Here is a 115,343-nt window from a genome sequence, read left to right as displayed (position 1 = left end):
GACTCCGGCGGAGCGCGAGTACATGCGCGCTATGGCCGATCTGTCCGGCGACGAGGGCCCCGTCGCGACCGCGGCGGTCGCGACGGAGCTGGGCCGCAAACCCGCATCCCTTTCACCGGCTCGCGACGGCCTGATCAAGAAGGGGCTCATCTACTCCGCCGAACGGGGGACGATCGGGTTCACGGTGCCCCATTTCGGGCGTTACCTGCGGAGTGTGACCACCTGAGTCGCCGATTCCGCATTATCCGACTGTCTAGCAGTTACGCTAGATAATGCCAGAGAGCCCGATCGAGACCCAGCCAGACCGTGACCCGCACGGCCGGTCCGCGCGCAGACGATCAGGGAAATCTAACAGCTTCTAGTGATTTGCCCAGAAACCGGGATACTTCGCCCGCTTCGTGGTTCGATGAAGCTTTCTAACCTGCTCTAGCGAAAATCGTAGTTGCCGCTCGAAACATCTCGACGCCGCGACCGCACCACCGCCGGTCGGCTACCGGGCCGTCGCCGGGCTCCGGCAGTTGTACACATCGGCTCCCAACCGAAATCTGATCTTGACCATCCGACGAGCCGGAATCGCATTTTTGCCGTACTGTGTTGTAGATCACCTTGTGTGGTCGGTCACAAGCTACGCCGGATGGCCAGTGCAGCCCACGCGGCGTCACCCACCGCGACCGGTGAGCAAATCAGGAGGTATCCATGACACGTAGCGACTTCGCGGAACTCCGGTACGCCGTAAACCAGCTCCGGCAGTCCATCGGAGTGTTACGCGCCCACTACGGGGACGCGGGCACGATCCGCCGGCTGGAGAACGACCTGGAGCGGCTCTGCATCGATGCCGACGAGTTCGAACAGAGCCCGCCGCCACCGGTGGCCCGCCGCGCCCAGGAACCCATCTACGTACCCGACAGCAAATCAGATGAGTCGGCGTGGATGGGCGCACAGGACGAGGGGCTCGGCTTCCATTCACGGCCGCGCACCCAGTAGCACCCCCGGGTTCACCACCGGATAACTGAACCTTCCACCCCGGGCCACGAGCCGGGGTGTCGAGAGCGGCCGGTCGCCGGAGAGGCGGCCGGCCGCTCGTGTTTGCGGTGTATTCACCCGACAAGATCGGCAGTAAATGTGTCGCAAATCACTACACCCGGAGGGGGCCGAGATTACGCAGACCCCGCTCGACCGATAGCGACCCTGCCGTATGGTGCTCAGCATCACATTCGATCGCGGAGGTCTTCCGGCTTTCCGCACCGCCGATCAGTGAGGCATCGACCAGTGAGTGCCGCGACAACTTCGACCGCTCCCGAATCGGGAACAGGTGTTTTCAGCAGGACCCGGGCCCGGATCAGCGCCCGCACCCTACGTACGGATCGATGGTGGCTACCGCCCCTGATCACCGTGATCGGGCTCGGCGCCTTCGTCGTCTACGCGACCGTCAGATCGTTCGTGCGCACCGCGTACTGGGTGCCCGACTATCACTACCTGACGCCGTTCTACTCACCCTGCCTGAGCACGTCGTGCGTGGAGGGTGCCAGCCATTTCGGCACGCCGTTCGGCGATCTCCCGATGTTCATTCCGCTCGGGTTCCTGGTGCTGCCGTTCCTGCTCGGGTTCCGGCTCACCTGCTACTACTACCGGAAGGCCTACTACCGGTCGGTGTGGTTCTCCCCGCCGGCCTGTGCCGTGGCCGAACCCCACGCGAAGTACACCGGGGAGACCCGGCTGCCACTCATCATCCAGAACGCACACCGCTATTTCTTCTATGCCGCGGTGATCATCTCGGTGATCAACACCTACGACGCGATCGGCGCCTACCACGGTGAATCCGGTGGTTTCGGGATGGGTCTGGGCAGCTTGATCCTCACGGGGAACGTGATCCTGCTGTGGGCCTACACCCTGTCCTGCCACTCCTGCCGGCATATCGCCGGCGGCCGGTTGAAGCATTTCTCCGCCCACCCCGTGCGCTACTGGTTCTGGACCCAGGTCTCCAAGCTCAACACCAGGCATATGCAGCTGGCCTGGATCACGCTCGGCACCCTCGTACTCACCGACTTCTACGTGATGCTGGTGGCGAGCGGCACGATTTCTGATCTTCGCATCATCGACTGAGGAGTTTGGACGGCTATGCCCGAAGTGGAACGGCACACCTACGACGTGGTCGTGATCGGTGCCGGCGGTGCCGGACTACGCGCTGTGATCGAGGCCCGCGAACACGGCCTCTCGGTGGCGGTCGTATGCAAATCGCTGTTCGGCAAAGCACATACCGTGATGGCCGAGGGCGGCTGCGCCGCGGCCATGGGAAACGCCAACGAGAAGGACAGCTGGCAAACCCATTTCCGCGACACCATGCGCGGCGGGAAGTTCCTGAACAACTGGCGGATGGCCGAACTGCATGCGCTGGAAGCCCCGGACCGGGTCTGGGAACTGGAAACCTATGGCGCCCTGTTCGACCGGACCGCCGACGGCCGCATCAGTCAGCGCAACTTCGGTGGCCACACCTATCCGCGGCTGGCGCATGTCGGCGACCGGACGGGTCTCGAACTGATCCGCACCATGCAGCAGAAAATCGTCTCGCTGCAGCAGGAGGATTACGCCGAAACCGGTGACTACGAAGCGCGGATCAAGGTTTTCGCCGAATGCACCATCACCGATCTGCTGAAGGACGGCGACCGGATCAGCGGCGCTTTCGGCTACTGGCGCGAATCCGGGCGTTTCATCCTGTTCGAAACCCCGGCCGTGGTACTGGCCACGGGCGGTATCGGCAAGTCCTACAAGGTCACCTCGAACTCCTGGGAGTACACCGGTGACGGGCATGCGCTGGCCCTGCGGGCCGGTGCGCGCCTGATCAATATGGAGTTCCTGCAGTTCCATCCCACCGGGATGGTCTGGCCGCCCAGTGTGAAGGGCATCCTCGTCACCGAGGGGGTGCGCGGGGACGGCGGGGTGTTGAAGAACACCGAGGGCAAACGCTTCATGTTCGACTACATTCCGGCGGTCTTCAAAGGCCAGTACGCCGAAACCGAGGAAGAGGCCGACCAGTGGCTGCGCGATAACGATTCCGCCCGCCGCACCCCCGATCTGCTGCCCCGCGACGAAGTGGCGCGGGCGATCAACGAGGAGGTGAAGGCCGGCCGGGGCACCCCGCACGGCGGTGTCTACCTCGATATCGCCTCCCGGCTGACCCCCGAGGAGATCACCCGGCGGCTGCCGTCCATGCACCACCAGTTCAAGGAGCTGGCGGATGTGGACATCACGAAGGAACCCATGGAGGTAGGCCCGACCTGCCATTACGTCATGGGTGGTATCGAGGTGGACCCGGATACCGGTGCGGCGCACGTACCGGGTCTGTTCGCGGCCGGGGAGTGTTCCGGGGGAATGCACGGATCCAACCGGCTCGGCGGCAACTCACTGTCGGATCTGCTGGTGTTCGGCCGCCGCGCCGGGCTCGGCGCGGCCGAATACGTCCGGCAGCTGTCCGGCCGGCCGGTGGTATCGGAGACCGATATCGCGGCCGCGGCGGATATCGCGCTCGCCCCGTTCGACCCGCCGGAAGGCGGTTCGGGTGAGAACCCCTACACCTTGCACACCGATATGCAGCAGACCATGAACGATCTGGTCGGCATCATCCGTAAGGAGCAGGAGGTCCGCGAGGCGATCGACCGGCTCGACGAACTGCGCGAGCGGTTCGCACACGTCACCATCGAAGGGCACCGGCAGTTCAATCCAGGCTGGCATCTCGCCCTCGATATGCGCAATATGCTGCTGGTCAGCCGATGCGTGGCGCAAGCCGCGCTCCTGCGCACCGAGAGCCGCGGCGGCCATACCCGCGACGACCATCCGGGCATGGACCCGCAGTGGCGCAACAAGCTGCTGGTCTGCGCGATCGACGGCGAATCGACCGAGACCGGTGTCCCCGACATCTCGGTGACCGAACGCGAACAGACGCCGATGCGGCCCGAACTGCTGGCCCTGTTCGACTTCGCGGAGCTGGAGAAGTACTACACCCCGGACGAACTCGCCGGACATCCGGCGGCCCAGGCCGGTTCGGCCGCGCCGGGCCGCGAAACGAAGACCGAGGAGGCGTGAGGCGATGAGTTACGACGCCCAGTTCCGCGTATGGCGCGGCGATTCCGAGACCGGGGAGCTCCGGGATTTCACGGTGCCGGTGAACGAGGGCGAGGTGGTTCTCGACATCATTCATCGACTGCAGGCGACGCAGGCGCCCGATCTGGCTGTCCGGTGGAACTGTAAGGCCGGGAAGTGCGGGTCGTGTTCGGCCGAGGTGAACGGCCGGCCGCGCCTGCTGTGCATGACCCGAATGTCCACCTTCACGCCCGAAGACGTTGTCACTGTGACACCACTGCGGGCCTTCCCGGTGATCCGCGATCTGGTGACCGATGTGTCCTACAACTACGAAAAGGCGCGGGAGATACCGTCTTTCACGCCGCCGGCGGATCTGAAACCGGGTGAGTACCGAATGCAGCAGGTGGATATCGCGCGGTCGCAGGAATTCCGCAAGTGCATCGAATGTTTCCTCTGCCAGAACACCTGCCATGTGGTCCGTGACCACGACGAGAACAAGGAATCGTTCGCCGGGCCGCGGTATCTGATGCGTATCGCGGAGCTGGAGATGCATCCGCTCGATGTGGCCGATCGCCGCGACGAGGCACAGGAGCAGCACGGTCTGGGCTACTGCAATATCACCAAATGCTGCACCGAGGTGTGCCCGGAGCACATCAAGATCACCGACAACGCCTTGATTCCGATGAAGGAACGGGTCGCCGATCGAAAGTACGACCCGATCGTCTGGCTCGGCAACAAACTGTTCCGCCGCTGAGCGGGAGACGCGGCGGCAGCGTTCACGGCCGGCCGGGTGTGGTCACAGCATTGTGACCACACCCGTGGCCACCAAAGCCACGAGCACACCGACGAACAGTGCCGACAGCACCGAGCCGGTGAGTACGAATACCCCCACCGCGGCCGCCGCGAAGAGCAGCCCGACGATCAGCCACGCCACACCGTCGCTGGGCCCCAACTTGCGCAGCCGAGGATGGGAATTCTTGATCCCTCGGTCCACATATCGTTGTCTACCCGTTATACGACCTGGTAAACCCGCCGTGACCGGGTTGTAGCGGACGATCGCAGGGGACGGGCCGGATCACGGACGATCGAATTCGCCATCCCGTACGCCGGCCGTGAAGGCCGCCCACTCACCCGGGGTGAAGACCAGCACCGGACCGTCGGGATTCTTTCCGTCCCGCATCCCCACATGGCCGTCGGCGAGCATCGCGATCTCGACACTGTGCGAACCGGGCGCACCGTCCGGGGGGCTGCTCAGCCATTCGGCGCCGGAAAGATCCACCTTCGTACCGTTGTCGACGCTCATTCGGGTTCTCCTCCATCAGCCGCAATATGTTCCGTCGAGGGGCGGCGCCGCCCACGCCGGCACCGAGCGCGATGCTACGCGCACGGGCGGCCACACCGGGCCGGATACCGGTGGTGTACCGGTGCAATGCGAATTCGATGCGTGCAATACCACCGAAAATCACCCGTTCCGGACGCTTCTCGGCCTATGGTGAGCTGTTGGTCGTATGTGCACACCCGGAAACCCACCGCGGACAACAGGATCGCCGCGGTTGACAAGGAGGTCGTGTGTGATGCGGTTGAATCTGAGTACCCAGATCCCGACTCTGCTCGACTGCGGGGACGATCCGGGAGACATGACCGCCGAACAAGCTCATTCGGCAATGCAACTGCACCTGGACTGCACCGTAGATATGTGCCGGGTACGCCGCCGGGCCCGGGCGACACTCGTGGAATCCGGCCGCTGCGTATTGGACAACCGCGCACTCCAATAGGCCGCCGACGCCCGCGACGCCGCCCACACCAGTGGGTTCGGCCCATCTCGTTCCAGAGCGGCAAACCGGTGCACCAACGCGGCGCCGCCTCGGAAACCCCCCATGGCTCAGGGCTGTCTCGTCCTGGAACGACCGACCGCGATAGCGAACGCGCCGCCGCCCCTCGCCGAGGCCCACCCGATGGTTCGGGGCCCGTCTCGTTCTGGAGTGGGCGAGTGAAGAACGAGACCCAAGAGGCCCCGAACCCCGCGCCGCCAGAGGCGGCGCCATGTTGCAGCTCAGCGTCGGCTGTGGTCGGTGATCGGAGCGCGTGGGCCGAACCGTGGTTTCCGGGCCTGACCGCTGACCTCCAGTAACCGGATCGTCCGGTAGCGATGCGGGCGCACCGGCTCGAGGAACTCGACCATCTCGGCATCGTCGATATCCCGGCCGAGCAAAGTCCAGCCCACCAGCGACGCCAGGTGGAAATCGCCCACCGACAGGGCGTCGGCATCACCGAACGCGCGCTGGGCCGTCTCTGCGGCTGTCCACTCCCCTATACCCGGGATGGTCCGCAACTTGCGGGCGGCTTCCGCCGGCGGGAGTTCCGCCGTACGCTCCAGCGAATCGGCCACCCGCGCAGCCCGCACGATGGTCTGCCAGCGCTGCGGCCCCACATTGGCGCGGTGATAGCTCCACGAGGGGATGCGCGCCCAGGTCGCGGCGTCCGGCGGAACCCGCATCCCCTCCGGTGCGGGGCCCGGCGCCGGCTCACCGAAACGATGCACCAGGGCCCGCCACGCGGCGTGCGACGACACGATGGTGACCTTCTGCTCCAGGATCGCCGGCACGAGAGCTTCGAACACCCGCCCGGTGCGCAGCATGCGCAAACCCGGATTCCGCTGGTGAGCGGCGGCGATCGTGGGATGGACGGGCACGAAATCATCCACGTTCTCGTCCAGGCAGAACATCGACTCGAGCTGGTCGAGAAATTCCGCGGCGCCCGCGCCCCAGGCATCCGCCGTGATGGTGCGGGGTGCGGTCTGGGTCAGCCGGTAGGTCACGGGGCCGGTCGGCATCCGCGATATCCGCCAGTGCGCACCGTCGCTGTCGATCTGATGACAGGGGTCGGCGGGCCCACGACGAAGCGGCGCCAGGGTATGCGCGAGGTGGATGGGCCCACCGGCGGTCAGCACGCGGGTGGTTCGCGCGGAGTCGGCCGGTGATCCCGCGGATCGAAGAGGCACCCTGCCATTGTGCCCGCAAAACAGAGAACACCACGCCCGCAAGAACGGGAACCCGGTCGTTTCGTTCCGTGGTAACGCAGGTGGTTTGCGAGACGATATGACCCGAGTTGAGCAAATATGTGGCCGCCGCCACGATTGGAGGGTTTCATGATCACCGAGGCACTCAATTGGCTGCTCGATCTATGGGGCAGTGTTTTCGCCGGTAGTTCCGGTTACGAAATCCAGCCGGGCACGCTGCCGTCCGGAAGCTGATCTCCGCGGGCGGGTGACCGGGCCTGCTGCCCGGCCACCTGCATACCCGGACCGACGCCTCGGGTCCGCGAAATCACTAGTGGCCCAACAGGATCTGTGCAAGATGTCGTCCGCGGCCCGCAGCCAGCTGGGCGGCCTGAGTACGACACGAGAAGCCGTCGGCCACGAACACGGCATCGGAGGATGCGCCCGCCAGCGCCGGTAACAATCCGTTTCCGGCCACCGACACCGATATTTCGTAGTGCCCCTGCTGAATTCCGAAATTACCGGCAAGTCCGCAGCAGCCTGCGATTTCGGTCACATTCATACCCATTCGGGCAAATATCTGGCGATCCGGTTCGAAGCCCAGAACGGAATAGTGATGGCAGTGCGGTTGCACCACGATCGTTCGCTCGGGGCGGCTGGGCGGACACCAGTCCGGTTGTGCCAGCAAGAACTCGGCAAGCGTGCGCACGGCGGCAGCGACCGGGCGGGCACGTGCGTCGTCGGGGAGCAGCTCCGGTAGGTCGGCGCGCAACGCGGCCGTACACGACGGTTCGAGGCCGATCACCAGTCCGCCGGCGCCGACATGGGCGTCGAGCTGATCGAGGGTCCGGCGGAGCCGGGCACGTGCCCCATCCAGTTGCCCGGTACTGATCCAGGTCAGACCGCAGCACACCTGTCGCTCGGGCAGTACGACCCGGTACCCCAGCGAGTTCAGCAGGGTTACGGCGGCCTGCGCGATCTCCGGGTCGAATGCATTCGTGAACGTATCGACCCAGAGCATCACGGTCCCCGCTTCCGGGGCTCGCACCTGCTGTCGCGACGATTCCGTTCGCCAGATACGCCGGAACGGGCGAGTGGCCAGCTCCGGCACCGCACGCCGCGGATCGGCGCCCGCCGCGCGCATACCCCAGCGGCGCAACGGCCCCAGCCGCCCCGCGGCGTTCACCAGACGCGGCAGGCGAGTCGCTCCGGCGAGCCAGCGCGGCAGCATACCCAGCGCGTAATGGTCGCGCGGGCGGAGACGCCCCCGGTAGCGGCGGTACAGGGTTTCGGACTTGTAGGTCGCCATATCGACGCCGGCCGGGCAGTCGGAACCGCACGCCCGGCAGGACAGGCACAGGTCCAGGGATTCGGCCACCGCAGGCGCGGACCAGTCCAGGTCACCCCGGACCACCTCCTGCAGCACTCGAGCTCTCCCCCGGGTGGTGTCCTTCTCATCGGCCGTCGCGAGGTAGGACGGGCACATGAAGCCGCCGGCAACGCCGGTGTCGGCCCGGCATTTGCCCACCCCTACGCAGCGATGCACCGCGGTGGACAGGTCACCACCGTCGCCGTCGAACGCGAAACCACCGGCCGCCGCCACAGGCCCCAGCCCACGCAGCCGGAGATCGGCATCCAGCGGCCGAGGCTGCACCAGCACTCCCGGGTTGAGGACACCCGCCGGGTCGAACAGCGCCTTGAACCCGGCGAAAACGGCGCGGACCTCGGGCGAGTACATGATCTCCAGCAGTTCCGAACGGGCCCGTCCGTCGCCGTGCTCACCGCTGAGCGAACCACCGTGACGTACGACCAGATGTGCCGCATCGGTCAGGAAGGCACGGAAGCGGTCGGGCGCGCCGGCGAGGGGCAGATCCAGCCGGACATGCATACAACCGTCGCCGATATGCCCATAGAGCAAACCGTCGACCTTGTACTCTCCCATCAGCTCGTCGAAATCCCGCAGGTAGGCGCCCAGACGAGCAGGCGGCACGGCGGCATCTTCCCAGCCGGGCCAGGCGGGTTGCCCGTCGCGAGTACGTCCCGCCAGGCCGGCACCGTCGGCGCGGATCCGCCATAGTGCCGCGGCGGCGCCGGGGTCCTCGATCACGCGGACGTCGAGAGCACCGGCCGTACGGCACAACCGGTCGGCGGCCGCCCGGGCCTCGGACGGACCACCACCCGCCAGTTCGACGAACAACCAGCCCTGACCGCGCGGAAGATCCGGTACGCGCCGGCCGTGGGCCCGCACCATATCGACCAGGCGCGCATCGATACCCTCCACCGCTACCGGCGCCACCGAGACCACCGCGGCGATATCGTCGGCCGCGGTCGCCAGATCCTGGTAACCGAGGACCACGAGCAGGGTCGCGGCAGGTATCGGTACCAGTTCCACTTCGGCGTCCAGCAGCACACCGCATGTGCCCTCGGTGCCGACGAACGCCCCGGCGAGCGAGCTACCCCGCTCCGGAAGCAGATACTCCAGACCGTAGCCGGAGGCCTGGCGGTCGAACCGGCCGAGATCGGTACGCAGAACTGCGAGCGAGGCGCCGGTGAATTGGGGTAATCCGGGGATCGCGGCCAAATCGCCGGCAAGCCGGCGCTCAGTTCCGTTTCCGTCGAGAATCCGCAGCTCACGAACGCGATCAGAGGTTCGTCCCCAGGCGATGGCATGCGGTCCGCAGGCGTTGTTGCCGATCATCCCGCCGAGGGTGCAGCGATCCTGCGTGGACGGGTCCGGACCGAATCGCAACCCGTGCGCGCGGGCCCGGCGCTGCAGATCGGCGAGAACCACGCCGGGCTGCACCCGCGCGGTCCGCCGTTGCGGGTCGATCTCGGCGATACCGTTCATATGCCTGCTGAAATCGCAGACGATGCCGGGTCCGACGGCATTGCCTGCCACGGAAGTTCCGCCGCCGCGCGAGGTGAAGGGCAGTCCTTCGGAACGGGCGAACTCCAGCGCCGCCACCACATCCGCGTCCCTGCGCGGAAACACGACCACTTCCGGCAGGACCCTGTAGTTCGATGCGTCGGAGGAGTACTCCACCCGGCGGCGACGGGAGATATCCACCGCATCCGCACCGATCCGGGTGCTCAGCTCCCGCCCGAGCGCATCCCGCCGCCTGTCGTCGTCGGTCACGACGACCAGCCTAGGCCCACGTTCGTTTCCGCTCCCGAATTGCGCGTGGCCATGCCGGTCCCCGAACACGCCGATACCTCGGCGCACCGCGTTCTCACGCGGACATCGCACGGTCCCCCGGTCGCACATCACCAGCCTCCGGGTTCCCGTCGGCCCGCCGCAGGCCGGTCACTTCGTGGCCGAGCCACACCGGTGCCCCCGGACGCCCGGGGCTCTCCTTGTGGTCATCCGTCCTCAGCCGGTACAGGAGACCCGCGCGTGCGACTACCGAAGACCCGGCCGGGAACTCGGCTTGTTCGATACCTGTCCGCTGATTGTCGGCGCTCGGCTCGCCCGGCTCGCGGCGCAGGCGGGAACGGTCACGGGCTCCGGTCGTGACCTCGGCGAGCGCCGTGGTCGAGGTCACGCTTCGCCCGCGGTGCTACACACCGACCCGATTCGATCGCGTCGACCACGGCTCGGAATACCTGGCCGGAGGATAGTACGGCCGGCGGAGGGCCCGGAATTTACAGCACCGAGCGTAGCCGCGGCGTGGGTCAGGAGTCGCCGAGATCTCGTTCGACGGAGCGCACGGTGCCCTGGGCGAGCGCGCACTGTACGGGATCGGAACCCGCCGATTCGGCGGTGATCACGCAGCTCACCACGGCCTGGCGCCGCGTGGACCCGGTGACCGCGGCGACGGCGCGCAGGCGTTCGCCGCGGGCCGGTCGCAGGTAGGTGACCGAGAAACCGCCGGTGAGCACGTTCGCGCCGAGTACGGTTCCGGCGGCAAAGGTGATCGAGTTATCGGCCAGGTAGGACAGCACTCCGCCGTGGACATACCCGAACTGCTGTGTGAGCTCCGGACGGATCGGCACGATCAGGGTCGCGGAACCGGTTTCGAAGGCGGCGAGCTCGGTGCCGACCAGGTTCGCGAACGGCTGGGCGGCCAGCACTTTCGCGGCCAGGTCGAAATCGAGCGGGGCTGGATCGGACATCTTCGCCTTTCGGTCGGTGAGCGCGTGCGCCGCGTCGGCTCTGCGAACGCGCCACTCGGTGGAGCCGCGCCCGGTGCCCGGCGGTGTGACCCCAGTTTGCCGCCTCGGCGGACCTGCCGGGCCCCCGCCGGGCTACTCCGGGCCGGTCACCCGGTGGACCTGCCACGTCCCCGGTCGGACGGGACCGCCCGGCGGGCTCTCGGCCGCCGGTCGGCGGACCTGCATGCCCCTCACCTCCAAGCCCCTCGCACCGGTGCTACGACGACGTCCGCAGGTACAGCGAATGTGTAGCCCGCGCCCGGTGATATCCCCCGGTTGTCACCCGGGAGGAGTAAGACTGCATACGTGGCCAGATGGCTGTTGCATGTCGACCTCGACCAATTCCAGGCCGCGGTGGAATTCCGGCGGCATCCCGAACTACGCGGGCTGCCGGTGATCGTGGGCGGGAATGGGGACCCCGAGGAACCCCGCAAGGTTGTGACCTGCGCTTCGTACCCGGCTCGGGCCTACGGGATCCGGGCCGGGATGCCGTTGCGGACGGCTGCGCGCAAATGTCCCGAAGGGGTTTTCCTGCCGCTGGATCCAGCCAGCTACGACGAGGCTTCGGAGCAGGTCATGGCACTGCTGCGCACTTTCACCGACCAGGTGGAAGTGTGGGGCTGGGACGAGGCGTTCGTGGCGGCCGAGACCGACGCCCCGGAGAGCCTCGCCGCCGCGATCCGCACTGGGGTCGCCGAACTCGGCCTGACCTGCGCGGTGGGTATCGGGGACAACAAGCTGACCGCCAAACTGGCCACCGGGTTTGCGAAATCTGTCGGTAAATCCGCCGATACGGCGGCCGAGCAACCGGGCGCCCACACGGGCATGTTCCGGCTGACCGCGGCGAACTGGTCGCAGGTGATGGCGCACCGGCCGACGAACGCGCTGTGGGGAATCGGTACCCGGATCGCGGCCCGCCTGGCCGAATTGGATATTCACACGATCGGCGATCTGATGGCGGCGGACCGGTCGGTGCTGGCCGCCGAGTTCGGGCCCACCAACGGCCCTTACCTGTGGGTCATGGGGCGTGGGGCCGGTGATACCGAGATCGTGACCAAACCGCCGCCGGCGGTGGGCCGCAGCAGATCGGAGACCTTCCCGCGCGACCTCACCGAGCGTGACGAGATTCGCGCGCAGGTCGAGCGGCTGGCGGCGGAGGTCACCGCGGAGATCGCCGCGGCGGGCCGGATAGCGGTCCGGGTGGCGGTCACGGTGCGGACCAGCACCTTCTATACCCGCAGTAAACAGTCGAAACTGGCCGAGCCCACAACGGATGTTGCGACCATCGTCGATACCGCGTTGCGCATTCTGGACCGGTTTCCGCTGGACCGTCCGATCCGGCTGCTCGGTGTCCGGCTCGAACTGGCACCCGTTCCCGGCCCGGCAGCTTGACCTAAATAAAGGTTGAGCTTTTAGTGTCGGTGCACTGGAGTTGAATCGGCTCCGGAGCGGAAGGACATGTCGGATGAGCATGGAATCGGTTGCCTGGGATCAGATGTACCGGCGTATGCACGCCCCTGAGGAACAGCGGGCGTTCAGCCTCGCCACGGCGCGGCGAATCCTGGGATTCGCGCGGTCGCACCGGCGCCGGATGGCCGCGTTCCTGGTACTGAGCGTCGTGGCGGCGGTACTCGCGGTGGCCACACCACTGCTGGCGGGCCGGGTGGTCGACGAGATCATCGACGGATCCGCCGCCCGGACGGTGATCATGCTGGCGCTTGCCATTGCGGGCCTCGCCGTTCTCGATGCCGGACTGGGTCTGGCGATCCGGTGGCTTTCGGCCCGTATCGGGGAAGGGCTGATCCTGGATCTGCGCACCGCCGTGTTCGATCACGTCCAGCGCATGCCGATCGCGTTCTTCACCCGCACCCGGACGGGCGCGCTGGTCAGCCGCCTGAACAACGATGTGATCGGCGCCCAGCGCGCCTTCAGCGACACCCTCTCCGGAGTGGTCGCCAATCTGGTGACCGTCATCCTCACTCTGGTGGTGATGCTCCAGCTGTCCTGGCAGATCACCCTGCTCGCCCTGCTGTTGCTACCGGTATTCGTGATACCGGCCCGGCGGATGGGTGACCGGCTGGCCGATATCCAGCGTGAGGCCGCCGGCCTGAACGCGGCCATGAGCACCCAGATGACCGAACGCTTCTCGGCACCGGGCGCTACCCTGGTGAAACTGTTCGGCCGCCCGGATCAGGAGTCCGGCGAATTCGCGCTACGCGCGCGGCGGGTACGCGATATCGGTGTTCGCACCGCCATGCTGCAAACCGTGTTCGTCACGGCGTTGACGCTGGTCTCCGCGCTCGCGGTGGCACTGGTATACGGACTGGGTGGCTGGTACGCGCTGCGCGGGCAGCTCGACGCCGGGGCGGTCGTAGCCCTGTCGTTGCTGCTGACCAGGCTGTACTCGCCGCTCACCGCGCTCGCCAGCGCCCGGATGGAGGTCATGTCGGCGCTGGTCAGTTTCGAGCGCGTCTTCGAAGTCCTCGATCTGAAACCGCTGATCGAGGACGCGCCGGATGCGCGACCGGTCCCGGCCGGTGGCGTCGCGGTGGAATTCGACGATGTGCGCTTCGGCTATCCCGCCGCGGACAAGGTCTCGCTGGCTTCGCTCGAGGAGGTCGCGACCCTGGACACCCGCGGTGGCGAGGAGGTGCTGCACGGAATCAGCCTGAGCGCCGAACCCGGCGAACTCATCGCCCTCGTAGGTTCCTCCGGAGCCGGTAAATCGACCATCGCCCAGCTGGTTTCGCGACTCTACGATGTCGATTCGGGTTCGGTACGGCTGGGCGGCACCGATGTTCGCGAGTTGAGCACCGCCTCGATCCGGGAAACGGTGGGCCTGGTTACCCAGGACGGCCACCTGTTCCACGACACCATCCGGGCCAACCTGCTACTGGCGGCCCCCGAAGCGGACGAGGAGCAGCTGTGGGATGCGCTGAGCCGCGCCCGGTTAGGCGATTTGATCGCCTCGCTACCCGACGGCCTGGATACCGTGGTCGGCGAACGCGGCTATCGGCTCTCCGGCGGCGAACGCCAGCGCCTCACCATCGCCCGCTTGCTGCTCAAACAGCCGCGGGTAGTGATTCTCGACGAAGCCACTGCCTCATTGGATTCCACATCCGAAGCGGCGGTACAGGCAGCGCTGAACGAGGCATTGCAGGACCGCACCGCGCTGGTGATCGCCCATCGCCTCTCCACCGTGCGCGCGGCGGACCAGATCCTGGTGGTGGAAGCGGGGCAGATCGTGGAACGCGGAACCCATCCGGAACTGCTCGCAGCCAACGGTCGCTACGCCGAGCTCTACCGCACCCAGTTCGCCGGCGCACCGGAACCGGCCGCAGCCTGAAACCACAACCGGACGCCGCGCAGCGGCCGCCGGGAGCCCGAAACCGTCCCGGAGCCCTCTCGTGCCATCGCTGACCTGCGCGGCCTCATTCGGCATGACGACCGCTTCGAGCTTGTGGGCGACCCTCATCGACGGTGACGTACTCATCGGCAGTGTCTTCGCGGACGACGAACGGTCGCGCAGCCAGAACCCGGTCCGCTACGTCTACGACAAGTAGCTCAATGGCCGGCTACGGGCACTACGAAGGCCGGCACCCGCGCCCCGGGTGCCGGCCTTCGTATTTCTTATGGGGCTGCGAGTTCCCACCAGAATGCCAGTGGCACTTACTCGACCCGGAAGGTTCGGGTGTGCCAGCCGGTGGCGCCGTCGGGGACCGGATCGGCACGCTGTTCGGTCTGTACACGGCCTTCACCGTCGGTGGCGCGGACTCGCAGGGTGTGGTCGCCGGGGACCGCGTTCCAGCGCCAGGTCCACTGGCGCCACGTGTCCGAGGAGTATTCCGGCGCGAGTTCGGCGGGCTGCCACGGGTCGTTGTCGACCTGGACTTCGACGGCGGCGATACCGCGCTGCTGGGCCCAGGCCACACCCGCGACAACAGCCGGCCCGGGTGCGATTTTCGCGAACGGGGTGGGTACGTCGATTCGTGAGGCGGTTTTGATCGGGCCGCGCGCCGACCAGCCGCGGCGGGTCCAGTACGCCTGGGCCCTGTCGAATCTGGTGATCTCCAGGTCGACCACCCATTTGGTCGCGCTGACGTAGCCGTAGAGCCCTGGAACCACGAGCCGGGCCGGATAACCGTGCTCGACCGGTAGGGGTGCGCCGTTCATACCGACGGCCAGCAGCGCGTCGCGACCGTCGGTGAGGGCCGCTACCGGTGTTCCGGCGGTGAATCCGTCGGCGCTGGTGGACAGCACCATATCCGCGTCGGGGCGAACACCGGCCTCGGCGAGCAAGTCCGCCAGCGGGTAGCCGATCCAGCGGGCGTTACCGGCCAGGTCTCCGCCTACCTCATTGGAGACGCAGGTCAAGGTGATCGTCTTTTCCACGGCCGGCCGGCGGCGTAGCTCGTCCATGGTCAGTTCGATCTCACGGTCCACCATGCCGTGGATTCGCAGCCGCCAGTCCTCGCTGGTCACCGCCGGAATTCGCAGGGCGGTGTCGATCCGGTAGAACGTGTCGTTGGGCGTGATGAATTCGGTGAGCCCGCGGACCGGCGGATCGGTACCCGGTGGTGGCGGGGCAGCCGCGGTCACCGGACGCGGCAACACGAAACGCTCCAGATCGGCGGTTACGGCCCGCATTCGCTCACCGACCCAGCGTCCGGCGGCCGCGCTTCCGGCTGCTACCGCGGCGGCACCGGCGACCAGTACGAGGAACCGGCGCCGGGACGGGTCGGCGGCCGATACCTCGTCCGTGGGCTCCGGGTTCGGTGCCCGCGTGATCAGATAGCGCAGTGTGACAATCCCCGCCGCGCTACCGACCAGGATCGGAATCACGAATACCGCAGTGGCGTTGGGCCGTCCCAGCACTGCCACGCAGACGAGCAGCCCGAAGGCGATCAGCAGCGCACTTCCGTACGGCCGCCGCCGTTCCAGCAGGCCCACGGCGACCGCGAGCACCGCCATCACCACACTCATCGATACGAACAGCACGGCTTTGTCGGCGGTGCCGAATTGTTCGATGGCGAACTCACGCAGTGCTTTCGGCGTGTAGTCGACTACCGTGGCACCGGTCGAGACGAACGGCGAGGCATCCGGGTCGATCAGTCCTGCGAACAGTTCCGCGATACCGAGCACCATCCCGGCGGCCGCGAGACCGCACAGGCCCGCCGCGACAACCCCGGGCGTGGGTTCACCCGCCGGCTCCCGGGATCGTTGCGCGATTCCGGGTGAATCCGGTACATCCTGCATCAGCACCCTCGTTCCGCCATCGGGCCATGTGCCCGCCTGCCTCGGTGTCGTCGTACTGCCTCGCTGCGGATGGTTTCATTGCGGGCACGGTTCCGGAAGAGGCGCGGAGCCGGCGTCACCGAACCGTCAGGAATTCGCGGGCGGCGATGACCGTGTCGTGACCGCCGGATGCGGGGAAGGAACCGAACGGCGGAGCGGAATTCGCTGCCCCGACTCGCCGGCCCGGCCACTACTACCCGGGCGGACCTTTCGCGCGGAAACACGAACGGGCCGCGGTAGCCGGTGGCGGCTACCGCGGCCCGAGCGGCGGTGTCAGGCGGTGGCCGCCAAGGACCGGTTGTCGAAAGCCGGTTCCCGGATCGGCTCTATCGCGTGGGCCAGGATCTCGGCCACATCGGCCACCGGCCGGACATCCAATTCGGCCAGCACATCGGCGGGGACATCATCCAGATCGGCCTCGTTACGCGCCGGGATGAATACCGTCTTCAGACCCGCGCGCTGGGCGGCGAGCAGTTTCTGCTTCACCCCGCCGATCGGCAGCACCCGGCCGTTCAGCGTGACCTCGCCGGTCATCCCCACATCCGAACGCACCGGACGCCCGAGCGCCAGCGATACCAGCGCGGTCACCATGGTGACCCCGGCCGACGGACCGTCCTTGGGTACGGCGCCCGCGGGAACGTGCAGGTGCAGGCTGCGCTCGAAAACACCGGGTTCGATACCGATCTCACCGAGATGCGAGCGCACGTAGGTCAGCGCGATCTGCGCCGATTCCTTCATCACATCGCCCAGCTGTCCGGTCAGTGTGAGGTTGCGTTCACCTTCCGCGGTGTTCGCCTCGATGTAGAGGACGTCACCGCCGAGACCGGTGACCGCGAGCCCGGTCGCCACACCCGGGACGGCCGTACGTTCCGCCGAATCCGGGGTGAACCGGGGGCGGCCCAGGTAGTCCTTCAGGTCGGCGGCATCGATACGCAGGGATTCACTCGGCGCGCTGATACCGGCTGCGGCCTTCCCGATCGGGCCGTACCCCAGTTCGGGGTCGTAACCAAGACCGCGCGCGACATCCGCACCTCGCTCGGTGTCGGCCTCGAAGCCGCTCGGGGTCGTACCGGAGTCCCCGGTTTCGGACAACCGGGTAGCGGCCTTGCGCAGGATCTTGGCGATGAGCCGTTCCATCTGCCGGACCCCGGCTTCCCGGGTGTAATCGGCCGCGACCTCACGCAGTGCGGCATCGGTGACCTGGACTTCCTCGGCGGTCAACGCATTGCGTTCCAGCTGGCGGGGCAGCAGGAAATCGCGGGCGATGGCCACCTTGTCGTCCTCGGTGTAGCCGTCCACGGTGATCACTTCCATCCGGTCCAGCAGTGGGCCGGGGATGGTTTCCATAACATTGGCGGTCGCCAGGAACAGCACATCGGAGAGGTCCAGGTCCATGTCCAGGTAGTGGTCCCGGAAGGTGTGGTTCTGGGCCGGGTCGAGCACCTCGAGCAGCGCCGATGCGGGGTCGCCGCGGAAATCGGCACCCAGTTTGTCCACCTCGTCGAGCAGAACGACGGGGTTCATCGAACCGGCTTCCTTGATCGCGCGCACGATCCGGCCGGGCATCGCACCCACATAGGTGCGCCGGTGGCCGCGGATCTCGGCCTCGTCCCGGACACCGCCGAGCGCGACCCGCACGAACTTGCGGCCCAGCGCCCGGGCGACCGATTCGCCGAGCGAGGTCTTTCCCACTCCAGGCGGTCCGGCGAGCACCAGCACCGCACCCGAGCCGCGACCGCCGACGACCTCGAGCCCGCGCCGGGCCCGCCGCGCGCGGACCGCCAGGTACTCGACCATCCGGTCTTTGACCTCGTCCAGGCCGTGGTGGTCGGCGTCGAGCACCGCCCGAGCCGCGGCGACGTCGGTGGAGTCGGTGGTCTTCACCTGCCACGGCAGTTCCAGCACGGTATCGAGCCAGGTGCGGATCCAGCCGGTTTCCGGGCTCTGATCGCTGGACCGCTCCAACCGGGAGACCTCACGCAGGGCTGCTTCGCGGACCGACTCCGGCAGATCGGCCTGCTCGACCCGGGTTCGGTAGTCGTCGGCGCCGTCCGGCTCGTCCTCGCCCAATTCCTTGCGGATGGCGTTGAGTTGCTGGCGCAGCAGGAATTCGCGCTGGCTCTTCTCCATGTTCTCGCGGACTTCGTCACCGATCTTCTCGGTGACCTCGGCCTCGGCGATATGGGCCCGGGTCCATTCGATGAGCCGGTTCAGGCGCGTCGCGACGTCCGGGGTTTCGAGCAGTTCCCGTTTCTGCTCGGCGGTGAGATAGGCGGCGTAACCGGCGGTATCAGCGATGGCCGAGGGGTCGGTGAGCTGGTTGACCGCGTCGATGACCTGCCACGCTTCACGGCGTTGCAGTACCGAAACCACCAGCTTCTTGTATTCGTCGGCCAGTTCCCGGGTGCGGCCGTCGGCGGCGGGGGTTTCGACCGGTTCGGCCTCCACCCACAGCGCGGCCCCGGGCCCGGTGACCCCGTGGCCGATCTTCGCGCGCCGTTCCGCCTTGAGCACGGCCGCGGGGGTACCGCCGCGCATCCGGCCGATCTGCTCGATGGTGGCGAGCACGCCGTAGGCGGCATAACCCTCGGTCAGGCGGGGGGCCAGCAGTACGGTTCCGGTCTTCGCGGCCTGCGCGGCATCGATCGCAGCCTGCGCGGATTCGTCCAGTTCGATCGGGACGACCATGCCCGGCAGCACGATGGGATCGGTCAGGAACAGCACCGGAAGATTCAGTGGTGTAGTCACGAACACAACCTCCAATAGTTGAGCTATCCCGACTCAACTTCACCGGAGTCGCCGTTGTTCCCTCCGGCGCCCGTGTTCGCCCAGGGCGAAGATGTAGATTCTCATTCGCGGTGTCGTTCTCTCATGTTTCTGTCGGTAACTTGTCGCCCCTTCTCATCTCTTGTCGCAGGTGAGACCATGGAGGGGTGTCCGCGCGGATCCCCTCCGTGCTGGAGGTGGGACTGAGTTACGCGACCGAGGAGCTCGGCCGGGCGGACACGGACGTGCGTTCAGCGGACGCAGAGCTGCTGGTGCACGGGCGGCCGGTGCGACGGGTCCATACCGAGGCGGGGAAGAAGCACTACACCGGCGTCTTCTGGTCCTCGACCACAGGGACTCAGCACCATTACGAGAGCCGCCTGGAGTTGGACCGGCTGTGGCTTGCTGATTTCGATCCGCATGTCGTGTGGTTGGCCGCGCAGCCGTTCTGGTTGTGGGGTCGCGATGGTACTGCTGTTCGTCGGCATGTGCCCGATCTGCTGCTGAAGCTGGATTCGGGCTCGTTCGTCGTGGTCGATGTCAAGCCCGCGAAGTTCCAACAGGAGCCGAAGGCTGCGGCGGTGTTGCGGTGGACCGCGCGGGTGTGCGCGGCCAAGGGGTGGCGTTACGAGGTATGGGGCGGAGGCGACAAGGTCGAATTGGCCAATATTCGTTATCTCGGGCGCGCACGGCGGCAATTTCTTCGCCCCGCGGGCGATATGGAGGTGATCGCGCGCTGCGATCCGGCCGGCCGGCGGTGGCGTGTGGTACGGGAGGAGCTCGTCCATGCCCGGGTCAGCGTTCCTGATCTGTGTATTTCGGCGATGTTGTGGCACGGGCGGTGGGTGGCCGACCTCACCCGACCTCTGGCCAGCTCGTCGGTAGTGAGGAGGCGAGAGGGGTAGTCATGACATCGACGATGCAGCTCGGGATCGGTGTAACAGTGTGGATCGCTGGGCGTAGCTGGACAGTGCAGTCGTTCGATGGTGGGACTGTGGTTTTGGTTTCCGCTGATGAGGTCATGCGGGTGGAGATCGGCGAACTGGCGCGGATTGCCAGGCTGGTGGAGTCCGATCCCGTTTCAGATCCAGCGAGCGCTGTCCCGGTCGGGGTCCTGCTGACCAGTCTGAAGTCGAAACAGCTGCGGAAACTCGAAAAGCGGGCTGCGCGCCTGCGTGAACTCGGTTCTGTGCCGATGTCGGAACGCGCTCCGGCTTACCGGAAGCTGGCATCCGAGTTGGGGGTGTCGGTGCGGACGCTGCAGCGCTGGCTGTCGGCCTATGAGACCGCGGGCACCGCCGGCCTGGTCGATTCGAGGATTGTGAGAAGTACGCGTCGTGGTGTGGACCCGTTGTGGGATGAGGCGTGTCTGGCGGAGTTACGGCAGTATACGAACCGGTCGACGCCGTCCAAGGGCGCCATTATCGAAGCCACCGCTGTCCGGCTCCAGAACGAGCACGGGTCCGAAGCGGTCCGGGTTCCGTCGCAGGCGACAGCGTACCGGCGGGTAAAGGAGCTGTCGAAAGGCAAGTACTCCTTCGGAAATGCCAAGGCACGCCGGTCTGTCGCCAACCGGCCGGGCACCCCGTACGGGCGACTGCGTGCGACGCGTCCGGGCGAGTACGTGGTGCTCGATACCAATGACCTGGATGTCTTTGCGATGGAGCCTGTCACGCTACGGTGGGTTCGGGTCCAACTGACCGTGGCTATGGATCTGTACAGCCGCTGCATTCTCGGCCTGCGGTTATCGCCGATCTCGACGAAGTCGGTCGACGTCGCCAACGTGTTGTTCCAGTGTGTGTCGCCGCAGCTCGCTGCCGAGGGCGGTATCTGGCCCTTCCATGGTGTTCCGGGGACAGTGCTGGTCGGTCATGAACACATCTCGCCTTTGAAAGTGTGGCATACGGGTGACTTGCTGGCCTGTATGCCGGAATCGGTGATCTATGACCGCGGTGCCCAGTACATGGCTGCGCATGTCCTCGGCGCCTGCCAACGCTTCGGAATCAATGTCCAGCCGGCGATCCCGAAGAAGCCCACCGATAAACCTGCGCTGGAGCGATTCTTCCGTACCTTGCGGCAGGGCTTACTCGAATACCTGCCGGCATACAAAGGGCCTGACATCGCTTCCCGCGGGTTGGATGTGGAGGGCCAGGCCTTCTACTACGTCAGTGAGCTGGAGCAGATCATTCGCGAGTGGGTGGGGTCGGTGTATCACCGCTCGCGACATACCGGGTTGTGCATCCCGGAGTGTGCAGGCGTGAAACTGTCGCCGAGCGAAGTTTTCGAGATCGGTGTCGCCGCGTCAGGTGGCTTGACGCTGCCGACGAATCCCGACCTGGCCTACGAGTTCCTCGACGTGCAGTGGCGCCAGATCACACACGAGGGTGTGTCGATTGACAGCCGGATCTACGACGGCCCTGGTCTGAGCGACTATCGCGACACCCGCTCCCCGTACAAGGGCAAATATGCAGGCAAATGGCCGATATTCGTCGATGTCCACGATATCCGGCAGGTGTACTTCCGGGACCCCGATCCCGGGCCGTCGCAGTCGGTGAAACCGCAGTGGCATCCGCTGACGTGGGAGCACGCAGCGGCTCTGCACCAGCCGTTCTGTCAGGACGCCGCTGAGTATGTGAAGCGAGTATCTCTGCGCGAGAACCGCTTCGTCGAGCCTCGCAAGGCAGTGCGGGAACTACTCGAACAGTGGAGCCGCGGACAGGTCGAAACCCGCCGGGATCGTAACCTGGCCCGCCGCCTCAGTGCGCAGCGCGCCACCCAGGACGCTGAGCTGGGCAGGATCACAGACCACGGTGGGGCCGAGGAAAGACGGGAACGCGCATCGGTGCCGGGTGTGGCGGAGATGCTCGCGGAACGCGATCTGCGCGCCGCGCAGGTCGAAGCGAACGACGACCTGGATGTGTTCGCCCGATATTACGACGAGCATCCCGACAGCGCCGGTTTGGAGGTGCTCGACTGATGAGTAACCCTTGGGCCGCCTGGCTTGCCGAACACGACACCCGCCGATTCCCGTTGTCCCGTAAGCAGGGCTGGGATGCTTTCGCCACTGGTCCGCCGCGCCCCGGGTTCGAGGCCTTGACCCGGGCACAGATGTCGCGACTAGGTCAGGAAGAACTCACCGATTACAAGCAGGCCCGCTTCGTATGGCATGCCAATCCGCCGGTGGTGAAGACCCAGCAGCTCAGCGCCGCGTTCGAGGTGATCGATCAGGTGATGTGTGAGAACTATCGCGACAGCGATAGAGTCAAGGGCTCGGTGGTCATCGATGCCAAACCGGGGTTGGGCAAGACGACCATCGCTACGCGGTATGGCAAGAAATTCCACCTGGACCAGTACCGCCGCTACGGGTCGGTGACAGCCGAAGGTAACCAGCGTCTGCCGGTGGTGTTTCTCCCGTTGTCCGCGGGGATGACCCTCAAGGATCTCAATATCAAATTGCTGCAGTTCTACGGCCATCCCGCGGCCAGAGCCAAGACGAAGGCGACGTTGGGGTCGTTGGCGGTCGACTGCGTCTTCAGCTGCGATACCAGACTGATCGTGATCGACGACCTGCACTTCATCAATTTCCGGCATCGCAACGGCACCGAGGTGTCCAACCACCTGAAATGGCTGGCCAACGAGATGCCGGTCACCTTCATCATCGTGGGTGTCGGGCTGGCGCGCAAACACTACTTCGACGAAGGCCTGTTCGGTGATGAAGCCGAATATGCCCAGACCGGGCGGCGCGCCACCGCCTGCCCTGTCGTTCCCTTTGCCATCGACACCGCTGCCGGCCTACGAGCCTGGACCGACCTGCTCCGCGCCTTCGAAAAACACGCGATCCTCGCCGACGCCCACCCGGACATGCTCACAAACCACGCGCGTGAGCTGTTCCGAATCACACAGGGCCATATCGGATCCCTGACCAACCATTTCGATCGAATGTGCTCACTCGCGATCACCACCGGCGCAGAAACCATCGACGAAGACATCGTCAAACGAGCAATCGCAGATGTCGCTGCCCAGTCCCGCCTCCGGCCCCCCGCCTGACTCCGAGGCTTTCCCGAGCCGGCCCCAGGCGCCGCCAGCCGCCGGCCGCGATATCGACGCATGGCCACTGGCGGTCCCGCGCCACCACGATGAACAGTTCGAACGGTGGCTCGGCCGAGTCAGCCACCGATACGGCGTGTCGCTGAGTCAGATCGTCAGGACAATGGCACTGCCCTCCTACGTGCAAGACAACACCATCGGCATGGTTATGGCGGTCATGCTGGACTACGCGCAATTTGCACGCACAGTGGGGGTTCCGTACAACCACACCGACGAACTCAAGGATCCCGATGAGGTTGGCCTGGCAGTCGGGACCGCCGTGGACAAGCTGAGAGCTTTGAAGCCACGGACGGTCGGCCGTTGGTGTCCTGCCTGCTTGGCAACCTCTGGTTATTGGCGAGGTCAGTGGCTGGATTGGTGGGCGCTGGCCTGCCCGGTGCATCGACTCGAGCTGGTGTCACAATGCCCGAACTGCGGGCAAATGCCGTGGTCGTCGAAGGCGTGGATTTTCCGCGCCGGCCCGGTCGATCGATGTCCGGAGAAGTTGCCCGGCTCGCGCCGATACGATCAGTGCGGCGCAGACCTCACCCGGGCGCCGGCCGAGACTGTCGACCCTTTGCTGCTCCGCACGCAGTTGCGTTTCGATCAGCTGTTCGATCGAACCTTCGACGCACCGTACGAGCACATCACTATCGGTGACTTCACCGTTCCGCGGACAATGTTTCTCCATGCCCTGTGCTGTGTCGCGGCGGCCGTGGCCGGGCAGTACGGCACAGGCTCCGACGACTCCAGTCGGATCGTGCGAGCACTCGCTGAGGCCTTCGAGCTCTTCGAGGACCTGATTGCCGGTCGCAGCAGCGAAGCACTCGATACCTTGCTCGGTCCGTCTGGCCTGTTGGATCCGCTGACGAGCGAGTGGGACACGACCAGGTCGATACCGAATCCTGTATTGACGGCCGCGACGCTGCGCCGAGGTGAAGACCGCATGGGGCCCGGTGATCATTTACTGTTCCGCTTCGGCCGTAACCACCCAGCGCTGCCACCGGCGCAGCTGGATATTTCCCTGGATGGGCGGGTGGGGCTACGCGACTTGCTGCCCGACCATCGGACTGTGCCGCTGACCGTGCCCACGCAGTGGGTGCCGCAGCAGCTGTGGCCGGAGGTGGTCGACGGTATCGGCGAGGAGCCCGCCGTGCGCGGTGCACTGGCGATCTGCCTGTTGCGGCTCGGCCGCGACATCCACACCGGGGCACTGGCGTTGGAACTGGGCTTGCCGTGGGGTACCGCGGTCGACGTAGACTCCGAGATCGCTCGTATGCTGGGCCACCACGGGTGGCCACAGCTATTGCACACACTCGAGCGCATCGCTTCGGAACTCCACCGCGCACCACCACCTATCGACTACCGTGCGCGCCGTATCATCGGCGCCCGACCCGAGCTCCTCGACGCTGCGCTCACTACCGCCAACCGCCGAAGTGGCAGGGAAAAGCTCACTCCCGAGGTCCGTGCACGTTTCTGGGAGCGCTTCACCGGCAACGACATCGCCTGGGCTCCCGTAGGGCTGTCCCGCCCTTTCCGAGACACGACCGCATACACCGGCTACGTCCAGACCCGTTATGAGTACGACATACAGTGGGACACCACATTTCGCTCAGCTCTCGACAGGTTGCGAAGGCTCAGCGAATTACCCGTGATCGGGCCACTGGACTGGATGCCTCCATGGTTGTCCGGGACGAGTCGACTTACCGCGGCGTCTTGGCAGCGTTTTCCCTATGAGCACCTTTTCGACGACAAGGCCACCGACCCCGGGCCGCTGCTGGCCTACGTGGTTCTGGCAGCATTGGTCCCCGACTGGGAGGCCGAGGATCACGCTTCGAGCATGTCGGGGTGGGCCTCCGAACGCTACAGACTCATTCATGAGGTCCCCGTCCTACTTCAACGCGGCAAACCCCGTTCGAGAATTGCCCCGCATCCAGGCGAGGAGCATGTCGGCAGGATGGTCGCACATACCTGCGGAAACCCAGCAGCACCGACGCTTGACCTGGCGTTGCCACATCTTCACCGGTGGCCGCACCGCACCACCTGAGAAACAACCGACATCGCAACATCGACTTCGGCAGAGGTCGCCGAGGGCGGGTCCCGCGGCGGTGTCACGGTTTCCGAGTTCATCGCACGCCTGCATGGTGGACAACATCGACAGTAGCGGTTCGATGCTGTCCGCCGTGCAGGGCCCGTGTCTACCGGCGGGCACGGGTCAGGCCGCCCGGGCAGGTTGCTCCTGCTCGTGCCGTGAGACGTCGGTGGGAATCGTTGTCATGGTGGCCTCAGCCTGTGCTTGGATGCGGTTTCGTCGCCACCGCAAGTACAGCCCTGCGCCGCCGATGCCCGTCGCAGCGGTGAGACCGATTCCGGTGCCGACGGAGGGACCTGTCACCGCGCATACCGCGACGATGCCCGGCAGGATTACAAGCATGATGGCGGCGAGGCCGGTGCAGTATCCGACTGTGCGCCAACTCCAATGCCCGCTGGTGATCAGCTTGAGCTGCCTGTCGAGGAAATCGAGCAGGTTGGCCGGCGGGGTTGCGGCTCGTATCAGCGCCAGACAGATCGGTGAGTTGCATCTGCCGCAGCCGGTGTGGTCGGTCGCCGCCTCGATGATCGGGGTGGGGCTTTGATTCGGGGACATGTGCTGCTCCTCCTTGTTCGTGCTCGACGGCCTTGTAGGCCGAGGAGCCTCCCGTTCCCCCGGGTTGAGCAGCTTCGATTATTTTTCCGGCTTCGAGGGGGATGTCGTTCTCCATCGCCCTATAACCACGCTGACCGTGCGCACGATTCGCGCCGGAGCAAGCCAAGTCGGCCTGTCCGACAACGAACGGTGCGCACGTGGAGGAGGCTTCAATGGGTTCGTCGCACAGCGGCGCAATACCACCCGATAGACAGTCAGATGCGGAGGACACGGTCGTTTCCTACGGACCGGAGGACCAAGCAGAGGGGGTCCTTGCACACGGCGTTGCCGAAGAGGAAATCCTCGACCTCACAGCTGACGGTCTGGACGAGATGTCGTTCATCGAAGCGATGCTGGCCAGGAACTACATGCCGGCCCCGTCGGAAGATATCGTCGAGGAAGTCATCAGCGAGGCCACCGACGCGCTCGACGAGGCTGACGCCGAGCAGGAGATGCACACACTCTTGCTCGACTGCAACGTAGAAGGCCCGGTCTGGGAAGAAGTAGTCGCCAGTCTGTCCCGGTATACCAACGAAGTGTTGGATGTCTGGATCCGCAGCGGCGCCATCTACAGCAAACTCACCGGGCACTACATCGCCGTCACCACGTCCTATTCTCAACGCTTCCGTCTGGCGGTGAACGAGGACCTACGCGAAGAGATCATCGCCGAGAGCATCGCGGTCGCATTGGAAAAGCTGCAGGCGGGCATCCGAGACGGAACAGGTTGGAATCCGGCCCTCGGAGCCAAGCTGACCACCTTCTTCCTCCGTGGTTGCCTCTTCGCGTTCAAGCGCACGGTCGAAGCCCATCTCCGGCAAGACCGTAAACGCGCGCTGGGCTCTATCGGGGCCCACGACGTCGAACAACCGGACGACCGCGGCTATCCCTCCCAGTACGGCACTGGTCTCGGTATCGACCCCGCCGAGGCCGTCGCCAACCGAGACTTGATCAGACAGCATCTCGAACAGTTGGACGCTCACGATCGTCAGATCGTGTGGGCCAAGGCAGCCGGCTACACCCACGCCGAGATCGCGCAGCTATTCCCCAACAAAACAGCCAAAGCCATCGAACGAAAACTGGCCCGGCTCGCGGCGAACCACCGTTGGATCGCCAACCTCTCTACGAGGAGATCATGATGAACCGACACGGCAGCACCAACTCTGAAATCGACCGGGTCGCCCGGATGCGTGCGCTGATCGAGCGGTCCTCTCTGGGCGAAGAAGGCGCTCGGCAACTCGCCCAACGCACCTCGGACGGACAAGTGGACCGCATTCGCCGACGTCTCCAGGACATCAACCACACCGAGACCGCAACGACTGAGCGACCAGAGGCCGAGAAGACGACAACCGATGAAGCGCGCCAACCCACCGCCACCGTGCTGGCCGCGCGGTTACCCCGACTTATCGGCGGCGGGGGCCGCCCGAACACGGCGGAATCCAGCAACCACCACTTCTACGACATGATGATCTGCAGTAAGCCGATAACTTTGACTCCGCAGTCGAGCTCGCATTCTTCCGCACTCGAGACTTACCTTGTTTTGATGGCCGACAGCGCGGGAGCATGTGCGTGGATAGCCACCCCGACCAGGTTCGCATCCGATGGAGAGAAATACAGAATATCAGCAATTCTTGCATCCCGAGATAATTTGAGCCGCAATGAACAACTCGTACGCCATTCCCTTTCGGTGGCTTCCGATTGCTTTTCTCGAAAGCCTTCCGCCAAGGAGATCTTCACCCAACTCAACGAAAAATACCTTACAGAACTGAAGTCTGCATCGAAACTTTCCACCGAGGGCGAACTCGACGGATCCATTCCAAGAATAGAGAAAGAAGACGCCAAGGGTGATACTTCCGAATGGATCCGCGAATACTACACAAGCCGGCTTCCTTTCACTCAGCAACTCCCGCACCCATTCGCCCTGCGCAGAAGCGAACACTCCAGGGAAAGAAACCACCTGGAGTCGCTGGTAATCGCAGTCAATCGGCGTGGCGTCGGGCTCACCGCAGAGCTCGGGGAGAGCACGTCCAGCTACATCTACAACGCCGTTCAGAAGGCCACCCCCAAAAGTGGTGATCGACTCGTTAAGGCAACTCCACATTTGCGTTCCGAATTGCGGAGAATTGTGGATCTCATGAAACCAGGCGCTCGAGTGGTCAGGTCATGGAAAGAACCGACCGACTCCGATATAACGCATGATTTGTTCATTATGTTTTCGGAAATACTGAGGAACACGAGCGGCTTACTGCCACCTGCTCTGGACCCGATCATCAAGGTGCATTTGGAGGAATTTGATTCGCAGTCACAACCTTGCGTCGGTGTCATAGAAACGACCTGGCGTACTTCCTATAGCGAAGCCGAAGAGATGGGCCCATTCGAATCCGATTTCGACAATCATTCTCCTTGTGGACAGTCTCGCTAGCCAGCAGTTACGGTCGAGTTCCGACTGACGTGGCTCGCGTTACACAGGGCCGCGCGCCGGGCCCGGAAAGTGGGATCCCGGTCTCTGATCTGTGTTCGATTAACTACTGGTCAGGGTCGCTTTTGTGACATGTTTTCTGTAGTCTTTGTTGTCATGACCGTCGCATTGGGTGATGCTGCCAGGAAGCTGCAGAGGACTCCGGTGGGCAGTTTCGTTCACGCGAGCAGCCTGCCGGGCTCGACTGCTGCCTCATCTTCAGCACTGAAACGTGCTCGTGAACGGGGTGAACTGGTCAGAGTAGCCAAGGGCGTGTACTGGAAAGGTAAGCGGACTCGCTACGGCATGGCCCTTCCACCAGCCACCGACATCGCCTTCGAAGTGCTGGGCACGCGAGGCGTCGGACCGACAGGCTTTTCGGCTGCTCGATGGTTCGGCCTCACCACCCAGATCCCGCCGAAGCCGGCGCTGGCGGTGACCGGCAAATCGCCCAAAGGTTTGCCTGTCATAGTGACCTACCGGGCGAACCTGCAGCGTGCCTCGCTGACTCCGGCCGAAATCGCTGCACTCGAACTGCTGCGTGGTGATTGGGAGACCACGGTCGATGACGGGTGGCCAGCGCTGTCGAGGGCTCTCGCCGTGGCTATCACCGGAAGAAGGCTTCGCTGGGCAAAGCTGGTGAAGGCTGCCACAGGGGAGCGATCCTCGGCCTTGCGGTCAAATATGAAACGGCTGAGCGAGGATCTGACCGCATCGGGCATCCTTGCCTGATGCGGTCATACCTACGCGCGCATCCGGATGAGCTGGCGGCTCTGGTCAGCCGTGCCTCCGAAAGCCTCGCGCTCGACCAGACGTTCCTCGAGAAAGACTTCTGGGCGATGGAGGTGTTACGCGCCTGCACCGCCGAGGTCCAGGTCGGCGAAGCCGGGCCGCTGACCGTGATCTTCAAGGGCGGGACCTCATTGTCACGCTGCTTCGACCTAATCAAACGGTTTTCCGAAGATGTCGACCTCCTCGTCCAGTTTCCCGAAGCGTCCGGTAACGGAGCTCGTGAAAAGGCCCTCAAGCAAGTTATTGCCAACGTGGGCGAGCATCTTGCGCTGGAAGAGGGCCAGGTGCAGCAGTTCAACAGCACGAGAGGGGTGAAGCGGCACGCTCGCTACACCTATCCCGCCCGAGCCACAGCGTCGGCATCGGCGGCGGCCGCCCTGAGTGAGGGAGCGCTGCTCGAGATGGGCTCTCGTGGAGGAACCTTCCCGACCGAGAAGCATCTGATCCGTTCGACCATCGCCGACTACGCGGTGAACGAACTCGGGGATACCGAAGCGACCTGGCAGGAGTTCCAGCCGTTCACCGTCGCTGTGCTGGCACCGGAGCGAACGATGCTCGAGAAGCTGTCTGCCCTGCACGACGGCGCGGCCCGGGCCCCGGACCTTACAGCGCTCGATGCTTTGAGGCGCGGTGCGCGCCACCTCTACGACATTCACTGTCTGCTCAACGACCAAGGGATCCGCGCCGCCCTGAGCGAACACGGCCCAGCTGGTGTGACGCAGCTGTGCGCCGACATCGACGCGCACAGCGAGGCGGCGGGATGGAGCTGGACGGCAAGACCGGACACCGGGTACGGACACAGCCCGCTCTTGAGCAACCACCCCGGTAGTGAGGCACTTTCCGAGGGGTACACCGCGGCGATGAAACTGGTCTATGGACCAAAGCCCTCGATGGAGGACTGCCTCGGCACGATCCGGTCCAACGCCGACCTGCTGTGACCGACGGCGTTCGGAGCGCCTACCAGCGACCGCAGGAACAGGTCCGCGGCCGACAGCGCTCATGACAGTGCGCCTTCTTCGGTCGAACAAGCCAGCAGACAATCCGCAATTGGCCTGCGTGCACCGCCAACCTCCACTTCTGTGTCACCACCGTTGGCACAGGTTCAATTGGCGAGAGGGGGAGTTCGGGCTATGCGCCGTTCACCGTCTGGCCAGGCCAGACCGTGCAGCGGCACCAGTGATTGGTATTCTGTGTTTGTGGATGAGAGCTCGTCTGAGCTAGAGGTCTTACGGGCTGTCCTCGCAGCAGGGGAGGGCAGTGGGCCGTCCGCTGAATTCGATTTCCAACGCCGCATCGAAGAGTTGACCGCGCAGGCAGCCGATGCCGGTCTGATCGACGATTTCCTGGCTGGACGGTTGGTCCGCAGCAGCGAACCGACTGATACGTCCGAGCTGCCCGTCCCCGGCAGGCCACCGCAATAGGCGCGGTTCAGGCTGGGGCCAGACGGGCCAGGCCCATTCGAGATACGGCGAACCACTCGGTAGGCAGTGCAGGTGGATGCCGAGCAGGTCGGCGACGACGCCTGCCTCGAGGCACCGGTACTGGTGATCATCACAGTGCAGCGGGTGACGAGTCCGCAGTCCGTAGTCGGCCAGCAGAGTGCCGAGCATTTGAGCGCAGTAGGGCGGTGATGTGACCCGCCGGGAAGAGAAAGCTTCTTGGTCTCCGATCCGGATTCGGATCCAGAGCGCCGTCGACGTCCTGGGTTGAGGCACTCGCCGAGGGGCGCGTCCGGTGATGGATCCGAGGGATCGCACCCGCTTGCGCACCTATCGGGGTCGACACAGCGGTGCGTGACATGGTGCCCGGCGGGCGAGGAAGCGTAGCGTCACCTGTATGACCGGCGAATTCAGCGACCGAGCGGCAGCGGCAGTTCGGGCCGAAATGGAGTCCATGACTCCGGAGCAGCTGATGGCCATAGTCGATCGTTCGGTGTTCACAGACGGACCGCTCGACATCGACCTGGCTCCTGATACCGATGCCGACCGCACACCGGAGATGCGGCCGCGACCAGTGGCGATGTCGGATGAACTGGACGTGAGATGCCAGATCCGGGCGAGTGATCTGCAGTTGAGCCGGTCGGCCTATATTCGCCAGTTGATCGAGCAGGACCTGCGAACCGCCTATGAAGGCCGGTAGAACCAGCTACCGCGATCTCGACACCTCGAGATCGCGGTAGGTACCGGCAACACTGGCCGGCGGCCGAACTCACTTCCCCATCCTGCCGACCTCGTGCACCAGCGCACCACCTCGGCGGCGGCAGTATCCAGCATCGAGAAGGGCGTCGACCTCGAGGTGAACGGTCGAATCCGCTCGACCGCGATCGCGGGTGGATTCAGCGCATGCTGTCCCGCCTAGATGCCCTCCAGGGCGAGGATCAAGCGGAGCCACGCCGAGATCAAACACCGGGCTGAGACGCGAGAAGATCGCGCACCCCGTCACGATCGTTGCACAGAAGCAGGACCTCACGTGCGTTTTGTATCGCGTGCGATACGCTAGGTGGGTCGATGCGGTTTCTGTTCATGCCTGCAGCGCGGCATCGCAGTGGCTGTGGCATGCGATGATGCGGCCATGCCGGTGCCAGAAGCCTCGCTGAGCCCACAGCAGAGGAAGGAGCGCAAGATGAGGCGCGACGCAGTCGGCGCCGCAATTCGGCGAGCGCGGGAATCGGCGAATATGACCCAGGACGAGCTCGCCGACGCCTCCGGGCTCTCACGACCGTCGATCGCTCGGATCGAATTGGGCACCAGCGGGGTGCAAATCGATCGGCTTTTCGAACTGGCCGACGCGATGTCGACCACCCCGTCTGCGCTGCTCGCTGATGCAGAACGCGAGCTCGCGCGCCACAACCGTCCATGAGCGCCGATTTGCCGCGGATCACGGTGCCGACGCTGCCGCCGACCGAGATGCCCCGGCACCGTGGAGGAGTAGCTATCCGGCGGCGGCGCCACGCGCGGCACACGGCAGATCCGCCGTTGCCGTACAGGGTTCGTGGATGACGATTTCCCGCATCGACTCTCGCGCTTTGCTCTACTCACTGAAGTACCAGAGGCCGGTCCGCCGTCCGGCATGGCCGTCCGCAGGCCCAAGTGGCCGATCCGAATAGTCCCATACCCGGATGAGTTGCGCAGTAGCTGGCTGGCGCGGATATCGCAGCGCTACGGTGTCCCCCTGCGTCACCTGGCCGCCGATCTCGGGATCGGCGAAGGATCCCGGCGCGCGCCGGCGCTGCTGATCGACGCCGCCGCGGACCGATGGTGCGCCGCCCTGGGCGTTCCCCGGCACATGTTTCCGCTCTCCGATCGCGACCCCGATTGGCCATGCCCGCCGTGGAGTCCGATCGACTTGCGCACGCCGTCCCTGGGAAGGTATTGCCATCGTTGTCTGTCCGACCGTGGGTACTGGCGGCGGTCGTGGCTGCGTGCGTGGGTGCTGGGGTGCCCCGAGCACATGATTCGGCTCTCACGAACCTGTCCGTCCTGTGGCAAGCGGCCGTGGTCCGATACTGCCTGGCAATCGCTGCTTGCGGCGCCCGACCAGTGCCTGAATCGCCTGACAACCGCCACGGACGGTGGGCGGCGCCGCGTCCATCCGATCTGCGGCGCCGATCTAGGTGTGACTCAAGACGTTCCTTTGTCTCTCGACGAGTTGCACGGCCAGAACCTGTTGACGCAACTGCTCGACGACGCACGAGCCGACGTCTCTCCATCGCGGCGCTGCCACGGTTTCGCCGTGACGCCAGCGATGCGGCTGCATGTATTCACAGAACTGCTCACCGAGAACTGGATGGCCGAAAAGGAGCGTGGTTCCGCCTCTTTGGCGGCGGCGTTGGCGATCACGGCACGGCGCTTCGACGCCTTCGATCAGACGTCGCTGATCGACCGCGCGGTTCCTCGACCACGCAAGATCATCAGCCCGCTCGGGCCGGGTCAGAAAGTTCGCCGTCGTCCGCACAGCCCGATCGTGACCGCAGCGTGCCTGGCTGCCGAAGGCACGAACTTTGCGCCAGCGACTCAGCTGCAGTTCCGCACCGGGCGGACCCACCCGTCCTACCCGATCGACTGGTTACCCGGGCAGGAGCTCAGCCTGCTTCTGCCCGAGCACCGCACCGAACCGCTGATCGTTCCTCTCGAATGGGTACCTCAAAGCCTTTGGCGCCATCCTGCCCTGGGGACGTGCACTCCAGAGCGCAGCGTCGTTCTGGCGATGTGCTTGCTGAAGCTCGGTCGGAGTGCGCGCTGGTCGACCATTGCGGACTGGCTCGGGTTACCGCGTAGCGTATGCGTCTGGATCCGAACCGAGTTGGCCGACCTGCGCCGGACAGGCAACTGGCAGCGAATCCTTGGGGCCTTGGAGCAGGTGTTCGACACCCTGCGCCGAGCCCCACCCCCGATCGACTATTGCGCGAGACGTCGAATAGCCTCCACGCCCGGGCTGATAGACCGCGTCTTACGGGCAGCCGTCGACACGGAGTCGATCCCGGAGGTGACGCCCGCGGTCTATATGCGCTTCTGGGCACTGTTCACCGGCGGATACACAGGGAGCGAACCGGACCATTCGTCACGCACCGTAGGTGACCACACCGCGATCGCCGGCGCCGAACCCCCGTGGCAAGCAATCTTCGAGCTCACACACAAAATTAGCCCACAGCCGATCGAAGGACCGCTGACATGGGAACCGTCAACGGCATAGCCCTGGCTCGCGCCTTCGGACCATCGACCGTGTGCCCCTCCTGGACCGCCTACTGTGGTCGAACCAACTGCACCAGCGGCAACCGAGCACCACTGCAGCCGACAAGGCGAATGTCGAGTCCAGTCACCGACAAGACGACCTGCGATCGTCTGCCGAGAATGGTGCCAGCACGCTGGCTGCCTCGAAGAGGTCATGACTACCGCAGCGACGGTTCGACAACTTGCACCTCCGAGTGCGACGTCGTCAAATCGGGGCGATATATCCGGTACCCCACGGTATCGCTCGTTTCATTCCCATGACGTAAGATATCGCACGCGATACATGGCGAGTGTCGTGCCAGGGTATATCGCGTGGATTGACAGAGGTCGCCACCTGTCGGTCAGCGCCCGTCAGGCACAGCGATCTGTCGATCAGCGTCAGCAGTGAGGTGTTGGAAACCGCAAGCAATTCATAGGAGAAACGGCATTGTCGATACCAATCGTCACCAGTACGAATCTCCCCGGCCAGAGGCGCCCGAACCATTCCGGATCACTTCTGACGGCGACCCGGCGCAGCCCTGAGTACGTGCACGGGTGGCAGCAGTGAGGAAGTACACCGAAGAGTTGAAAGCTCATGCTGTCCGCTCCTACCGTGAGGCATACCCCAAGCCGTCAATTCGTCAGCACGCCCGCGATATCGGCGTCAACCACGAAGCGCTACGCTCCTGGATCCGACAAGCAGAAGCCGATTCCGGAGAACGAGAAGGCGATCTGGTTGCCAAAAATCGCGAGCTTAAGAAGCGGGTCGCGGACCTCGAGCGGCTCAACTCGCTGTTACGCTCCGCCAGCGCATACTTCGCCTCCGAGATCCATCAACCCAGGCGGTAGTCACGCCGCAGGCGAACACCGGTTGTGGACGCTCGCGGTTGCCCGAATTGAGTGGTGTGGTCGTCGGCCATCAGATTGGTTTCTTGCCCATGGCTGAACCGAGAGAACGCGGTGTGGTCTCGCTGTTGGCACCGTCGGTCGTTTCGACAATTCGGTCCGGTAGCAAACGCGTTCGGGTCTACGGAGGCAGAATGGGAAGCGCTTCCGCGAGGTGCGACTGCGCCGAGTTCGTCTCCGTTGCGCTGGCGTTGTTGGTGGGCTCGATGACTACTGCCCATATCGCACAAGCATTCCAGGCACGTTCGGTGATGAGGGCATGCCCATCGCTGCCCCAGGCTCGGCCCCAGCTGTTGCGTACGCACACCAGGTGATGACCCGCGGGCAGCGAGCCGACGGCGTCGTCGAGTCGGGCGATACCGACGACGGTGACCGCGTGGCCGTCTTGTCCTGGCTCGGAGCCGTCGACGACGCCGCCAGAGGGGTTGCGGAACTGGGTGGTGACCCGGATCGCGGCCACGGGCAGCAGCCCGGACTCGAGCTGGTCGGCCAGGCGCCTGGGTGTGTGGGGCACTTGTCGGGTGCCTGCGGTGTGGAACGGTCCGGTGACCCCGCCTGGGGGATCGTATGCGGTGGTGTCGTTGCGCATGGGGTCATAGGACCACTGGTCTCGCGGAGGTTGCCCCGAGTCCCGCAAGGCACGGCGCAGCCCGAATGTGGTCCCCTGTCCGCGGGGTCCGCATGCCCAGTGCAGGTACTCGATGCTGAGCGGGCCTGGCCCGTGGTGTTCGTGGGCGGCGGTCGCCGCCCACGACACGCACGTACGCCGCGGGCCTTGATCTCCGACCGGTTCCGTACTCGCACGCAAATCTGCGAGCCAGGTGAGCGTCACGCTGCCGCCAGCTCGTGAACTCGCCGTTCGTTCTGGCGGGGAGCAAATCCCTGTCTCGGCAGCGTCCGTCGCGGCGTCGCGGTCACTGTGACTCGACAATGTGCCGCCGGTGATCTCGTGGATTCCCATTCTCGAATCAGGCGGAACTGGAACGTATGCTGCCCTGCTGCCCCCGGCGAGACTACAAAGACTTTCATACCGAGTCCGGGCAGGACGCGCTCGTGGCCGGACCGAGTGCCAACCAGGTCGAACAGCGTGTCGTGGTCTTCGGTAGCCGTAGCGTCGAGACGATTATCGGGATGGGTATGGAATTCGGCGAGCACGGCGCTGTCGGTCGGCAATGCCTCGGGTTCGACCGGCGCGATGGCGGTCGGCCCGAGGGTGAGGTGCGATGCTCCGTCCCAGAGGAAGCGAGGTGCTGTGCCGACAACGTCGAGGGCCGGTCGTCTATGTGGGTCTGCGAGGCTCCAGGTGTACCCGGTGCCGAGGTCTTCGGGCAGGCGGATATGGATCTCGTCGCCGACGCGGCAGGTAAGCGCCTGTATCGCCTCGGTTCCAATCTGAACGGGGATTTCCAGAGTCCAGAGGTCGGCACGTGCGTCGGCTATCGGGGGGCCGCCACGTAGCGCGTCTTTGACCGGACGCACACCGGCCTCCGACAGCGCGTCGGCCCTCCGGCGGTCGAGTCGATTCAACTCGGCGAGTCCCCACACCATGGCGGAATAGCTGACGGCGAGGTCACGGCTGGCGAGGTAGATATCGCCGGCGGCGGGTTCTGCGGAAGTATGGAGGCGGCGCAGGGTGTGGTTCACCAGGGGGCCGGGCATGAGCAGTGCGGCCGCGAACGCTTGAGCTTGCTGTTCGCGTAGGGCCACATCGGCGCTGGCTTCGACGGTGACCTTGTCGTCGGTGTGACTGCCATGGCCGAGCAGGTGGTGCCCCAGTTCGTGGGCACAGGTATAGCGCTGCAGCACCTCGGGGTGGCGGCTGTTGAGGACAATACCTGCGGCGTCGTTGTCATTGAGGTAGAAGCCGTAGGTGTTGTCCAACGGCTGGGTCGCCAGCCAAACGCCGAGATGTTGAGTGAGCGCGAAGACATCCACCGGGCGGTCCATGGGCGTGCGCATTCGCTGATGTAGTCGCGCGGCCCGCATGCGCGCGTCTGCGAGCGCGTGTCGGCGTGTGAACGGTGGCATCGTGCGATTGACCTAACGTGATCGCGGCTGGCCGACCTCGTCGTCCAGTTGGGGCGCGGGCCCGGCGTTGCGCAAAAACTCCGCGAAACGCAGCACCTGCATGCGGTCGTGGTCGGACAGGGATTTGGTTGTGCGGAACAGCGCTGTTGTGGTTTCGTCTTCCTCTGGAGCGGCTCCGAGCAGGCGGTCGACACTGGTGCCGAAAAGCTCGGCCAATCGTTTGAGTTCCTGTCCGCTGACCTTGCGACGACCGGTCTCGATGGCACTGACCGCGGCGCGTGAAGTCTTGAGGACTTCGGCGACTTGTTCTTGTTTGAGATTCAGGTATTCGCGTTCGCTGCGGATCCTGTCGGCCAGACGCCGCCCCTCGTCGTCGACACGGATGTCGTCGCGGCCACCGTCGTGGGCGGTCATCGTGAGTTCCTTTCTTCCAGTGGTGTTCGGCTGGATTGCGTGGGTAGGACTGCGATCGCCGCGGCGATCGCGAGGTCGGTTTCGTGGCCGAGCGACACCGACCACTCCCATAGATGTGCATCGTCTGGCCAGGGCAATCCCGTCGTGGCATGCACCCATGGTCTGCCGCCGGGTTCACGCCGGATTTCGATCTGTTGCGGGCTCAACCCGCGGAAGCCGCTGCCGACCGCTTTCGCGACGGCCTCCTTGGCCGCCCATCGCACGCCGAGCCGGTCGGCGCGGCCTTGGCAGTATTGCAGTTCCCCCTCGGTGAAGGTGTTGCTCAGGAATCGTGCAGCGGTCGGGGATTGCAACTGGCGAGCCAGAAGCGTGAGGTCGCAAGCATCGACACCGATCCGGACGCTCAAACCCGGCGGAGGTACGACACAGTCAGCGAGCAGTTCGCGCGCACGCCGCGCCCGGTCGGAGTCTGCGAATCCGCCGTGAACATCGGAATCCCGGGTCGGCCCGGGCGTGCGGGTCATGGTGCGGCGGCCCGGGCAGAGGACGGCAATTCCAGATCGCTCCATGATGCGCCGAGCGGGCGGGTGGACACCTCGATCGGGTGGACGTCGCCTTGTGCGTCTGCGGCCCTAGCGAGTAGATCACGGTGGTGCGCCCGCGTACCCATCTCGAGGTCGGCATGGGTACCCACGACCAACATGCCACCGACCTCGCGACCGCTCTCGCGCGCCAGGAAGTTCAGCAGGCGGGCCAGGCCGAGAAAGTTCCCGTATGCGCGGGCGATGTAGTGGTGGCGGCGGTAGAGGGCTGTCAGGTGTACCGCGCCGTCCAACACGGTGAAACTCAGGTGCGCCAGGCATGGGTTGCCCCGGACACGTCGATCCTGCGGTCCGATCACCAGCGCGTCGGCTGTTGCCGCGTCTACGTCGTCCGCTTTCCCGATGAGCTCGGTCGATTCACCGGGAAAGGTCAGCGGCGCTTCGTAGCGGTCGGCCCACGTCTTGCCCTCGGCGAGCACGTCGAGGAATCTTTCGAGCTGATTGACGGTCGACCCGTCGGGAAATGGGTAGGAAACCAGGCGCCCGAAGTAGGTCCCCCACTCGTTTCGCCGGCCGACATGCAGAGACCCCACAGACTGAGCTCTCTCGAAGAACTTTGCGGCGGCATCGGGATGGTCCGGGTTGTACATCGAGATAGGAAAGATCGTGTTGGCCACGGTGTGGACGCTGTGCAGGGTCGCGGGCTTGCTGGCACCGTTACCGCGAGCCAGCCTCACCAGAGACTTTTCGAGCTCCTCACGTATCCCTAGGTCCTCCCGGAGGGGGTCTGTGATGCTGACAGCAAGGTTGACGAGGGTGCGGCCGGGAGCCTGGGCCAGTGCCTGCGCGGCTTGCAGCCAGGCGTCGCCGATATCACCCGCGTGGATGGAGGTGGCCATGGGTCTCATCATCGTCGACCACCCACCGCAGTGGTTATCGCGGCCTGCAAAGCAGCCACTGTGGCGAACTGCTCGCGCCGCAGATCCGCCGGCTTCGGCAGCGGCCATGTCAGGCCGAGTACGAACTCGACGTGCGCGATAACCCATTCGGCCAGTCTGCTCTCCAACTCGAACGCGTAGTCGCCGCCCACCGCCGCGATCGCCTCCTCGACCTCGCCGGATGTAACGACGTTGAATTCGGCGATCCCCGCGACCAACGCATCCCGCAGCACGTCTTCGTCGATCACGGACACCTCCCCGGGCGCTTGACTTCCAACCAGAGTAATGCGAGCGTGATTGATAATCAATCATAGTTGGGGTGCATGATGGATTTCGACGAATACCAGAGCGAAGCGTGGGCCTACGACCAGAACCAGGAGGATCCCGAGCGGGCGTTGACGATTGCCCTGCTCGGCCTGGGTGGCGAAGTGGGGACGCTGCAGACCAACCAGAAGAAGATCGTGCGTGATGGCTCGATCCACCGTGACCACCACACCGTCGCGGTTGAGGACCTCGGTGACATCCTGTGGTACGTCGCCGACACAGCGACCTGGCTCGGCGTCAGACTCGACGAAGTAGCAAGTGCGAACCTGTCGAAGATCGCGTCGAGATGGCCGCGGCAGGCCTCAACACTGCCCACAGCGCAGCCCCGAGGGCCGGTAAGAGTTCCTACGGCGCCAGTGGACCGCATCGGGCCCGCGCGAAGCTTCGACACCCGGGACACACCCGAAACACAGAGACTGCCACGCCAACTGGAGGTACTCATCGCGCCCTCCCCACACAGCATCGAGGGCCAGCCCCCGCGGGTGGTGCCAGTGAGTGGCGAACGGGCATGCGGAGACCCGTTGGGCGACAATGCCTACGACGAGGACGGCTATCGGTATCACGATGTCTTTCACCTCGCCCACCTTGCAATCCTGGGATGGAGTCCGGTGATGCGGGCGTTGTTGAAACGCAAGCGCAAAGCCAACCCGCGTGTCGACGACGTCGAGGACGGCGGACGGGCCATCGCCATCGAAGAAGGCCTGTCGGCCTTCGTGTTCGAGGCGGCCGGTCGCGCCAGTTACTTCGCCGGCGCGACCGTCGTCGACAGTGAGATTCTGCGCCTGTGTCGTCGGATGACGGCCAATCTCGAGGTCGGCGTGTGCACCGAGATGGAATGGGAGAAGGCCATCCTCGACGGATTCCGTGCGTGGCGCGCCGTGCATGAGCACGGCGACGCGGCAGTGCTCTGCGACCTGGACGCTCGAACGCTGACCGTCCGGCCACTCACCGATGCGGAGCGTCGCCACCACACGCACGTGTGCGAGCGCGCGATCGCTGAGAAGGACATGAGCAAGCGCCTCGGAGATCAGCAGGCCGCATCCGTGTAGTCCGGACGGTCAGTTCAAGCCCCATTTCGGGGGAAACCATGCGGTCACCTGCTCCGGTACCGGTGCGAACAGTTGTTTGATGCGAGTCCTGCCGCTGTGGCCTGCGATGTCGGGATGCATCACCCGAGCGTATTTGTCGACCTCGCAGAACAGGTTCTGGCAGTCGATCAATTGCAGCGGGCGCCGACCGGCCAGACCGGCAAAAGCCAGGCCGAGTCGATGGAAGTGCTCATCCTGATGTTCGGCCATGTACCGGATCACCTCCGGCTCGATGCCGTTGGCAGCCCGGCCGAAGCATTTGCGGATTCCGTCGCGTGCGCCCGGCCCCGGGACCACGAATTCCATCTCGTCGAAGTTCAGCACGCTCGAATAGTTCAGATCGATCGCGAACTGGAACGCCAGGAAGTCCCCCAGCGCGGGATAGTCCACCAGCGCTTCGAACACCTGCCGCAACGAGGTGGCCGATGCGAGTTTGTCGGGCAGGCCGGTAACCATCATGTGCCGCAGCAACCGCAGGTGGTTGGTGTGTTTTCGGTCAGCACCCAGACGCGGCGGAGGCACCACGTAGGCGGCGGAATAGAGTCTGCGGCCCTGCGCGAACTCGGCGGTGAGGACCTCGTTGAATGCGTCCAGGTCGAAGTCGCGCCAGCTGACGTCGCTGAATGCCTCGCTCAGTAGCTGCCAGGTCGAGACCTTGTTGAACAACTTGAACAACAAGGTCCGGAACACTACCTCGTCGAGGTCTTGAGAGCCTCGATAGGAAACGTCCTGTATCAGGTACTGGCTGACCCGGTCGGCGGCGCGGTAGCAGTTGGTGAAGCGGTGCCTCAGCAGCACTGGATCGGTGGTCCACGGGCCGGCACGGCCGGCGAGCCGGGCCTCGTATATTTCCTGGCGGCGAGCGGCGAAACGCCAGTAGGTATCGAACACCGGCGTCGGACGCAGCGTCCGCCCGGCAATCGTTACCTCTTGGCCAGCCATCGGTGACAGTGTGCTCGGCGCCGGATCCGAAGTCAGCGGAGGGACCTCTAAATCGAGCTCGCACTGTTCGGCAACGGCCGTGGTCGGCACCATCGCGTCTGCACCTCCTTTTGTGTTACGTGATTCGCGTAACGCGTTAGATTGTAAGCGTGTCAGTGCAGAGGCGGGAGGCGATCCGCAATCTATCGGCAGCGATCTTCGGCAACCGCTATATGGTCGATGTCGTCTCCGCGATCGCACGGCTCGCCGCCGACAATGAGGATGAAGGAATCACCGTCCGCATGATCGCGACGGCTACCGCGACCGCTTCGCATGCTCAGGTGCCCGACGCTCTCGTCAAACAAGTCGTGAAACGACTGGTCGACGCCGGCGTAATGGCCGTGCTTCCACGCAGCAGACCACGCGGTCCGTTGTATCACCGTCTCGACCGAAGCAACCGAGCGTGGAGGGCGCTGGCACATCTGAGCACCGAACTCGAGGCCGATCCCCCGTCGATCGCCACAACAACTCAGCCAAGCCCTCACCCAGCCACCACGAAGGACAACCCGTAACCCGCAGTCCTCGCCAGTCCACTTCAGCGATGGCCGCGGCCGGCTATCTGCCCTGATCGCTGGAGGTACACGGGTTTTGATTTCCGGTACGAGCCGTCCTGAAATTCGCGCCCTTGACATCCGCATTGGAGGAGCGCAGGTTGAGGATAGGGAGAGCGTCGATGCGCGTGCGCACGTCGGGCGAGTGATTTATGCGGCCTCATCCGAGCAACTGCGAGGCAGCGGCGAAAGCGGGTAGGAACCCGTACACGGATATGAACCATGACGCGATCCCGCGACTGGTGACGACCTGGCATCGGCCATACAGTTATCAACAATTGCAACGCCAAGTGGGCAACCGTCGCACCGCCAGGTGCGGACTGCCGTAGAGCTGCACGACACAGCCGAGTCGGCCAAGTCCACAGGGCCGCTAGCGACGCCCTTGCGAACGCGGCGTTGCGGCGACAGGTCGGCGGACCGATCGCAGGACGACTGCCGACTACCCGGACCATCTTCTCGATCGCACCGAGACATGGGGCGAAACTCACGAAGGGACTGTCACAGTGACAGGCCGTGGAGAGGTCATAGGAGCCGATGTTCGGCAATCCGTAGTCGAACTGCGCGAGGTGGCCGACGATGGGGCGGCAGCCGACGATCCGGTTTCTGATCGGCACGCGAGCCGTCAAGAAGTGCGTTCCCCTCACACCACGCGCGCATATCGGTCTGCGGTGCATCGGTTCGAGACGTGGTGTGCTGAGCAGGGGTATCGGTCGAGCCCGGCCGATCCGGAGGTAGTCGCAGCGTTCCTCGCTGCGGCAGGCGCCGAGTGCGATGCAGGCATTTACCGATATTCGGCCTCGACATTGAGTGTGTGGGCTGCAGCGATTCGACGCGACCACCTCGACGCCGACTTGCCTGATCCCGTCTCCACCCCAGTCGTTCGAACCGCGCTGAGATCGATGGCCAAACGCCGGAGCGCGGCAGGTCAGGTCCCCGAACGAGCAGATGCGCTCTTGGCCGACGACTTGCGTGCGCTGGTCGACTCGATCAGCGCCCGGGCGGCCGCGGGCGACTGGAAGGCCCACATTGCCGCGTGTCGGGACATAGCGCTGATCGTGGTGGGGTTCTGTTCCGCGCGGCGGCGCTCGGAAATCGCAGCGATCCAGTTCGGCGACCTGCGCATAGTCTCTGACGAGGCAGGCTCGAAGGAGCAGTGGATCACGATGCGGATCCGCGGATCGAGAACCTCACTCACCTCTGTGGCATACGCGCAACTGCCACGCAGCCGCGACTCCCGCTACTGTCCGTGGTGCCGGCTGCTGGACTGGCTGATGGTGGTGACAGTCCACGACAACACCATCCGCACCGCGAAGGACCATGGGGAACCCGAGGACCAGCAGGTCCGGGCCGCCCGCCGGAGCGTGATCCGACTGCTGGACAACCTCAGCGACCGCGACCCACAGCTCCACCACTGCGACCGCGAGTTACCAGTCCATCGCCGCGCCACCGCACCGGTGTGGCGAGCCCTGGCGAAGAGCACGAGGTACCTACCGGCCGACACCGGCCATCCACTCACCGACCAGACTATCCCCTTGATACTCAAGAAGCGTTGCCAAGAGGCAGGTTTCGACTCAGCGCGAATCGCGCGGATAAGCGGACACTCGCTACGCTCCGGATTCATCACCCAGGCCCGCGCCGACGGCATCGCGAGCGAAGACATAAAACGCCAGAGCGGCCACAAACGGACCGACACCGTCGACCACTACTACGACAGCGCCCCCAGCTACCACAAGAACGCGGCCAACCAACTTCAGCTATGACCCCTACCGACCCGCCCAGTCTTCCCGCACGCTACCGCGGCGCCTGGGAAGAGTTCGAGGACTGGTGTACTGCGCTTGCATTACCGTCCCGGCCGGCCGGCCCCGACGTGGTTGCCGCGTACTTAGCCGCCACCCGCGGCAGACCACAGACCCAGCGTGGCAGGGTCACTGCGATCAACGCCGCACATCGGCTCGCCGGCTACCCTGAGCCCGGGCGCGCCGAGGCTGTCCGTCAGGCATACAACCCAGCCCGCGCTGCTCGCCGCGCTCGCACCCGCCGAGCCGTCGACACCGTACTCGCGGGCCTTCCGGAACACGGCTGGGTCCGCGGCCTGTTCGGTCGCCGCGACGCGGCGCTACTCACTCTGGCCGGGGCCGGCCTGTCATTCCCGCGCCTGGTTGCCCTGCGCCAGGAGCAGATTCAGATCACCGACACCACTGTTGTGGTCGACGAGGGCATGCTGGTCCTGCCAGCCGACCCGGACCAGCCACAACTGTGCCCAGTACAAATCCTGCGCCGCTGGGCAGCGGTCACCAACCTCGTGCCCCTGGGCGACGGGCACGCATTACTCGCCGAACGTCTCACCCACGGCACCCTGGCACCAGCCGATTTCGACCCACGCTGGGCGCCACACCCCGTCGTCACTGCCTTCGACGCCTACGGTCGCCCCACCGGCCGCGCATCGATCGGCGGACTGCACCCCCTGCACGCCACAGCGGCCGCCGCGATCGCCAGCGCCCACCTGTCCGGGAACTCGCCACAGCACCGCGACTATCCCCGGCCCGCACCGGCCAGCGAACCCCTCGAGCTAGACCCCAACTATTACGAACGCGGAGCGGACGCCCGGCAGCGCACCCGGCCGATACTCGACGAACTCGACGACTTGCTCGACGACTTAGAGGCCAGAATTCAAACAGTCGACGCGCAGTTGCCAGCGATTACATCGAAAATGTCGCGAACTTCATCAAAAAGGTCAACTAAGGGACATACTTGACGTCGTCAATGTCATTTTCGACGTGTTCCTGTCTGTGGGCGTGTTCGGGAGTTACCCGCCGGGGCAATGATCGACCGTAGGCGACCTTCCCCGATAGGGGAGGGTTTCTTCGTACGCTCGGTGCGACACTTCGAGAACCCGGTAGCCGACCCGGCCCTCGCACGTCACGTACACGGCTTCATCGGCCAAGGGCCACCCACGGCCGCGAGCACCGCGCCGTCGACGCGACCGGCTCCAGCAGATGGGATTACCACACTCGCTGGCAAGATGCCTCGACCCGCTAGTTCGTCGGCCGTTACGAGCGGTTGCTGTCACCGCTGACAGTCTCAACTGATTCGGTGGGCATGTCCGACCCATGTTCGGGAAATTCGTCTGTTCCGTTGCGAGCGGAACAGACGAATTTCCCGAACATCTAATACATCATGTGCCCTCGAGGGATGAGCGAACTCGGGGAAACGCGGCTGACCGGTCTCGTCGACATACCCGCCGAGCGAACCACAGATAGCTCAGCCGGGCGGACACGGACGTGCGTTCAACGTACGCAGAGCTGCTGGTGACACAGGCTGACGGTGCGGCGGGCCCATACCGAGGCGGGGAAGAAGCACTCCACCGGCGTCTTCTGGTCCTCGACCACAGGGACTCGGCACCACCGCTACGAGAGCAGCCTGGAGTTGGACCGGGAGTTGCTGATTGTCGTGGGGCAGCGACACCGTGCTGTGGTGGGACTCGATCGCTTGCGCTGTGGGCGGGGCTTTACGGTAACGGGACGCTCCAGCGCAGCGTGGTGCCTCGGTCCGGTCGTGCGGTGATGGTGAACTTGCCACCGCCCTGTTCTGCTCGCGTTGCCATATTGGCCAGTCCGCTGTGGCGCTGCGGGTTTTCGGGGATGCCTATGCCGTCGTCGGTGATCTCCACGCTGACGTCGTTGTCGATATCGAGGTCTACCGAGACGGCGGTCGCGTTCGCGTGGTGGACGACGTTGCTCACTGCTTCGCGGATGACGGCTTCGACGTCGTCGGCCAGTGGATCCATCAAGACGGTGGCGGGGCCGCTGACCTTGACGGTGGTGCGCAGTCCGGTGTCTGCGGTCAGTTCGGCGATCACCGAGTGCAGGTGTTTGCGGAAGTCGACGGACCCGGCTTCGGGGCCGTTGTGCAGGTCGAAGATGGAGTGGCGGATATCTTGGATGATCGCTTGGATGTCCTCGATCGCGTAGCCCAGGCGTGCTTTGACCTCTGGTGAGCGGGCACGCTGGATTGTGCTCTGGAGTGAAAGTCCTACCGCGAAGAGTCGCTGGATGACGTGGTCGTGCAGGTCGCGGGCTATGCGGTCGCGGTCGGCGACGATATCGAGTTCACGCATTCGGCGTTGACTGTTGGCCAGTTGCAGGGCCAGCGCTGCTTGGTCGGCGATCGCGGTCATCATCGCTTGTTGGTCGGTCTCCAACGGTCCGGCGTCGGCGGGTTGGACGACGCCGAGAATCCCGATGATGGAGTGCTCGACGCGCAAGGGCAGGATCAAGGTGGCGCCGACGTCAGCCTCGAGGTCTGGCAGGTCGTGGTGGCGGCGGTAGTCGAGGGTGACTGTTTCACCTTGGAGAAATGCTTCGGTGGGAGAGCTTGGCATGGGTAGCCGTTGCCCGGCCAGCCGGTCGGCCTCGGCGCCGGCTGCGGCGACTACGACCAGTTCGGGGACTTCTTCCACCGGTAGGTCGGTGTCTTCGGGTAGGGCGACGAAGGTACACGCCGAGTCGGTGATGGTCAGTGCGCGCTCGGCGACAAGGTCGAGTACTTCGTGGGGTTCGCCGCCGGTGAGCAGCTCGGTGGCGACGTCTTTGGTGGCTTCGAGCCATTGCTGGCGGACGCGGGATTGTTCATAGAGGCGGGCGTTTTCGATGGCGATTCCGGCGGCGGCGGCCAGTGCCTGTACGACGACCTCGTCGTCTTCGGTGAATTCCTGGCCGCCGGCTTTCTCGGTGAGGTAGAGGTTTCCAAATACTTCGTCGCGGACCTTCACAGGAACACCGAGGAAGGTGCGCATCGGCGGGTGGTGAGGTGGGAAGCCGACCGAGGAGGGGTGCTCGGAGAGGTCGGCGAGCCGGATGGGAGTGGGGTGTTCGAACAGCAGGCCCAGGACTCCGCGGCCTTCGGGGAGATCGCCGATCAGGATGCGGGTGTGGTCATCGATGCCCTCGTTGATGAAGGCGGCGAGCTGTTTGGTAGTGCCGGTGTCACGGACGCCGAGTGCCCCGTACCGAGCGTCGACGAGCTCGATGGCGGTGTGGACGATCGAGTGCAGTGTGTTGTCCAGATCCAAGCCTGTAGTGATGGCCAGCATGGCTTCCATGAGCCGGTCCATGCGGTCGCGGACGTCGACGATCTGGGTGATGCGGTCGCGGAGCTCGTTGAGCAGCTCGCGGAGCTTGAGCTGCGACAGCGCTTCCATCACCGGAGCTCGGCCCCGGGCATCGCCTGGCTGCGCGCCCTGTGCGCCCATAGCCCTATTGTTGCACCGGCCCGCCGACGAAGGTCAACTGTGACTCGTCATCGCTTCAATACCGTTTGCGCTGCTGTTTGAGCTGGGAGGCCATGACGGCGGCTTGCGTGCGGCGTTCTACGCCGAGTTTGGTCAGTAGCCGTGACACATAGTTCTTGACCGTCTTCTCGGCGAGATACATCTGTTCGGCGATCTGCCGGTTTGTCAGCCCTTCGCCGAGCAACGACAGCAGGGTGCGTTCTTGTTCGGTCAGGTCGGCCAGGGGGCCGGTCTTTTTCTCGGCGTCGCTGCGCAGTTTGGCCATCAGCGCGGCGGCGGCCCGGTTGTCGAGCAGTGAGCGTCCGGCACCGACATCGCGGATGGCGTCGATGAGGTTGAGGCCGGTGACGTCCTTGATGACGTAGCCGCTGGCTCCGGCGAGGATGGCATCGAGCATGGCCTGCTCGTCGGTGAACGAGGTCAGAATCAGGCAGCGCAGGCCCGCAACGGTCGAGAGCAGTTCGCGGCACAGTTCGATACCGTTGCCATCAGGTAGCCGGATGTCGAGGACGGCGACATCGGGTTGCAGGGCCGGTATCCGGGCCAGGGTGTGCGACACGCTGTCTGCTTCCCCGATCACATCCATATCGGGTTCGAGGGTCAGCAGTCCGGCGATTCCGCGTCGGACGATTTCGTGGTCGTCGACCAGGAAGATCTTGATCATGGCTTCACCTCCTGCAGCGATGTCTTCAGACTACGACCGCGCGGTGCGCCAGGAGCGCACGTCGCGGGCTCCGGTGTGGCAGGTGTCGAACGGCCGGGCCGTTGGGCGGCGACGGGTCGGGCGGGCGGAGATAACTGAGGTCACCACGACCGGGGTCCTCGTGCCCTACAGGTGCCGGGGTGGCTGCGCGAGGCTGGAGTGCAGTTGGAAAACCCATCCGGAGGACGCCATGGAGCAGGGACTGCCCGACGACCGTACGGTCGCGACTGCGTTGGCGCAGGCTGAACGGGCGCCGTCGATCCACAACACCCAGCCGTGGCGGTGGCGTATCGGTGACCGGTCGGTGCATCTGTACCTCGATCCGAGCCGGGCGCTCACCGTAACAGACCCCGACCAGCGTGATCTGGTGATCAGCTGCGGCGCCGCGCTGCATCATCTCTGTGCTGCTTTCGCCGCGCTGGAATGGTCGGCGGTGGTGCACCGGCTGCCGAACCCGGACGATCCCGCGCATCTGGCCTCAGTCGAGCTGGTGCCGCATCGCTCGACCCCGCTCGATATCGCGCTGGCCTCGGCTATTTCGCGTCGGCGATCCGATCGCAGACGCTACGGTTCGTGGCCGATTCCCGCGGGCTACCTGGGGTTGGTGACCGAGCGGGCCGGGGCGCTGGGTGCGACGATCAAACTGGTGTCCGACGGTTCGCGCGATCGGCTCACCGACGCCATCCGCAAGGCTGCGGCCTGGCATGCCGCGGATCCGGAGTATCTGTCCGAGCTGGCGATCTGGAGCGGCCGGCACGGCAGCACCGAAGGTGTGCCGGCGCGCAACGCTCCACAGCCGCGGCCCGGCGACGAACTGCCGGCGCGGGCCTTCGCGGCCGCCTCGCTCGCCGATCCGGCCTATGAGCCCGATCATGCCGAGTTGCTCGTTGTGGGTACCTCCGGCGATGATCGGCTGTCCCGCCTGCGGGCCGGGGAAGCGCTGAGCTCGGTTCTGCTCACCGCCACCAATGTCGGACTCGCGACCTGCCCGCTGACCGAACCCCTGGAGATCCCGAAACTACGCCGCGACGTGCGCGTCGGTGTGCTCAACAACGTCGCCTACCCGCAGGTCGTCATCAGGATCGGCTGGGCACCGACCAGTGACGCGCCGCTTCCGGCCACACCTCGCAGGTCGGTCGACGAAACCGTGGAGCCACTGCAGACACCGGTCTCCTGACAAGGACACACCAGGTGCCGGTACCGGCAGGCAGGGTGTGTGCGGCAGGCCGGTCTCTTCTACCGGTCCACCGCGGTCGTGTGGTGCTCGATGGCGTGTAGTGCCGCGGCCAGTGCTTCGCGCGCCAGCCGAGCGATCGGTTCCAGCTCTTTCGCGGTCTCACAGGCGCCGGTGAGCAGTTCGGGGTCGAGGGCTTCGACCACCGTGTGACCGCCCTCGGCGCGCACACCAACCTGGCAGGCCAGCAACGGCCCGAGGTGGGAGTCGATAGCGAGTACGCGGTGGGCGAGCTGCGGGTTGCAGGCGCCGAGGAGCCGGAACGGCCCGGTCTCCACGCCTGACTCCGCCGACAGCGCGGCCTGCATATCGATGTCGGTGAGTACCGTGAAACCGTTGTCTGCCAAGGCTTGCCGCGTACGCGCTACCGTGTCGTCGAAGGGGGCGGTGACCCGGATCGACAGCTCTTCGGCCACTACGGGGATGCGGATCTCGGTGACCAGGTCGCCCGGGCCGACCGCGGCCTCCGGGCCCACCAGATACAGCTCGGTGGGTGGCCCGATCGGCCGGTACCCCGAGTCACTGAGCCACCGCTGGAGTGTGTCGTAGGCCTGCCCGAGCCGGCTGTAGTCACCGCGGTGCACGGTGCGGGCGGTGCGGGTCGGTTCGGTGCGGCGCAGGGTGCACTCCCCGGTGCGGCCCTCACCGGCGCCGAAGGTGACCGCGATCCCGAAGTCGACTGCGGTCGGCTCGCCGGAACCGAAATCGCCGAGGTAGGTCGTCGACGGCGGGCCCACGGTGAGGAGGTTGGCTGCGGCAGCGACCTCGAACAATGCCTGCATGCCTGCCCCGATGTCGTCACCGGCGTGGTCGGGTCGCACGATGCGTCGCAGTTCGAGGACGGTCTGCGGTTCCGTGCGGTCGACAGTGACGTGGTAGGGCACCGAACTCACCGCCTATCGGGACTGCCGGGCGCGGCGATCGTTTTCTTCGGAGGCCATGTGCTGGGCCCACAGTTTCGCGCGGTCGAATTCTCCTGCGGCCAAGGGTCCGGTCATACCGACGACATAGAAGTCGATCGGCCGGCGCACGAGGACGAAACCCGCCCGGCGTAGTTGTCGGCCGATCCCCCGTGCGGCGGACCCGGGCAGCCAGCTCGGGCGCTGCAGTTTTGTCGCGAATGCCGCGGCGCGGGCACCGCGGGGAGCCTGGTGTTCGGCCTCGAGCCACTCGCGGATACCTGTTGTGCTCTCGTTCGGCCCGAATGGCCCCCCGATGCGGTCTGCGGCATCTTGCCGGGTTTGGCGGCGGCTCATTCCGAAGGCGTGCGTCGGCCCTCCGATGACCAGCAGATCGACCGGCGAGTGGCTGTCGGGCGTCGCATCCGCCACGTTCACCACCTCCACCTCCGCATGTTCTTGCAGGCCTCGGGCGATGGCGGTCGCCGCGGCCTCGGTGTTGCCGAATACCGACTCGTACACGACGCGTGCGCGCATCTCCGGATCTCCTCACTGTTTGTGAACAGCGGCGATACTGTCTCGCTGCTACCGAAGCTACTGGTGCAGACAGTAGGTTCGGCAGTGCCGAACGGTGGAGCTGTGTGGTGACCTTCGGCCACCGCACAAAGGTCTCCGGGCGGGTTCGGTTCGACTATCGGCGGCAGGCTGGCCGACACCGGGCGGCACCCGGGGAAAGTTACGGATCCGGTGACTTCTGCCCATCTCGGGCGGAGAGCTGATCGTTCGCCGTGGACCCGTGTCGGCACGGCTGCTTCCCGGGCTCACGCATCTCCATGGCTACCGCAAGGCATGGCTGTGGCGGCCGGACAGCCGCATCGCTACGCCGCCCTGGCGGCGGTGCCGGCCGTGCTGGTCGGGGGTGTGTGTCTGGCCGCTGCGCCGGCCCGGCTCGGGGTGCTGGCCGATATGTTGTCGGGCTGGTGATCTACCGCTACGACGCGCCGCTGTGTTTTGCCGATGCCGAGGATTTCCGGCAACGAGCTGCCCCGTCGAAGTCGATCTGACGGCGATGGACGCTGTCGAGCAACTCCATGACGAACTCACCGGCCGGGGCATCGTGTTCGTGCTGACGCGGGGTGAAACAAGATCTTCGCGACGATCTGGATGCGTGTGGACTGACCGAACGGATCGGTGCCGGGCATCTGTATCCGACCTTGCCCACTGCGGTCGCCGCGTTCGAGGCCGACGGTCTGGGGCCACTCGGCCTGCCGGGGAGATGACTTTCTTCTCTGACGCCCGCCGTCTCGAGGCGCGACGCTTTACCCAGAGCAAGGTGTCGGAAGAGGTGTTGGTGATGAGCGAGCCCGGGCCGAACGCCCATATCCGGTGGGCTGGGGTCACCCGCAGTTGGGCACTGCGGCCCACCAACCCCAGCGTGCTGATGCGCCCGTGCGATCGCCTCGAAACCACCATCCGGATCCTCGCAGTGCTGGCGGTGGCGGCGCTGATCCCGATCTCGGCAGCGCTGGGGACCAGCGTCTACACCACCGTTGCCGGGCAGGTCGAGGTCGAGCAACGCAGCAGGACCCCCGTCGATGCTGTCATCATCGGCGAACCGAGCCGCAGCGGTCTGCATGCCGCCGAAGCGAAGGTGAGCTGGGAGCACAGGGGCCACCGCGGTGAGGCCGACGTTGCGGTAGCTCCCACGGCAGTGCCCGGCGACCGGATCACGCTGTGGGTCGATGATGCGGGCCGGCGCACCGGGCCACCACGCCACTCCAGCGCCGCAGCGACGAGCGGCGTGACCGTGGCGGTTGCCGTCGTCGTCTCGGCGGGTTTCGCCGCCTGGGCCACCGTCGGATCGGTGTCGTGGCTGCTGTCGCGGCGGCGGAACAGCCGGTGGGACCGGGAATGGCGCGCCCTCACCGGCACCACCGAGAACTTGACCTGACACGGCAACCGGCTCGCCGCGACCGCACCTCATCGTCGCGGGCAGGTTGCAGGAAAGGAGCCCACGCATGGCACGTGACGGTGATTCGAACAGCACGAAAGAGCCTGCAACCCCGACGATTCTGGCAGCGGTCGACGGTTCGGCCGGTGCCTACCACGCCGCTGCGTGGGCGGGAGCGGAAGCGGCATTGCGGGGGTGTGCCCTACACATCCTTACCTCGATGTCGGTCGCCGGGGGATTCGATCCCGACATGGCGCCTTCACTGCCGGAGCGGCACCGTTGCAGTCGCGAGGGAGATCAGATCGTGGGTGAAGCCGCCCGGATAGCCCGCACGACCTCGGGCGGCGCGGCGGCAGCGATCACCACGGAAGTGACGTTCGAGCTCATCGCGCCGGCGTTGATCACACGGTCTCGGCAGATGCAGATGCTGGTCGTCGGCAGCCGGGGAATGGGCGCGTTCCAGCGGGGTCTGCTCGGTTCGGTGAGCACCGCCGTCACTCACCACGCACACTGCCCGGTCGCGGTCATCCACACCACCTCCGCGCTCGACGCCGTCTCGGTCGGCAAACCGGTTGTGGTCGGCGTCGACGGCACCGGCGCCAGCGCCCCCGCGGTAGCGCTGGCATTCGACGAAGCCTCTCGTCGCAAGGTCGGCCTGGTGGCGGTACACACCTGGAGCGATATCAGCGGCCTCGACCTCCCGGCCGCGGATTGGGGCCAACCCGCCCGGGCGGTACTGGCCGAAAGCCTGGCCGGCTATCAGGAGCGCTATCCCGAGGTCGAAGTCGAGCGTGTGGTCGCCCTCGACAGACCCGTGCGTGCCCTGCTGGATCAGTCCGAGTACGGCCAACTGCTGGTCGTGGGCAGCCGCGGGCGCGGCGGATTCAGCAGCATGATGCTGGGGTCGACCAGTACCGCTCTGCTGCATGCCGTGGACATCCCGATGATCATCGTGCGGGCCCCGCGCCCCGATTGATGTGGTGGAGCATCGATGACTGCGCATGCACGCTTCGCCCGGGCCGGTCGGCACCTCCGTGTCACCTCAACCGGCACGACCGCAACGGCGGCGAGCGCGGCACCCGCGCGGATGCCCGACTCCTCCGGGCCGCCGGTGACCGCACCGACGGCGGAAATGCTGTGGTGGTGCTGGTTCCGTTACGTCACTGTGAGTGAGCTGCTCGGATTCGTGGGCAGGAGCGGTCATGTCGTCGGTGATGGCCGGGATCACCGGAGCGTGGTTGGTTCATCTGCTCAACGGTCGACGAGGCAACGCCTGGGGCGAAGGTCGAAGGTTCCGCCGAGCCCGGGGCTTGATGCCCTGCTAGCGCGGCAGGTGACCGTGTTTCGATCCGTGGGGAAGCGACTCAGGTAGGAGGCAGCGTGGAAGAGGTGGATAAGCTCGTGCCGCGCCGCGATCGTCCAGATGCCGGACGGCACACGGTCGAGTTGTCACGCGAGGAGGCGATGGCACTTCTGGCGAGTGCACCGTTCGGCCGGATCGTGTTCACCAGCAACGCCTTACCGGCGGTGCGTCCGGTGAACCATCTCGTTGAACCGGGTGGCTCGGTGATCGTGCGTACCAGCTTGTTGCCGGGGCTTTCCCTCTTGCGGCCCATCGGCTCGGTGATCGTGGCCTACCAAGCCGACGCGATCGACCCGTTGCAGTGGCTGGGCTGGTCTGTGCTGGTCACCGGTCCCGCGCGTACGGTGACCGCACCGGATGCGCTGGCCGGCTACGAACACCGCCTCGATGCCATCTTCGGCAGCGGAGACAACCCGGTGATCGTCATCGAACCCACGCTGGTGACCGGAATCAGGCTGTTAGAGCGGCCCTCGGAGCCGATAGCGCAGTGAGCGCGGCACCCGGTACCCGGGTAGAACGGGGCCGCGGCGGGGACGCTCGGCCGTCGGTTGCGGTCCCGCAGGGATCACAGGGGGATGCTGTGGCACGTACCCGTGTCATCGGGCAATGCCCGGCGTTGGACTCGTTCCTTGATGCCGAGCAGCATTTTGCGTTCCATGACCCAGCTGCCGGGTTCGACCACGCAGGCGAACAGCACGCGCTGCAGTGAGGTGCGGCCGGTGAGAACGATGCGGTTACGGCTCACCAGGCGGGTGTGATCGCCGGTGGGGTAGAGGCATAACGCCCATACCCAGGCGTGCTCTCCATCGGCGAAGACCAGCGTGTGTGGCCGGGACAGGACCTGCACACCCATGTTCGGCCCGGAGGAGCCCAACGAGATGGTGTCGCCGACGGACAGGTTCTGCCACTCGGGCCGGATCTCGTCGGCGCTGTGCATACCCAGGCCTGCCAGGTTCTCTATCCAGTCGTAGGTGTAGGCGCCGCCGCGGCCGGGCCCGATCTGCACCAGCCAGGGCCAGATCGCGTCAGGCGGGGCGTGGATGGTCACCGCGCGGGTGGCAGTGAGGTCGGGTTCGGGCTGCAGGTCATCACCGGGCATGTCCCGGGATATCTCTGCGCCGGTTGCTCCCCAGGTGAGCAAGCGCGGTCGCAGCCACACGCGGTATCCGACGGCCAGGCCTGCCAGCACCATCGCATATGCCGTGCCGGCATTCTCCCGGAGTACTCGCAAGCCCACCGCCTCTCGTCGTGGTTGGTCGTGGCCAGGAGAACGCCGCGCCCGTACTCGTCTGCCGGTGCGGATCCAGCGGTTCCTCCCGTGCCGTAACCGCCGGTGTCAGTCGCGGGGACGTGCGACGATCACCGGTACTTCGCTGCGGTGGACCACGGCCCGGCTGACCGACCCGAGCGTCATTCCGGCGAATCCTCCTCGGCCGCGGCTACCGACCACTACAAGCTGCGCCTTGTCGGCCTCTCGCAGCAGCCGCCGGGCCGGCCGGTCTTCGACCACCACGCGGACCACATCGACGTCGGGATATCGCTCGGTGCGGCCCGCGAGGCTCTCCGACTGGATCGCACGGGCCTGCTCGGCCATCTCGTCACGGGAAACGTAGCGGAAGAACTCCGACCACACCGTGACGGCGACCAGACCGACGCCGCGGCGCGAGAGGCTTCGTCGAAGGCGATATCGATGGCCAGGGCTCCCTCTGCGGACCCGTCCACGCCCACGACAACGGGCCGGCCTACTCGTTCGGCCACGTCGGCGCCGTCGGCTTCGGGGATCACAGCGACCGGGCAATGGGCATGACGGACCAGGGCGCTACTCACCGAACCGAGCAGGGCACGTCCCACCGCGCCGTAGCCGTGAGTACCCACCACCATCGTCAACGCATCTTTGGACCGGTCGATCAGCACCGGGATCGGTGGCGGATCGGCGACCACTGTGTCGATGTCGAGTTCGTCGGGATGGGTTACGGCCTCCCGGGCGGTCTTCTCGGCGGTGCGCAGCATGGCCTCGCCGTCGGCGCGCATGGCCTGATTGTCGAACGCGACGACGCTGATCCCCGGGCCGTAGTCGATCGGGGCGCCGACTGCATAGATCAATCGCAGCGGCGCGCGGCGCGCCTCGGCGGCCTGGGCGGCCCAGCGCAGTGCCGCCATCGACGGTGATGATCCGTCGATTCCGACGACGATGGCAGGCTGGGAATGTGTGGTCATGGGAGGCCTTCCGCTCGGTGTCGGCTGCGGGCAGCCGACGGTGTCTCAACGCTCGGACGCGTCGCCCCGGATGACGGGGTTTCGGTTGATTACCCTCACCGTAGGAGTGGTGGTGGCACTGTTCTGCTGCCGTTTGTCCCGAATTCGTGGGTCGAAAGTTGCTCGGGCGCCGAAAAACAGGCGCGGGGCCGATCAGCAGTCCATCGTGGAAGAGCAAGGAACCGTTGCAGCCCACTGAACGGAGTCCGGTTCGAATAGACCGAGGTACAGGCGGAGAGGCGAAGAAAGGACCGAACGTGTCGATGCGAGCATGGCGAGTGGACTCACCGGCCGATATCCGGCAGCAGCCGCTGCGCATGAACGTTGAACCGATGCCGGTACCGGCCAAAGGGGAGTTGCTGGTCCGGGTGCTCGCGTGTGGGGTGTGCCGGACCGATCTGCACGTGGTGGAGGGTGATCTGCCCGTCCATCACCAGCATGTCGTGCCCGGCCACGAGGTCGTCGCGGAAGTCGTTTCCGCGGACACCAGTCCCGGCCACGCCTTCGTGTCCGGACAGAAGATCGGCGTGCCGTGGCTGCGCTACACCTGCGGCGAGTGCCGCTACTGCCGCCGCGGCGCGGAGAATCTGTGCCCGCGCTCGCGCTACACCGGCTGGGACGCCGACGGCGGCTACGCGGAGTTCACCACCGTTCCCGCGGAGTTCGCGCTGCCGCTGCCCGCGGGCTACGACAACGAACATCTCGCGCCACTGCTGTGTGCGGGGGTGATCGGCTACCACGCGCTGCAGCGCGCCGAGGTGCCGGACGGCGGAGTGCTGGGGATCTACGGGTTCGGTGGCAGCGCCCATATCACCGCCCAGATCGCGGTGGCGCGCGGTGCCCGCGTGCACGTGATGACCAGAGGAGCGGCCGCGCGCGCCTTGGCGCTGTCGCTCGGCGCCGCGTCGGCCTCCGATGCTGCCGCGTCGCCACCGGAACCACTGGATTCGGCGATTTTGTTCGCCCCAGCGGGTGAATTGGTGTTGCCGGCTCTGGAAGCGCTGGACGCCGGCGGGACGCTGGCGGTTGCCGGAATCCATCTCAGTGATGTGCCGCCGCTGAACTATCAACGACATCTGTTCCGGGAACGCCAGATCCGCAGTGTCACCTCCAACACGCGTGCCTCGGCGCGCGAGTTCCTGGAACTGGCCGGTCGGCAGCGGCTGCAGGTCACCACCCACCACTATCCGCTCGATCACGCCGACTGGGCGTTGAGCGATCTCTCCGCCGGCGCCTACGACGGCGCGGCGGTCCTGATTCCCTGACCGGGGATTACCGAAGACCTGCCACCGAGTACCTAGGTCCCTGCCGCGGCGAGCCCCGGGTGGCGAGGATGAACTCACCACCGAAAACGCGACGTCAGGGAGGCAACAATGACCACTGCCGGGGCCGTGATGCACGACGATGTGGCCCATATCGGGGTACGCGACAAACTCGACACCGCGGCACAGCAGATGCGTCAACGCGGTGTCGGTGCCCTGCCGATCTGCGACGGCGAAGGCCACGCGGTCGGTATCGTCACCGACCGCGACATCGTCGTGAAATGCGTCGCGCAGGGCCACAACCCCGCCACCGCCACTGCCGGTGAATACGCCCAGGGCGACGAGCTGCACACCGTGGAATCCGACGCCGATATCAGCCAGGCCCTGGCAGTGATGGAGCGGTACCAGGTGCGGCGACTGCCGGTCACCGAGCACGGCCGGCTGGTGGGCATCATCACCGAGGCCGATCTGGCCCGGAACCTGCCCGAAGAAGCTGTCGGCGAGTTCGTCGAAGCGATCTGTGAACAGAAGCTACCCGCGCAGACCGAGACCTCCACACCGTAACGGCGCAGCTACCACCGTCGGCCGTCGCGGCTGCGACGTCCGGTTACCGTGCCTCCGGAATCTCCGGGTTTCGACGACGGCGGACTCGATCGAGGCAGACGCCGGAATCGGGCGGGAGAATCAAGCCGGTCCTCGGCCGGTTCTCGAGAACAGGTGCCGCGCCCAACTCTCGGCGGCCGATCCGGTGCGGGCGACACCGGACGAGTGAGGAGGCTGGGCAGGCGGCGAGCCAGGAGGCTGTGCCGGCTCCGAACGGTCGGTGGCGTCGGCGAGTGCGTCCCACACCAGGCAGGCGGTCGACACCGCGGTATCCGGCGGGTTGCCGGTGTCGATATCGGTTGCTTCCGGCCATGGGTCCGCTGCGTCGGCCAGGGTGGCGGCAATGCGTGGTGTGGCCTCGGAGGTGTCGTTCCGGCGGCGGCGGATGCGTTCGGCGGTCACGGGTGCCGGGCAGACGCAGCGCAGCGCCGCGAAACGTGCACCGGTCCGGCGGGCGAGGGTGTGAGCGCGGCGGCGTTCGGTGGCGTCGCCCCAGCTCGCGTCGAGGATCACCGATCGACCCGAGTCCAGCAGTGTCCGGGCGCGGTTCAACAGTTCGGTGTAGACACGCTGCTTGTTCTCGGGTGAGTAGGCGCCGTGGCCGTAGATACCGCTTTCCCCGACGATTTCGCCGGCTGCCCGCAGCTCGGCACGGATTGTGTCGCTGGAGAGCACGGCGGCATCGGTGTGTTCTGCCAGTCCGACGGCCAGGCTGGATTTGCCGGTGCCGGGTAGTCCGCCGACGAGGACCAGTCGTACGGTCGACGCCCGCAGGTGCTCGACCGCGATCTGTAGGTGCCGGTGGGCGCGGTCACCGCCTTCTGTGTCGCCTTGGCCGGCGCGGATGGCGTCGACCTTGGCGCGGACCAGCGCTCGGTAGGCGATGTAGTGGTCGGCCAGCGAGGCCGGGGCGGTGTCCGCGGTGCGGCGCTGGTAGGTGTGGATCAGGTTGGCCGCGTGTTCGGGGTGGCCGAGGAACTGCAGGTCCATGGCGAGGAAGGCGATATCGTCGAGGCAGTCCACGAACCGCAGATCATCATCGAAGTCCAGGCAGTCGAGAATGCGGAATCCGTCGGGGAGTTCGAAGATGTCCTCGGCGAGCAGGTCGCCGTGCCCGTCGATGATGCGTCCTGTGGCGATGCGGTCCTCGAACAGGCGCTGCCGGCCGGTCAGGTATTGCCGGGCCAGGGTGTGGATGGTGTCGAGCAGTGCGGGGTCGAGGATTTCGGGTGGCTGGTGACGCATGCTTGTCAGCAGGTCGGTCCACCGGCCCCAGAGCCCATCGGCGGTGCCGGCGCGGTCGATCTCGGGTCCTCGTCGTGCGGTGGTGTGGAAGTCGACGAGCACATCGATCAGGGCCGTGAGGTCGACGGGTTCGCCGGCCGGTTCGCTGAGCCGATGCGATAACCGGGTGTGTTCGGGGAGGCGGCGCATGACGATCACCGGCTCGTACGGTGCTTCGTCGGGCTGGGTGAAGTGGCCCAGTCCGAGGTAGATGTCGGGGGCGAGCCGGCGGTTCAGTTCGATCTCGCGGGCACAGGCGCGTTGCCGCTGTTGCGGGGTGGCGAAGTCGAGGAAGTCGGTGGTGATCGATTTTTTGACCTTGTATACCCGGTTCCCGCAGAGGATCACGATCCCGGTGTGTGTTTCCCGCAGTTCGACCGCTGGATCCATGCCCGGGTCCTGTCTGTTGCGCGGATGTCCGGCGCGGCGCCGGAGGTCCTCTGTCATCGGTCGGTCGCGCGGACGTGATCGAGCAGTAGCCGCCGTTCGGCGGTATCGATGGCGTGTCGTGCCGCGGAGATGGCGTCGGTGGTGACCGAGATCGAGGTGATGCCCATCCGGATCAGGTGTTCGGCGAAGTCGGGGTTTCTCGACGGTGCCTGCCCGCACAGCGAGGAGGTGATCCCCGATTTGCGGGCGGTGGAGACGATGGTGGAGATCGCGTCGAGCACTGCGGGGTCGGATTCGTCGAACAGCGGTGCGCACTCGGTGGAGTCGCGGTCGACTCCCAGGGTGAGTTGGGTGAGGTCGTTGCTGCCGATCGATACCCCGTCGATGCCCAGGCCGACGTATTCGGGCAGCCAGTAGGTGATCGACGGCACTTCGGCCATGACCCAGCGGTGCATTCCGCGCTGGCGGCGCAGTGGGCCGGAATCGATGAGGTCCAGGCATGCTTCCAGTTCCCAGCGGGTGCGCACGAATGGGAGCATCAGGTGCAGGTTCGGGGTGCGTTGCCGGACCTCGGCCAGGGCGGCCATTTCGAGCTGGAACACTTCTGGTTCCTGGGTGTAGCGGTAGCAGCCGCGGTAGCCGATCATCGGGTTGTGTTCCCGCGGCTCGTAGTCGGCCCCGCCTTCGAGGTCGCGGAATTCGTTGCTGCGGAAGTCGGTGGCGCGGTAGATCACCGGCCGCGGGGCGAATGCGGTGGTGATGTGGGTGAGTGCGTCGACCATGCGGTCGAGGAATACGCGTTGTTCGCCGCGGGCGATCACTTCACGGGGGTGGCGGTTGTCGAGGGCGCGGGTCAGCAGCATCTCGGCGCGCAGGAGCCCGACGCCGTCGGTGTCGGCGGCGGCTGCGCGTTGGGCGGCTTCGGGCAGCGCGAGGTTGACATACAGTTTGGTGGCCGTAGCGGGGGCTGCTGCCGGGGTCGTGCCACCGGTGTGGAGTTCGGTGACTACTTCGGTGTGGGGTTGTGCGCCGGCGCGGACTTCGCCTGCGGAGCCGTCGACGGTGACGGTGTCGCCGTCGGTGAGCGTGGTGGTGGCCGTGCGGGCGCCGACGATGCAGGGAACACCGAGTTCCCGGGCGACGATCGCGGCGTGGCAGGTCATTCCGCCGCTGTCGGTCACCACGGCGGCGGCGCGGCTGATGGTGGGCAGCCAGTCCGGGTTGGTCATGGGCGCGACCAGGATCTCCCCGTGCGCGAGCGCGGTCCCTTGTTCCGGTGCGGACAGGACGCGCACGGTCCCGTCGGCGGTGCCGGGCGCGGCGGCCAGCCCACGGACGAGCACTGTCGCCGAAGGAGGAGCGGCCGGGGTGGGATGGGGTTCGGGCAGGGTGGTGATGGGCCGGGCTTGGACCAGCCACAGTGCGTCCTCGTTGTAGACCCATTCGACGTCTTGTGGCCGGTCGCCGTGATGGTGGTGTACTGCCAGGGCGAGTTGGGCAACTTCGACGGCTTCGTGTTCGGTCAGTGCGGGTGCTGTTTTGTCTTGCTCGCTGAGTTCGATGCGGCGGTCTCCGCCGGGTCCGGCGACGATGGCGAAATCTTGGTGGCCGGGCCGGTGTTCGAGCAGGCGGGGGCCGTCGGTATCGAGGAGGTAGGTGTCGGGTTGGGTGGCCCCGGAGACCACGACCTCGCCTTGGCCGCGGGCGGCGTCGATGACGATGCGGTCCCGGCGGCCGGTGGCGGGGTCGGCGGTGAAGGCGACACCGGCGCGACGTGCCTGCACCATCTTCTGCACGACCACAGCCATAGCCGGTGTGGCCTGCATATCGCGGCGGGCGCGATAGGTCAGCACCCGTGGACTGAACAGCGAGGCCCAGCAGTCGAAGATCGCCTCGATCAGCTGCTTTTCGCCACGCACATTGGTGCGGGTCAGGTTCATGCCCGCGAACGAGGAAGTCGCACTGTCCTCGCCGACCGCCGAGGACCGCACTGCCACGTCGGCGCGGTCACCGAGTGAGCGGTAGGCGGCCGTGATCGCCGAGCGCGCTTCGGTGTCGAAGGTGCAGGCGTGCACGATATCGCGCATGCGCTGACACAGGACGTCGACCCGGACGGGATCGGCCGCCGCGGCGGCGAGTGCTTCGGCGTGCAGCGCCGCGAGTTCTGCGCCGTGGGCTCCTCGAGCGACGATCTGCTCGTAGCAGGAGCGCAGGACAACGAATCCCGGCGGGACCGGGAGACCGGCGGCGACGAGTTCACCGAGGTTGGCACCTTTGCCGCCGGCCTCGTCGGCGTCGGCCAGGCGCAGTTGATCGAACGCGGCGACATAGGCGCCCATCATCGACTCCCTTGGTTGTCGGTACCGGCGGCGAATGTGCTGCTGAGCAGTTCAGCGGTGAGCAGCCGCCGTAAGGGGGCGGGTACTTCGGCGAGGAGCCGGCCCAGTTGCCCGGTGGAGAACAGCCGGCTCACTGCTTCGGTGACCGCGCCGAGCAGGGCAGCGGCCTCGTCGTCGGAAACGCCGGCCTCGGCGGCGAACTGCGCCAGAAACGACTCCACGGTGTGCGGGTGAGGTACCTCGTCGGGTACCCAGCCCTCGTAGAAGGTGCCACGGAACAGTTCCGGCAATTGGGCCGCCAGTTGTGCGGCGGTGCCGGCACCGACACTGTCACGCACGGTGTGCAGCCAGGCGCGCAGCGCCCGGTGTGCGAAATTGCGGTCGTAGGTGCCCAGATCCTCGGTGACCGCGCGCAGCCATTGGTGTGCTGTGTCGATCGCCGGGGCCAGCGGATCATGAGGTAGGGGCATGGCCGGTCCTCCCGGGCTCGGCGGCAACCATCGCCGAGGTCGGCGGGCGCTGCGGAGTCTGCCTGGGCATGGGTCCAGCGTGGCCGATACACCGGCCGCCGGGGCAGTGTCGTCGTGCCTGAGCCGCTGGGACCTTGGACCTCTCCGGCGTGGCTGCCCGGTCGGCTCACCGGCCCCTGCGTCTCCACGGGACGAACGGCATGTCCGAAGGTCACAGGTTCTCAGGACGCGATTGCGTTGGTCGGCCGACGATACAGGCCGGTGGGCTCTGGCCGGATTCGCCTGTGGACGGCCACTCTGGGAGGAAATAGTGCCCGGTTGCTCCGAGGAGAGGGATATGGTCGCCACCACGAGACCCGATGTGCAGACAGTGCGCGAGATTGTAGCCAGGGCGTGCCGTGCGCCGTCGCTGCACAACAGTCAGCCGTGGCGGTGGACCTGGAACGGGGAATTTCTGCGGCTGTATGTCGATGATCGGCGTCTGCTGCCCTACACAGATGCGTTCCATCGGCAAGGGATCATCGCCTGCGGCGCCGCACTCGACCACGCTCAGGTAGCAGGTGCGGCATCGGGGTGGGAAATGCAGGCGTCGGTGTTTCCGGATCCGCTGGACCGGGCGCATCTGGCGTCGCTGTCGTTTCGTGGCCGGCATGCGCCCTTGGAGGCCGATGAGCTGCTGGGCGCGGCGATCGAAACCCGCTACACCGATCGGCTGCCGTTCACTGCGCCCTTTCAATGGATCGGCCTGGAGGTGGTGCTGAGGACGCTGTGCCGCAACTTCGGCACCCATCTGCAAGTGCTCGACCGGTCCCAGCACCGCGACCTGGACCGGATCTCGGACACGGCGGCCGCGTTACGCCGAGCCGATCCCCGATATCAGGACGAACTACATGGATGGGCCGGCGACACCTGGCGACCCTATGCCGGTATCCCCGTGTCTGCCCGGGCGACGGCCCAGGCCGCAGAGAAGGTCGTGGCGGGCCGGATGTTCCCGGTCGGCGCGGCCGGTGCGCACCTGCAACCCTCGACCGAGGACCGTGCCGCGATCGTCGTGCTCTCCAGCGACAACGACACCGTGGAATCCGTCCTCGAGTGCGGGCGGGCGCTGTCGCAGCTCCTGCTCGAGTGCACGGTCGAAGCGATGGCGACCTGCACGTTGACCCACGTCACCGAAACTCCGTCGGTGCGGGCCATGGTGAGCGACCTGCTGGGTCTCGACTATCCCCAGGTCCTGGTTCGTATCGGGCAGGCCACCGCGGCGCCGCCTCCGCGTACCCCGCGTCTGCCGCTGGAGTCGGTATTCGACCTCGGCCACGACAGTCCCGGCCCTGGGGACGGCCGGTCCTCGGCGGCGGCGACCTGAGTCTCTGCCGGAGGTGACCGCTGTCCCTATACCGCACACATCGCGGCGGCGTGGAATCGAACAGTGTCACCCGACAACCCATTGATCAGGAGGAGCAATGAGCCTCATCCCCGCACACCGCCAACAGCATTCGCTGCTGCCCGACTTCACCGACGTCTGGAACTCACTGGCCCCGGCCGCGGGTCTGGCATCGATGTTCGGTACCCACCTGCTACGCGTCGAGGACACCGTCGACGACGGGCACTATGTCGTCCGCGCCGAGATCCCGGGCGTGGACCCGGACAAAGACGTAGAGGTATCCGTACGGGACGGTCAACTGACCATCAAGGCCGAACGGTCGGAAAAGCATGAGGAGAAAGGGCGGTCGGAATTCAGCTACGGCTCCTTCGTCCGCACCGTCACCCTGCCTCAGGGCGCGGACGAGGACGCGATCGAAGCCAGCTACGCGAAAGGCATTCTGACGGTGTCGGTGCCTGTCGCCGAACCGGCCGGCGAAGCGAAGAAGGTCCAGGTGAAGCAGGGCGAGTAAGCGACCCCGCCGCTCAGATGAATCGCCGGGAATCCGGACACGAGCGCCCGGCATCCCCGGCGTGCGTCTAGGTGTGCAGGAGGCGATGGTGGCGCCCATTGTCACGGTGACGATGAACCCGGCAATCGACCTGTCGACCTCCACCGACCGGGTGGCAGCGACGGAGAAGATGCGCTGTGCACAGCCGCGGACGGATCCGGGCGGCGGCGGTATCAATGTCGCCCGAACGGTGCTCGCGCTCGGTGAGCCGGTACTGGCGGTGCTGCCCGTCGGCGGCCCGACCGGAACAGTGTTGAAAGATCTGCTGGAACGTGCCGCAGTACCGTGTCGGATCATCTCGATCGACGGGTCGACGCGGGAAAGCTTTTCGGTCACCGACAACGAATCCGGCCGGCAGTTCCGGTTCGTCCTCCCCGGCCCGACGTTGACCCCGGCAGAGTGGAGCCGCTGCCTGGACGCCGCGATCGACGCCGCACGCTCCGCCCAGTACGTGGTGGCCAGCGGAAGTTTGCCACCGGGTGTGCCCAGCAACTTCTACCAAGCGCTGGCCACCCGGGTGGCTGGGGCAGGCCGCCGGTTCATACTCGACACCTCCGGGGAGGCACTGCGACAGTTGCGCCACGGCGCGTATCTGGTGAAGCCGAGCGCGCGCGAACTCGCCCACTACGTCGGCCACCCCTTACCCGACACAGACAGCCGGATCACCGCGGCGCGGGAACTGATCACCGGTGGTGTCAGCGAGCTCGTGGTGGTATCGCTCGGTGCCGACGGGGCACTCGTGGTCGGCCGGGACTGGTGGGAGACGGTATCGGCGACACCGGTCGCAGTCGCCAATGCCACCGGTGCCGGCGATGCGATGGTCGCGGGCCTGACTGTGGGATTCACGCGCGGGCTCGACACGCTGGACGCGATGGAACTGGGGATCGCCGCAGCATCGGCTTCTCTGGTGACCCATGGCACCAACCCCGGCCACCCCGATGTCATCGCGAACCTGCTCGACGCGCGCACTACGACACCGGCACCGCTGTCGCACAGTGGGGATTGACCGCCGGCCGTCACCGATGCCTCGGCCCGGCCGCACAGCTCCGGACTCGCACCCGGAGGAAGACCAGGACAACTTTTTTCGGCAAGAAGGAGTCACCGATGCGTTCATCCGTCCTATCCATTTCCGCCGCGGCCACCGCTGCCGCGGTAGCGCTGCTGCTGCGGCAGCGCATGCTGCGCTGGGGTGCGACCGACGAAGAAGTGGCGGCGACCTATCCCGGTGACGAGCTGATCAGCCGGCCGTGCTCACGGTCGACCATGGCGACGACCCTGCCCGGCCCGCCGGCCGCGGTGTGGCCGTGGCTGGTGCAGATGGGCGCGGACCGAGCCGGTTGGTACAGCTGGGACCAGTTCGACAACGACGGCCGGGCCAGCGCGACCGAGATCGTCGAGCAGTGGCAGGACCTGCGCGCCGGTGATCGGATCTACGCCACCATTGACGGCAGCGTCTACTTCACCGTCGCTGTGGCCGAGTATCCGTCGACGTTGGTGCTGCGCAGTGATTACGCGCTGCCCAGCGGTCGGCCTCTCGACCCGGCCGAACCCGACCCGCGCGCGTTCGCCCGTGGAGTGTGGGGCTTCCACCTGCGCGAACTGCCCGGAAACGAGACCCGGCTGGTGGTGCGCACCGTCGGCCGTGACGGGCCCCGCGCGGTCACCGCGGTGTTCGACCGGTTGTTCGGGGAGCCCGCTCACCTGATCATGCAGGCACGCCAGTTCCACAACCTGGCGCAGCGGGTCCGTTCCACCGCGGACAGCGCCGAGCCCGCAGCGCCGGCCACGGCCGTAACGACCCGTCCCGAGCAGCTCGCGGATCGAGCCGCACCGGTTCCGCACTGAGGCCCCGGCAACCCTCGGCAGGTACCCGGATTGCGCCGCCGCGGCACTGTTGGCGCGGCACGCAGCGAGGACCGCGCGGAACAGCGGAAAGCCGGCGGGGTCGTAGGAAAGGCGAAGAAGTGACTTTCGCCCGTGTTCGCACCGTCGTGGGCGGGACGAAGCTGGGAACTCCAAGGGCCCCTGCGAGGGAGGTTGCCGACATGGATTCGTTCTCGGGTCGCAGTGCGATCGTCACCGGCGGCGCACGCGGTATCGGTGCGGCCGTCGTCCGGTCGCTCACCAAGGAGGACCTCGGTGTCGTGGTCGCCGATATCCTCGAGCGGGAAGGCACCGCGCTCGCCGACCGGCTCGACGGCGCTGCGATCTTCCACGCACTCGATGTCACCGATGAGACGCAGTGGCGGCAGGTGCTCCGCGACGCCGAGGCCACCTACGGGCCGCCGGCAGTGCTGATCAACAATGCCGGCATCGTCGATTTCGCCGGTGTGGAGGATGAATCGCCGGCCATGTTCCGCCATGTCGTGGATGTCAACCTCTACGGCGCCTGGCTGGGTATGCACGTGTGCGCGCCCGCGATACGCGCCGCCGGCGGCGGGGTGATCGTCAATATCTCCTCGACCGCCGGCCTCATCGGATACGCGGGAGTCGGCGGCTACGTGGCCAGCAAATGGGGGCTGCGCGGGGTCACCAAAGCCGCGGCGCTCGAACTCGGACCTGCCGGTGTGCGGGTGTGCTCGGTGCACCCCGGGCCGATCCACACCCCGATGACCGCCGCGCTGCCCGAGTCCAACGCCGCCCGTCAACCGCTGCCCCGTTTCGGCGAACCCGACGAGGTCGCGGCCTTGGTGCGGTTCCTGGTCACCGAGGCAACGTTTTCCACCGGCTCGGAATTCGTCTGCGACGGCGGCGCCACGGCCGGCCAGACACTGGATCTGGCCGACGTCTCCTGAACCCGACCCCGCCCGAGCCGCGGGCTGCGGTACGAACTCGATCCCACCGGAAGGAAACCCCCACGATGACCGGTAGCAGCGTACCCGGCCCCGAGACCGTCCACTCGGCGCTGGCGCTGGCCAGCCGGGCGCCGTCGGTGCACAACAGTCAACCTTGGCTGTGGCGCCTGGGCGGCAGCACGGTCCACCTGTACGCCGACACCAGCAGGCACCTGCCCTTCACCGACCCCGATTCCCGGGATCTGCTGCTCAGCTGCGGCGCGGTGCTGCATCACTTCCGCATCGCCGCGCATTCGCTCGGTTGGCGCACCATCGTGCACAGGTTGCCCAATCCCGACGATCCGCAGCATCTGGCGTCGATCGAGTTCGTACGGGCCACACCGGATTCCGGGGTACTGCAATTGGCGCGCGCCATCAACCGCCGTCACACCGACCGCCGGCGGGTCACCTCATGGCAGGTGTCACCCGGCCATATCGCCACGTTGCTCGCTGCTGCCACCGACGAAGGGGCCGACGCCCTGGATGTGACCGAGGAGCGGCAGCGCAGCGTATTGCGTGAGGCGTTCACTCGCGCGGCCGACCGGCATCAGCACGATGACGGTTACCGCGCCGAACTGTCGCGGTGGAGCGGTCATTACGCCACCGCCGACGGTGTCCCCGCCCGCAACGCGGTCGTGGCCGCCGACCCGCTCACCCGCGAGTTCCGCGGGCCCACCATGCAGCAGGTGGTCGACGACACGATCGACGGTGCGCACCTGTTGCTGGTGCACACGCGTTCCGATGACCGGTTGGCGCGGCTGCAAGCGGGCGAGACCACCAGCGCCGTATTGCTTTCGGCCACCGAGTTGGGTCTGGCGACCTGCCCATTGTCCGAACCATTCGAGATCGGCGACACCCGCGAGCAGGTGCGCACAGAAGTCTTGCACGGCAGCGGCTACCCGCAGATCGTCCTGCGCGTCGGATGGGCCTCGACTCGCGCGCCCTCGGTGCCGGTCACCCCCCGCCGGCCCCTCACTCACATGGTGAAGCCGCTGTGATGCGGTCCGGAACGGGTCGCATCGGCGGACCCGGACGGCAGAGAGGAGCCGCGCGATGAGGCACACAACTGTGGCCGACGTGATGACCCGAGATGTCGTCAGCGTCGATGTGGACACACCATTCCATCAAATTGTGCAACTTTTGACCCAGCGCGGAATCAGCGGTGTACCCGTTCTCGACGCCCGCCACCGGTGCATCGGAATGGTGACCGAAGCCGACCTGCTCGCCAGGCAGTCCCGCCTCGGCGGGCCGATCACGGGCACCGTGTGGGCGGTGCTGTGGAAGAAGACGTTCGCGCGCAAGAGCGAAGCGCTCACCGCCGACCAGTTGATGACCGCCCCGGTGATCACGGTCATGTCCGATGCTCGGGTATCGGCGGCCGCGGCGACCTTGGCGCGCCATGACCTTCGCTGCGCACCGGTCATCGACCCCGGCGGTGACCTGGTCGGGATCGTCAGCCGCAGAGATGTCCTCGCCGTGTATCTACGCCCGGACGGCGAGCTCGCCGAACTGATCGAGGACGACGTTTTGCACCGTGCGTTGTGGCTGCCGCCGACCGCGGTCTCGGTCGAAGTGCACGCTGGTGTCGTCACGCTGAGAGGTGCGGTCGAGGCGGCCATGATCGGTCTGATCGGTTCCTTGGTCGCTGCGGTGGACGGTGTCGTCGAGGTGCGCAATCGGCTGATCGCCGATACCGCTCGCGCGTTGATGCACGCCGGTGTGCACAGTATCGACGCCGGGGAATCGGTGACGGCCGCCGCATGCCGGATGCGCGCCGACGACGTCGGGACGCTACTGGTGGTCGATACGGCGGGGACTGTCACCGGAATCGTCACCGATCGCGATCTGGTGCTGCGCTGTGTGGCCGACGGACTCGACGCACAGCGCACCCCGGTCGAGGCCCTCGCAACCCACGCCGTGGTCACGGCACAGGCCGATCAACATGTCGACGACGTGGTGGCCATCATGCGCGGCCACCGGCTGCGCCGGGTACCGGTCCTTGCCCACGGTCACCCGGTCGGGATCGTTTCCGAAGCCGATATCGCCCGTCGTCTACCACGCGCCGCGACCGGGGCCTTGGTGAAACACCGGTACAGCACCCGGCCGACAGATAGCAGCCACCGCTAACCCCGGGCCTGCCCGAACCGGTCACGGAGGATGGTATGAACTCGGTACATCACAGCAGCGCAGCGACTGCGTCCACCTGCCGGCCGCCCATCGACAAGCCGCCCGCCGTGCGTGCGCAGGCCAATCTCACCGACTACCGCCGTGCCTGCACGGAATTCGACTGGGGCACCGCCGCCGGCGAACTCGCCACCCTGCCCGGCGGCGCGGTCAATATCGCCCACGAAGCCGTCGACCGTCACCTGGACACACCGCGAGCCGCCGCACCCGCCCTGCATTGGCTGCGCGCCACCGGCGGGCGGGTCACCCTGACCTATGCGGATCTGGCGGCATCGAGCAATCGGTTCGCCGGTGTCCTGGACACGCTCGGCGTCAGCCGTGGCACGCGTGTGTGCACCTTGCTCGGACGCAACCCGGAGCTGTACATCGCTGCCCTCGGGACCTGGAAGGCCGGTTGTATCGTCTCGCCGTTGTTCTCTGCCTTCGGCCCCGAACCCGTGCGCCAGCGCATGGCCCTCGCCGACGCCGAAGTCCTCGTCACCACGCGCGCCCACTACCGGCGCAAAGTCGCGCCGATCCGGCGGGAACTGCCCGGGCTGCGCCATGTTCTGATCACCGATGCCGAAGAACTCGGGGCGGACCTCGATGGTGTCGTCGACCTCCACGCGGCCATGGCCGCCGCCTCACCGGACTACGCCATCGTCCGCACCGATCCCCAGGACGCGGCGCTGCTGCACTTCACGAGCGGGACCACAGGAACACCGAAAGGTGCCGTACACGTGCACAATGCGGTTCTGGCGCATCGGGTGACCGCACGCTATGCCCTGGACCTGCGGGGCGGGGATGTGTTCTGGTGCACCGCCGACCCCGGCTGGGTCACCGGGATGTCCTATGGTGTGATCGCGCCGTTGAGCCTGGGCGCCACACTGATCAGCGACGAGGCCGAATTCGACACCGGCCGCTGGTATGACATCCTGACCGCCGAGCAGGTCACGGTCTGGTACACCGCACCCACCGCCTTGCGCATGCTGATGCGCCACGGTCAGGACCTTCCACCGGGCACCGACCTATCCCGCCTGCGTTTCATCGCCAGCGTCGGTGAGCCACTCAATCCCGAAGTCGTCGTGTGGGGACAACGCGCATTCGGCCGGCCTGTGCACGACAACTGGTGGCAGACCGAGACCGGCGCGATCATGATCGCCAATCTCGCGGCCGAACAGGTCCGGCCGGGCTCCATGGGGCGACCGCTGCCGGGCGTGCACGCCACGATCCTGCGCCGCGGCCCCGACGGCCCCACGATGGTCGACGGGGACATCGTCCACGCCGATATCGACGAGATCGGCGAGCTGGCGCTCCACACCGGCTGGCCGTCGATGTTCCGCGAGTACTGGCAGCAGCCGCAACGCTACGAGAAAGCCTTCGCCGGGCCCTGGTATCTGTCCGGTGACCTGGCCCGCCGCGACGCCGACGGATACTACTGGTTCGTCGGCCGCGCCGACGATGTCATCAAATCCGCGGGCCATCTGGTCGGGCCGTTCGAAGTGGAAAGCGCGTTGATGGCGCACCCGGCCGTCGCCGAAGCCGGCGTCATCGGCGTCCCGGACCCCCTGGCCGGGCAACTGGTGAAGGCGTTCGTGTTGCTGCGTCCGGACTACACATCGACCGAGGCCTTGCGCGACGAGTTGATCGCGTTCGGTCGCCGCGCACTCGGCGCGGTCGCCGCCAAAGACATCGAATTCGTCGACAGCCTCCCGCACACCCGCAGCGGCAAAGTGATGCGGCGGTTGCTGCGCGCCCGCGAACTCGGACTTCCCGAAGGCGATATATCGACCCTGGAGGCGCTGCCGTGACGATCACCGAACACCCGGCCGAACTCGACCACACCGACCCCGGGTACGGGCTCGGATTGCTGCAGCAGATGATGCGCATCCGCAGTTTCGAAGAACGCTGTGTCCAGCTCTACAGCGCGGAGAAGATCCGAGGGTTCCTGCATCTCTACATCGGTGAGGAGGCCGTCGCCGCGGGCCTGCTCGGCGAACTCGGCGCCGACGACGCAGTGGTGTCGACCTACCGCGAGCACGGACACGCCCTGGCGCGCGGCATACCGATGGCGGCGGTGATGGCGGAAATGTTCGGCCGCACCACCGGCTGCAGCGGCGGCCGCGGTGGCTCCATGCACCTCTTCGACGCCGGGCGAAGGTTCTACGGCGGCAACGCCATCGTCGCCGGCGGGCTGCCTCTGGCGGTCGGGATCGCGCTGGCCGATGCCATGGCCGGCACCCCTCGAGTCACCGTATGCCTGTTCGGTGACGGCGCGTTCGCCGAGGGCGAGTTCCATGAATGCGCGAATCTGGCAGCACTGTGGCACTTGCCGCTGCTTTTCGCCTGCGAGAACAATCAATACGCGATGGGCACCGCGCTACGCCGCGAACACGCCAACACCGATCTCGCCCTGCGCGCCGCTGGTTATGGTATGGCGGCGTGGCTGGTGGACGGGATGGACGCCGAGGCCGTGGCCACGGCGTCGCGACGCGCGATACAGATGATCCGCGGTGGGGCAGGACCCTGCTTCCTGGAATTGCGCACCTATCGGTTCCGGGCGCATTCGCTCTACGATGCCGACCGCTACCGCGACAAGGCCGAGATCGACCAGTGGAAAGCCCGCGACCCCATCCCACGCCTGGCCGCGCAACTCCGCGCTGCCGAGCTCATCGACGACCACCGGTATGCGGAGATGCAGGCATCGGTCGACGCCGAAATCGACGCGGCGATCATCGCCGCCGAAAACGCTCCCGAAGAACCCGTCACCGACCTGACCCGCCACGTGTATGCGGAGCGGATATGACCACCACCTACCGACAGGCGCTGACCGAAGCCCTGCGTGAGGCGCTGGACCGCGATGAGCGGGTATTCCTGATGGGCGAGGACGTGGGCGCCTACGGCGGCTGCTTCGGCGTCAGCCGCGGCCTGCTCGACGCCTACGGCCCGCGCCGCATCCGCGACACTCCGTTGAGCGAATCCGCCTTCGTCGGCGCGGGTATCGGCGCCGCGATCGCCGGGATGCGCCCGATCGTGGAGATCATGACCGGCAACTTCAGTCTGCTCGCCCTGGACCAGATCCTCAACAACGCGGCCACGCTGCGGCATATGTCGGGCGGGCAGATCGGTGTGCCGCTGGTCATCCGTATGGCCACCGGCGCCGGACGCCAGCTCGCGGCCCAGCATTCCCACAGCCTCGAAGCCTTCTACGCCCACCTCCCCGGACTGCGCGTCCTGTCACCGGCGACGGTGACCGACGCCCGAGCCATGCTGTGGCCGGCCCTGCAGGACCCGGACCCCGTCGTGATCTTCGAACCGATCGCGCTGTACAACAGCAGCGACGAACTCCCCGAACCGGACACCATCACCGATATCGACACCGCCACGATCTCCCGCCCGGGCAGCGACGTCACCATCGTCGCCTACGGCGGCACCCTCCGTACCGCACTGGCCGCCGCCGACCGGCTCGCCGACACCGATATTGCCGCCGAAGTCATCGACCTGCGCACACTACGACCGCTCGACACGGACACAATCGTGGGCTCGGTGGGCCACACACACCGGCTGGTGATCGTGGACGAAGGCTGGGGCCGGGTCGGGATCGCCGCCGAAATCGCCGCGGCGACCGTCGAACACGCATACTACGAGCTCGACGCCCCGATCCGCCGGGTATGCACCGCCGAAGTGCCGATCCCCTACGCACGCCAGCTCGAGGAAGCGGCCCTGCCCTCACCGGCGGCCGTGGTCGAGGCAGTGCACGCGGTGGTGAGCTGAGATGACCGAATTCCGGATGCCTTCCCTAGGTGCGGATATGGTCGAAGGAACGGTGCTGCACTGGTTCGTGCACCCCGGCCAGAGGGTGCACACCGGAGACATCGTCGCCGAGATCGACACCACGAAAGCAGCCATCGAGGTGGAAAGCTTCGACGACGGCGTCCTCACCGAAATCCTCGTGCCAGAAGGTGCCACGGTCGCCGTCGGGACACCCCTGGCGACCATCGACACCACGGCAGAACCCGCACCAGACACCTCACCACCGGAGCGCGGTGATACCGAGCCGGCACCGACCGACGGCTTCGGAACGGCCCCTCTGCCACCGACGGCCGCACAAGAACCAACCACCCACCCGGCCGCCCCGCCGCGCAGTGATGGGTCCGAGCGCGATCACCGTGCCACCCCCCTGATCAGGAAGCTCGCTGCCGAGGCAGGGATCGACATCGCTGCCGTCCCCGGCAGCGGCCCCGGTGGGCGGGTCATGCGTGCCGACATAGAACGCGCCAAGACCGGCGCTTCATCACCTCCACCGGGTCGCCCAGGCCCGGCGCCCACAGGCCGCGCTACCGCCGCCCGCGCAGGCGCTGCCGAGGTCAGCGCGGCGAAACCGTATACCGGGCGCGCATCGGGATACGCGCGCCGCTTGGCACACGTGTCCGGAGTCGAGCTGGCCGGTCTCACCGGTACCGGCCCGGACGGCGCGGTACGCGGACGCGACCTTCCCATCGGCGGGCGGGTGACGGCTGCTGGTACCGGACAACCACAGACACCGCCGACCATCCCGGACGACTCCGGTGAGATCGGAGAGAGTCCTCCGCACGATCCCACCGCCGCCCGGCAGCTGATCGCCGCGGCGATGACTCGGTCGAAACGCACTGTGCCCCACTACTACCTGTCGAGCATCGTCGATATGGAACAGGCCACCCGCGCGCTGCGCAGCCTCAACGAACAGGCACCGGTATCCGAACGAATCGTGGTCTCGGCGCTGCTGCTGTGCGCTGTGGCCCGGGCAGCGCGCGCCGTCCCCGAACTCAACGGATTCTGGATCGGCGACCGATTCCGGCCGGCGTCGGATGTTCATCTGGGCACAGTGGTGTCGCTGCGCGGAGGCGGAATCCTGGTGCCCACCATCCCCGACGCCGACCGGCTCTCGCCCGCGGAGATGATGCAGGCCATGCGCGGGGTGGTCGGCCGGACCCGAAGCAGCCGATTACGTTCCCGCGACACCACCCAGGCCACCATCACCGTGACCAACCTCGGTGATCTCGGAGCGGACGCGGTATTCGGGGTGATCCCGGTCCCGCAGGTCGCGATCGTCGGATTCGGTGCGGTAACCGAACGGCCCTGCGCGGTGGCCGGCCTGGTCGGAGTCCGCCCGCAGGTGACCGCGACCTTGTCCGCGGATCACCGAGCCAGCGACGGCGCCGTGGGTGCGCGGTTCCTGCATCGCCTCACCGACTACCTACAGCATCCGGAGGAGTTGTAGATCATGACCGCTGGAATCACCTCGCGGGCCGACGCACTCGCCCTGGTACGCCGATCCCTACAGGGCTTCGCCACCCAGGACGAAATCACCGGCCTCGACGAACACCAACCGTTACGCAGCGCGCTCGAACTCGACTCGATCGATTTCCTCACCTTCGTCGAACGGCTCTCCGCCGGCAGCGGCCGCCGAATCGACGAGGATGACTACCCACGTCTGGCGACCATCGAATCCTGCGCCGACTTCCTCACCACCCCCGGGTAGAGGACCAACTGCGCCGGCGCCACCGAGGTTGATGCGGTGCCGCGACCGAGCCCAGTGATCCCGTACACGCAAGCCGGGACAGGCACGTGCCGCAGCCAGGGAGGACCAAAGTCCCGATCGTGAAGGGTGTTCGCGACTCCCTTCGGCAGTCCTGTCGGTGACGTTTGTTTCTGTGCCGGCAACACCGGTGGGGCGAAGTATCGGGTTCATCACACTTCACTACAACTCCGGGGACGACAGCATGGACGCAGACGAGCGGCGCAACGATCCGCCACACACTCGTGACCGGCGGTCCCCCGCAGGCGAGGCACCGCCTCCTGTGCGGGCCGACTCGGGATTCGGTGGCTCGGCAGCAGAGTTGCGCCGATGGTGGTTGGTGCTGGCGACGATGGGGGCCGCCGCCGCGTGGGCGGTTCCGGTGCTCGCCTACTCGACGATGGTCGACCCGGCCGCCCGATGGAATCCGGCGGCGGTTATGGTGCCCGCCGGTGCGGCGGGCTCAGCGGTACTGGCCGTCGCGCAGGCTGTCGTTCTCCGCCGATGGCTGAGTGCGTTCCCCGTCCGCCGGTGGACGGGGACCTCGGTAGCGGCCGGTGCTGTGGAGTGGTCGGTGATCGCGCTGGTCGTCGTCTACGGGGAAAAGGTAGGAGCCATGCCTGCCGCCGGCCAAGTGCCGCTCGTGGTCGTAGGGATGGTGTCGGTGACGTTCGCGCTCGGTATCGGCCAATGGTTTGTCCTGCGGCGGTGGTCGGATGAGGCTGTGCTGTGGATCTGGGCCAACGCCGTGGCCTGGATCATGGGCACAGCTGTCTTCGTCGCCATCGCACAGCCGTTACGGGTCACCACCGCGATGACTGTCACAGCGGCAGCAACCACCGCGGTGGTGGGAGCGCTGCTGCGGGGCGCGGTGGTTGCTGCGATCACCGGGGTGTATCTGCTCCCCATTCTTTCCGAGGTCCACCTTCGTCCCGTCGTTCCCAGCTCCGCCGGTGCACCGTCACGCAGCGGTTACCGCCACGCAGGCACCGCGGCACGCAGGTTTGTCGGGGCGGGGGATCATCGGGCACGGCGTACGGTGCGGGACTCTGCCCGGGCTCTCGCCCTGCTTCACACATCCGACAATTCTCGGCTGTGTCCGAACTCCGATGCGGCCGCTGCAGACAGCTGACATCCGATTCGCTGGGCCCGTAGGGCTGCGCCACCTCGACCATGAGCTCGGGGGCGAAAGTCGCCGGGAGTGAGGACTGCCGGCACTAGGGGAGCAGTCCATGGCCGGGGGATTGTGGATTCCGTAGCAGCTATTCGATGGACATGAGAGGGGACCGATCCGATGCGAGCCCAGGTCGGGGATTGGCTGGTCATCGAATGCGGATCAGTGGGCGGCGGCATCCAGCGCGGACTCATCGAAGAAGTCCATGGGCCTGACGGCGGCCCGCCCTACCTGGTCCATTGGATCGATACCGGACGACGGGCCCTGATCTTCCCCGGACCGGATGCGCACGTGGTCACCAGCGAGGACCTGCACGCCGGCCAACGGCTGGCAGCACGTCACTTCCTGTTCGGAGGCCGCGAAGCCGAGGACCCCGCCCAGTCATCGTGAACGGGCGACGTCACGGTCCAAGGCCCGCCCATGTGCCCGGCGTGCGGTCGACGGTCAGGGCTTCCTGACCGACAGCATGGTTGTCACCACAATGGTGACCGAGAGCACGACCGCGATCACCACTGCGGCGGTAGGCCAGTCCATGTCGGTTCCTTCCCTCGACGAAGTCATCGGCCGCGCAAACCGAACATCACAATTGCGGGCCAGGCTCATTCAGTTGCTGTCGGATTCGTACCCGAGTCTTCCGGGCGGCTCGCGGCAGCAATATGGTCCATTCGCCTGCGCTGCGGGGTCGATGGTCACTGATCGGCACCGGCACGGTGTTCATCCTGGACCGGTGTGGGGCAGTCATTGTGGCCTTGCTTGGTCGTCGGGCCGCGCACCGGCCGCGAGGACCTTCCGGAAGCCGGAGTCGATACACGCGACGAAATCCGCGATATCGGGTACGGCCGCGGTATCGATGGTCAACCCGATGTGGCAGGTGCCGAGATGGGACAGCAGTGTGGCGTTGAAGGCGGTGCCGAGGGTGGGGCCGAAGGCGTGGACGTGTTCGACTTCGGCGCCTGCGAGGTAGAGCGGTATCGGTGAACCGGGTACGTCGGAGGCGACGAAGTCGACGTGTTTCAGCATTTCCGCGAGTACTGCGCTGGGCATCCGGTTGAACACCGCGGCCACCGTGTTGGACAACGGGATCGCTGGTTCGCGCCGCCACCGTTCGACCAGGGTATGCACCTGCCACATCTGTTTGAGGGCATTGTCGGTGTCGGCGGGGATTGCGAATCTGGCGAGGGTGATGCGGTTGCCGCCGATCGGATCGTCAGGTGTTCGCAGGCTGATCGGCATCGTCAGGCGCAGCCGTTCGATCGGGGCGTCGTAGCGGGCGTGGTATTGCCGCAGTCCCAGTACGAGCGCGGTGAGGAAGGCGTCGTTGAGGGTGCATTCCACTGCGAGTGCGGAGTCGGACAACTGTTTCAAGGGGAACTGCAAGACTGTCAGTTGCCGGCCGAGGCTGCGGTCGGTCATGACCGGCGACAGGGTGGTGGTGACTGGTCTGGCGAGCCGCAGAACCGAGGTTGCCAGCGTGGCGCTGCCGCGGACGGTGCCGACCGGGTCGGCCAGGGATCGCATCAGCTTCGGTGTGCGGGCGAGGCTTCCGGTGAGAAGACTGCTGCCGGTGGCCCAGTTCCAGGCCACGATATCGGCGAGGGTCCCCATGCTGGGTTCGTTTCCGACCTTTATCGGGCCGCGTTCTGTTCCCTCACGGCTGAAATCGAGAATTTCTCCGGCGATCTGGATCCCGCCGATGCCGTCGGTGAGGCTGTGGTGGACGGTGAGTACGGCGGCGCATTTACCGCCGGGCATGCCGGTCAACAGGGTGAATTTCCACAATGGCCGGGCGGGGTCGAACGCGGTCATGGCTTCGGTGCGGGCGAATTCGAGCACGGCGGCCAGATTTGCCGGGCGGGCCAGGGTGGCGCGGCGGATATGCCAGAACAGGTCGAAGTCCTCGTCCGGTTTCCACCGCGGCGGTGCCAGGCTCAGTGGCACGGGGGACAGGGTGTGGCGGAAGCGTGGTACGACGCGGGTTCCGCGGTCGATCATCCGGACCAGTGTCGCCCAGTCGGGTTCGGTGTCCAGCAGCAGCACCGTCACGATCGTCGAGCGCAGCATCGGGTCCTGTTCCATACTCCAGGTGAACAGGTCCGATTGGGTCATGTGGGATGAGCGAGAACCCATGGTCAGCTACTTTCCTGGGCCGCAGGGGAGCGGGCTCGATGCTTTCACTGTGCCCCCGGTGGCCGACCGGTCGACAGGGGCGAAGGTCCCCGCCCATGGCCCGCGATAAGGTGAGCGTGATATCGCATGTGTGCTCCTGGTTGGCGGCGGCTGCGGCACCGCGTGTGGTTCCGGACTGACTTTGGTCCCTGTGATGAGGTATTTGCGCACTGGTGGGGGCGGTAACCGGCGACGAGTCTGGAGATGGACCGGTGCCCCGTGGTGTCGTGCGTAGCAGGGCCTCGAACGGCATCGGGCGGCCCTCAACCGATCAGCCTGCGATGAGGTGATCTCGAATGCGTGCACGCGATATCCTGAGCCGACCTGTGGTTACGGTGCGACGAGACACGGCATTGACCGACGCCGTGGCATTGCTGACCGGGCACGGTTTCGCCGCGTTACCCGTCGTCGACGAGCGAGAGCGTGTGGTGGGCATGTTGTCGGAGTCCGATGCGATGGCCGCGATCGAATCCGGGCGGGAAGCCGGAATTGTCGAGGTTGCGATGACGACTCCGGTGCAGGTGGTCGAGCCGACCACAGAGGTGCCCGAGATGGTGAAGGTCATGCTCGATCACCACCGGCGGTCGGTGCCGGTCGTGGAGGCCGGTGTGCTGATCGGCATCGTGGCCCGTCGGGACCTGCTACGGGCGCTGGCACGGGACGAGCAGGCGCTCGAGGCGCGCGTGTGTTCATTGCTCGAGGACTATTCGGGCAGTCACCGGCAATGGGATGTCGAGGTGGTCGACTCCGACGTCACGATCCGCGGGATCTGTGCCGACGAGGCCGAGCAGCGGGTGCTGGCGGCGATCTCACGTACGATCCCTGGTGTCGGTGAGGTCCGTGTGGTGGATACCGCGGCCATCCCGTCAGATCAATGACGCCCGCCTGGGGCCGGGTGGATCCGGCGACCGGAGTGTCGGCTCATGTGTCCGCGGCGACCGTGACCGGTTCGGTGCGGCGCTTCGGCGGGTGCAGGATCCGGTCCAGGCGCGCTGCCACATAACCGAGAACCGAGACCGCGCTCACGATCAGGAGATCACCGGCAGTCAAGGCCTCGGTGCCGAGAAGCTCACGCAGCAATGGCAGGTACAGGCCTGCGAGCTGCAGCAGGAGCGCACCGGCCACGGCGACCAGGAGCATGGGATTGGCCAGGGAACGCACCCGGGTGCGTGAGCCCAGGGCCACCCCGAGCTGCGTCATTCCGAGAGCCAGGAACGCCATGCTCTGCCACGGTCTCCCGGTATGGTCGGCCCAGACGGCCACCCCCAGCGTCACTACGGTCAGCGCGATCCCGATCCGGATCACCCGCAGCCACAGCCCGGCACCGAGGATGGTTTCGGTGGGTGGGCGCGGTGGCCGGTTCATCGCGTCGGGTTCGGCGGGTTCGCCACCGAGCGCGACTCCGGGCAGCCCGTGGGTGAGCAGGTTGATCCACAGGATCTGGGCAGGAAGAAGGGGCAGGGCGAGCCCGAAGAAGGGCCCGAGCAGCATCACCGCGATCTCGGCGGCCCCGCCGGAGAGCCCGTAGACCAGGAATCGGCGGATGTTGTCGTACACCCGGCGGCCTTCTTCCACCGCGACGATGACGGTGTCGAGGTTGTCGTCGGCGAGCACGAGGTCGGCGGCTTGGCGGGCGACTTCGGTGCCGCGGCTGCCCATCGCGACGCCGATATCGGCGTCCTGGAGCGCGGGCCCGTCGTTGACACCGTCACCGGTCATGGCCACGACCTGACCGTCGTGATGCAAGGCGTCGATGATCGTCAGCTTCTCGCCGGGCGTGGCCCGCGCGAATACGGTGCCGGTGACCAGGTCTTCGTCTCGAACGGATGCGCGGCAGTCGATCACCGGTTCGCCAGGGCCGCGGATCCCGAGACGGGTCGCGATCGCCTGCGCTGTTCCGGCGTGATCGCCGGTGATGAGCACGGGCCGGATCCCGGCCGTGCGGCAGGCGGCGATGGTGGCTGCCGCCGCGGTCCGGGGTGGGTCGAAGATGGCGATCAAACCGAGCAGCCGTAGGTGCTGTTCCATGGTTTCCTCGCCCGAGGCCGGGGCGTCGGCCCGATACGCGTCGGCCACAGCGAGTACCCGGAACCCGTCTCGGGCCCAGCGCTCGGCTTGTTCGGCGGCCTGGCTCAGCGGCAGCGGTTCGTCGTCGAGGATCGGTGCGGTGAGGATCGCTTCGGGTGCCCCTTTGCAGATGACCCGGTAGCCGCCGGCCGGTGCGCGGTGGGCTGTCGACATGCGTTTGCGGTCGCTGTCGAACGGCCGTTCGGCGACTCGCGGCATCCGGGCGTGCAGTTCGTCGGTGTCGAGGCCGAGCTTCACCGCCGCCGACAGCAACGCCAGCTCGGTGGGATCGCCCAACGCCACCCACTCGCCCGTCTCGCCGTCGGCCCCCGGCGTCAGGCGTGCGTCGTTACACAGGGCGGCTGCCGCCAGGAGCTCGGTGAGGGCCGGTTGGTCGCCGGGACGCAGCTGCCGGTCACCGGCGAGCACGGCACCGGTCGGGCTGTAGTCGGTGCCGGTGACCGAGGCCTGCGCGTGCGGAGTCCAGATCCGGCGGGCCGCCATACGCCCTTCGGTCAAGGTGCCCGTCTTGTCGGTCGCCAGTACCGTCACCGACCCCAGGGTTTCCACTGCGGGCAGGTGGCGGATGAGCGCTGCGCGTTGTGCCATGCGCCGGGCCCCCAGGGCCAGGCTCAGGGTCACCACGGCCGGCAGCGATTCCGGGACCGCAGCCACCGCCAAGCTGATCGCGGTGACCACCATCAGTTCGACCGGCTGCCCGCGGAACAGACCCAGGATCAGCACGAGTACACACAGGACGATGACCACGGCGGCCAGCAGCCGCCCGAACCCGGCGAGCCGGCGTTGCAGCGGGGTGGCGGCATGGCCGCGGTCGAGGAGGTGGGCGATCTGCCCGGTGGCGCTGGCGGACCCGGTCGCGGTGACCACGGCGGCGCCCCGGCCGCGGACCACGACCGTACCGGCCGAGAGCCCGGATGCTGTGGTGAGATTCTTGTCCACCGGCACGGATTCGCCGGTGACTGCCGATTCGTCGACGGCCAGCGATTCGGCGGTACACGCGGTGGCATCGGCGGCCAGGATATCGCCCTCGCCGAGCACCAGCAGATCCCCGACGACCACCTCGGCCGCCGGAATCTCGCGTTGCGCCCCGTCACGCAGCACCCGTGCGGTGGGCGCGGTCAACTCCGACAGCGCCGAAATCGCACGGTCTGCCCGGATCTCCTGGACGACACCGACCACCGTGTTGACCACGACGACGGTCAGGATGATCGTCATATCGGCCCAGTCACCGGTGAGGACCGTCAACAGCGCGGCGGTCAGCAGGACGACGATGAGTGGATCCCGCAGCTGGGTGAGCACGCGCTGCCACCACCGCGTCGGCGGGCGTTGCGGCAAGATATTGGGTCCGTCGACGGCCAGCCGTTGCGCCGCTTGCGCAGCGGTCAGCCCGGTGGCGCTCGGTGCGGTGGCGCTCTTGTTCAGTGACATGGGCCCGTCTCCCGGTGCGGATTCATTCGTCGGTGCGGGAGCGCACGATGAGCAGCGGGGTGTCCACGGCATGCAGCAGGGCGTTGCTGGTGGAGCCGAGCAGCATGCCGGTGAAGCCGCCGCGACCGTGGCTGCCGACCACGACCAGCTGAGCGCCGGCCGCGGCGTCGAGCAGCGAGCGCACCGGCCGGTCGGTGGTGATGACCCGCTCGACCTCGACGTCGGGGAACTGCTCGGCGTACCCGGCGAGGCTTTCGGCGAGGACGGCGTCGGCCTCGGCGCGGGCCGAATCCCAGTCGCGCACCGGTAGTTCCAGGCCGCTGGTGTCGCTCCACGCGTGCAGTGCGATCAGCCCTGTCTCGCGGCGGGATGCTTCGTCGAAGGCCGCCGCAACGGCGGGGGAACTGTTGTCAGTGCCGTCGACGCCGACCAGAATCGGCTGGCGGGCCGTTACGGCGTCGACACCGGCGGGGGAGCGTAGGACCGCGACCGGGCAGCGTGCGTGGCGGGCGACGGTGGTGCTGACCGACCCCAGCAAACCGCGCTGGAACGCTCCCATTCCGCGGCTGCCGACCACGAGCATTCGCGCCGGCGCGGAGCGGGTCAGCAACGCGTGCGGGGGCAGCTCTTCGGTCACCTCGGTGGTGATGGACACCGGTGTGTGTTCCGCGCCCGCTGTGCGCGCCACTCGCGCGGCCTCGCTGGTGACGTGTTCCCCTTCTCGTCGCAGAGACTGTCGTTCGGCGTCACTGAGCACAGCTCCGGGCCCGAACCCGCCCGGTACTCCGACAGCGTTGAGGATATGCAGGTCGCAGTGGTGCAATCCCGCTTCGGTGGCCGCCCAAGCGACTGCCCGCAAGGAGGTGGGGGACCCGTCGGCGCCGACCAGGATCCGAGACGCAACCTGCGAGATCGGTTCGCGCTCTGATTCGGACATGCTCTGCTCCTGTGTCACTGAGGCGATGCGGGATCGGGTCGGTGGTGTCGTGCGATGATCAGCGGGCACTCGGCTGCGTGTAGCAGGGCCACGCTCGTGGAACCGAGCACCATGGAGGCGAAGCCGCCGCGCCCGCGGCTGCCGACCACCACCAGTTGCGCACGCTCGCATTCGGTGAGCAGGCTACGCGCGGGCGCATCAGAGGTGACGACCCGCTCGACCGGGACAGTGGGAAATTGCTGCGCGAAGCCGGTGAGCTGCTGGGCGAAGCGGTCCTCCTCGGCCGCGCAGGAGCGTTCCCATTGCGTTCGCACGTCGATCCCGCTGGTATCGCTCCATGCGTGGACCGCGACAAGGCCTACTCGACGGCATGCGGCTTCCTCGAAGGCGAGCTTCAACGCTGTCGCGCTGTCCGGAGATCCGTCCACCCCGACCAGTACCGGCCGGCATTGTGACACCGCGTCGGTGGCGGAAAGATCACGGATCACCGCGACCGGGCAACGTGCATGCCCGGCAACCGCCGCGCTCAGCGATCCGATCACGGTAGGTGCCACACCACCGCGGCCGCGGCTGCCGACCACGACCATCCACGCCGACAGCGACCGGTCCAGCAGGGCCAGCGTGATCAACTCGGAGGTCACCTCGGTACTCACCGCCACGGAGTCGTGACCAGCGGCGGCCTGCGCGATGCGGGCGGCTTCGGCGACGGTGTCCTGCGCGATCGATTGCAGCTCTTCGGCCGGGCGGCCGGTAAGAGCGAACGCCGGGATACGCGCGGTGGACAGCAGCAGATGCAGCGGGCGGCCCCGCAAATGTGCTTCCAACCCTGCCCACGCCGCCGCCCGGTAGGACGTCGGGGAGCCGTCGACGGCGGCCACGATCGGCGCTTCGGTGTCCTGATCGCGGTGATCCTCGGTCATCGACGGCATTCCTTTCCGCTCCTGCCGCGAAGGGGCACACCCCTCGGGCCGGTCGGGGGCTCGCGGCTCGGCGTCCTACCGGGCAGGTGATCACGGGTGGATGGTGTGGGTTCGTGCGGCGGGCAGCCCGAGTGAATCCGCGATACCGGCCGACCATGTTTGGATCGCGGCCCAGTCCCGTAGGTCGCCGTAGCGGCCACCGCCCATGAGCCGGTAGAGGATGCGTGCCTTCAGTGACACGCCCTGACGCTCGTAGGTGCCGGCGAAGGCCTGGTAGTCGCGGGCATGCACCGCCTCTCGACGGGCGGCGATCTTTTTGGGCACCATGCGACCGACCCGGCGGCCGATAGGGCCACGCAACGCCGGCCCGAGACCGACGGTGAACAGGCGGACATCGGTGGACGCCAGTTCGGTCCGGTTGTGTTCGAGATAGGCCGCAGCCGACGGTAGGAGATCCATATTGTGGACGGCGCTCCCGAGGACCACCGTGTCGACCTGCCCGGGAGCGGGCGCGTGGTCGATATCGTGCAGCTCGACGCGAGCACCGCGTTCCGCCAGATCAGCGGCGATGAACTCGGCGATATCGCGGGTGCTGCCCTGTTCGGTCGCGTAGATGACTGCCACCCTGCGCACGGTCGATGTCATAGCTGTGAGTGTGGCGCTGCGCCGGTGCCCGCGCGCAGGGTCATCGGGCCCCGGCCCCAGGGACCATCGACCCGCGTGCCGCCAGGACCCGAAACCGCCGGACTCCGCTCCCGGGAGCGTTCCCGGTGGCAGCGTCGCGCAATGGGAATATCCGGCCACGGAGATCAGGGACCAATGGCCCCTGCCTTGTCGCAGCGGGTTCCCTACCGTCGGAGATATGAACGAAGTACCGGCAGGAGCAGTGGTCGAGCGGGCTGTCCGCTCGGCGGGGCGGGCTCCATCGCTGCACAACAGCCAGCCGTGGCGTTGGACATTCGACGGTGACACACTGAGCCTGTATGCGGTGCCCGAGCGGATGCTGCCTACCACCGATACCGGCGGTAGGCAGATGCTGATCAGTTGCGGCGCCGCCCTCGACCATCTGCGCGTGGCGATGACCGCTGCGGGGTGGCGGCTGTCGGTGGCCCGCTTCCCGAACCCGAACAACCGTGATCATCTGGCCGAGATCGGTTTCCGCCGGGCAGCGATCGTCACCGAGGGCGACCGTGCGCGCGCGGAGGCAATCGGCCGCCGCTACACCGACCGCCTGCCGTTCGGGGAGCCGGCGGGCTGGACCGACTTCGAGACGATCCTGCGGTCCACGTTCGACCCCGACGACGCCGTGGTGGACGTGTTGCCGGAGGACAGCCGTCCCGCCCTGGCGCACGCCGCGCAGATGATCACGTCCCTGCGGCGATACGATTCGGGATACCACGCCGAGTTGCATTGGTGGACCGGCCATGTCATCAGTGCCACGGGCGTACCGAAAAGTGCGCTCGTGTCCCCGGGCGAGCAGGAGCAGGTTGCGGTCGGGCGGCGATTCCCGGCCGCCTCCGGGGAAGCCGACCGGAGCGTCGAAGAGGCCGACGACCATGCCGCGATACTGGTCTTGTCGACCCTGGCGGATACGCCCGAGGAGGTCCTGCGCTGCGGCGAGGTTCTGTCCACCGTGCTGCTCGAATCCACGCTGGCCGGATACGCCACCTGCCCGCTGACGAATCTGACCGAGGTGGCGCGCAGCCGCGACGTGGTCCGTCAGCTGATCGGTGGACGGGGCAGACCCCAGGTTCTGGTCCGCGTCGGCGCCACACCGCACCGCGACCAGCCGCCGGCATCGACACCGCGGCTGCCACTGCACGAGATCCTGTCCACCGAGGGCTCCCAGGCCCGGTGAACCCGAGACGGCCGAACACCTGACCGTGCCGGTGGCCGGAGGTAACCGAGAGTGGGGCTCCCGGGATCGGTCGCTGCTGGTCGACGGACAGCCTTGCTGAACCCTTCTACTCGAGATCGGTGACTTTCTTCCCTCGTTGCGGTCGCGTCATCGGGCCAGACTCGGGTGGGGTGGGCTGTAGGACTGATCGGAGGCGGTTATGGAACCGGGCGATACTGCCGTGATCGACCGCGCCGGGCTGGATCGGCTGGTGGATGTGTTGCGGGCGCGAGGCTACCGGGTGATCGGACCGCGAGTGCGTGAGAACGCCGTGGTGCTCGACGAGCTCGCCTCGGGTGCCGAGTTGCCCGATGGCTGGGGAGTGGAGACGGCGCCCGGGTACTACCGGCTGCGCCGTCGCGAGGACCGAGCTGTGTTCGCGCATTCGGCTGGGCCCGGCTCCTGGAAACAGTTCCTGCATCCGCCCCGGCGCAGAGTGCTCGCGGTGGGGCTCGACCTCGAACCGGAACCGGAACCGGCGGAGGAGACGCCGGTTCGTTCCGCTTTCCTCGGCGTGCGTGGCTGCGATCTCGCGGCCATCGCCATCCTCCGTCGCGTGCTGGGTGGCGGCACGTATCCGGACACCGGGTTCACCGAACGCAGCGGCGGCCTGTTCGTGGTCGCCGCGAACTGCACGGAACCGGGTGGCGTGTGTTTCTGCGCGTCGATGGGGACCGGGCCGGGGGTGACGGACGGCTACGATCTCGCGCTCACCGAGCACACAGGTGCCGGTCACCGTTTCGTCGTCGATGTGGGCACGACAGAAGGTGCGGCGGTGCTCGCGGAGATCGGATCGCACCGGCCCACGGAGTCGGAGGTGGCACAGGCCCGGGAGTCGGTATCGGTGGCGGCCGGGCGGATGGGGCGGTCGATGCCGGAGGTCGACATCAGAGGACTGGTCCGCGATTCGCGGGATTTCCCGCATTGGGAGGACGTGGCCGCTCGCTGCCTGACCTGCGGAAACTGCACGATGGTGTGCCCTACCTGCTTTTGCACGACCACCGAGGATGTCACCGATCTGACCGGTGACCATGCCGAACGCTGGGAACGCTGGGCGTCGTGCTTCGAGCTGGACTTCTCCTATATGCACGGCGGGAGTGTGCGGCGCACCGGTGAGAGCCGCTATCGGCAATGGCTGAGCCATAAGCTCGGCACCTGGCACGACCAGTTCGGCAGTTCGGGATGTGTGGGTTGCGGGCGGTGTATCGATTGGTGCCCGGCCGGTATCGACCTGACCGCGGAACTGGCGCGGCTGGCCGAGGAGGCCTCCGGTGCCGGCAGCTGACGATCTGTCGGAGTTCGCGAGCCTGGCCGCTCTCGACCGGAAGGAGCTGCGCGCCCTGGCCCGGGTGGGCAGGGAGGTGACGTTCCCGCCCGGTCACCGCGTGATCCAGGAAGGTCAGCGGGCGGATCGATGCTGGTTGATCCGCAGCGGGCGGATCCAGCTGGACGCCCGGGTCGACGGGCATGCCGATATCACTGTGCAAACCCTGCACGGCGGCGACCTGCTCGGCTGGTCGTGGCTGATACCGCCGTACCGCTGGCATTTCGGCGCGGTGGCCACCGAACGCGTTACGGCCGTCGAATTCGATACGGCGGCGTTGAACCGGTTGTCCGACGACGATCCCCGATTCGGGCGCGTGCTGCTGCTCGCGCTGGCCGCGGTCTTGGTCGACCGGCTACAGGCCACTCGGGCCCGGCTGGTAGATCTCTACCGCAACCCGGCCGAGGACTCGGGTCGCCAGAGCATGCGGGGCGGGTCGTGACCAGTGCGGTCCGGTCCGAGCCCGCGGCCGCGGGCGATGTGATGCTGCCGTTCCGGGTCGTGCGGCGGACCTTCCAGACCCGCGATACCGTCACCCTGGCGTTGCGGCCGGTTCACCGCGCGGCGCGAGGTTTTAGGGCCGGGCAGTTCATGATGCTCTACAGCTTCGGAGTGGGCGAGATCGCGATCTCGCTCAGCGGGGATCCGGCCGCGCCGGACGGGTTGCTCGAACACACGATCCGCGCGGTCGGCGCGGTGAGCGGCGCCCTGAGCGGAGCCGGGGTCGGCGATCGGATCGGGGTACGGGGGCCGTTCGGCACCGGCTGGGATGTCGAGGCGGCAGCCGGAGGTGATGTCGTGATCGTCGGCGGCGGTGTCGGATTGGCGCCGCTGCGGCCGCTGATCCTCTCCGTGCTCGCCGACCGCGCGCGTTATCGGCGCGTCACCGTGATCACCGGTGCCCGCACCCCCGCGGATGTGTTGTTCCGGCGCGATCAGGACTGCTGGGCGCGAGACGATTCCGTGGCACTGGTGTCCAGCGTTGATCATCCGGCCCCCGGGTGGTCGGGGCAGATCGGTTTCGTCACCGAGCCGCTGGCGCAAGTGGATCTCGACCCCGGCCGGACGAGCGGCTTCTTGTGTGGTCCGGAGCCGATGATGCGTTTTTGTGCGCAGGTGCTGCTGCGCAAAAAGGTTCCGGCAGAACGTATCCGAGTGTCGCTGGAACGGACCATGGAATGCGGGGTCGCGCGCTGCGGGCATTGCCAGCTCGGCCCGTTGCTGCTGTGCCGGGACGGACCGATCGTCGACTACGCCACAGCCGAACCCTTGCTCGCGGTGCGCGAACTATGACCACGCCACCGACTCTGGCCGTCTGGAAATTCACCTCCTGCGACGGATGCCAGCTGACGCTGCTGGACTGCGAGGACGAGCTACTCGCCCTCGCCGGACGGGTGCGGATCGTGCACTTCACCGAGGCAACGAGCACGGTGGAACCCGGCCCCTACGACGTTTCTCTCGTGGAGGGCTCGGTGACCACGCCCGACGAGTTGCGGCGGGTCGCCGAAATCCGGGAGCAGTCCCGGATTCTGGTGACGATCGGGGCCTGCGCCACCCACGGGGGTATCCAGGCGCTACGCAATTTCGCCGATATCGAGGAGTTCACCTCGATCGTGTACGCCAGTCCCGAGTACATCGAGACACTGTCCACATCGACGCCGATATCGGATCATGTGCCCGTCGATTTCGAGTTGCGCGGCTGCCCGATCGACCGGAGGCAGCTGCTCGATACGCTGTGCGCGTTCCTCGCCGGGCGCGCTCCCGATATCCCGAACACCAGTGTGTGTACCGAGTGCAAACGCCGGGGCACCACGTGTATCACCGTCGCGGAGGGAGTCCCGTGCCTCGGGCCGGTGACGCAGGCGGGCTGCGGTGCGCTGTGTCCCGCCTACCATCGCGGCTGTTTCGGTTGTTTCGGCCCGATGGCCCAGCCGAATATCGGCGCGCTGCTGCCGATACTTCGGATCAACGGTATGTCTGCCGAGGAGGTCGACCGTGCCTTCCACACCTTCGCCGCCGCCGCACCCGAATTCGCGGGACGAGACCGTACCGGCGGAACGTAGAACTCTGACCGTCGATTCCCTGGCGCGCGTGGAAGGCGAAGGCGCCCTGCATATAGTCGTGCACGAGGGTGCCGTGGAATCCGCACAGCTCCGAATCTATGAACCGCCCCGGTTTTTCGAGGCGCTGCTGCGCGGCCGGGCCTTCACCGAGCCGCCCGACATCACCTCGCGTATCTGCGGGATCTGTCCTGTGGCCTACCAGGTCAGCGCCTGCAACGCGCTCGAACAGGTCTGCGGGACGGAGCTGGATCCACCGCTGCGCGCGCTGCGCCGGCTGCTCTACTGCGGCGAATGGATCGCCAGCCATTGCCTGCATATCTTCCTGCTGCATCTGCCCGATTTCCTCGGGTTTCCGGACGCGGTGGCGCTCGCGCAGGCCGAGCGGGCCCTCGTCGAGCAGGGCCTGGCACTGAAGAAAGCGGGCAACGCCCTGCTGGAGCTGATCGGTGGGCGGGCGATCCATCCCGTGAATGTGAAACTCGGAGGCTTCTACTCGACACCTGAACCGCGCGCCCTCACCGAACTGGCCGAGCAATTACGCCGCGGTCTCGACGATGCCGTGCAGATCGCGCGGCGGGTGGCGCGGTTCGACTTCCCCGCAGTCGATCTCGGTTGCGACTTCGTCGCGGTTACCGACGCCCCGCGCTATGCCATCGAAACCGGCGAGGTGCGGACAAGCGGTGGCCAGACGTTTCCCGCGGCCGGATTCGCCGAGCACATCACAGAACAGCAGGTGCGACACTCCACGGCGCTGCATGCGACTCTCGACGGCCGGCAGTATCTGACCGGCCCGCTGGCCAGGTACACGCTGAACTCGGCGCAGCTGTCCCCGATCGCGCGGGAGCTGGCCGACGATATCGGACTGGACAGCAGCTGCCGCAACCCTTTTCGTAGCATCCTGGTACGCCTGGTCGAGGTCGCTTACGCCCTCGACGAGGCGCTGCGCCTCATCGCGGACTATCGGCAACCACCGCGCGCGGCGGTCCCGGTCCGTTCGCGGCCCGGGACAGGTCACGGGGTGAGCGAGGCTCCTCGCGGCCTGCTGTATCACCGCTACGAGCTCGATACCGAGGGCATCGTGCGTACCGCCACTATCGTGCCACCCACATCGCAGAACCAGGCGGTGATGGAGGAAGACCTGCGCCGAGTGGTGGGTGCCAACCTGCATCTGTCCGACGCGGAGCTGACCGCACTGTGCGAAAGCACCATCCGCAACTACGACCCCTGCATCTCGTGCTCGGCGCATTTCCTCGCGCTCGAAGTGACCGGCCGTTGACCGGGTGGCGGGCAGTGGTCGTGGGCGTCGGCACCGGCTGCCGCCACGACGACGAACTGGGGCCCGCGGTGGCCGAATCGGTCGCGAACCTGCACCTGCCGGGAGTAGACGTCGCGACCTCCGGGGGCGACCTCACCGAACTGCTGGAGCTCTGGCGGGGAGCGGATCTCGCTGTCCTGGTGGACGCGGTGGCCCGTGCTCCGTCTCGCCCGGGCCGGATCGAGCGGATCGACGCGGAGAAAACGACCGCGGCGGCCGCGGCGGCCAGTTCGCACTCCCTCGGGGTGGCCGAGGCCGTGCGATTGGCCCGGTCACTCGACCGGTTACCGGGCAGATTGGTGGTGTTCGCCGTCGACGCCGCTCGACTGGACCTCGGTTTCGGATTGTCCAGCGCAGTGGCGGCCGCGGTACCGCGGGCGGTGTCGGCGGTGGTGGCGGAGCTGGAGCGCTCACGCATCTCGGCCGAAGAATGAAATCTCGGGGTCCGGCTCTCGTTCCGGAGGCCGGGGCGTGGCCGGACTTCACTGTTCCGGTCATTGAGGACGTATCCGATCTCCGGGGTTCGGCCGGCCGGGTGCTGCCGGGCGGGCCTCGGCTGGCCCCCGAATGACCGGCAGAGCAGCACTCCCGACCGGCAGGAAGGCCCCGCGCGTACCGGGCCGTGGTGCTCTACGGCGCCGGTGCCGGCGCAGCAGTTCGTCCGCCGCCCAGACCACGACCGGGAAAGGGAGTGTTATCGCCACCATCCACGGCTCCAGCGCCGCGGTGCCGAACACGGCTTGCAGCGGTGGGGCATAGATCAGGGCGGCGGCGAAGACGATTTCGAACAGACAACCGGCGAGCAGGAGCCGATTACTCGTCAGGCCGACAGAACGCAATGACGCCCATTCCGTGCGCGCGGCGAAAGCGGTACCCAGCTGACAGGTGACGATCCCGGCGAAAGTCATGGTGGTGGCCTGCATATAGGCGTGGTGCAGTGGGGCATCCGGCCCCACCGGGGCCCCGGGGTGCCAACCGGCGGCGAACAGGACGACGAAGAACCCGGCGGTCACCAGCACCGCCGACACCACACCGAGCAGCGCCCACGCCCGCAGCAGCAGCCATCGGGTGATGACCCCCTCCCGGCGGGGCCGGGGCGGCCGGTCCATCAGGCCGGGTTCGGCCGGTTCCCGGCCCAGCGCGAGCGCCGGCAGCGTTTCGGTACCGAGATCGATCGCCAGGATCTGCAGTACCGTCAGCGGCAGCGGGATCGCGCCACCGGACAGTGCGAACAGCAGGAACGGCACCACTTCGGGCACCGCGTGGGCGAAAATATAGAGCACGAACTTGCGGACATTGTCGAAGACGCGGCGTCCCTCCTCGATACCGACGGCGATCGTGGCGAAATTGTCGTCGGTCAGGATCAGGGTGGCCGCCTCCCGCGCGACGTCGGTACCGCCCCGGCCCATCGCTACGCCGATATCCGCCCGGCGCAAGGCCGGGGCATCGTTCACGCCGTCACCTGTCATGGCGACCACTTCGCCGTTCTGGCGCAGTGCGTCAGCGATCCGGAGCTTCATTTCCGGTGTGGTGCGGGCGAAGACGATTTCACCCGGCTCCGCGAGCAGGCCATCGAGGCGTTCGTCGGACATCTCGTCGACGGTGTTGCCGTCGACCACCCGATCGGCGCCCAACCCCACCTGCCGCGCGATCTCGGCGGCCGTCCGGCCGTTGTCCCCGGTGATGACGTGTACCCGGATCCCCGCGGTATGCACGGCCCGCACCGCGGCAGGCACCTCGGGCCTGGGTGGGTCCAGCAGGCCCACCAGCCCCACGAACGTCAAGTCCTGTTCGGCGGATTCCGCATCCCGCGGTGGGGCGCCGTCCGCCCGGCGCCGAGCCACCGCCAGGACCCGCAGCCCGCGGCCCGCCAGCTCGTCGACCTGTGCCCGGACCTGATCGGCCGTCGCGTCCCGGGGCCACCGAGTACAACGGGGGAGTACCGCCTCGGGCGCGCCCTTCACATGGACCCGTGCCGTTCCGCCGATGTCGTCCACGGTGGACATCATCTTGCGCTGCGCATCGAAATCGTTGAGTGCCAGGCGTTCGGTGTCCCGGCGCGCCATCGGCACCGCGCGGTCCCGGTCGGCGGCGTATCGGAGCAGAGCGATCTCCATCGGATCGCCGCCCGCATGCTCACCCGGGTCCGCGGTGGCGCACCGAGCGACGATATCGGCCGTATCCCCGGGGTTTCCGGTGACCTCGATGACCCGCATCGCATTCATGGTGAGAGTGCCGGTCTTATCGGTGCAGATGACGGTGGTGGATCCCAGCGTCTCCACGGCCGACAGCCGTTTCACCACGGCACCGCGGCCGGCCATCGACCGGACACCGGCGGCGAGCGCGAGGGTGATGGTCGGCAGCAGTCCTTCCGGCACATTGGCGACGAGTAGTCCGATCGCGAACAGGAACGCCGCGCCGAGCGAGAGCCCGGCCAGCAATCCGAGCGGCAGGAATGCGGCGCCGGCGCCCACGGCGACCGCGGCGATCAGCCACGCCACCCGGCGCACCTGATGCTCCAACGGGCTTTCCTCCCGGTGGACATGCTGGGACAACGCCGCGATACGCCCGAGTTCGGTATGTACTCCGGTGCTGTGGACGACCGCGCGCCCGGAACCTCCGACACAGGCGGTTCCACTGAACAACAGCACCGGTGAATCCAATGAACGATCTGCCGTATCGGCATCGTCGGCGGTACGGACCACAAGGGCGGATTCGCCGGTGAGCGCGGACATGTCGACCTCGGCGGTGCCGGCGATCAAGCGCGCGTCGGCCGGAATACGCTCGCCTTCCTCGATGAGAAGGACATCGCCGCGGACCAGCCGGCTCGCCGGAACCGGTACCCGCTCTCCGTCTCGCACAACACACACCTGGTCGGGCAGGAAACGGCTCAGCGCGCGGACGGCGTGTTCGGCCTGGTTCTCCTGCCAGAACGCAAGAACGGCGTTGAGCACGATCACCACGAGGATCGCGTTTCCCAGAGCGGCGGCCCCGCTGCCGAGTGCCAGCGCCGCGGCGACCCACAGCAGAAGTGCCAGGGGGTGGACGAACTGCCGGCCCAGCGCGGCCCACCAGGGCGTCCCGCGGCGGAGCGGGAGCTCGTTGAGACCGTACAGGTCGAGGCGGCGCGCGGCTTCACGCGCGGTGAGCCCGTCGTACCCGGTACGCAGATCCCGCAGCAGCGCGGCGATCGGTTCGCGCGGGTCGACGGCAGCATCGGGTTCCCTCCGGTCGGGCGGTGGGTGTGCTGAGCCGATGATGTGCATCGTGCCGGTCTCGAATGGCTACCGGGACCGGGCCGCGTGCGCGCCGGACCACGATATTGCTCGTAGATCCTCGTGCCGGCCCGTAACAACCAGCGCTACCGTGCTCGCCGGCCCGCGCGTGATCCGCAGAGCGCAACGACACCGGTCGCCGGTTTCACCTGCCCACCGCACGGCGGGACCGGAGGACCCGGGCCCGTCGGCGCCGACCACCACCCGGCCGGCCGGATCCGCCGAGTCGTTGTTGCAGGACGCACTGTCGATCGCGGGCATTGCGGACCTCCCTGTGTCCGGCGCGGCAGAGATGCTGCCGAGCATCGTGAGGGCGCTGCACGTGTCAGTCTCGTTATCGGTGAATCCACTGGGACAGGGGAAAAAGTCACCGGTCGGCCGGTTCCGGGGCCCGTCGCGGGGCGCTGCCGGCCGGTGGGTGTGACCTAGGTCGTCCACGCTGTGGTCTTTACGCCCTGCCGCGCTGTCCCGCAGCGTCGTTCACTGGGGTGGCCCGGAGAGCAGCGGCACCCGGAATCTCGACACGAGACCCGGGCGGGGCTACTCGCCCGAGTTCAGCGGAGGTGAGTGCGGTGATGTTCTGGTACGACCACGGTATGAGCGGATGGGGGTATGCGTGGATGGGCATCGGGGCGCTGGTGTTCTGGGTGGCGCTGACCGTGGCCGTCGTCCTGCTCATCCGATACGGCATCGATTCCGGCCGTAGCAGGCCGCAACCACCGCCGGACACCGCGGAGCGTATCCTCGCCGAGCGATTCGCCCGCGGTGAGATCGGCCGGGACGAATTCCTGGACCGGCTCGATATCCTGCGCGGTCGTCCGACGCGCTGATGCCCGGGCGGTGGTCTGTGTCCCCAGTCGGGATGCTCGCTCGTGGGCTCGTTCGGGAGGGTTTGCTGGATGGTGGGTACAAGGGCACAGGTCGGGGCGCGCCGATTCCCTGTACCGGATCGGTGACTTTGGCCTCTGCCGGTCCCTCGGGCGGGGGAGCACAGTGAAGGAACATGCCGATGGCGGGCTGCGGCGGCCGAGGAGAGAGCGTGTGATGCACGAACTCGCGATAACTCAGGACATCGTCGATACCGTGTGTGAGCACGCGGCGGGACGGCAGGTGTATCGCGTCACGGTGGAGATCGGTGAACTCACGGCCGTGGTTCCCGAGGCGGTGCGGTTCTGTTTTGGGCCTGCCACCGTCGGCACTGTCGCGCAGGACGCGAGCCTGGAACTCGTGGGTGTCCCCGGTGTGGCCCGCTGTCGTGCGTGTGGTGCCGAATTCGCTGCCGCCGATCCGGTGTTGCTGTGCGTGTGCGGACGCGCCGACGCCGACGTGCTGTCCGGACGGGAAATACGGATACGTTCGATGGAGGTGAGCCGCGAATGTGCGCGACCTGCGGATGCGGCAACGATACAGCCGGCGTGAGCACGACCGCGCCGCGCGATGTACCGGGCCGGGGTGCCGGGCTTCACCACGCGGGCCATGACCACGGCAGTGCCGGGCGCGAACCACCCGCGGGTGAAACAGTAACCCTGGAACACAGGGTTCTCGCCGCGAACGACCATATCGCCGACCACAACAGGCGGTGGCTGCGCGGGCGCGGGATACTGGCGGTGAATCTGACGAGTTCGCCGGGAGCCGGGAAGACGAGCCTGCTGGAACGGACGATCGGTGACCTGGGTGAGGTCCCGATCGCGGTGATCGAGGGTGATCAGGAAACCGCACTCGACGCCGAACGGATCCGCGCGACCGGGGCCCGGGCGGTACAGGTGAACACCGGCTCCGGATGCCATCTCGACGCGCAGATGACCAGCAGTGCGCTCGCGGCACTCGACCCGGAACCCGGATCGATGGTTTTCCTCGAGAACGTGGGAAACCTGGTGTGCCCCGCGATGTTCGATCTCGGCGAAAACCACATGGTGGTGATCGTCTCGGTGACCGAGGGGGCCGACAAACCGCTGAAGTACCCGCATATGTTCGCCGCGGCGGAACTGGTCCTGGTGAACAAGATCGACTTGTTACCGTTCGTCGACTTCGATTCCGCAATGTTCGCCGCGGCTGCCCGATCGGTCGGTGGCGGACCGGACATCCTGCCGATATCCGTGACCACCGGCCAGGGGCTGGACCGATGGTACGACTGGCTGTCCTGGCGACATGCCTCGGCGGCGTGACTCCGCCGCCCGGCGCGGGCACACCGCGGTGGCGCGGGAGTCCGGCGTGACCGCCGAGCGCCGCCGCCGTCGCCTTCGGATCCGGGGCGTCGTGCAGGGCGTGGGCTTCCGGCCATTCGTCTACACCACAGCTACCGAACTCGCGCTGGCCGGCGAGGTCGGCAACGACGAGGCCGGTGTACTGGTGGAGATCGAGGGCACTGCGGCGGCACTGGACGAGTTCGCCGACCGGCTGCGGCAGCCGCCGCCCGCGGCGACGGTCGACTCGGTGGAATGCACCGATCTCGCGGCCCGTGACGACACCGGATTCCGCATTGTGGGCAGTATCCGGGCCGGCGGGCGGACTACGGTGCCTCCGGACGCCGCCCTGTGCGATGTATGTGCCGGCGAACTGCGGGACCCCGGAAACCGCCGGTACCGGCATCCGTTCATCAATTGCACCGGCTGCGGACCGCGTTTCACCATCGCGGCGGGTCCGCCGTTCGACCGGGCCCGGACCTCGATGGCGGATTTCACACTGTGTGACAGTTGCGCACGCGAATACGCCGACCCGGCCGACCGGCGTTTCCACGCCCAGTCGATCTGCTGTCCCGGCTGCGGTCCCGTTCTCACCTACTCCGGAGCCGGTACCGGCGATGCGCTGGCGGATGCCCGGGCACTGCTGCGCGCGGGCGGAATCCTGGCGGTGAAGGGGATAGGCGGCTACCACCTCGCCTGCGACGGGGCGGACGCGGCGGCGGTCTCCGAGTTGCGGCGGCGTAAGGGTCGTGGGGACAAACCATTTGCGGTGATGGTCCCGAACCTCGAGACGGCCGGGCAAATCGCGCGGGTGAACGCGGCATCCGCCGAGTTGCTCACGAGCGCGGCCCACCCCATCGTGCTGCTGCCCCGGCGCAGGTGCCCCCGGTACGACCACGGTACCGATGCGGCGCCTTCCGACCTCGCCGAGGCGGTGGCACCCGGAAGCCCGGATATCGGTGTCATGCTGCCGTATACCGCGCTGCATCTGCTGCTGTTCGGGCTCCCGGGAGATCCGCCCGGCCCGCGTGTGCTGGTGATGACCTCGGGAAACACTGGCGGAGAGCCGATCTGCTACGACGACGAGGACGCTCGCACCCGCCTCGCCGGGCTGGCCGACGCGCGATTGTCACACAATCGGCGCATCCTCGTCCCCTGCGACGACTCGGTGCTCCGAGTTGTCGACGATATCGGGCTGCCGGTACGCCGCTCCCGCGGTTACGTTCCGGTGCCGATCGCGCTCCCGATGGCGGCACCGCCGACTCTGGCGGTGGGCGGCGACGTGAAGAACACCTGCGTCGTCGCCTCCGGCCGGACCGCCTGGCCGAGCCAGCATCTGGGTGATATGGACCGGCCGGCCACTCTGGCCGCCTTCGAGACCGCAGAACGGCACCTCGAACGATTGACCCGGGTGACGCCAGCCCGCGTAGTCGCCGATGCCCACCCCGGCTACCGGTCCACCGGATGGGCCCGCCGGCATGCCGGGCAGCGGGAGGTTCGCACCGTGCAGCATCATCACGCCCATATCGCCGCGGTCATGGGCGAACACGGACTCGATCCCGCCGAGACGGTTCTGGGTTTCGCGTTCGACGGCACCGGATGGGGACCGGACGGCGCGATCTGGGGTGGGGAACTGCTCGTGGCCGGATATCACGGGTTCCGCCGGTTGGCGCATCTGAAGTATGTGCCACTCGCCGGTGGCGATGTCACCGTCCACCGGCCGTACCGGATGGCCCTGGCCCACCTGTGGGCCTCGGGGTCGGGCTGGCCGGAAAACCTCGCCCCGGTGCGCGCCTGCCCGCCCGCGGAACGCGCGGTACTGGCGCATCAGCTGCGCACCGGCCTGGGCTGTGTGCCGACCTCCAGCATGGGACGGTTGTTCGACGCGGTGGCCTCGCTGGCGGGCGTCCGGCACGTTGTGGACTACGAGGCACAGGCGGCGATCGAACTCGAAGGCTCGGCCCGTGATGTGCCCACGGGCCGGGCGGTCTACCGGTTCGCGGTCCTGCCGGCCACGGAACCTGCCGTAATCGATCCCGCCCCCGTGATCGCCGCGATAGCCAGGGATGCCTCCGATGCGGTACCCGCGGGGGTTATCGGCGCCCGGTTCCACGTGGCCGTGGCGCGTCTCGTCCTCGAACTGGCGCTCGGCCATGCCGAGATCACGCGGACCGTGGTCCTTGCGGGCGGGGTTTTCCAGAATTCGCTTCTGCTGTCCACGACCCGGGCCCTGCTGCGCGACCACGGATTCACTGTCCGGTGCCCGCAACGGCTACCACCCAACGACGGCGGCCTGGCCCTCGGGCAGGTACTGGCGGCCGGTGCGAACTGAATGAACGGAGGGACATATGTGCCTGGCAGTTCCGGGAAGGGTCATCGGCCGGCACGAGCGTGCCGGGACGCCCATGGCAGAGGTCGATTTCGGCGGCGTCCGCAAGGACGTATGCCTGATGTACACGCCCGAGGCGGCACCCGGCGACTATGTGATCGTGCACGTCGGGTTCGCCATCCAACTGCTGGACGAGGAATCGGCGCGCCGGACACTGACCGAATTCGAGCATCTCGGAATGCTGGACGAGGAATTCGGGGCCGGCTTCGCCGGGGCCGCCCGGCAAGCCGGCCTGCCGAACCCGGATCCGGAGGCGCGCCAGGAGGAACCGGAGACCGCATCGTGAAATATTTGGACGAATTCAGTGACCCCGCACTCGCCCGGCGGCTCCTCGACCGCATCCGCGCCACCGCGACCCGGCGATGGGCGCTCATGGAAGTCTGCGGCGGACAGACCCATTCGATCATCCGGCACGGCATCGACCAGCTGCTTCCCGACCAGATCGAGATGATCCACGGGCCCGGCTGCCCGGTATGCGTCACACCGATGGGAATCGTCGACAAGGCGCTCGAGATCGCCGCCCGGCCCGACGTGATCTTCTGCTCGTTCGGCGACATGCTACGGGTCCCGGGAAGCAACGGGGATCTGTTCCGGGTCAAGAGCGAAGGCGGCGATGTGCGCGTGGTGTACTCACCGCTGGACGCCCTCGAACTCGCCCGGGCCAACCCCGGCCGGCAGGTCGTCTTTTTCGGAATCGGATTCGAGACCACCGCCCCGGCCAACGCGATGACCGTGTACCAGGCGAAGCGGCTCGGTGTCGGTAATTTCTCGGTGCTGATCTCCCATGTGCTCGTACCACCGGCGATCGCCGCGATCATGGAATCCCCGCGCTGCCGCGTACAAGGCTTCCTGCTGGCCGGACATGTCTGCACAGTGATGGGCACCGGGGAGTACCCACCGCTGGCACAGCGGTACCGGGTCCCCATGGTCGTCACCGGATTCGAACCCCTCGACCTGCTCGAGGGCATCCGGCGCACGATCGTGCAGCTGGAAGCGGGGCGCCACGAAATGGAGAACGCCTATCCGCGAGCGGTATCGGCGGTGGGTAACCCGGCGGCGAAACAGATGCTGTCGGATGTTTTCGAGGTGACCGACCGGGCATGGCGTGGCATCGGGGTCATTCCGGACAGCGGGTGGCGGCTGTCGGAACGTTATCGCGATTTCGACGCGGAACACCGGTTCGCCGTCGGCGCAGCCGAAACCCGGGAATCTCCGGTCTGCCGATCGGGCGAGGTGTTACAGGGCCTGATCGTACCGACGGAATGCGCCGCGTTCGGCACCCGGTGCACACCGCGTCATCCGCTCGGCGCGACGATGGTGTCCACGGAGGGCGCCTGCGCGGCCTACTACCGGTACCGGCGGCTGGAACGAGTGGGGTCGGGCGATGCCTGACCGCACCGGTCAGCCGGCCGCCGTCACTATCGATGGTGACGGCTGGGTCTGCCCGGTTCCGTTGCGGGACGCGCCGAATATCGTGATGGGTCACGGTAGTGGCGGTGCCATGTCCGGTGAGTTGATCGAGCATCTGTTCCTGCCCGCATTCGGCGCCGCCGCGGCGAACGGGCTGGGCGATTCCGCGGTGGTCGATATCGGGGGCAGCAGGCTGGCATTCACCACGGATTCGTTCGTCGTGAAGCCGACTGTGTTCCCGGGCGGCACCATCGGTGATCTCGCGGTGAACGGAACCGTCAACGACCTGGCCGTGGCGGGCGCGCATCCCCGGGTGCTGTCCACGGCGTTCATCCTGGAAGAAGGCACCCCGCTCGCGGAGATCGCCCACGTAGCGGAGGCCATGGGCGCCGCCGCCCGCGCTGCCGGGGTGCACCTGGTCACCGGGGATACCAAAGTGGTCGACGCAGGGCACGGCGACGGGATCTTCGTCAACACCACCGGCCTCGGCTCGCTCGCTCCCGGCGTGGACATCCGGCCGCAACGCGTCCGTCCCGGTGATGTCGTACTGATCAGCGGTGAAATCGGCGTCCACGGGATCGCGGTACTCAGCTGCCGCGAGGGTCTGGAATTCGGCACGACGGTGCACAGCGACACCGCACCGCTCCACGAAGTGACCGCAGCCCTGCTCGCCACCTGTGACGTCCACATGATGCGCGATCCGACGCGCGGTGGGGTGGCCGCGACAGTGAACGAGGTGGCCCGCGCCGCGAATGTGGGTGTGCGGCTGGAGGAGAACACGTTGCCCGTTCCCGCAGCGGTATCGGATGCCTGTGGTCTGCTCGGACTGGACCCGCTTTATGTGGCCAACGAGGGAAAGCTCGTGGCCTTCGTGGCGCCCGGGGACGCCGATCGTGCCCTCGCGGCGCTGCGGTCGCATCCGCTCGGTAGGCAGGCGGTCGCCGTCGGTGAATGCGTGGCCGAGCACCCGGGAGTCGTAGCGGCCCGGACCGGTCTCGGTGGGACTCGGATAGTCGACCTTCCCGCGAGCGAGCAGCTGCCCAGGATCTGTTGAAGGCGACCTGATTCTGTGGATGCCGCCCGGACAGGCTTTCTGTCAGCGAAGTATCCCCGTTGTTCCCGGGAAGCGGACCGTGTCTCCGGCGGCGAGTTCGACGGTCTGGTCCCGGCAGGACACCGTGATCGGTGCGGCGGGACCGGGATGGGAACCGATTTCCACACCGTGGCCGCTGACGTGCACGCTCAGCCGGTGGCCGCGATACACCATGGGAAACGACAGGGTCCCCAGCGAACGCGGCCACGAAGGGCAGAAGACGAGTTGATCCTCGCGTACTTCGAGGCCGGTGAAGCAGCGTTGCAGCAGATCGGCGCTGCCGGCCATGGCGGCGAGGTGGATCCCTTCGGCGGTGGTGCCGCCCTGGATATCGGCGATATCGGATTCCAGTACCGATTCGAAGTACTCCACGGCACGGTCGCGATGGGCACGCGCCAACACCCAGGAATGCACTACGGCACTCAGCGTCGAACCGTGTGACGTGCGGGCCAGGTAGTAATCGATCGTCCGGGGGATCATCTCCGCGGGCAGCTCGTAACCGAGATGCCCGAGCAGCGTGCGCAGTTCGTCGGCGGAGAACACATAGAACAGCATCAATACATCGGCCTGTTTTCCGGCGCGGTAGGCGTTGATATCGTCGCCCTCGGCTTCCAGGATCCGATCGAGTCGCCCGATATTGCCGTACCGGCGCCGATAATGGTCCCAGTCCAGTTCGCGTAGCTGGTCGTAGCCGTCGAACTGGCTGATGACACCGTCGTGGAACGGCACATACATCCGGCGCGCGACATCGCGCCAGTGCTGCAGTTCGCCGGGTGTCAACGATAAGACGTCCAGCAGTTCGGCCCGGGCAGGCGGGGGCAGGACGTCGAGGGCGTCGAGGGCACGCAGAATCGTCCAGGCGGCCATGATGTTGGTGTAGGCGTTGTTGTCGATGCCTTCCTGCGGGGCGTGTGGATATCCGGAGTGGAATTCGTCGGGGCCGATGACGCCCCGGATGCTGTAGCGGCCGCGGCCGGGGTCGAGTTCGGCACGGGCGGACCAGAAGCGGGCTATTTCGGCGAGCATTTCGGCGCCGCATTCGGTGAGGAAATCGATATCGCCGGTGACTTGGTAGTACTGCCAGACCGTGTAGGCGACCGCGCTGCCGATATGGTGGGCGCGATGGCTGGGGTCGGGGTTCCAGCGTCCCGACAGCGGGTTGAGGTGCATGCGCTGGCTTTCCTCGCGGCCGTCGCTGCCGGACTGCCACGGGAACATCGCCCCCGCATACCCGTCGTGCGTGGCGGCGCGGCGGGCTTGCGGGAGGCGCCGGTAGCGATACCGCAGCAGGGACCGGGTCAGCGCGGGGAAGCGGGGGTTGAGTACCGGGAAAACGAACAACTCGTCCCAGAACACGTGCCCTCGATACGCTTCGCCGTGCAGGCCGCGTGCCGGGACACCGACATCGAGGTCGACGGTATTGGGGGCCAGTGTCTGGATCAGGTGCAGCAGGTGCAGGCGCACGATCCGCACCGGGCGGGTCGCGCCGTCGAGGTCGATGCGCAGCCGTGCCCAGATCCGGTCCCATGCCAGGATATGCCCGTCGCGGAGTTCGGTGTAGCCGGTGAACTCGTCGAGCAGGCCGGCCGCGGCTGCACCGGGATCACCGGTTGCGGGGTCGCGGCCGGTTGCTACCGCCATCGTTTTTTCTACCGAGATCGGTTCTCCCGCCACCATATCGAGCCGGAACTGATGTCCGAACGCACCGCCGTGGTGCAGGTAGCGTCGCTCGGCTTCGAGGGCATCACCATGTTTGCGCACCACGGTGCGCACAGTCATCGCCAGTGGCAGCCCGGCCCCGTTCGTCCGGGTCCGGACCAGGACCGAATCGGTGGACAATTGCCGGCCGTGGGCTGTGGTCAGGTGCTTACTCGACAATCCGCGGTAGCGGGCCACGAGTGTGTTGGCGACCGCGGTGTCGATGGTTGCGCGGATCTCCATCGGCCCCGACCAGTTCTCGGCGACGATCGTGGCCTGCAGCGCGCCCAGGTGCGGGCGGTGCATGGCGGCGAAGCGGCGCTCGGTGACCTCGGTGACGCGGCCCTGCGCGTCGCGGAACCGGAAGCGGCGCACGAGTTCTGCCCGGCGCAGATCCAGCTGCTGCCGGTAGGACAGCAGGTCGGCGCGGTCGATGTCGAACCAGTCGCCGTCGCCGATGCGCCAGGTCACCGGTAGCCAATTCGGGACGTTGACCAGGCTTTCGTTGTCGATGTCCCGGCCGGCGACGCGGTCGTGGAGCCGGTTGTACAGCCCGGCGAGATAGGTGCCCGGATAGTGGAGCTCACCGGCCGCCGATTGCGGTGCCGCACCGCGGGTGGCGAAATAGCCGTTGCCGACGGTGCACAACGCTTCGCGCAGTTTCTCTTTCGCCGGGTCGTAGCCGTCGAAGGTGATCGCCCAGGACGGGGGCACCGGAGCCTCGGCACCGGCGGTCAGCAGCCGGGCGAGCCGGTGCAAAAAGTCGCGGACGCGGGTGGGTTCGGCCAGGGAGAAACCGGCTGCTGTCGCGCGCGTGACGCTTTCATTGCTGCGCACCACCACGCCCAGCCCGTCGGCTTCCACCACATCGAAGGCGTCCTCGTCGGTCAGATCGTCGCCGATATAGACGGGGAACACGGTGCCGGGTAGGCGTTCGACGATCCAGCGCAGCGCGGCGCCTTTGTCCCAGTCGGTATCCGGCCGCAATTCGACCACTTTGCGGCCGCCGGTTACTCGCAGTCCGTGCGCGCGTCCGGCGGCGTGTACCGCGGCCACGACCGGGCCGATATCGCCGGGTGCGACGTTGCGGTAGTGGGTGGCGACCGCGAACCGCTTGTGCTCGACCAGCACACCCGGCACATCGCACAGGTCGCGGTGCAGTTTGTCCGCCGCTTCCGTGAGCGCCTGCTCGGTGCCCGCGGGGATCGCGGCGGTGTGGCGGGTGCCGTCGGGGGCGAGTAGTTCGAATCCGTGGCTGCCGGCGTACCAGAGCCCGGTACCGCCGACGCGCCCGCGGAGATCGTCGAGCTCGCGCCCGCTGATGACGGCGACCGGGCAGTGCGCCGCCAGTTCTTCGAGGACTTCTTTCATCCCGGGGACGAGGTGCGCCGCGGCCGGATCGGGCACGATATCGGACAGTGTGCCGTCGAAATCGAGCAGGACCGCAGGGGTTTCGCCGCTGAGCAGATCGGTGATGCGCGACCAGAACGCGAGCGCATCGGGTACATCGGATACGCGCCGGAATCCGCCGCGTACCTCGATCCGGGACAGATCGTCGACAACGATGTCGGCGCCGCACGCCCGCAGCCTGTCGGCATGGCCGCCGCGGTCGACGCCGACGACGAGCCCGAAACCGCCGTCGCGGCCGGCTGCGACACCCGCTTCCGCGTCTTCGACGACCACGGTGCGTTGCGGTGTGCTGCCCAGACGGCGGGTGGTCTCGAGCAGGGTCGCCGGGTCCGGTTTGCCTGCGAGACCGAGGCGTTCGGCGTCGATTCCATCGACCCGGGCGTCGAATACTCCGGTGAGCCCGGCGGCGGTGAGGATGTAGCCGAGGTTGCGGCTGGCGGAGAAGACACCGGTCGGCATACCCAGCGCACGCACCCGCCGGATCAGCGCGGTCGTGGACTCGAACACTCGCACTCCGTCGCGGATGACTCGGTCGCGGAACAGGCGATCCTTGCGGTTGCCCAGCCCGCACACTGTCTCCGCGGTCTCGGGGTCGGTGGGCTCGCCCCACGGGAGGCTGATGCCGCGGGCAGCCAGGAAGTCGGCGACGCCGCAGTAGCGTGGTTTGCCGTCGACGTGGCGGAGATAGTCGTCGGGGGTGAACGGCGACCGGTCCTGGCCCGTGGTCGCGCCGCGCCGGTCGAGATAGGCGTCGAACAGTTCGGTCCACGCCGCCGCATGCACCGACGCGGTATCGGTAACGACACCGTCGAGATCGAACACGACCGCGTCGTAGCGACGCGTGTCGATCACGGTCGCGGTGTCTGCACCGTTGTTCACCCCTTCACTCTCCACCACCTGCGGTGGCAGGTGATAGGGCAAGAAGTCTCCAACCGGTGACCTGCGGTCCCGCGCACCCATATCGGAGACGGGGTCCTGCTGCGGGCCCGGCCGCCGGTGGCAAGTCCGTCCACCGACCGGGTGTGCGCACAGGTCAGGGCGGCCCGAGCAGCGGGCCGGACTGTTCGGTACAGCGCGACATCTCTGCCAGCTCGGCCTCGATGGCGGCGGCGATCCGTTCGGCGGGCAGCATACTGTCGTAGTCGCTGAGCACGCCGAACCGCAGGAGGCCGTGGTAGCTGGTGACCGCGACGGCCAGGCCGATGCGCATGGCCAGTGGGGGCAGCGCGAACGCGTCCAGCACGGTACGGCCGAGGAATGACAGTGTGTCCGGTGGCCCGATGACATTGGTGACCAGTGCGCCGACGGCCTGCTGCCGGTAGCGCGCCGCGAACCGCAGCACGGCGGCCACGGAGGCTGTCGGTAGCAGTGCCGCCGCGCCGAGCGCCAAGCCTTCGGCTTCCACCTCGCCGGTCGCCCGCTGCCGGGCCACCCGCTGATGCACACGGGTGAGGCGCTGGCGAACGGTTGCGGCGTCCAGCGGCAATTGCGGGGTGAGGGCGGCGACGACGTTGCCGAGTCCGTCTCCCGCCCCGGGCCGGGTGGAGACCGGAACAAGGATACGCAAGTGTTCGGTGGCCGGGTCCCTGCCCTGTGCGATCAGTACCGACCGCACCGCGCCGGTGACCGCGGCGACCGCGACATCGTTGACGGTGACCCCGAACGCGGCACAGACGGCGCGGATATCGGCCAGGTTCGCCTCGGCGACACCGTAGCGGCGCCTGGGCCCGAGCCCGCCCGCGCCCAACGAGCCGTTCCCGGCCGGTAGCAGTGCCCGGGTCAGGGGTACGGCGTTGCGGACCAGGCTCCCAGCGCCACGGGCCGCGACGGCCGCCACGCGTGTACCGGCGGAGACGAGGCGTGTCATGGTGGGAATCGCGGGCGGCTGCCCGAGTGGTGAGTGGTCGGTGTGTGTGCCGGTGTCGTCGCAGAGTTGTTCGAACAACCGCATACCGGCCATACCGTCGACCATCGTGTGATGGGCCGCGAAGAGCAGCGCCCATTGATCGATGCCGTATTCCTCGATGATCAGGCAGCGCCACAGCGGGTGGTCTCTGTCGAATTTCTCGGTCGACTCCGCGGCGATCAGCTCACACAACTGCTGCTTGCCGCGTGGTTGCGGTAGCGCGCGCCACCGCACGTGTCGCGCCAGGTCGAAGCCGGGGTCGTCGACCCATCGGGGTGCCTGCAGGTCCAGGGGTGCGCGCTGGACTCGCTGCCGCAGGCGTGGATCGCGGTCGACGCGCTGTTGGAGACGTTCGATGAGTTCTGGCTGTGACGGTGCTCGCCCGGCCAGCACCGCGGCGATGCCGATGCCGACATCGGCGGTCGCGTCGGCATCTTCGATGTACAGGAATGCCGAATCGAGAGGGTGCAGGCGGCTCATCGGCTGTCGTGCTCCGGCAGCGCCCGGGCGATATCGACGCTGCGCAGCGTTGTCCCTTCGAGTAGGTTCCCGGCGGTACAGCTAGCCGGATCATGACCTACAGCAAAGCATTTCACCACGAAGTCGCAGTCTGTCCCGATGCCGATCGGGTGGCTTTGCCCGTCACACACCGGTAGCGATCCGATGCTGTGCTGCCGCATCTGCCAGGGCGCTGTTGTCGTCGTGTCGCGCTGCCCGAGGCAGGTGACGTCGCGGTGCATGATGGATTGAACCGGTCTCATCGTGGGATCTCCCAACGTCCGGGGCGCTGCCGATTCAGCATCACCGAACTCGGCGCTCTGCTGGTAGGGCACAAGGTCACCCTCGCGCCGGGAAAGACACGGACTCGGTCCGCCGACGGCCGAACGGCCGTCGGCTCTCATCGGGGTGGCCGCCCACAACAGGTGGTACCGGGTGCTTCGGTGATACCTGTCCAGCGGTCACGTCCGGGCGGATTCGACCATGTGCCCGGTGCGGTGGTCGGGACCATTTCCCTGTGCCTCGGCGACTTCCGGCCCTCGCCGAGGCGGGCACCGGAATCGATGCTGGAGGAGCACCCCCAGCCGGTATCTCGGACCCCTCGAGGAAGGCAATGGTATGGCGCATCACACCGATCCTCTGGCCGCGGAGGTTCATACCGCGCACGCCTGGCTGAACACCATCGCCGACGGCCTGGGCGCCGAGGACCGCCATTTCGCCCTCCGCGCCCTACGCGCATGGATGCATGCGGTCCGCGACCGGGTCGGGGTGTCCAACTCTGCCCATGTGACCGCACAACTCCCCGAGTTCCTTCGCGGAGTGTGGTACGAGGGCTGGATACCGGCCAAAGTCCCGGTCCGCCACGGTGTCGCCTCGTTCATCGACCAGTTCGCCGAGGAAGCACGGATCGACCGCGACGATGTTGTCATTGTCGCCGGGAAGGTCACACGGTCGTTGGATCAGCTGTTCGCCCCCGGCCAACTGGACAGTATCTTCGCTGTTCTGCCCGCGCCGCTGGATATCGCCTTGTGGGGCGATTTCCTCGGCGAAACGACCGCGGCCAGGACGGTGTCGCCGGTCCGTGCCCTGCGCGCTGCGCAGCGCGAGCGTGACCTCGCCCAGCAGGTCCGGGTGCTGGGCGAAGCGGTCGCTGTGCTGGCCCGTGGGCTCGAACAGTTGCCGTCACTGCCCGCTGACGAACAACGGGTCGCCACGGCAGCGCAGTCGGCGCACCGCATCCTGCTGGCCGAGGGGCTGGTGGATCAGCACGCGACCGAGTGAGGTGAGCATGCTGCAGCCGACGGTGCGCTGGACTGTCCGGCCGGACACTGCGGCGCCTCGATGTGACCTTCGGCGCCAGTCCGCCGGACACGGCCGGATAAGTGGTCTGCTTCCCATGAGCTGGTTTCTCAGCGGTATCCGGTTTCGGTGGCCGCCGGTCAGGTTCGGTGGGCAACGAGGACTGGGCAGTGGGCTCGTTGCACGATGATGTTGCTGGTGGAGCCCATCAGCAGACCGTGGAACCCGCCGCGGCCACGGCTGCCGACCACGACGAGCTGCGCCGACTTGGACCATTCGATCAGGTGCAGGTCCGGGCCTGCCAGGTAGATCTTGCGGATCACCTGGACGCCAGGGTATTTCGCCATCCACTCGGCGAGCCACTCGGCCAGTTGTGCCTCCGCCGCAGCGGCGATATCGGGATCGTCGACGGTCTCGGGCATGCCGGCGAACCAATGGAAACGCAGATCGTGCCAGGTGTGTAGGGCAATCACAGGCACCCGCAACAGGTCTGCTTCGGCGAATGCGGCGGCCGCGGCGGCGTTACTGGCCGCAGTTCCGTCGAGGCCCACGACGACGGGCCGCTCACGGCCGGTACTCGATTCGGTCCCGTGCCCGCGTACCACGACAACTTTCCCGTGACCATGGCTGGTGACCGCGAGCAGAGTCGATCCGAGATGGGCCGGCGTGGATCCTTCCCCGGAAGCGCCGATCACGGTCAGTTCCGCGGAGGCGGACTCTTCCACCAGCAAACGCGCAGGTTCCGCATCGGACAGTGCTGTCTCCACCGTGAGAGAAGGGTCGATCTGCAGCGCCTGCGAACGGGCGCGCTCCACACAGTCGTTTCCGCGGCGATACGCCGCCTCGAGCACAGGCCGCTCCATCTGGTCGTAGACGCCGGTGAGAGTGCGTGCGGCAGCCAGGTTGTATCCGTGCACGATACGTAACCGCCCGCCGCGCCGGGAGGCGGTTCGGCTTGCCCAGCGCACGGCGAGTTCGGACGGCTCGGAGCTGTCGACACCGACAACGATCGACAGGGACGACTCGGACGACTGTGCGGAACTGTCCATTCCGGCTGTCCCTTCGTGATCCAGTGCTGCGATTCTTCGAGACTAGGCCGGTAGGTACAACCGCTGCGGCGGTCATTCGTCACCCGTGGCCGGGACTTCGGTCGCCTGCACCCCGGCCCGCATGACCGCTGAGCAGCCCAGACCACATCGCGCAGCGGGACCGGCCCATCTCCGATGGGACGCGACAGGCGGCCGTTCCGGGTGGAAGCCGGGTGTGGCCACTCGGCCGCCTGGACGACAGGGCGCTCCGGAACGGCACCCTCAGCGGATATTGTGCTCGCCGGTGGTGAATGCCGGCGGGCCTTGGTAGGGGCGTTGCAGGGCGGCGAATTCGGGTGTGCGCGCGGCATCGATCACCGCGCGCAGCAGTGCGGTGGCGCGGTGAGGGGACGGTGGCGCGGTGAGCACCGGCCCACCGAATCCTTGTCCGTCGATCGAAATGATGGGACTTCCGCCGCGAGCGCCGAGAGCCTGCTGGGAGTCCCGATGAGCATCGACGACCAGCGAGTCGAACGAGGCGTCGTCGAGGGCGGCGAGAAGGGCCGAATCCAGGTCGGCTTCAGCGAGGGCCGCCGTGGCGGCGGCATCGTCGTCGGTATCCGGTCCTCGCGGATGCAGCCGCGGCCCCAACGCCAGGTAGAGCGGAACGAAGCCTGCGGGGCCGTGGCGCTGTTCGGCGGCGGCGAACATGCGCCCGAACCGGCGTGAACGGCTGATCATCGGTTCATGGCCGGCGTCGACGGTCTGGCCATCGTTGAGTACCGCCAGACTCATCTGTTTCACGGCCACCGTGTGCGGTGTCGAGCAGCCAGCGGGCTGTCACCCAGGCGAACGGGCATACCGGGTCCACGTACAAATCGATCTCGGCCATCACGGTCCTCCTTCGCGAGGTTCCGGCGGTTGAGCGGGGTCTACAGGGCGGCTGCCTACCCCACTTGCTCAATATACCCCCAGGGGTATTATCGGAACTCGACGATACCCCCAGGGGTATGAAGAGAGGTGTGGGGGCTTTCCGAAGAGGTGGAGGTACAGCGGTGACGGAGACGATGACCGGACGGGCAGGCGCCGACGCGACGATCGGCGGTCCGCTGGCGCGACTCGGCGCGACGATGGCCGGGCGCGCCCGCTGGGTGTTCGGGGTGTGGCTGGTGGTTCTCGTCGCTCTCGGCGCGGCCGCGCCGAGTGTGTTCACCTCGCTGGCCGGAGCCGGATGGCAGGCCGAGGGGTCGGAGTCGGTGCAGGTGCGCGAACTGGCCCAGCAGCATTTCGGCGGGAATTCCTCCGCGGCCGTACAGGTGGTCATGCATTCCGATACCGCTACTGTGGACAGCCCCGTGGTGCAGCGGGTAGTGGCCGAGGTGACCACCGAGTTCGCCGGGGACGACCGCTTCGCCGGTGTGGTGCCGCCGCAACCGGGGATGACGATCAGTCCGGACGGGCACACCGGCATCGTGATCGCGGGCGCGAATGCGTCCACCGATGACATGGTCCGCGCGGTCGACGACCACAAAGCGGCGTTGACCGCCCTGTCGGGCGAGGGGGTGGAGGTCTATCCGACCGGCGCGTCGGCGCTGTGGAGCGATTTCAACAAGGCCAACCACGACGCGATGATCAAAGCCGAATTGTTCTCCTGGCCGGTGACGCTCGCGATCATGGTGCTGGCGTTCGGGTCGCTGGTGGCTGCGGGCCTGCCGCTGTTGCTGACCGTCGCGGGACTGGTGGCATCAGCGGGCGGGCTGGTGCTGTTGAACGAGATCACTCCGATCTCGGTGTGGGCGATGAACTTCGCGATGATGTTCGCCCTGGCCCTGGGCATCGACTATGCCCTGTTCATCGTCGCCCGGTTCCGCGACGCCCTGAGCAAGACGGCCGATACCAGGCGTGCTGTGGCCGAAACGATGGACACTGCCGGCAAAGCCGTAGTGCTGTCGGGCGCCACTGTGCTGGTGAGTTTGTCGGCGGTGCTGCTGGTGCCCGCACCGGCGGTGCGCACCATGGCCGTGGGCATCATGCTGGCCGTGGTCTTCGTGCTCGCCGCGACGGTGACACTGCTGCCCGCGGCGCTGGGCGCGCTCGGGCCCAAGGTCAATGCCGGCGCCCTGCCGTATGCGAAGCGGCAACATCATCGGTCGCCGCGTTTTGCTCGGTGGGGCGAGATTCTGCACAACCACCCGTGGCCGTTTGCCATCGCGGCACTGGCCGTGCTGATCGGACTGGCGCTACCGGTGCTGGGACTCAAGGTCGCCATGCCCTCGATCCAGGTCGTGCCCGCCGACGCCCCGGTGCGTCAGGGCTATGAGCTGGTGCAGCGGCAGTTGGGCCCGGGTGCGCCGGGAGCATTGCAGATCGTGACCCCGGCCGAAAGCGCCGTCGAGACCGCGGACAAAGCCGCAACGGCCGAGGGAATCGCCATGGTCACCCCCGCCCAGCCCGCCGGTGATGGATCGGGTCTGGTGATGCTGCAGGCGCTGCCCGAGGTCGATCCCTCCGACGAGCGCATGGGCACCATCCTCGACGACCTGCGCGCACAGCTACCCGAGCAGGCGCTCGTCGGCGGCGCCCCGGCCGAGAACCTGGATCTACAGCAGGCCCTCGACAACTACCTGCCGGTCATCGTCACGGTAATCCTCGTGCTGGGCTTCGTGCTGTTGCTGGTCGCCCTGCAGGCCCCGCTCATCGCAGCGCTGGGCACCCTGGTCAGCCTGCTGTCGACGGCCGCGGCGTTCGGAGTGGCGAAACTGATCTTCCAGGACGGCCACGGCTCCGGGTTGCTGGGGTTCACCCCGCAGGGATTCCTCGACGGCTGGGGGCCGGTGTTCTTCTTCGCGATGATCTTCGCGATCGCGATGGACTACACGGTGTTCCTGCTGGCCACCGCCAAAGAGCACTACGAACGCTCCAAAGATCCGAAAACCGCCCATATCGACGGGCTGGCCCACTCCGGGCGGGTCATCTTCGCCGCGGCAGCGGTCATGGTGGCGGTGTTCTTCACCTTCGCGCTGGCCCAGCCCCTGCCGCCGAAGGAGATGGGCATCATCCTCGGCGTCGCGGTCCTGCTCGACGCGCTCATCGTCCGGCTGGTTCTGCTCCCGGTCGTCCTGCGGCTGACCGGCCACGGCGCATGGTGGTCACCACGATGGCTACGCCGAGTCCTACCGGCCATCAACTTCAGTCACTGATCACCACCCGCCCGAAATACCCCAGGGGGTATTGTTGATGGGGAACTGCGAAACAGGAGAAGACACCATGATCGGCGACGAAAACACCATCGCTCCCGTGCTCAACCGCCTACGACGCGCCCATGGCCAGCTCGCGGGCGTGATCGCGATGATCGAGGCGGGCCGCGACTGCAAAGACGTCGTCACCCAGCTCGCCGCGGTGTCCCGCGCGCTCGACCGCGCCGGATTCAAGATCGTCGCCACCGGTCTGCGTGAATGCCTCGACCGGCAGGACGACGAGAACACCGACCCGTTGACCATCGACGAACTGGAAAAACTGTTCCTCGCCCTGGCCTGACTACAGGGCCGGGACGTAACCGCTTGTGAAAGGACGGGCCCACCATGCCGACATCGGTGCGTCACCGCGAATGGACCATCGACCGAGTCGTTCCGCTGCTGGCCGCGACGATGGTCCTGCTCGGCACCGTACTGGCCGCAACCGTCTCACCGTGGTGGCTGATCCTGCCCGCGCTCGTCAGCGTCAACCTGCTGCTCTACGGCGTCGTCGGCTGGTGCCCGGCCACCCTGATCATGACACGCCTCGGCGTGCCCTCCGGCTGCGCCGGCCCCCGCGCGTGAACCCCGCGGACCCGTGAACATCCAACGAACACCGGAAGCGAGGAGATCCATGACCGAGACCACCGCACTCGCCTTGTCGGCCACACTGACCACCGGCTTCGATGATGCCGTGGCGCGCACCCGCGCAGCCCTGTCCGAACAAGGATTCGGCGTCCTAACCGAAATCGATATGCGCGCCACTCTCGAGGCCAAACTCGGCCACGATATGGAGGACTACCTGATCCTCGGCGCCTGCAACCCGCCCCTGGCCCACCGTGCCGTCGACATAGACCGTCAGATCGGGCTCCTGCTGCCCTGCAATGTCATCGTCCGTCGCGACCCCGCCAACGACACCGACATACTCGTCGAAGCCATGAACCCGAACATCATGGTCCAGGTCACCGGACAACCGGCCCTCGCCCCGATCGCCGAGGAAGCAACGACGAAACTGAAGGCGGCGATCGGCTCCCTCCACACCAGCGGGAACTGACAGCCGCGGTTCAGTGGTTCGCCGCTCCGGGTTCGGTTCGCCCGCCGATCCCGGCGGCGCGTCGGCACAGCCGCCCCCGTCACCGCCGGCATCCGCCGGTCTGCCGGTCGCGCGCACGGGGTCTTGCGCCCACGAACTCGGGGACCTTGTTCCCTGCTCCGCGCGGCTCATCGCAGGGATGCTCGGTTCAAGGACGGACCGGATACAAAAGCACCCGGTGGAGCACACCGCAACTGTTCACGCCATCGGAGGCCGATTCCCACTCCGGATTCGTCGATGCCCGCCCGAGCGGATCGCGTGCGCGGGGCCGCCAACGAGGAAGGCAGAGCATGACGGGACACACCGACCCGGCGCACGAGAAACGCACCGTACGGGATGTGGTTGCCGCAGTGGACGGCTCACCGAGTTCGTATCGAGCGGTGGCCTGGGCGGCGGTCGAGGCGAGTATGCACGGCTGTGGGCTGCATTTGGTCAACTCGTGGGCCATTCCGTCGGGATTCGGTCCCGAGGCCACGATGACCGAGAACGACCTGCGCTGGTTGTACGACCAGGGCCAGCGAGTCGTCGACGAGGCCGAGCACGTGGCCCGGAACGCGTCGCCGGGTAAAGAGCCGGTCATCAGCACCGAGGTGACCTCCTTGCTGATCACCACGGCACTCATCAAACGATCGCATGCGGCCCGGATGGTGGTAGTCGGCAGTCGCGGCCTGGGCGCGTTCCAGCGCGGTCTACTCGGATCGGTGAGCACAGCCGTCGCTCGGCACGCGTGGTGCCCGGTGGCGGTGATCCACGCCGACGCACCGCTGGACTCGGCGGCGGCCGGGCGACCGGTACTGGTGGGAGTGGACGGCAGCGACAACAGCGCGCCGGCGGTGGCGCTGGCGTTCGACGAAGCGGCCCGGCGAAATGTCGGACTGATCGCCGTGCACTCCTGGAGCGACACCAGCGGACTCGATTTCCCGATCCGTGACTGGGACGACGTCAGGAACTCGGCCGACAGGGCGCTCGCCGAGACCTTGGCCGGCTACCACGAACAGTATCCCGATGTCGCGGTGCAGCGGATTGTCCGCGTGGACCGGCCTGCGCGTTCGTTGCACGACGCCTCGGCCGATGCGCAACTCGTCGTCGTCGGCAGTCGTGGCCGCGGTGGATTCCGCGGTCTGCTGCTCGGCTCCACCAGCGACGCCTTGCTGCATTCGGTGGACACCCCGCTGATCATCGTCCGCACCCCATCCGCACACAAGGAAAGTGCAGGCGAGCATGAGTAGGGGAGTGCGCGACGTCTGCGCTCCGGCAAGGGCTGCATCGGCAGTCCAACTGCCGGCGGGCGTGCCGCTGTGCGGCCGAGGCGTCCGGTTCTCGGCGGGTGGCGCCTGCTCGACGGCCGCCGCGCTCCCCGCCTCAGCCCTGCCGGGACTCACACATCTGCACGGTGGCGTGCGCGTAGTCCTGCCAGGCGCAGTCCGGCGAAGATCACCACGACCGCCACGAATCCGGCGGCCGTTATGAGCCGGTTGACGTCCACGGCCGGTTGCCAGCGCACCCGGCCGTCGGCGAGCACATAAGCGCCGACGGGCTTGGCGCCGACGCCGAAGCCACCGCCGGAACCTTCCTTGCCCTCCTCATCGGTACCTGTGCCCCCGCCCGCGCCGCCGGAGACCGCCGCGGCGGTGATCACCGTGACCCCGTCGCGTTCGACGGGGTCGGCGAACACTCGCCGGACACTCATCGAGTCCTTCGCCGTAGCGAGAATATCGTCGACCTTCATCGTGTCCTCCCTGCTGTTCACCGAGCGTCGTGCGCAACCATGACCGGGCACCTCGCGTGCTGGACCACCGCATTGCTGGTGGAACCGAGTAACAGACCCCGGAATCCGCCACGCCCGCGGCTACCGACCACCACCAGTTGCGCCACCTTCGACCATGCGAGCAGCTGGTGGCGCGGACCGAACAGATAGACCTTGCGGACGACGTCGACCTCCGGGTACTTCTCCTGCCAACCCGCCAGCTGCTCGGCCACAACGGTATGAGCAGCGGCAGCGACATCGGGGTTCGAAATCGCGTTCGGATATCCCGCGAACCGGTCGAACCGCTGATCACTCCAGGCGTGCACCGCGATCAACCAGGTCGACCGCTGCGCTGCCTCGTTGAACGCGGCAGCGACAGCAGCATCGCTGGTGCGGCTCCCGTCGACCCCGACCACCACCGGCAGCGCCGCACGGGTGTGCCGGTCCGTATCGTCACCGCGCACGACCACAATGCAGCCGTGACCGTGGGCGGTGACGGCCAGCAGAGTGGAACCGAGATGGGCGAACGTCCCACTGTCGCCCGAGGCTCCGAGAACGACCAGATGCGCGTCGGTCGATCTGGCGAGCAGCAACCGCGACGGATCCTCTTCGGCGACCTCGGTCCGGATCCGCAACTCGGGGTCGACGGTGCCGGCGAGCGCGGCCGCCGCGGCAACGTACTCGGCCCCGCGACGACGGATGTTCTCGAGAACCCCGGGAACCGTCACATCGTAGATGCCCAGCGCACTCGAGGCGGCCATAAGATCGAGCCCATGCACGATAAGTAACTCGCGGCCACGCAGGGACGCGGTTTCGGCGGCCCAGCGAACCGCGCGGTTCGCGGCGTCGGAGCCGTCGGTTCCCACCACGACAGCCGCCGCTGCCGACCTTCTCGAGCGTCCGTTGCGGTCAGTGGCCATTACGCTGATCCCTTCGGCTCAACGAGGGCGAATACCCGCAGCATAAGTCGGCCGTCCCGTGAGTCTCGCGTGTCATTGGTCATGAACACAAAGGCCCTTTGGAAGCGACGGTTCATTTGATGTCGCGGGCGCCAGAGTCTTGCAGTACGCACGATCAGCACGTCTATCTCTACGCGTCAGCAGCTAGAGGAGCTGAAAGCAAGGTGCGACTGCGGGGGCACGCTGGTGTTGGTGTCCAACCGACGTTGATGAGTCGGAGCGCCACCGCAAGATGCGCCTGAGCCGCGACAAGTTAGCGAGAAATTCTTGTAGACAGCATCCTGAGAATATGCAGGTTGTGCCCGACAGGTTAACCGAGAATCTACAGAAGATGTAGATTCTCATCGAACGTGTCGTTTTCTCACCTTTGTGTCGGTGACTTGTAACCTCCTTCTCATTAGTTGTCGCAGGTGAGACCATGTAGGTATGTCCACGCGGCCCCCTCCGCGTTGGAGGTGGGACTGAGTTACGCGTCCGAGGAACTCGGACGGGT

At 66.9% G+C, this 115,343-nt stretch carries 107 protein-coding genes and 2 pseudogenes (1 of these 109 running past the window's edge); 70 read left to right on the top strand and 39 right to left on the bottom strand.

Annotated elements, in window-relative coordinates; all coding sequences use genetic code 11:
• From NFL01S_RS25835 to NFL01S_RS25815, 5 genes are all read left to right on the top strand, one after another.
• Nucleotides 1-226 carry the 3' portion of an ATP-binding protein gene (locus NFL01S_RS25835; RefSeq protein WP_062978901.1) on the top strand. 962 nt of this gene lie to the left of the window's left edge, so only the last 226 of its 1,188 coding nucleotides appear in the window; the start codon falls outside the window, past its left edge; it ends in the stop codon at nt 224-226.
• A 470-nt stretch (nt 227-696) separates the two neighbouring features.
• Nucleotides 697-984 (top strand): Rv0250c family protein, encoded by a 288-nt coding sequence (locus NFL01S_RS25830; protein ID WP_062978900.1) that lies wholly within the window; start codon nt 697-699, stop codon nt 982-984.
• Between the two features lie 285 nt (nt 985-1,269).
• Nucleotides 1,270-2,103: a succinate dehydrogenase subunit SdhC gene (gene sdhC / locus NFL01S_RS25825; RefSeq protein WP_062978899.1), complete on the top strand. Its 834-nt coding sequence runs from the start codon at nt 1,270-1,272 to the stop codon at nt 2,101-2,103.
• Nucleotides 2,104-2,118: 15 nt separating this feature from the next.
• The gene (locus NFL01S_RS25820) at nt 2,119-4,080 is read left to right on the top strand and encodes a fumarate reductase/succinate dehydrogenase flavoprotein subunit (RefSeq protein ID WP_062978898.1); all 1,962 of its coding nucleotides are present in this window, start codon (nt 2,119-2,121) and stop codon (nt 4,078-4,080) included.
• Between the two features lie 4 nt (nt 4,081-4,084).
• Nucleotides 4,085-4,831, top strand: coding sequence for a succinate dehydrogenase/fumarate reductase iron-sulfur subunit (locus NFL01S_RS25815; RefSeq protein ID WP_062978897.1), 747 nt, complete (start codon nt 4,085-4,087; stop codon nt 4,829-4,831).
• Nucleotides 4,832-4,873: 42 nt separating this feature from the next.
• Here NFL01S_RS25815 and NFL01S_RS25810 read toward each other — a convergent pair whose 3' ends face one another.
• A complete protein-coding gene (locus NFL01S_RS25810; RefSeq protein ID WP_033246590.1) occupies nt 4,874-5,071 on the bottom strand; it encodes a hypothetical protein in 198 nt (65 codons plus the stop codon).
• Nucleotides 5,072-5,152: 81 nt separating this feature from the next.
• Complete coding sequence (locus NFL01S_RS25805) at nt 5,153-5,380, bottom strand: DUF397 domain-containing protein (protein WP_033246591.1); 228 nt, start codon at nt 5,378-5,380, stop codon at nt 5,153-5,155.
• Nucleotides 5,381-5,651: 271 nt separating this feature from the next.
• On the opposite strand from NFL01S_RS25805, the gene NFL01S_RS25800 reads away from it, so the two are divergent.
• Nucleotides 5,652-5,852, top strand: a complete 201-nt coding sequence (locus NFL01S_RS25800; protein ID WP_062978896.1) for a hypothetical protein — start codon at nt 5,652-5,654, stop codon at nt 5,850-5,852.
• A 278-nt stretch (nt 5,853-6,130) separates the two neighbouring features.
• Here NFL01S_RS25800 and NFL01S_RS25795 read toward each other — a convergent pair whose 3' ends face one another.
• From NFL01S_RS25795 to NFL01S_RS25780, 4 genes are all read right to left on the bottom strand, one after another.
• On the bottom strand, nt 6,131-7,078 hold the full coding sequence (locus NFL01S_RS25795) for a DNA-3-methyladenine glycosylase family protein (protein WP_371851858.1): 948 nt from the start codon (nt 7,076-7,078) through the stop codon (nt 6,131-6,133).
• Nucleotides 7,079-7,406: 328 nt separating this feature from the next.
• Nucleotides 7,407-10,211 carry an FAD-binding and (Fe-S)-binding domain-containing protein gene (locus NFL01S_RS25790; RefSeq protein WP_062978894.1) on the bottom strand — a complete coding sequence of 935 codons (2,805 nt, stop codon included), beginning with the start codon at nt 10,209-10,211 and terminating at the stop codon, nt 7,407-7,409.
• 94 nt (nt 10,212-10,305) lie between these two features.
• Nucleotides 10,306-10,617 (bottom strand): hypothetical protein, encoded by a 312-nt coding sequence (locus NFL01S_RS25785; RefSeq protein WP_062978893.1) that lies wholly within the window; start codon nt 10,615-10,617, stop codon nt 10,306-10,308.
• A 130-nt stretch (nt 10,618-10,747) separates the two neighbouring features.
• Nucleotides 10,748-11,188, bottom strand: a complete 441-nt coding sequence (locus tag NFL01S_RS25780) for a PaaI family thioesterase (protein WP_062978892.1) — start codon at nt 11,186-11,188, stop codon at nt 10,748-10,750.
• Between the two features lie 345 nt (nt 11,189-11,533).
• Here NFL01S_RS25780 and NFL01S_RS25775 point away from each other — a divergent pair, with 345 nt between their 5' ends.
• From NFL01S_RS25775 to NFL01S_RS37375, 3 genes are all read left to right on the top strand, one after another.
• On the top strand, nt 11,534-12,619 hold the full coding sequence (locus NFL01S_RS25775; protein ID WP_062978891.1) for a DNA polymerase IV: 1,086 nt from the start codon (nt 11,534-11,536) through the stop codon (nt 12,617-12,619).
• 73 nt (nt 12,620-12,692) lie between these two features.
• Nucleotides 12,693-14,573 (top strand): ABC transporter ATP-binding protein, encoded by a 1,881-nt coding sequence (locus NFL01S_RS25770; protein ID WP_062978890.1) that lies wholly within the window; start codon nt 12,693-12,695, stop codon nt 14,571-14,573.
• Nucleotides 14,574-14,667: 94 nt separating this feature from the next.
• Nucleotides 14,668-14,790, top strand: a complete 123-nt coding sequence (locus NFL01S_RS37375; RefSeq protein ID WP_280507996.1) for a hypothetical protein — start codon at nt 14,668-14,670, stop codon at nt 14,788-14,790.
• Between the two features lie 106 nt (nt 14,791-14,896).
• Here the strand turns inward: NFL01S_RS37375 and NFL01S_RS25765 are convergent, their stop codons facing one another.
• Complete coding sequence (locus NFL01S_RS25765) at nt 14,897-16,372, bottom strand: molybdopterin-dependent oxidoreductase (RefSeq protein ID WP_245670890.1); 1,476 nt, start codon at nt 16,370-16,372, stop codon at nt 14,897-14,899.
• A 423-nt stretch (nt 16,373-16,795) separates the two neighbouring features.
• Nucleotides 16,796-19,210, bottom strand: a complete 2,415-nt coding sequence (lon, locus tag NFL01S_RS25760; RefSeq protein WP_062978987.1) for an endopeptidase La — start codon at nt 19,208-19,210, stop codon at nt 16,796-16,798.
• Nucleotides 19,211-19,455: 245 nt separating this feature from the next.
• Between lon and NFL01S_RS25755 the strand changes: the two genes are divergently transcribed.
• The 4 genes from NFL01S_RS25755 to NFL01S_RS25740 are packed head-to-tail and all read left to right on the top strand — an operon-like array spanning nt 19,456 to nt 25,421.
• Nucleotides 19,456-20,193, top strand: a complete 738-nt coding sequence (locus NFL01S_RS25755; RefSeq protein ID WP_062978889.1) for a TnsA-like heteromeric transposase endonuclease subunit — start codon at nt 19,456-19,458, stop codon at nt 20,191-20,193.
• A 2-nt stretch (nt 20,194-20,195) separates the two neighbouring features.
• Complete coding sequence (locus tag NFL01S_RS25750; protein ID WP_062978888.1) at nt 20,196-22,265, top strand: helix-turn-helix domain-containing protein; 2,070 nt, start codon at nt 20,196-20,198, stop codon at nt 22,263-22,265.
• A complete protein-coding gene (locus tag NFL01S_RS25745; RefSeq protein WP_062978887.1) occupies nt 22,265-23,335 on the top strand; it encodes an ATP-binding protein in 1,071 nt (356 codons plus the stop codon). The genes NFL01S_RS25750 and NFL01S_RS25745 overlap by 1 nt, the downstream gene beginning before the upstream one ends.
• On the top strand, nt 23,298-25,421 hold the full coding sequence (locus tag NFL01S_RS25740; protein WP_062978886.1) for a TniQ family protein: 2,124 nt from the start codon (nt 23,298-23,300) through the stop codon (nt 25,419-25,421). The genes NFL01S_RS25745 and NFL01S_RS25740 overlap by 38 nt, the downstream gene beginning before the upstream one ends.
• Nucleotides 25,422-25,589: 168 nt before the next feature.
• Here the strand turns inward: NFL01S_RS25740 and NFL01S_RS25735 are convergent, their stop codons facing one another.
• Nucleotides 25,590-26,021, bottom strand: a complete 432-nt coding sequence (locus NFL01S_RS25735) for a hypothetical protein (protein WP_062978885.1) — start codon at nt 26,019-26,021, stop codon at nt 25,590-25,592.
• A gap of 212 nt (nt 26,022-26,233) precedes the next feature.
• Between NFL01S_RS25735 and NFL01S_RS25730 the strand changes: the two genes are divergently transcribed.
• From NFL01S_RS25730 to NFL01S_RS34770, 10 genes are all read left to right on the top strand, one after another.
• Nucleotides 26,234-27,196: a hypothetical protein gene (locus NFL01S_RS25730; protein WP_062978884.1), complete on the top strand. Its 963-nt coding sequence runs from the start codon at nt 26,234-26,236 to the stop codon at nt 27,194-27,196.
• Complete coding sequence (locus NFL01S_RS35735; protein WP_218019633.1) at nt 27,196-28,479, top strand: hypothetical protein; 1,284 nt, start codon at nt 27,196-27,198, stop codon at nt 28,477-28,479. The genes NFL01S_RS25730 and NFL01S_RS35735 overlap by 1 nt, the downstream gene beginning before the upstream one ends.
• A 153-nt stretch (nt 28,480-28,632) precedes the next feature.
• A complete protein-coding gene (locus NFL01S_RS25725; RefSeq protein ID WP_157116937.1) occupies nt 28,633-29,247 on the top strand; it encodes a DUF6088 family protein in 615 nt (204 codons plus the stop codon).
• On the top strand, nt 29,247-30,245 hold the full coding sequence (locus NFL01S_RS25720; protein ID WP_062978882.1) for a nucleotidyl transferase AbiEii/AbiGii toxin family protein: 999 nt from the start codon (nt 29,247-29,249) through the stop codon (nt 30,243-30,245). Before NFL01S_RS25725 ends, NFL01S_RS25720 begins: the two co-directional genes overlap by 1 nt.
• 192 nt (nt 30,246-30,437) lie before the next feature.
• Nucleotides 30,438-30,728: a type II toxin-antitoxin system ParD family antitoxin gene (locus tag NFL01S_RS37680; RefSeq protein ID WP_371851856.1), complete on the top strand. Its 291-nt coding sequence runs from the start codon at nt 30,438-30,440 to the stop codon at nt 30,726-30,728.
• A 72-nt stretch (nt 30,729-30,800) separates the two neighbouring features.
• Nucleotides 30,801-30,938, top strand: a complete 138-nt coding sequence (locus tag NFL01S_RS35730) for a hypothetical protein (protein ID WP_157116935.1) — start codon at nt 30,801-30,803, stop codon at nt 30,936-30,938.
• Nucleotides 30,939-31,143: 205 nt separating this feature from the next.
• Nucleotides 31,144-31,446: a hypothetical protein gene (locus NFL01S_RS25710; protein WP_062978880.1), complete on the top strand. Its 303-nt coding sequence runs from the start codon at nt 31,144-31,146 to the stop codon at nt 31,444-31,446.
• A 483-nt stretch (nt 31,447-31,929) separates the two neighbouring features.
• Nucleotides 31,930-32,166: a helix-turn-helix domain-containing protein gene (locus NFL01S_RS25705; RefSeq protein ID WP_245670882.1), complete on the top strand. Its 237-nt coding sequence runs from the start codon at nt 31,930-31,932 to the stop codon at nt 32,164-32,166.
• Between the two features lie 132 nt (nt 32,167-32,298).
• A complete protein-coding gene (locus tag NFL01S_RS25695) occupies nt 32,299-33,999 on the top strand; it encodes a TniQ family protein (protein ID WP_157116933.1) in 1,701 nt (566 codons plus the stop codon).
• Nucleotides 34,000-34,580: 581 nt separating this feature from the next.
• Nucleotides 34,581-34,865: a transposase gene (locus NFL01S_RS34770; protein WP_168433938.1), complete on the top strand. Its 285-nt coding sequence runs from the start codon at nt 34,581-34,583 to the stop codon at nt 34,863-34,865.
• 178 nt (nt 34,866-35,043) lie between these two features.
• On the opposite strand, the gene NFL01S_RS36175 is transcribed toward NFL01S_RS34770, so the two are convergent.
• From NFL01S_RS36175 to NFL01S_RS25665, 6 genes are all read right to left on the bottom strand, one after another.
• Nucleotides 35,044-35,511 (bottom strand): C1 family peptidase, encoded by a 468-nt coding sequence (locus NFL01S_RS36175; RefSeq protein WP_062978876.1) that lies wholly within the window; start codon nt 35,509-35,511, stop codon nt 35,044-35,046.
• Nucleotides 35,512-35,750: 239 nt separating this feature from the next.
• A complete protein-coding gene (locus NFL01S_RS25685; RefSeq protein WP_168433937.1) occupies nt 35,751-36,881 on the bottom strand; it encodes a protease inhibitor I42 family protein in 1,131 nt (376 codons plus the stop codon).
• 81 nt (nt 36,882-36,962) lie between these two features.
• Nucleotides 36,963-37,364, bottom strand: coding sequence for a helix-turn-helix domain-containing protein (locus NFL01S_RS25680; protein ID WP_062978874.1), 402 nt, complete (start codon nt 37,362-37,364; stop codon nt 36,963-36,965).
• Complete coding sequence (locus NFL01S_RS25675) at nt 37,361-37,771, bottom strand: 4'-phosphopantetheinyl transferase superfamily protein (RefSeq protein ID WP_168433936.1); 411 nt, start codon at nt 37,769-37,771, stop codon at nt 37,361-37,363. Before NFL01S_RS25675 ends, NFL01S_RS25680 begins: the two co-directional genes overlap by 4 nt.
• A 113-nt stretch (nt 37,772-37,884) precedes the next feature.
• A complete protein-coding gene (locus NFL01S_RS25670; protein ID WP_157116931.1) occupies nt 37,885-38,805 on the bottom strand; it encodes a thymidylate synthase family protein in 921 nt (306 codons plus the stop codon).
• An 8-nt stretch (nt 38,806-38,813) separates the two neighbouring features.
• Nucleotides 38,814-39,092, bottom strand: coding sequence for a hypothetical protein (locus tag NFL01S_RS25665; protein ID WP_157116929.1), 279 nt, complete (start codon nt 39,090-39,092; stop codon nt 38,814-38,816).
• 75 nt (nt 39,093-39,167) lie between these two features.
• Here NFL01S_RS25665 and NFL01S_RS25660 point away from each other — a divergent pair, with 75 nt between their 5' ends.
• On the top strand, nt 39,168-40,217 hold the full coding sequence (locus tag NFL01S_RS25660) for a nucleoside triphosphate pyrophosphohydrolase family protein (protein WP_062978870.1): 1,050 nt from the start codon (nt 39,168-39,170) through the stop codon (nt 40,215-40,217).
• 9 nt (nt 40,218-40,226) lie between these two features.
• Here NFL01S_RS25660 and NFL01S_RS25655 read toward each other — a convergent pair whose 3' ends face one another.
• Nucleotides 40,227-41,291: a nucleotide kinase domain-containing protein gene (locus NFL01S_RS25655; RefSeq protein ID WP_245670881.1), complete on the bottom strand. Its 1,065-nt coding sequence runs from the start codon at nt 41,289-41,291 to the stop codon at nt 40,227-40,229.
• Between the two features lie 56 nt (nt 41,292-41,347).
• On the opposite strand from NFL01S_RS25655, the gene NFL01S_RS25650 reads away from it, so the two are divergent.
• From NFL01S_RS25650 to NFL01S_RS25640, 3 genes are all read left to right on the top strand, one after another.
• Nucleotides 41,348-41,749 carry a hypothetical protein gene (locus tag NFL01S_RS25650; RefSeq protein WP_157116927.1) on the top strand — a complete coding sequence of 134 codons (402 nt, stop codon included), beginning with the start codon at nt 41,348-41,350 and terminating at the stop codon, nt 41,747-41,749.
• Between the two features lie 542 nt (nt 41,750-42,291).
• Nucleotides 42,292-43,548: a tyrosine-type recombinase/integrase gene (locus tag NFL01S_RS25645; RefSeq protein ID WP_084493247.1), complete on the top strand. Its 1,257-nt coding sequence runs from the start codon at nt 42,292-42,294 to the stop codon at nt 43,546-43,548.
• Nucleotides 43,545-44,543 carry a site-specific integrase gene (locus NFL01S_RS25640; protein ID WP_157116925.1) on the top strand — a complete coding sequence of 333 codons (999 nt, stop codon included), beginning with the start codon at nt 43,545-43,547 and terminating at the stop codon, nt 44,541-44,543. The genes NFL01S_RS25645 and NFL01S_RS25640 overlap by 4 nt, the downstream gene beginning before the upstream one ends.
• A gap of 753 nt (nt 44,544-45,296) precedes the next feature.
• Here NFL01S_RS25640 and NFL01S_RS25635 read toward each other — a convergent pair.
• Both NFL01S_RS25635 and NFL01S_RS25630 read right to left on the bottom strand, forming a co-directional pair.
• Nucleotides 45,297-47,039 carry a sensor histidine kinase gene (locus tag NFL01S_RS25635; RefSeq protein WP_062978866.1) on the bottom strand — a complete coding sequence of 581 codons (1,743 nt, stop codon included), beginning with the start codon at nt 47,037-47,039 and terminating at the stop codon, nt 45,297-45,299.
• 55 nt (nt 47,040-47,094) lie between these two features.
• On the bottom strand, nt 47,095-47,742 hold the full coding sequence (locus tag NFL01S_RS25630; protein WP_062978865.1) for a response regulator: 648 nt from the start codon (nt 47,740-47,742) through the stop codon (nt 47,095-47,097).
• 229 nt (nt 47,743-47,971) lie between these two features.
• On the opposite strand from NFL01S_RS25630, the gene NFL01S_RS25625 reads away from it, so the two are divergent.
• Nucleotides 47,972-48,958 (top strand): Acg family FMN-binding oxidoreductase, encoded by a 987-nt coding sequence (locus tag NFL01S_RS25625; RefSeq protein ID WP_062978864.1) that lies wholly within the window; start codon nt 47,972-47,974, stop codon nt 48,956-48,958.
• 59 nt (nt 48,959-49,017) lie between these two features.
• On the opposite strand, the gene NFL01S_RS34760 is transcribed toward NFL01S_RS25625, so the two are convergent.
• Nucleotides 49,018-49,899 carry a DUF302 domain-containing protein gene (locus NFL01S_RS34760; RefSeq protein ID WP_168433934.1) on the bottom strand — a complete coding sequence of 294 codons (882 nt, stop codon included), beginning with the start codon at nt 49,897-49,899 and terminating at the stop codon, nt 49,018-49,020.
• 12 nt (nt 49,900-49,911) lie between these two features.
• Complete coding sequence (locus NFL01S_RS25615) at nt 49,912-50,451, bottom strand: flavodoxin family protein (RefSeq protein WP_062978863.1); 540 nt, start codon at nt 50,449-50,451, stop codon at nt 49,912-49,914.
• Nucleotides 50,452-50,769: 318 nt separating this feature from the next.
• On the opposite strand from NFL01S_RS25615, the gene NFL01S_RS37370 reads away from it, so the two are divergent.
• The 5 genes and pseudogenes from NFL01S_RS37370 to NFL01S_RS25595 all read left to right on the top strand — a co-directional run bounded on the left by NFL01S_RS37370 (nt 50,770) and on the right by NFL01S_RS25595 (nt 53,719).
• On the top strand, nt 50,770-50,898 hold the full coding sequence (locus NFL01S_RS37370) for a hypothetical protein (RefSeq protein WP_281181550.1): 129 nt from the start codon (nt 50,770-50,772) through the stop codon (nt 50,896-50,898).
• Nucleotides 50,883-51,194, top strand: a pseudogene (locus tag NFL01S_RS37140) (STAS domain-containing protein); the annotation flags it as partial. The gene NFL01S_RS37370 and the pseudogene NFL01S_RS37140, both read left to right, overlap by 16 nt.
• 74 nt (nt 51,195-51,268) lie before the next feature.
• Nucleotides 51,269-51,865 carry an Rv1733c family protein gene (locus tag NFL01S_RS25610; protein WP_157116921.1) on the top strand — a complete coding sequence of 199 codons (597 nt, stop codon included), beginning with the start codon at nt 51,269-51,271 and terminating at the stop codon, nt 51,863-51,865.
• A 67-nt stretch (nt 51,866-51,932) separates the two neighbouring features.
• Nucleotides 51,933-52,841 carry a universal stress protein gene (locus NFL01S_RS25605; RefSeq protein ID WP_062978861.1) on the top strand — a complete coding sequence of 303 codons (909 nt, stop codon included), beginning with the start codon at nt 51,933-51,935 and terminating at the stop codon, nt 52,839-52,841.
• 404 nt (nt 52,842-53,245) lie between these two features.
• On the top strand, nt 53,246-53,719 hold the full coding sequence (locus NFL01S_RS25595; RefSeq protein WP_281181546.1) for a pyridoxamine 5'-phosphate oxidase family protein: 474 nt from the start codon (nt 53,246-53,248) through the stop codon (nt 53,717-53,719).
• A 74-nt stretch (nt 53,720-53,793) separates the two neighbouring features.
• Here NFL01S_RS25595 and NFL01S_RS25590 read toward each other — a convergent pair whose 3' ends face one another.
• The 3 genes and pseudogenes from NFL01S_RS25590 to NFL01S_RS37490 form a co-directional block, all read right to left on the bottom strand.
• Complete coding sequence (locus NFL01S_RS25590; protein ID WP_245670879.1) at nt 53,794-54,465, bottom strand: SRPBCC family protein; 672 nt, start codon at nt 54,463-54,465, stop codon at nt 53,794-53,796.
• 99 nt (nt 54,466-54,564) lie between these two features.
• Nucleotides 54,565-54,861, bottom strand: coding sequence for a universal stress protein (locus NFL01S_RS37495; protein WP_307615891.1), 297 nt, complete (start codon nt 54,859-54,861; stop codon nt 54,565-54,567).
• A gap of 203 nt (nt 54,862-55,064) precedes the next feature.
• Nucleotides 55,065-55,388, bottom strand: a pseudogene (locus NFL01S_RS37490) (universal stress protein); the annotation flags it as partial.
• 359 nt (nt 55,389-55,747) lie between these two features.
• On the opposite strand from NFL01S_RS37490, the gene NFL01S_RS25580 reads away from it, so the two are divergent.
• Nucleotides 55,748-56,749 carry a zinc-binding alcohol dehydrogenase family protein gene (locus NFL01S_RS25580; protein WP_062978858.1) on the top strand — a complete coding sequence of 334 codons (1,002 nt, stop codon included), beginning with the start codon at nt 55,748-55,750 and terminating at the stop codon, nt 56,747-56,749.
• Between the two features lie 108 nt (nt 56,750-56,857).
• Nucleotides 56,858-57,310 (top strand): CBS domain-containing protein, encoded by a 453-nt coding sequence (locus tag NFL01S_RS25575; RefSeq protein WP_062978857.1) that lies wholly within the window; start codon nt 56,858-56,860, stop codon nt 57,308-57,310.
• A 120-nt stretch (nt 57,311-57,430) separates the two neighbouring features.
• On the opposite strand, the gene NFL01S_RS25570 is transcribed toward NFL01S_RS25575, so the two are convergent.
• From NFL01S_RS25570 to NFL01S_RS25560, 3 genes are read right to left on the bottom strand one after another with little or no spacing between them, the layout of a single operon-like run.
• Nucleotides 57,431-59,023 (bottom strand): bifunctional aminoglycoside phosphotransferase/ATP-binding protein, encoded by a 1,593-nt coding sequence (locus tag NFL01S_RS25570; protein ID WP_063916042.1) that lies wholly within the window; start codon nt 59,021-59,023, stop codon nt 57,431-57,433.
• A gap of 53 nt (nt 59,024-59,076) precedes the next feature.
• Nucleotides 59,077-61,362 carry a phosphoenolpyruvate synthase gene (gene ppsA / locus NFL01S_RS25565; RefSeq protein WP_157116953.1) on the bottom strand — a complete coding sequence of 762 codons (2,286 nt, stop codon included), beginning with the start codon at nt 61,360-61,362 and terminating at the stop codon, nt 59,077-59,079.
• Complete coding sequence (locus NFL01S_RS25560; protein WP_062978855.1) at nt 61,362-61,832, bottom strand: DUF2267 domain-containing protein; 471 nt, start codon at nt 61,830-61,832, stop codon at nt 61,362-61,364. Before NFL01S_RS25560 ends, ppsA begins: the two co-directional genes overlap by 1 nt.
• A gap of 337 nt (nt 61,833-62,169) precedes the next feature.
• Between NFL01S_RS25560 and NFL01S_RS25555 the strand changes: the two genes are divergently transcribed.
• The 14 genes from NFL01S_RS25555 (at nt 62,170) to NFL01S_RS25490 (ending at nt 75,881) form a co-directional block, all read left to right on the top strand.
• Nucleotides 62,170-63,195 (top strand): Acg family FMN-binding oxidoreductase, encoded by a 1,026-nt coding sequence (locus tag NFL01S_RS25555; RefSeq protein WP_062978854.1) that lies wholly within the window; start codon nt 62,170-62,172, stop codon nt 63,193-63,195.
• A gap of 97 nt (nt 63,196-63,292) precedes the next feature.
• Entirely contained in the window at nt 63,293-63,724 is a 432-nt protein-coding gene (locus tag NFL01S_RS25550; RefSeq protein ID WP_062978853.1) for an Hsp20/alpha crystallin family protein, read from the top strand.
• 88 nt (nt 63,725-63,812) lie between these two features.
• A complete protein-coding gene (locus tag NFL01S_RS25545; protein ID WP_157116951.1) occupies nt 63,813-64,769 on the top strand; it encodes a 1-phosphofructokinase family hexose kinase in 957 nt (318 codons plus the stop codon).
• A 98-nt stretch (nt 64,770-64,867) separates the two neighbouring features.
• The gene (locus NFL01S_RS33990; RefSeq protein ID WP_063916040.1) at nt 64,868-65,608 is read left to right on the top strand and encodes a hypothetical protein; all 741 of its coding nucleotides are present in this window, start codon (nt 64,868-64,870) and stop codon (nt 65,606-65,608) included.
• Nucleotides 65,609-65,808: 200 nt separating this feature from the next.
• The gene (locus NFL01S_RS25535; RefSeq protein ID WP_062978852.1) at nt 65,809-66,558 is read left to right on the top strand and encodes an SDR family NAD(P)-dependent oxidoreductase; all 750 of its coding nucleotides are present in this window, start codon (nt 65,809-65,811) and stop codon (nt 66,556-66,558) included.
• Nucleotides 66,559-66,623: 65 nt separating this feature from the next.
• A complete protein-coding gene (locus NFL01S_RS25530) occupies nt 66,624-67,595 on the top strand; it encodes an Acg family FMN-binding oxidoreductase (RefSeq protein ID WP_062978851.1) in 972 nt (323 codons plus the stop codon).
• Between the two features lie 55 nt (nt 67,596-67,650).
• A complete protein-coding gene (locus NFL01S_RS25525; RefSeq protein WP_062978850.1) occupies nt 67,651-68,724 on the top strand; it encodes a CBS domain-containing protein in 1,074 nt (357 codons plus the stop codon).
• A 35-nt stretch (nt 68,725-68,759) separates the two neighbouring features.
• A complete protein-coding gene (gene acsA / locus NFL01S_RS25520) occupies nt 68,760-70,571 on the top strand; it encodes an acetate--CoA ligase (RefSeq protein ID WP_084493244.1) in 1,812 nt (603 codons plus the stop codon).
• Nucleotides 70,568-71,566 carry a pyruvate dehydrogenase (acetyl-transferring) E1 component subunit alpha gene (pdhA, locus tag NFL01S_RS25515; RefSeq protein WP_371851855.1) on the top strand — a complete coding sequence of 333 codons (999 nt, stop codon included), beginning with the start codon at nt 70,568-70,570 and terminating at the stop codon, nt 71,564-71,566. Before acsA ends, pdhA begins: the two co-directional genes overlap by 4 nt.
• Nucleotides 71,563-72,534, top strand: a complete 972-nt coding sequence (locus tag NFL01S_RS25510) for an alpha-ketoacid dehydrogenase subunit beta (protein WP_062978849.1) — start codon at nt 71,563-71,565, stop codon at nt 72,532-72,534. The genes pdhA and NFL01S_RS25510 overlap by 4 nt, the downstream gene beginning before the upstream one ends.
• A gap of 1 nt (nt 72,535) precedes the next feature.
• Nucleotides 72,536-74,020 (top strand): dihydrolipoamide acetyltransferase family protein, encoded by a 1,485-nt coding sequence (locus tag NFL01S_RS25505; protein ID WP_062978848.1) that lies wholly within the window; start codon nt 72,536-72,538, stop codon nt 74,018-74,020.
• Between the two features lie 3 nt (nt 74,021-74,023).
• Complete coding sequence (locus NFL01S_RS25500) at nt 74,024-74,281, top strand: acyl carrier protein (protein WP_062978847.1); 258 nt, start codon at nt 74,024-74,026, stop codon at nt 74,279-74,281.
• Between the two features lie 241 nt (nt 74,282-74,522).
• The gene (locus NFL01S_RS25495) at nt 74,523-75,449 is read left to right on the top strand and encodes a hypothetical protein (protein ID WP_157116919.1); all 927 of its coding nucleotides are present in this window, start codon (nt 74,523-74,525) and stop codon (nt 75,447-75,449) included.
• Nucleotides 75,450-75,611: 162 nt separating this feature from the next.
• On the top strand, nt 75,612-75,881 hold the full coding sequence (locus NFL01S_RS25490) for a DUF1918 domain-containing protein (protein ID WP_062978845.1): 270 nt from the start codon (nt 75,612-75,614) through the stop codon (nt 75,879-75,881).
• Nucleotides 75,882-76,229: 348 nt separating this feature from the next.
• Here NFL01S_RS25490 and NFL01S_RS25485 read toward each other — a convergent pair whose 3' ends face one another.
• Entirely contained in the window at nt 76,230-77,597 is a 1,368-nt protein-coding gene (locus NFL01S_RS25485) for a wax ester/triacylglycerol synthase domain-containing protein (protein WP_084493243.1), read from the bottom strand.
• A 356-nt stretch (nt 77,598-77,953) separates the two neighbouring features.
• On the opposite strand from NFL01S_RS25485, the gene NFL01S_RS25480 reads away from it, so the two are divergent.
• A complete protein-coding gene (locus tag NFL01S_RS25480; protein WP_062978843.1) occupies nt 77,954-78,535 on the top strand; it encodes a CBS domain-containing protein in 582 nt (193 codons plus the stop codon).
• 43 nt (nt 78,536-78,578) lie between these two features.
• Here NFL01S_RS25480 and NFL01S_RS25475 read toward each other — a convergent pair whose 3' ends face one another.
• From NFL01S_RS25475 to NFL01S_RS25460, 4 genes are all read right to left on the bottom strand, one after another.
• Nucleotides 78,579-81,173 carry a cation-translocating P-type ATPase gene (locus NFL01S_RS25475; RefSeq protein WP_062978842.1) on the bottom strand — a complete coding sequence of 865 codons (2,595 nt, stop codon included), beginning with the start codon at nt 81,171-81,173 and terminating at the stop codon, nt 78,579-78,581.
• A gap of 22 nt (nt 81,174-81,195) precedes the next feature.
• Nucleotides 81,196-82,110 carry a universal stress protein gene (locus NFL01S_RS25470; RefSeq protein ID WP_062978981.1) on the bottom strand — a complete coding sequence of 305 codons (915 nt, stop codon included), beginning with the start codon at nt 82,108-82,110 and terminating at the stop codon, nt 81,196-81,198.
• Nucleotides 82,111-82,124: 14 nt separating this feature from the next.
• Complete coding sequence (locus NFL01S_RS25465; RefSeq protein WP_062978980.1) at nt 82,125-83,030, bottom strand: universal stress protein; 906 nt, start codon at nt 83,028-83,030, stop codon at nt 82,125-82,127.
• A 90-nt stretch (nt 83,031-83,120) separates the two neighbouring features.
• Nucleotides 83,121-83,675, bottom strand: a complete 555-nt coding sequence (locus NFL01S_RS25460; RefSeq protein ID WP_062978841.1) for a flavodoxin domain-containing protein — start codon at nt 83,673-83,675, stop codon at nt 83,121-83,123.
• 217 nt (nt 83,676-83,892) lie between these two features.
• Between NFL01S_RS25460 and NFL01S_RS25455 the strand changes: the two genes are divergently transcribed.
• From NFL01S_RS25455 to NFL01S_RS25425, 7 genes are all read left to right on the top strand, one after another.
• Complete coding sequence (locus NFL01S_RS25455; RefSeq protein WP_062978840.1) at nt 83,893-84,888, top strand: Acg family FMN-binding oxidoreductase; 996 nt, start codon at nt 83,893-83,895, stop codon at nt 84,886-84,888.
• Nucleotides 84,889-85,087: 199 nt separating this feature from the next.
• A complete protein-coding gene (locus tag NFL01S_RS25450) occupies nt 85,088-86,212 on the top strand; it encodes a 4Fe-4S dicluster domain-containing protein (protein ID WP_062978839.1) in 1,125 nt (374 codons plus the stop codon).
• A complete protein-coding gene (locus tag NFL01S_RS25445) occupies nt 86,199-86,693 on the top strand; it encodes a cyclic nucleotide-binding domain-containing protein (RefSeq protein ID WP_210745075.1) in 495 nt (164 codons plus the stop codon). Before NFL01S_RS25450 ends, NFL01S_RS25445 begins: the two co-directional genes overlap by 14 nt.
• A 41-nt stretch (nt 86,694-86,734) precedes the next feature.
• On the top strand, nt 86,735-87,544 hold the full coding sequence (locus NFL01S_RS25440; RefSeq protein ID WP_062978978.1) for an FAD/NAD(P)-binding protein: 810 nt from the start codon (nt 86,735-86,737) through the stop codon (nt 87,542-87,544).
• Nucleotides 87,541-88,314 (top strand): NADH-quinone oxidoreductase subunit B family protein, encoded by a 774-nt coding sequence (locus tag NFL01S_RS25435; protein ID WP_062978838.1) that lies wholly within the window; start codon nt 87,541-87,543, stop codon nt 88,312-88,314. The genes NFL01S_RS25440 and NFL01S_RS25435 overlap by 4 nt, the downstream gene beginning before the upstream one ends.
• Complete coding sequence (locus NFL01S_RS25430; RefSeq protein ID WP_084493242.1) at nt 88,247-89,590, top strand: Ni/Fe hydrogenase subunit alpha; 1,344 nt, start codon at nt 88,247-88,249, stop codon at nt 89,588-89,590. The genes NFL01S_RS25435 and NFL01S_RS25430 overlap by 68 nt, the downstream gene beginning before the upstream one ends.
• Nucleotides 89,587-90,063, top strand: coding sequence for a hydrogenase maturation protease (locus NFL01S_RS25425; protein WP_063916038.1), 477 nt, complete (start codon nt 89,587-89,589; stop codon nt 90,061-90,063). Before NFL01S_RS25430 ends, NFL01S_RS25425 begins: the two co-directional genes overlap by 4 nt.
• A gap of 60 nt (nt 90,064-90,123) precedes the next feature.
• Here the strand turns inward: NFL01S_RS25425 and NFL01S_RS25420 are convergent, their stop codons facing one another.
• A complete protein-coding gene (locus NFL01S_RS25420) occupies nt 90,124-92,895 on the bottom strand; it encodes a cation-translocating P-type ATPase (RefSeq protein WP_063916037.1) in 2,772 nt (923 codons plus the stop codon).
• Nucleotides 92,896-93,479: 584 nt separating this feature from the next.
• Between NFL01S_RS25420 and NFL01S_RS25410 the strand changes: the two genes are divergently transcribed.
• The 7 genes from NFL01S_RS25410 to hypE all read left to right on the top strand — a co-directional run bounded on the left by NFL01S_RS25410 (nt 93,480) and on the right by hypE (nt 99,940).
• Nucleotides 93,480-93,734, top strand: coding sequence for an SHOCT domain-containing protein (locus NFL01S_RS25410; protein WP_084493268.1), 255 nt, complete (start codon nt 93,480-93,482; stop codon nt 93,732-93,734).
• Nucleotides 93,735-93,948: 214 nt separating this feature from the next.
• Nucleotides 93,949-94,323 carry a hydrogenase maturation nickel metallochaperone HypA/HybF gene (locus tag NFL01S_RS25405; protein WP_062978835.1) on the top strand — a complete coding sequence of 125 codons (375 nt, stop codon included), beginning with the start codon at nt 93,949-93,951 and terminating at the stop codon, nt 94,321-94,323.
• Nucleotides 94,281-95,069 carry a hydrogenase nickel incorporation protein HypB gene (gene hypB / locus NFL01S_RS25400; RefSeq protein ID WP_062978834.1) on the top strand — a complete coding sequence of 263 codons (789 nt, stop codon included), beginning with the start codon at nt 94,281-94,283 and terminating at the stop codon, nt 95,067-95,069. Before NFL01S_RS25405 ends, hypB begins: the two co-directional genes overlap by 43 nt.
• Complete coding sequence (gene hypF / locus NFL01S_RS25395) at nt 95,053-97,419, top strand: carbamoyltransferase HypF (RefSeq protein WP_174555725.1); 2,367 nt, start codon at nt 95,053-95,055, stop codon at nt 97,417-97,419. The genes hypB and hypF overlap by 17 nt, the downstream gene beginning before the upstream one ends.
• Before the next feature lie 16 nt (nt 97,420-97,435).
• Complete coding sequence (locus NFL01S_RS25390) at nt 97,436-97,762, top strand: HypC/HybG/HupF family hydrogenase formation chaperone (RefSeq protein WP_062978833.1); 327 nt, start codon at nt 97,436-97,438, stop codon at nt 97,760-97,762.
• The gene (gene hypD, locus NFL01S_RS25385) at nt 97,759-98,868 is read left to right on the top strand and encodes a hydrogenase formation protein HypD (protein ID WP_062978832.1); all 1,110 of its coding nucleotides are present in this window, start codon (nt 97,759-97,761) and stop codon (nt 98,866-98,868) included. Before NFL01S_RS25390 ends, hypD begins: the two co-directional genes overlap by 4 nt.
• Complete coding sequence (gene hypE / locus NFL01S_RS25380; RefSeq protein ID WP_062978831.1) at nt 98,861-99,940, top strand: hydrogenase expression/formation protein HypE; 1,080 nt, start codon at nt 98,861-98,863, stop codon at nt 99,938-99,940. The genes hypD and hypE overlap by 8 nt, the downstream gene beginning before the upstream one ends.
• A 42-nt stretch (nt 99,941-99,982) precedes the next feature.
• On the opposite strand, the gene otsB is transcribed toward hypE, so the two are convergent.
• The 3 genes from otsB to NFL01S_RS25365 form a co-directional block, all read right to left on the bottom strand.
• Nucleotides 99,983-103,966, bottom strand: coding sequence for a trehalose-phosphatase (gene otsB / locus NFL01S_RS25375; RefSeq protein WP_245670878.1), 3,984 nt, complete (start codon nt 103,964-103,966; stop codon nt 99,983-99,985).
• 154 nt (nt 103,967-104,120) lie between these two features.
• Entirely contained in the window at nt 104,121-105,473 is a 1,353-nt protein-coding gene (locus tag NFL01S_RS25370) for a wax ester/triacylglycerol synthase family O-acyltransferase (protein ID WP_062978830.1), read from the bottom strand.
• Nucleotides 105,470-105,826 carry a CBS domain-containing protein gene (locus NFL01S_RS25365; protein ID WP_062978829.1) on the bottom strand — a complete coding sequence of 119 codons (357 nt, stop codon included), beginning with the start codon at nt 105,824-105,826 and terminating at the stop codon, nt 105,470-105,472. The genes NFL01S_RS25370 and NFL01S_RS25365 overlap by 4 nt, the downstream gene beginning before the upstream one ends.
• Before the next feature lie 283 nt (nt 105,827-106,109).
• Between NFL01S_RS25365 and NFL01S_RS25360 the strand changes: the two genes are divergently transcribed.
• Nucleotides 106,110-106,772 (top strand): DUF2267 domain-containing protein, encoded by a 663-nt coding sequence (locus NFL01S_RS25360; protein WP_062978828.1) that lies wholly within the window; start codon nt 106,110-106,112, stop codon nt 106,770-106,772.
• A gap of 158 nt (nt 106,773-106,930) precedes the next feature.
• Here NFL01S_RS25360 and NFL01S_RS25355 read toward each other — a convergent pair whose 3' ends face one another.
• On the bottom strand, nt 106,931-107,839 hold the full coding sequence (locus NFL01S_RS25355) for a universal stress protein (protein ID WP_062978827.1): 909 nt from the start codon (nt 107,837-107,839) through the stop codon (nt 106,931-106,933).
• Between the two features lie 261 nt (nt 107,840-108,100).
• Nucleotides 108,101-108,613, bottom strand: coding sequence for a mycothiol-dependent nitroreductase Rv2466c family protein (locus tag NFL01S_RS25350; protein WP_371851860.1), 513 nt, complete (start codon nt 108,611-108,613; stop codon nt 108,101-108,103).
• Between the two features lie 272 nt (nt 108,614-108,885).
• Here NFL01S_RS25350 and NFL01S_RS25345 point away from each other — a divergent pair, with 272 nt between their 5' ends.
• From NFL01S_RS25345 to NFL01S_RS25325, 5 genes are all read left to right on the top strand, one after another.
• On the top strand, nt 108,886-111,018 hold the full coding sequence (locus NFL01S_RS25345) for an MMPL family transporter (RefSeq protein ID WP_062978826.1): 2,133 nt from the start codon (nt 108,886-108,888) through the stop codon (nt 111,016-111,018).
• A gap of 67 nt (nt 111,019-111,085) precedes the next feature.
• On the top strand, nt 111,086-111,355 hold the full coding sequence (locus NFL01S_RS25340) for a metal-sensitive transcriptional regulator (protein WP_062978973.1): 270 nt from the start codon (nt 111,086-111,088) through the stop codon (nt 111,353-111,355).
• 44 nt (nt 111,356-111,399) lie between these two features.
• The gene (locus NFL01S_RS25335; RefSeq protein ID WP_062978825.1) at nt 111,400-111,636 is read left to right on the top strand and encodes a YgaP family membrane protein; all 237 of its coding nucleotides are present in this window, start codon (nt 111,400-111,402) and stop codon (nt 111,634-111,636) included.
• A gap of 49 nt (nt 111,637-111,685) precedes the next feature.
• Nucleotides 111,686-112,105: a DUF302 domain-containing protein gene (locus tag NFL01S_RS25330; protein ID WP_062978824.1), complete on the top strand. Its 420-nt coding sequence runs from the start codon at nt 111,686-111,688 to the stop codon at nt 112,103-112,105.
• Nucleotides 112,106-112,434: 329 nt separating this feature from the next.
• A complete protein-coding gene (locus tag NFL01S_RS25325; protein ID WP_062978823.1) occupies nt 112,435-113,373 on the top strand; it encodes a universal stress protein in 939 nt (312 codons plus the stop codon).
• Nucleotides 113,374-113,522: 149 nt separating this feature from the next.
• Here NFL01S_RS25325 and NFL01S_RS25320 read toward each other — a convergent pair whose 3' ends face one another.
• Nucleotides 113,523-113,873 (bottom strand): spore germination protein GerW family protein, encoded by a 351-nt coding sequence (locus tag NFL01S_RS25320; RefSeq protein WP_062978822.1) that lies wholly within the window; start codon nt 113,871-113,873, stop codon nt 113,523-113,525.
• Between the two features lie 17 nt (nt 113,874-113,890).
• The gene (locus NFL01S_RS25315) at nt 113,891-114,811 is read right to left on the bottom strand and encodes a universal stress protein (RefSeq protein WP_062978821.1); all 921 of its coding nucleotides are present in this window, start codon (nt 114,809-114,811) and stop codon (nt 113,891-113,893) included.
• Between the last annotated feature and the right edge of the window lie 532 nt (nt 114,812-115,343).

Origin of the sequence: Nocardia flavorosea NBRC 108225, from assembly GCF_001613385.1 — a bacterium.
Classification (GTDB): Bacteria; Actinomycetota; Actinomycetes; order Mycobacteriales; family Mycobacteriaceae; genus Nocardia; species Nocardia flavorosea.
The sequence above is the reverse complement of the archived record's forward strand: the minus strand, read 5'-3'. Positions and strand labels throughout refer to the sequence as shown.

Coding starts and splice junctions, on each gene's coding strand:
- NFL01S_RS25455 (WP_062978840.1), top strand. CDS start 83,893: ATGAACGAAGTACCGGCAGGAGCAGTGGTCGAGCGGGCTGTCCGCTCG.
- NFL01S_RS25580 (WP_062978858.1), top strand. CDS start 55,748: ATGCGAGCATGGCGAGTGGACTCACCGGCCGATATCCGGCAGCAGCCG.
- NFL01S_RS25320 (WP_062978822.1), bottom strand. CDS start 113,873: ATGAAGGTCGACGATATTCTCGCTACGGCGAAGGACTCGATGAGTGTC.
- NFL01S_RS25630 (WP_062978865.1), bottom strand. CDS start 47,742: ATGATCAAGATCTTCCTGGTCGACGACCACGAAATCGTCCGACGCGGA.
- NFL01S_RS25475 (WP_062978842.1), bottom strand. CDS start 81,173: ATGTCACTGAACAAGAGCGCCACCGCACCGAGCGCCACCGGGCTGACC.
- NFL01S_RS25435 (WP_062978838.1), top strand. CDS start 87,541: ATGACCACGCCACCGACTCTGGCCGTCTGGAAATTCACCTCCTGCGAC.
- NFL01S_RS37375 (WP_280507996.1), top strand. CDS start 14,668: ATGACGACCGCTTCGAGCTTGTGGGCGACCCTCATCGACGGTGACGTA.
- NFL01S_RS25325 (WP_062978823.1), top strand. CDS start 112,435: ATGACGGGACACACCGACCCGGCGCACGAGAAACGCACCGTACGGGAT.
- NFL01S_RS25680 (WP_062978874.1), bottom strand. CDS start 37,364: ATGACCGCCCACGACGGTGGCCGCGACGACATCCGTGTCGACGACGAG.
- NFL01S_RS25530 (WP_062978851.1), top strand. CDS start 66,624: ATGACCGGTAGCAGCGTACCCGGCCCCGAGACCGTCCACTCGGCGCTG.
- NFL01S_RS33990 (WP_063916040.1), top strand. CDS start 64,868: ATGCGTTCATCCGTCCTATCCATTTCCGCCGCGGCCACCGCTGCCGCG.
- NFL01S_RS25485 (WP_084493243.1), bottom strand. CDS start 77,597: ATGACCCAATCGGACCTGTTCACCTGGAGTATGGAACAGGACCCGATG.
- NFL01S_RS25345 (WP_062978826.1), top strand. CDS start 108,886: ATGACCGGACGGGCAGGCGCCGACGCGACGATCGGCGGTCCGCTGGCG.
- NFL01S_RS25460 (WP_062978841.1), bottom strand. CDS start 83,675: ATGACATCGACCGTGCGCAGGGTGGCAGTCATCTACGCGACCGAACAG.
- NFL01S_RS25625 (WP_062978864.1), top strand. CDS start 47,972: ATGGAGCAGGGACTGCCCGACGACCGTACGGTCGCGACTGCGTTGGCG.
- NFL01S_RS25370 (WP_062978830.1), bottom strand. CDS start 105,473: ATGAGCCGCCTGCACCCTCTCGATTCGGCATTCCTGTACATCGAAGAT.
- NFL01S_RS25340 (WP_062978973.1), top strand. CDS start 111,086: ATGATCGGCGACGAAAACACCATCGCTCCCGTGCTCAACCGCCTACGA.
- NFL01S_RS25770 (WP_062978890.1), top strand. CDS start 12,693: ATGAGCATGGAATCGGTTGCCTGGGATCAGATGTACCGGCGTATGCAC.
- hypF (WP_174555725.1), top strand. CDS start 95,053: ATGCCTCGGCGGCGTGACTCCGCCGCCCGGCGCGGGCACACCGCGGTG.
- NFL01S_RS25420 (WP_063916037.1), bottom strand. CDS start 92,895: ATGCACATCATCGGCTCAGCACACCCACCGCCCGACCGGAGGGAACCC.
- NFL01S_RS25550 (WP_062978853.1), top strand. CDS start 63,293: ATGAGCCTCATCCCCGCACACCGCCAACAGCATTCGCTGCTGCCCGAC.
- NFL01S_RS25355 (WP_062978827.1), bottom strand. CDS start 107,839: ATGGACAGTTCCGCACAGTCGTCCGAGTCGTCCCTGTCGATCGTTGTC.
- NFL01S_RS25500 (WP_062978847.1), top strand. CDS start 74,024: ATGACCGCTGGAATCACCTCGCGGGCCGACGCACTCGCCCTGGTACGC.
- NFL01S_RS25535 (WP_062978852.1), top strand. CDS start 65,809: ATGGATTCGTTCTCGGGTCGCAGTGCGATCGTCACCGGCGGCGCACGC.
- NFL01S_RS25710 (WP_062978880.1), top strand. CDS start 31,144: ATGACCGGCGAATTCAGCGACCGAGCGGCAGCGGCAGTTCGGGCCGAA.
- NFL01S_RS25720 (WP_062978882.1), top strand. CDS start 29,247: ATGCGGTCATACCTACGCGCGCATCCGGATGAGCTGGCGGCTCTGGTC.
- NFL01S_RS25570 (WP_063916042.1), bottom strand. CDS start 59,023: ATGGATCCAGCGGTCGAACTGCGGGAAACACACACCGGGATCGTGATC.
- NFL01S_RS25335 (WP_062978825.1), top strand. CDS start 111,400: ATGCCGACATCGGTGCGTCACCGCGAATGGACCATCGACCGAGTCGTT.
- NFL01S_RS25805 (WP_033246591.1), bottom strand. CDS start 5,380: ATGAGCGTCGACAACGGTACGAAGGTGGATCTTTCCGGCGCCGAATGG.
- NFL01S_RS25470 (WP_062978981.1), bottom strand. CDS start 82,110: ATGTCCGAATCAGAGCGCGAACCGATCTCGCAGGTTGCGTCTCGGATC.
- NFL01S_RS25640 (WP_157116925.1), top strand. CDS start 43,545: ATGACCCCTACCGACCCGCCCAGTCTTCCCGCACGCTACCGCGGCGCC.
- NFL01S_RS25610 (WP_157116921.1), top strand. CDS start 51,269: ATGAGCGAGCCCGGGCCGAACGCCCATATCCGGTGGGCTGGGGTCACC.
- NFL01S_RS35735 (WP_218019633.1), top strand. CDS start 27,196: ATGAACCGACACGGCAGCACCAACTCTGAAATCGACCGGGTCGCCCGG.
- NFL01S_RS25705 (WP_245670882.1), top strand. CDS start 31,930: ATGAGGCGCGACGCAGTCGGCGCCGCAATTCGGCGAGCGCGGGAATCG.
- NFL01S_RS25390 (WP_062978833.1), top strand. CDS start 97,436: ATGTGCCTGGCAGTTCCGGGAAGGGTCATCGGCCGGCACGAGCGTGCC.
- NFL01S_RS25495 (WP_157116919.1), top strand. CDS start 74,523: ATGGACGCAGACGAGCGGCGCAACGATCCGCCACACACTCGTGACCGG.
- NFL01S_RS25830 (WP_062978900.1), top strand. CDS start 697: ATGACACGTAGCGACTTCGCGGAACTCCGGTACGCCGTAAACCAGCTC.
- NFL01S_RS25685 (WP_168433937.1), bottom strand. CDS start 36,881: ATGCGCACGCCCATGGACCGCCCGGTGGATGTCTTCGCGCTCACTCAA.
- NFL01S_RS25465 (WP_062978980.1), bottom strand. CDS start 83,030: ATGACCGAGGATCACCGCGATCAGGACACCGAAGCGCCGATCGTGGCC.
- lon (WP_062978987.1), bottom strand. CDS start 19,210: ATGGTCGTCCCGATCGAACTGGACGAATCCGCGCAGGCTGCGATCGAT.
- NFL01S_RS25360 (WP_062978828.1), top strand. CDS start 106,110: ATGGCGCATCACACCGATCCTCTGGCCGCGGAGGTTCATACCGCGCAC.
- NFL01S_RS25670 (WP_157116931.1), bottom strand. CDS start 38,805: ATGGCCACCTCCATCCACGCGGGTGATATCGGCGACGCCTGGCTGCAA.
- ppsA (WP_157116953.1), bottom strand. CDS start 61,362: ATGGGCGCCTATGTCGCCGCGTTCGATCAACTGCGCCTGGCCGACGCC.
- NFL01S_RS25745 (WP_062978887.1), top strand. CDS start 22,265: ATGAGTAACCCTTGGGCCGCCTGGCTTGCCGAACACGACACCCGCCGA.
- NFL01S_RS25560 (WP_062978855.1), bottom strand. CDS start 61,832: ATGCCCCTACCTCATGATCCGCTGGCCCCGGCGATCGACACAGCACAC.
- NFL01S_RS25315 (WP_062978821.1), bottom strand. CDS start 114,811: ATGGCCACTGACCGCAACGGACGCTCGAGAAGGTCGGCAGCGGCGGCT.
- NFL01S_RS25635 (WP_062978866.1), bottom strand. CDS start 47,039: ATGGGCGCACAGGGCGCGCAGCCAGGCGATGCCCGGGGCCGAGCTCCG.
- NFL01S_RS25405 (WP_062978835.1), top strand. CDS start 93,949: ATGCACGAACTCGCGATAACTCAGGACATCGTCGATACCGTGTGTGAG.
- NFL01S_RS25410 (WP_084493268.1), top strand. CDS start 93,480: ATGTTCTGGTACGACCACGGTATGAGCGGATGGGGGTATGCGTGGATG.
- NFL01S_RS25740 (WP_062978886.1), top strand. CDS start 23,298: ATGTCGCTGCCCAGTCCCGCCTCCGGCCCCCCGCCTGACTCCGAGGCT.
- hypB (WP_062978834.1), top strand. CDS start 94,281: ATGTGCGCGACCTGCGGATGCGGCAACGATACAGCCGGCGTGAGCACG.
- NFL01S_RS25820 (WP_062978898.1), top strand. CDS start 2,119: ATGCCCGAAGTGGAACGGCACACCTACGACGTGGTCGTGATCGGTGCC.
- NFL01S_RS25440 (WP_062978978.1), top strand. CDS start 86,735: ATGCTGCCGTTCCGGGTCGTGCGGCGGACCTTCCAGACCCGCGATACC.
- NFL01S_RS25765 (WP_245670890.1), bottom strand. CDS start 16,372: ATGGTGCTCGGTATCGCGGAACTGTTCGCAGGACTGATCGACCCGGAT.
- NFL01S_RS25655 (WP_245670881.1), bottom strand. CDS start 41,291: ATGGTGCCGACCACGGCCGTTGCCGAACAGTGCGAGCTCGATTTAGAG.
- NFL01S_RS37680 (WP_371851856.1), top strand. CDS start 30,438: ATGCGCCGTTCACCGTCTGGCCAGGCCAGACCGTGCAGCGGCACCAGT.
- acsA (WP_084493244.1), top strand. CDS start 68,760: ATGAACTCGGTACATCACAGCAGCGCAGCGACTGCGTCCACCTGCCGG.
- NFL01S_RS25510 (WP_062978849.1), top strand. CDS start 71,563: ATGACCACCACCTACCGACAGGCGCTGACCGAAGCCCTGCGTGAGGCG.
- NFL01S_RS25575 (WP_062978857.1), top strand. CDS start 56,858: ATGACCACTGCCGGGGCCGTGATGCACGACGATGTGGCCCATATCGGG.
- NFL01S_RS25735 (WP_062978885.1), bottom strand. CDS start 26,021: ATGTCCCCGAATCAAAGCCCCACCCCGATCATCGAGGCGGCGACCGAC.
- NFL01S_RS25725 (WP_157116937.1), top strand. CDS start 28,633: ATGACCGTCGCATTGGGTGATGCTGCCAGGAAGCTGCAGAGGACTCCG.
- NFL01S_RS25450 (WP_062978839.1), top strand. CDS start 85,088: ATGGAACCGGGCGATACTGCCGTGATCGACCGCGCCGGGCTGGATCGG.
- NFL01S_RS25505 (WP_062978848.1), top strand. CDS start 72,536: ATGACCGAATTCCGGATGCCTTCCCTAGGTGCGGATATGGTCGAAGGA.
- NFL01S_RS36175 (WP_062978876.1), bottom strand. CDS start 35,511: ATGCGCAACGACACCACCGCATACGATCCCCCAGGCGGGGTCACCGGA.
- NFL01S_RS25330 (WP_062978824.1), top strand. CDS start 111,686: ATGACCGAGACCACCGCACTCGCCTTGTCGGCCACACTGACCACCGGC.
- hypE (WP_062978831.1), top strand. CDS start 98,861: ATGCCTGACCGCACCGGTCAGCCGGCCGCCGTCACTATCGATGGTGAC.
- NFL01S_RS25660 (WP_062978870.1), top strand. CDS start 39,168: ATGATGGATTTCGACGAATACCAGAGCGAAGCGTGGGCCTACGACCAG.
- NFL01S_RS25780 (WP_062978892.1), bottom strand. CDS start 11,188: ATGTCCGATCCAGCCCCGCTCGATTTCGACCTGGCCGCGAAAGTGCTG.
- NFL01S_RS25730 (WP_062978884.1), top strand. CDS start 26,234: ATGGGTTCGTCGCACAGCGGCGCAATACCACCCGATAGACAGTCAGAT.
- NFL01S_RS25750 (WP_062978888.1), top strand. CDS start 20,196: ATGACATCGACGATGCAGCTCGGGATCGGTGTAACAGTGTGGATCGCT.
- NFL01S_RS25555 (WP_062978854.1), top strand. CDS start 62,170: ATGGTCGCCACCACGAGACCCGATGTGCAGACAGTGCGCGAGATTGTA.
- NFL01S_RS25605 (WP_062978861.1), top strand. CDS start 51,933: ATGGCACGTGACGGTGATTCGAACAGCACGAAAGAGCCTGCAACCCCG.
- NFL01S_RS25800 (WP_062978896.1), top strand. CDS start 5,652: ATGCGGTTGAATCTGAGTACCCAGATCCCGACTCTGCTCGACTGCGGG.
- NFL01S_RS25525 (WP_062978850.1), top strand. CDS start 67,651: ATGAGGCACACAACTGTGGCCGACGTGATGACCCGAGATGTCGTCAGC.
- NFL01S_RS25615 (WP_062978863.1), bottom strand. CDS start 50,451: ATGCGCGCACGCGTCGTGTACGAGTCGGTATTCGGCAACACCGAGGCC.
- NFL01S_RS25815 (WP_062978897.1), top strand. CDS start 4,085: ATGAGTTACGACGCCCAGTTCCGCGTATGGCGCGGCGATTCCGAGACC.
- NFL01S_RS25480 (WP_062978843.1), top strand. CDS start 77,954: ATGCGTGCACGCGATATCCTGAGCCGACCTGTGGTTACGGTGCGACGA.
- NFL01S_RS25490 (WP_062978845.1), top strand. CDS start 75,612: ATGCGAGCCCAGGTCGGGGATTGGCTGGTCATCGAATGCGGATCAGTG.
- NFL01S_RS25350 (WP_371851860.1), bottom strand. CDS start 108,613: ATGAGTCTGGCGGTACTCAACGATGGCCAGACCGTCGACGCCGGCCAT.